The sequence below is a fragment of the Psychrobacillus sp. BL-248-WT-3 genome (genome assembly GCF_012843435.1).
GTDB lineage: Bacteria > Bacillota > Bacilli > Bacillales_A > Planococcaceae > Psychrobacillus.
Genome location: NZ_JABAFC010000006.1, coordinates 1 through 115,343 on the forward strand (window position 1 = coordinate 1; position 115,343 = coordinate 115,343).

Consider the following 115,343-nt stretch of genomic DNA (forward strand, 5'->3'; position numbering starts at 1 on the left):
AGGCAAATGGGAAAAAGCGAGGAGGCAGCTCCTCAGCCACCGGAGCTTTTATCCATTTGACGCCGAGGGGCAAGGCGATGGAGCTAGACATCAAGAAAAGCGCAAGCGCCTATGTCTGCCCCGACAGGCAAATGGGAAAAAGCGAGGAGGCAGCTCCTCAGCCACCGGAGCTTTTATCCATTTGACGCCGAGGGGCAAGGCGGTGGAGCTAGACATCAATTTTTCCACAGGTTCAGAACTTTATAATTTCTTAACAATAAAAAAATCGTGATATCGACTACTATCACGATGAGGTCTACTAATAGCCACGGCTAAAAGAAACTAGAAAATGGTTCCTTACTTATGTTTTGACGGAATAGAGTTCCGTCTGGGGATTGCTATGTATTTGTGCTTGGGTGGTCGCGTTTTCTTTAAAATCATCCACTGTAACGTTAGTTGAATTTTTTGTTTTACATGGGTAATACGCATAGAATGTAACCTTTTGTCTGAATTCTTCATTGTTACATGTTGATCGTTTAACCCCAATAAGATCGCTCCTTTACGATTGAATGTCTCTACATTCATCTTATAAAGATATTATGAAAATAATATAGGCGTTATGTTTAGAGTTTGTAAATGTTTTCTTTAGCCAATTTTATTGTAAAAGCAATGTGCGAATTAAAACGCATCAAGATAGTTCAAAATGCACTAAAAAAATGAGCTGAGATATTTTCTCCAAGCTCATTTTAATATGATTTCCTTTTTACTAAATTAACCTCCATTAGTTGAAAAAGGATATATATTTTTTAAGATTTTTTGGTTAAAAGTGCGAATTCTTTATATAATAGTTCTTTAGTATCCTCATCTTTATAGATGGTCAGCAATTGTTGTATTCTTTCTAATTCACATTCATAGGGGCGCTCCAAATAAAAAAGACAAATTGCTTTTCTTTCAAAAAGGAGTGCGGATGTTTTCGGACGCATTTTATGTAAGAAGTTAATTTCGGTTTCTTCAAGTAAAATCAAACACTCTTCAAACATACGCATTTCAATATAATGCAATGAAAGGTCAATGCGAAAATAAACATATAAATATGATACATCGTAAGGAAAATTATTATATTTTTCGAGCCTTCGTTCCGCAGTTTTTGTTATCTCTATTGCAATTTCGAACGGAAAAAGAAATAGAATGGCATTTAATAATTCAAAATCGTTAATATACCAATCATCTAAAATTTGCAACTGTTCCCATATAGGTGATACCATTTGGCGGGCTTTTGCTAAATCATTTTCTTGTTGTAATACAATAAATGTTTCATAGATAATTTGTAAATAGTAAATATATTGATCCTCAGGATATTTTGTTAAGTAACCTTTTACTTCACTTAGCATTTGTTCTAAGTTTGGAGTATTAGCTATTTCTAAGGAAGTAAAAGCTTGAATAAGTGTTTCTCTATCGGTTAATTGATAGTTATTTAGGATATATGAAAACTCTTGTAAACTAATATTCACTTTTGAGATCAATGGGATAAATTGATTGAAATTTATGGTTAGTTGCGACTTCTCAATTTTACTGTACGCACTTTGAGTCATAATACCTTTTACAATATTTGCTTGTGTAAGCTGGCGGCTTTTCCTAATTTTCTGAAGTGTACGACCAATATCCAATTATCCACCTCCAATATTCTATATGGAATAAATTGCTTTAAGTCTATTGAACAACCTTATACTAAAAATGTAAAGAGAATTCAATAGAAACAAGGTGAGCAAATGAGAAAGTACATTTTATTGTTAGGGAGCGTTTTATTATTAGCGGGATGTTCAGAATTTAATCAACCTATTTCAAGTGAGCATGGAGGTATTTGGAATCAATATATAGTGTGGCCGATTGTAAGTGTAATTCAAATTGTAGCAGAGTTTACAGGCAGTTATGCGGGGGGCATAATACTCGTTACAGTGCTAGTGAGAATTTGTATATTACCGTTATCATTAAAACAAATGAAAAGTTCGCGAGCTATGCAGGCATTGCAACCTCAATTAAGGGAACTTCAAAAGACCTATTCACCCAAGAATGAAGAGACGCAGCGACAATACCAACAGGAAATGATGAAGTTAATGCAAAGTACAGGTGCTAATCCAATAGCTGGGTGTTTGCCAGTACTTATTCAAATGCCGGTATTACTTGGTCTTTATCATGCAATTAGTCGAATGAACGTCACACCTATGTATGAGTTAGGTTCTATTTTTAATGTTCCTTTAGCAACCTCAAGCATCATTTTTGCGATTTTAGCAGGAGTTATGCAATATATAGTAGTGAAAACGGGACCAACATTAAAGGCAAATTCTCAAATGTCTTTTATGCAATATCTACTACCAATCATGATTATGATATTTGGTTTTATAGCTCCAGTAGCAATCACATTATATTGGATTATAAGTAGTTTCATTTCAGTCTTACAGAATCTTTATCTATACAAAATTCTTTATCGTGAAAACAAAGATGTATCTTTAATAAGTGAAACTAAATAGCATAATAAGTATGAAAAATAGTCGTTTTAGAAAGTTTTCAAAGACTATTTTTCTTTATTAGAGATTCTATAATTTGTGGAATTTTTTCAAACCCTCGTGTGGTAATATGTCATTACTTACTGTTGTTAATCTAACGTTAGTCCTTGTTGCACTAACTGCGTAATTTAGTTCAAGTGAACATTCATAAACAATACAACCTCGCGAAATATCCATCCTAGTTCTCTAACATATCCATAAAAAAAAGATTGTAGACATCTCGAATTTCTCCAGAGCTGTCTACAATCTAAATATTTTCCCACCTTTAAATCTGGTGGCTTTAAGACTATTATCTCCTACCTCATTAAAACTAACAAAATACAAAATATATCTAGTTTTCTTCTGACTCCACCACGTCATTCCTTCTATAAAACAACGTATTAGCTACTGTTTGGAAGCCTTGTTTTTCGTAAATAGAGAAGGCAATATCATTGTCCGTTTCTACGTCCAAATAGACTTGTGTCTTCCCAAGTTTATAAGCTTCATGCTTACACCAGCTCAATAGTGCTTTGGCTACTCCTTTGCCCTGCGCCTCTTTATGCACACCTAAGCCAGTTATCCAAAGCTGATCTTCATTTTCTACAATAGTAGTTGTGCCTAAAACCTTTCCTTCTTGTTTAGCAAGCATTAGCTTACGGTTCGGTGTTTGCAGGTTAAATGCAATCATTTCCTTTGCCTCTTCAGCTGTATCCCCGAAAGCATTTTCTAGAACTTCTATTAGCTCTTCACCTTCATTTTGAAAAGGCGTCACTTCAAATGGACTATCCACTTGTATTGAATCTGCATTAGCAACCATCGTAATTTCGGAAAGCTCGTATGAATAACCCCGAGTTGTCAGCATATATTGTCCCGTCTTTGCAACGCTTGCAACTAACGCTATATCTCTAGAGGCGCCTCTTAGCTCTAAATTTCTTTGTAGTTCTTGCAGCAGTTTTTCTCCAATGCCTAATTTGCGGGCACTTGGAAGAACGACAGCGCTCCATTCGTAATCTAAAGTAGCTAATCTATCAACAGCAGTTAATACTCCAACCAATTGATCCGATTCGTCGCTATATGCTAAAATACAAAATCCCTTTAAGAAATAATCTGTTAGCTCTGACGTATTTAATAAATGATTGTAATCAATTAAATCGATATGAGCAGCTTCCTCTATTAAGTTTTCCATCTCTTCCCGTGTTTCCATATCAATTGGAATCGACACAGTCATGACTGATATGTCCAAGTCCATACTTCCCTTCTAAATCTTTGAATTCATAAGCATACTATAAAAACGACCTTGCGCATTTATAAGATCCTCTTGTGAACCTGATTCTATCAGCTTTCCATTTTCCATGACAAATATTAAGTCTGCTTTTCTTACCGTATTTAATCGGTGTGCAATCACAAAGCTTGTTCTGCCTTCCATTAATCTCTCAAGAGCCTCTTGTATTTTCAATTCTGTAACTGTATCAATACTTGAGGTTGCCTCATCCAACAGCAAAATTGCTGGATCTGCGACTAATGCTCGTGCAATAGAAAGTAGCTGTTTTTGACCTTGACTGATTTCTCCACCGTCTGCCGAAAGAATTGTATCATATCCATTTGGAAGCTTGGCAATAAACTCATGAGCATTTGCTTCTTTAGCAGCCTGGATAATTTCTTCATCTGTAGCATTAAGTTTTCCATAACGAATATTTTCTTTTACACTCATTTCAAAAAGGAAAGGGTCCTGCAATACAAAAGCCGTTTGGCTACGTAACGTATAGCGAGGCATTTGGTCGATTGCGATACCATCAATTATAATTTTCCCTTCATTTGTCTCGTAGAAGCGGGCTAACAGCTGCATAATAGTTGTTTTCCCTGCTCCGGTGGCTCCAACTAGCGCCGCTGTCTTTCCTGCCTCTACATGAAAGGAAACTTTTTCAATCGTAGGCTTTTCATCTTTTGTATTGTATTTAAAAGTTACATTCTCAAAAGTTACATTACCCTTCAATTTCAAGTCTTTATTTTCCATTACTGTATCCTGCTCTTCTGGCTCATCAATAATAGCAAAAACACGCTCCGCACCAGCAATTGCAGAAAGTACAGTGTTGAATTGATTGGCTAAATCGTTTAGAGGTCTTGTAAATTGGCGGGCATACTCTGTAAAAATAACTATCTCCCCGATTGAAACATATCCGTGGTATGCAAGGACACCCCCAGCAGCGGCAACTAATGTAAAACTTGTATTGTTCAGCAGGTTCATTACTTTAGGTATGAATCCTGAGTATGTAAGCGCCCAAAACCCTGTTCTTTTCAAGCGTTCACTTTTTAAAGCAAAATCCTCTAGCATCCGCTGCTCCTGTGAAAAGGCTTTGACGATTCGCTGGCCAGAGATTGTTTCTTCAATCATCCCATTCAATTCTCCAACCGCCTGCTGCTGCTCCTTAAATAATTTGGATGTTCGTTTAGTAATCCATTTCATTGCAAAGAACATCACTGGAACAATAATTAGCGTAACCAAGGTTAGTAATGGACTCAACATGAGCATCACCACAGTTGTTCCTACTAATGTTAGTAAACTAGAAAATACTTGGATAAAGGAAGAGTTTAAGGTTTGGCTGACATTTTCAATATCATTTGTCATTCGACTCATCAGCTCTCCGTGCTGACGCTTATCAAAAAAAGAAACAGGTAGCTTCTGAAGCTTATTGAATAGTATAGTTCGTAGACGATAAATAGTTTGCTGCGCTACACCAATCATCCAATAACTTTGTAAGTACATAGAAATAGATAAGAATATATAAACAACAATTAGAATGCCTATTAAGCGTGCTAAGCCTTCAAATACACTTACTGTAATATATTCATCAATAATTCTCCCTACTAAATAAGGGCCTAACAAGGATAATGCAGAACTTACTACTACTAATAGCAAGACAACGATTAGTAAAAATCGTTGTTCATCTACTAGCTTCCATAACCTGCTAAGTACCCCTTTCCAATCAGATACCTTTTCTACTTTCTTTTTGTTATTTTTCTTCAAATCTTCCTTTGTAATAACCGGTTCATAGCCAAAAGGTTTACGAATGAAGCTCATCTTGTTCGTCCACCTCCTGTTGCGATTCTGCAATCTCTCTGTACAGCGAAGATTTTTTCATAAGCTCCTCATGCGTACCATATGCCGATACCTCTCCATTCTCTAAAAGAAGAATTTGATCTGCTCCTTTAGCAGTTCTAATTTTTTGAGTAATTACGAGCATAGTGGCATTTTCTCCTTCTAATGCTTCCCACAATGCATTTTCTGTAGCAATATCCAATGCACTAGTACTATCATCTAATAGTAAAATTTCTGGTTTACGTACTAAGGCCCGCGCAATAGAAAGTCTTTGCTTTTGCCCTCCAGACAGATTAACGCCTTTTTGACCAACTCTAGTGTTGTATTGCTCTGGGAAGCGTTCAATCGAATTGTGTATCTGTGCTTGCTTTGCAGCTTCCCTCAATAGATCCTCCGTAGCAGTGGAGTCTCCCCATCCAAGATTTTCCTCTATACTACCGGTAAAGAGAATAGATTGCTGAGGAACTAACCCAATCACCTGTCTAAGTTCTTTTAATGGCCATTCCTGTACTTCTTTTTCATTGATAAGAATTCGGCCTTCTGTTGCATCAAAGAAGCGAGGAATTAGATTTAGCAGGGTCGTTTTTCCCGAGCCAGTGGCTCCCATAATGGCAAGTTTAGATCCTGGTTCAACAGTAAAGGAAACGTTTTTAAGTACTGGTGCGTTCGTTCCTGGGTATGTAAAGGAAACGTTTTGAAATTCTAGCTTACCAATAGTAGAAAGATGCTCAGTCATTCCACCTTCAAAATTTTCTATCCCTTCATTCACCAGCAGTACCTCCTCCATCCGTTCTGAAGAAGCTTTTGCTCGGGAAAAGAATATAATGATGAAAGAAAACATAGAGAATGCACCTGTCATTCGCATAGCGTAATTGACGATCGCTACTAACTCTCCAATTTGTGCTCCACCCGTTTGGATTTCCTTAGCGCCAAACCAGAGAACTGCCATTAAGCTTATATTCATAACAAATAGCAGGACTGGGAGGATCAATTCCATAATTCTAAAGGCCTTCACATTATCCACCTTTAAAATGTTAGCTACCTTTCCAAAACGACTAGCTTCAAAATCTCCTCTTAAATAAGCTTTAATCAATCTTACTGCTTGTAAGTTTTCTTGAATCTTACGAGTTACATTATCTACACTTTTTTGTACCTTAGAGAACAAGGTCAGTCCTTTTCTGCTCATAAAATAAAGAAAAATTAATAGAAAAGGAGCACCAATTACTAGATATAGGGCAAGCTTTGGATGAACAATGAACGACATGATAATACTTCCTATTACTAACAACGGTGCTCTAAGCATGATCCGAAGACCCATAAAGATAAGATTCTGAGTAATAGTAACATCACTTGTTAATCTAGTAATTAAACTAGAAGTCGGAAACTTTAAGAATGTAGTCATTGTAAAAGATTGAACTTTTCTAAACAAAGCCTGTCGAATATCAAAGCCATAGCTCTGTACAGCATGCGAAGCTATAAAAGTATTAATGATACCAGCTAAAAAGGCAACGAAAGAAAGCCCTAGCATGATACTTCCCCAGAAAATAATAGATGATTGATCTCTTCCAACAATTCCTTCATCTATAATAACTGCAATTAACAGTGGCTGAATGAGCTCTACGGACAACTCAATCAACATAAAAAGTAAAGCTGTTACTACAAGCCATTTATAAGGCTTTAAATAAGAAAATATGGTCTTCACATAAAACACTCCTAAATTCTTCGTCACTCGAACTAATTACTGTAAAACCTATTATGCCACATCCCTACTATAATAAATAGAAAAAAATTAATAATCTGTTTATTTTAAAGATAGGGTACTGTAATACCCTAATGTTAGATTTATTTCTTCTTTTTAAAACGATCCCACTTAAGATCACCTGCTACTGAGAGCCAAGTCACAAATAATAGCATGACTAATACCCCAGTATACTGCCAGCCTCCTAATATTTGCCCAAACCAAAATACCGAGATAATCATTGCTGTCAAAGGCTCTATGCTGGATAAAATACTCGTTTCTACCGCTGTTATGTATCTCATACTTGATAGGAACATAACAAAAGCAATCGTTCCCATTAAAACTATAAGTACTACAAATATGATAATAGGATAACTCACCAATTCGCTCCATTCATTACTATTCCAACCTTGAGAGAGTAATGCTAAAACAATACCTCCAATAAGCATTCCCCAGCCTACTACAACTAGTACCCCCCACTCCTTCATAAGTCTTGCTGGATATACCGTGTATATAGAAAAGGTAACCCCCAGCAGCAGTCCCCAAAACAATGCTTCATTACTTATTAACAGCTGGTTTATGTTCGCATTGGTCAGCAATAAAAATAAGCCTAGCAATGTTCCTATTATTCCAACCACCTGGTATTTCGGAGGAAAAGTCTTACCCTTCCAGGAAACATATATGATGATGTAAATAGGTCCAAGAAATTGAAGCAGGGTTGCTATAGATGCATTACTGGCTTCAATCGCAGCTATAAAAGTATATTGCACTCCGAGCATCCCCAGTAAAGCGAAGATAAACAATTGCTTCAACCAGACGGGTTCTTTCCATATAATAAATACCTTTTTCTTTTGAAATTTTAAAAATACTAAAATACTAGTCCCTGCAACAATTAACCTTACAGTTAAGAAAAAAGACACACTTAATTCGCTATTATGTAGGACCCATTCCATCATGGGACCTGTTGCGCCCCAAAGAATAGACCCAATAATAATTAAAATTATTCCCTTTGACCTTTTCATATTGATTTCCTCCTTTATAACTCAAATATTTAGTAGGTATTTTAGTCTATATTTAATTATTTTGTGAATATATTGTTCTATGCTAATGACTATATTATCTATATTCTGTATAATTACTATTAGATAATTTTTATGGGGGACTGACGATGTATCTGCAGGAAAAACAACTGGATTTAAGTGAAGCTGTGTTAAATCATATACCATACCCAACCTTTCTAACAGATGAGGATGGTCATATCGTTTGGTGGAGCCAAGAAGCAGAAAAGCACTTTGGATATACTTCTGAAGAAGTAAAGGGTTCAAATTTACCGTTTTTTAATGATTATACTCATGGTCACCTTATTGCCAAATGGGACAAAATTATCGCGAAAGAAGAACCAATTCGCATTAATTCAGTAACATTGTATAAAAAAGATAAACAATTATTAAAAACATCGCTTATACTAAAATCCCTAACTATTCATGATATAACGTACGTCTTATTTCAATTTGATACCGATCAAATAAAAAGTTCAGATCAAACAGCATCATTTGAACTTGAAATCTTGAAGAAAGCTTTATCCCATAGCTTTATGGTTCTCTACCTTGATAAGGAAGGATTGATCATGCACGCAAACGATCTTTTTCTTAAAAAGAGTAATTGGACCCCTAAAAGAATCGTGGGTAAATCCTTTTGGCAGCTCTTTCCTAACACGTCTGAGCATATTGCCGTAGCAGATGAAATAATGAACTCGATTCAAAAAGGCAGTACTTATCAAGGTACAGTAGAAAAAATGACTAAAGACGGGCTCAGCTATTGGGTCGACCTTATAGCCATTCCAATTACGGATATTGAAAATAATACGCTTTACTATATTCTTTTGGAAGAAGAAGTTACAGAAAAAAAATTACTACAAACCCGCCTAGAAGAAATTGCTTATGTAGATGCAGAAACAGGTCTGATGAGTAGACATCGTTTAGAACAAGTTGTTAACGAGCATATCGAGGAACAAAAGAACTTTTCATTTGTTTTTATAAGCATCAATCAATTTTATACGTTAAAAGAAATACTAGATGTTGAAACAGAATCCTTCCTAATGATAGAGCTAACAAAAAGATTAAAAATCTACTTTGAAGATTCTATTATAGCTCGAGCGGGCAGAGATGACTTTGCCGTAATCACTCCACTAAGCGATTGGTATATTGAAGGGTTCATACATTTCTTAAAACAAAACCCAATTTATGTGGAGAACAAGGTTATTCCAATAACCGTAAGTGGAGCAATCACTAGATTCCCTGAAGACCAACAGACCTATTTACATCTTTTAAAAGCAACAAATACAACGCTTCAAAAAGTAAAATTAGAGGGCGGGGGAATCATTTCATCCCTTTCTCAATCGGATCATCATAAGCTTACCAGATCCCTACAAATTGAAAAAAGATTAATAGAAGCACTCAACCATAATGACTTTCATGTTATGTATTTACCTCAACGTGAAGTGACTTCTGGGAAAGTTACTTCCGTAGAAGCTTTAGTTCGTTGGGAAGATGAAGTTCTTGGAGTTATTAACCCAGACGAGTTGATCCCAATAGCAGAGGAAACCGGACTTATAAATGAAATAGGTATGTTTATGCTAGAAAAATCCTGCGAACAAGCTGCAATCTGGCAAGAAAAAGGCTTATCCGTTAAGGTAAGCTATAACTCTTCCATAAGAGAATTTAGAGATAAAAATATGGTCAAAGCGATACGTGCTGCGTTAAAAAAATATAATTGTTCCCCAGAATTATTACAATTAGAGTTTACAGAGAAGTTTGCCTTGGAAGCTGAGGCAGAAAAAAATATTGTGAAGCAAATGCAGACGCTCCATCAAGAAGGAATAACTTTTGCATTAGACGATTTTGGTACGGGCTATGCTTCCTTAAGATATTTACAGTTGCTACCAATAGGCAAACTGAAAATAGATAAATCTTTTGTAAATTCCATCATGCAACAAGAAAAACTTCAGCAACTGATCCAAGGTTTAATCCATTTTGGACAGTCTCTTGGCGTGAAGGTTGTTGCAGAAGGCGTAGAATCTAAGGAACAATATAATGCACTAAAGGATATGGGTTGTGATGCAGTTCAGGGCTACTATATTAGCGAACCAATTACTGCAGATCAAGTTGAAAAGTTAATTAGATCTACAGAAAATGTATAATAGTAAATATAAAGAAGAGGTCTTGAATTGCTCAGGACCTCTTCTTCTATAGTATAGCAACATAGATAATTACACCTTAACCTTATTATATGGATCGTCATACGCTCCCCTACTTACAGCTCTATAAGCATTCCAGAGGTAGCTAGATCAATATTTTCATTTCCTTCATTTCTAGCACTTTTCAGTAGGTTTTCTAAATCTCCGTAGTGTGGAAGATGTGTTAAGATCACTTTTTTTGCTTTAGATTGACTAGCTAGAAGCCCTGCCTCCTTTGAATTCATATGTCCAGATGAACTTCCATCCATATCCTCATATAAACTACTTTCTACAATTAGTAAATCAGCTTCCTCAGCAAAATCAATTAGCTCCTTCATATAACTTGTATCTGATGTATACACTATTTTTGTATTTTCACTTTCAATTTTGATGCTATATGTTTCGACCGGATGGATATTTCTCAAAAAGGTGAAAATAAAAGGTCCAATCTGTAGCTTACTTCTTTCATCAAATGAGGAGAATTTCGAGTATTCTACCTCCTCTACTCTTCTTTTCATCTCCTCATCATAAGGTCCATAAATTTGCAAATGCTCATTTGCTCTACCAATCTTCGTGTTAACTAATCTTGAAAACAAATACGCACCAAGATCACTATAATGATCATAATGATAATGAGACAAAACGACATGATTTATATCATTGAGGTTTATATATTTCTGAACTTCCATTAATACTCCACTTCCACAGTCTACTAGCACAGAAAAATCGTCTTGTTCAATCAGATAGCCTGAGCAAGGTCCATTTTCTTTTGGAAACCCTCCCCACATTCCAATTATTCTACATCTCATATGAAGCTCCCCCGTTTCTTTTTCGTCCTATACTTTTTCGTCACTTCTCCTCACACTTCCTCTTTTATAAAAAAAAGCAGCTCCCAAATATATAATCTCGGGAGCTGCTTTGAGTAATCTTCTTATCCACGCCCTTACAAACTGGATGGATTATTGGTTCAGCTAGGGTTTACTTTCTTCTTCCTCAAAGTCTGTAGCCATATTTGCGTTATGATTTCAGCGAACACAAGCCCCATTGCAACCGCTCCGGAAATCATTAAGGCAAGCGCAGCATATTCAACAGCTGTTCCGTAATCTTCCTCGACTACATTTCTCATTGCGTTATAAGCAGAACCACCTGGAACAAGCGGTATAATACCCGCAACACTAAATATAATCATTGGCATTTTAAATTTTTTCGCCATTATATGCGCAACAAATGCAATAGAGAATGCACCTGCAAAGGTAGAAACAATGGGATCATCGTTGTAATATCTCATAGTCGAGAATACAAGCCAACCTACCATACCAACTAATCCACAGTAGATGAGGGATTTTCTCGGCGCATTAAAAATCACCCCAAATGCAGCAGCTGCTATAAAACTTATGATACCTTGTAGAACAAAAGTCATCTCGATCCCTCCTTATAAAGATAATATAAACGCCACTCCTGCTCCAATAGCGAAAGCAGTTAAAAAAGCCTCTGCTCCCTTGGATAGTCCCGACATAAAATGTCCTGCCATTAAGTCTCTGACTGCGTTTGTTATAAGTAAACCTGGAACAAGAGGCATTACCGAGCCAATAATAATCTTGTCGATTTCAACGCCATATCCATACCGAACGGAAAGTGTGGCAATCGTACTAATAATGAGTGCAGCAAAAAATTCGGCAAAGAATTTGACTCGCGTTTTTCTCTCCAATAAATCAGCAACGGCAAAACCTATTCCTCCAGCAACCATCGCATGAGGCACATCTATTAAAGACGCCCCAAATAACCATAGGAACGCTCCTGATGCAACGGCCGATGCTGCAATTCGAATCCAAAAAGCAATCATTTTATGATCTTCATCTATCCTTTTTAATTCTTTATATGCTTCTTCCAAGCTTATTTCTGCCGTGGCCAATTTACGAGAAACGGCATTTACAAGAGCAATCTTTTCCAAATCTGTTGTTCTATTATTCACTCTAACTAATCGTGTTGGAAGATTGTCTTTTCCACTAAAGAGGATTCCAGTTGGGGTAACGAAACTTTGGGATTGGGTTAAATCCTGAGACAAGGCCATTCTGTCCATTGTATCCTCTGCTCGGTATGTCTCTGCCCCACTTTCCATCATCAATTTACCAGCAAGTAAACAGCATTCTACCGCTAGCTCATAATCCGTTTTCATTGCCGTTCACCTTCCTTTGTCTTCAAACCTTTTTTTGTTATTTATTTCCCTTATAAGAAATGTTTAATCTAATATAACATTTACCTTAGTTAATTTCATAAATAGCCTACTAATTCTTTCAACTTGGAGGGCATTACTTCATAAAAAAATGAAGTAGGCCAAAGAAAAAAGTGTTAAATTGACTAATGTCGACTTAACACTTTTTTCTATTTTACCACCACTATGCACCACATTAGAGCCACAATTTGTGAAGGTATTACACCATTTATTAAATTTAATAAGAAAGAACACCCGTTTCTTTGAATGTATCCAATTGATAGCTTTTCATTTCCTTCATTCCAATTGTAAAGATGGAGTTATTCGAGTAAATCAGTCTGTGGATCATCGTTCCCCATTCCTCATATTGCTGTGCTTGGTTATCCTTGTTAAGTAAACTTGCCTTTAGAACAATTCCTTTTTCGGGCGTTATTTCATAGATGAATGCCCCATCCTGTTTATAGCTACTATATTCCTGACCTTCTTCTTTTTCATAAATAGTCACTGGGAAACCATAAAGATTCTTTTCATTATGTTGGAACAAGGCATGGTGATCATATTGAATAGGAGAATAAGTTCCTTGTCCTCCAATCACCTCTGTATCTACTTCCTTAGGGCTGTCAAAATCACTAACATCAAATAAAGAGATTTTCATACCTTCCGTTTGTATAATAGGCTCCTTACTACCAACAGGTACTATAGATGAAGTTTCGTAACCAAAGCCGATTAAATGCTTTTCCCCTAGAGGGTGTAAATAATTACTAAATCCAGGAATCTTTAATTCACCTAGCACTTTTGGGTTAGTAGGATTGGCAACATCAATCACAAACAATGGGTCCGTTTCTCTAAATGTCACCATGTATGCTTTGTCCCCCATAAACCTTGCCGAATAAATTCTTTCTTCCTTTGCTAACCCTGTAATAGACCCTACCATGTTCATTGTTTCATCTAAAATGAATATATTATTCTCGGAGGGATTATTTTGATCCCAAAGGTTTCCTGTCGTGGTAACTGTTCTAAAGTAACCGTTATGCTCATCCATCGAAAATTGGTTAAGAATTGTTCCGGTTAACGTAGCAGATCCTACAAAATCAACTATCGTATCTTTAATCGAAAATTTATATACCATTGTATCCAGTTGCCCTGGTCCCCATAACCTTTTACTCATAGTAGTGGCCTCGTCATTCTTATAAATGGCAGAAGTTAGAAACAGGCTTTCCGTGGACATATATAATTCCTGGCTACCTCCAAGAAAGCTCCTTGTTTTAACCTCGTTCACCAATGGTTCCGAAATGTTTAGAGCTGTAATAACGGTGTAGTTACCATCCAATGAATCAGGTAATATCGATATTTGCTCATAATCCAACGGTTGAGCTTCTTTGTCAGTCTTTGAATCATACGTAAATGGTCTTAACTCCATATCATCATTTTCTTCCATCGCCCAATATCTAGGCATAATAGTAGAAACGATATAAAGCATATTTCCCTTTAAACGAACCCCATTCGTATATCCCTCAGAGGCTAGCTCCCTGATTAGCTTAGGAGCTTTAGGATTAGAAATATCATAAAGAAAAACCCCTGTCATACTTTCCCAATCAGGCTCTATTCGTGGTGCCGAATCTGTAGCTTCCAATGTATGGTACATGTTCTTTTGTCCAATCACTAATAACAGTTCTTCTTTTAATAATAGCTGACTTGGATAAAAGGATTCTGTAAATTGGATTTTACTTTCTTGCTTCATATTAGAAGGATTTTCAATATTATTAATAACAACTTTGTTTTCACTAATTACAAACACATGAGAACCGTTTGTCTGAACAATATCCGCCTCTTCCACTCCTTTTACCTGGTTATTAGTAGTGGAGTAGTCTGCAGTTCCACTAGATTTGTCTTCTGCTGCTGACATTTCCATGGTTTCTTCCGTGACTACATTTTCTCTTGTACTCATAACTAGCTTAAAATAATCCTCAAGCTCTCCTCGCGAATGTACCACTGGGAGGCTTTCTTGCACCTCAAATGTGTATTTGCTTTTTCCTAGACTAAACTTTTCATCGACATGGAGTGTATACTTTCCGTTTGATAGTCCGGATATTTCAAGGGACTTCCCATTGTTTTTTAGCTGAAAGTCTGCCTCTATCCTAGCATTCTTATCATCGGTTACATACACCTCTCCTTTTTCCAATACATCTTTACTTACACCCTTTGAAAATTCTGCTCTAAAAACCTGATTGGATAACACAAAGCTTTGTGCCAATACTTTTTGATTGGAAAAATAAACCCAAGCCGAACCCGCTGTTAGACAAAGGGCAATAGCTATAAATGTCACGATCCACCTTCTCATTTTCAACTTCCTTTCTTTTACATTAATTAATATATTAGACCGTTTTTCTGGTTATTAGTTACAGGTCATGTTTTAGTATTTTTTGTCGAAAAATGTTAATTAAAATATAGAGAATTTTCTCTCTTTCCTATAACATAGATTAATAGGGGATGTAAAAAAACAAAGGGGGAAATAAATTGAAAGCGTTAACAAGATTTTCAAACACTTTAATGGTCAGATTCTTACCTGATCCATACATATTTGTTGCAATACTTACTCTACTTGTATTTTTACTAGGGGTGTTCTTAACTGATTCCACACCATTAGAAATGGCAACCTACTGGGGAGATGGTTTTTGGGGTTTACTATCGTTCACTATGCAAATGGTTGTTGTTCTCTTGGCAGGTCATGTATTAGCAAGCAGCCCGTTTTTTAAAAAAGTATTAAGTTCCTTAGCAGGAATAGCTAAGACACCTGGTTCAGCCATTCTATTAGTTTCTGTTGTTTCTTTAATCGGATGCTGGATTAACTGGGGGTTTGGTTTAGTAATTGGTGCTCTTTTCGCAAAGGAAATTGCCAAGCAGGTTAAAAATGTGGATTACCGCCTATTAATTGCTAGTGCTTATTCAGGCTTTATCATATGGCATGGTGGCCTCGCAGGTTCAATACCACTTTCTATTGCAACCGAGGGACATCCATTTGCTGATATCATGGGAGTCGTTCCAACTTCTGAAACATTATTTACACCGTACAATTTAATTATTGTTATTGCACTATTTATCTCCGTACCTCTTTTAAACAGATGGATGATGCCAAGTAAGGAGGATACTTTCTCGATAGACCCAGCTTTGTTAGAAGAGGAAAAGGTTGAGGAAAAATCAATAGAAAAGCCCACTCCTACGCAAAGACTGGAAGGAAGCTATATATTGACCGGTTTAATCGGACTACTTGGTTTAGTTTATTTAGTTAACCACTTTGTCACTAAAGGTTTTGACTTAAACTTAAATATCGTTAATTTGATCTTCGTGACACTTGGAATTATCTGTCACGGCACACCAAAAAACTTTTTATTAGCCGTTAAAAATGCTGCTAGCACAGTTGGGGACATTGTTATCCAATTTCCCTTTTATGCAGGAATCATGGGCATGATGGTTGCTTCTGGTTTAGCTGGAGTTGTTTCTGAGGCATTTATTAGTATATCGAATGAGCACACGTTTTACTTGTTCACGTTTTATGCGGCTGGAATTGTTAACTTCTTTGTTCCTTCTGGAGGAGGACAATGGACAGTACAGGCACCAATCATGATAGAGGCTGCATCTGCGCTTAACCTTAGCTATGCAAAAACTGCCATGGCTATTGCATGGGGAGATGCTTGGACGAATATGATTCAACCTTTCTGGGCATTGCCAGCACTTGCTATCGCAGGTCTAAAGGCGAAGGACATTATGGGTTACTGTGTGTTCGTCCTGTTATTAAGTGGTGTCATTATTAGTATCGGCTTGTTCTTTTTCTAAATAAATTTTATTATACATTCCCTGAAATATGAAAGAGAACCCTTCTCATAAAGGGGGTCTCCTTCTTTAGAAAAACGCAATAATATAGACGCAAATGATGCTGGGACATAACTAGAGAATAATTAGAAAACGTGAAATCGACAAATTGATTTCATGTTTTTTTATTTTCACGAAAAATATTCTGTATAAAATAATTATTCTATTAATGGAATGATTTACATGAGATTTCTGAAATGATAAACTTTAGGAACCATTTAATATCGGATTGCAAAGTTTGATGCATCCTTTACTTTGGATTAAATGTAACGGGAGTAGCTGCCAATAATATATACCTATTTTAAAATTTGTGTCTGTCTATAAAATGACGTACAAAATTATGATAGGAGTGTAATAATGATTGAATTAGACACAGAAAGATTAAGATTAATTCCACTAAGTGCAGAAAATCTAAGATTACTAATTGATAATCCACAGAAAATGGAACTAAGGTTATCTTTAAACGATTCAGACAGATTTCTTAGTCCAGAACTTAAACAAGCTATGGAAATAAGACTTTCAAAGTTGTTAGGTGATGAGGAAAATTATGTATGGTATACCAATTGGTTAATCGTGTCGAAAGACAAAAACTGTAGTGTTGGAGGAATAATGATAAAAGGTCTTCCTAATGAAAATGGTGAAGTAGTAATAGGTTACTATACTCTCCCTGAATTTCAAGGTAACGGCTATATGACGGAAACCATTAATAATTTGAAAAACTGGTTGTTAAATCAGCCCGATGTTATGTTTGTTATTGCTGATACAGATAAAGATAATATTCCATCACACAGGGTTTTAGAAAAATCAGGGGCGAAAATGTATAAAGAAACAGATGAATTATACTTTTGGAGATTTGTCTGAGATTAATCTCTGAATAAAAGTCATCATTTTATTATGGTGTCTTGTTTTTCTGTATAGGTACAATGTTACCCAGAGAGTGCAAATCCTTCTTCAACTGACTGGTACTTTAATGAAAGATTGTTGAGCTGCTTAGGTAGCTTTTTTTCTTATCGAACTAATCTATTTGTTGTTTGAAGTGGAAGCGGCGACTCCTGGGGGAACAAGCGAGCGCAAAAGCCCCGCAGGAGCAAAGCGACGAGGAAATTGAAGCCTCCCCCGGAAAGCGTCCGCTGGAACGGAAAACAACTTCAGGAATTTAAATAGAAGCCTCAAAAACTTTACCAGATTGTAAAATTTTCAAGGTTTATTATTTGGAGGAGATTTTTGTCCCAAAATATTCTTAATATCCGCCCCAAAAACTATACTCATATTTATCAAAATCCATCCTATGCTTCAAAAATGATTGGAAGAAATTTATTTGATTTTTATTTACAATAAAAGAGCCAATCACTGGATGTTCTTGGGTCAAATCGAAAATCCTCTGATACTCATTTAGTGGAACATTTTTAAGTTCCTCTTCACCGACAATTATTTTCGTTTCATCCCCAATCTCACTCCATTGAATTTGCCTTGTAGTCTCTTCTTCAGAGAAATAATATGGTGACGCACATTGTTCAACAAACAATCCATTGTTAGAGGCAAACTCGATAGCGGAAAGACAATTTACTTTGGACCCAATATACATATAGTAATCCCAACCAAAATGTACAAAGAAATTGTTCTTACTATATAATTGACACCATATAAAATTTCTCAAAATCATTTTGCAAATTAAGCGTATATCGTTTTTGTTTACCAGTGCATCTTCTTTAAGAACCAGTGTTTCAAATTCTTTTTCGTATAAAGAAGAAGTCTTGTCTTCTTCTGAAATAGTGCATTCTAACTGTAAGGTTCGCAATGAATCAATGCTGGTTTCCTCTATAAATTTGATTACCGAATTAATATAAGCAGCCTCAACTTGGAGATATTCATTCAAAGTGAATTCATTTCCGTTAATGATCTTTCCGATTTCAGAAGGACAAGTCCATTCCTCCCTTAACGTATAGTAACCATTTTCATCCCTAAATTCAGGGTTGTACTTTGTGACTCGCCACTGAAAATCTATGTAAATACTCAACCAATCTACCCCTTCATCTAGCTTATGTATATGATTTTCTTACTTGTATCTTAACGCTAATTTTCATTCATTATTAAAAGGATTTCAACATAAAACTTATATACAACAAAAAGACAGACCAGTAAATAGCTAATTGGTCTGCCTTAATAGTGTATTTTTGAGGATAACCTAATCCTCTTTTTGGTTATTCTTCAAAAGGCCAGTTTGGAAGCATTTTGTTCAATTTTTTATCTTCTCGATATCCGAGGACATATTCCGCTTGCATAACGGTATGGATTTCTCTCGTTCCTTCATAAATGACCGGAGCCTTTGAATTCCTTAAATAACGTGCTACCGGGTATTCATCTGAATAACCATACGCACCGTGGATTTGAACCGCATCATCTGCAGCTTTATTCGCAAAATCACAAGCTTGCCATTTTGCTAAGGATGTCTCTCGTGTATTCCGGACTCCTTTGTTCTTTAGCTCACCAACACGATAAACTAGCAAACGACTCATTTGAAGTCCCGCTTCCATCTTTGCAATCATTTGCTGTACAAGCTGGTGACGTCCTATTTCTTTACCAAAGGTTTCACGTTCCTTGGCATACTTTACACTCGCTTCAAGACAAGCAAGTGAAAGACCTGCTGCTCCAGCAGCCACAGTGAATCTACCATTATCTAAAGCAGACATGGCAATTTTAAACCCTTCTCCTTCTTCTCCTAGAAGGTTTTCCTTTGGAACCTTCATGTTTTCAAAGAAAATTTCTCCGGTATTCCCGGATTTTATACCATATTTGCCTTTAATCGCTTTAGAAGAAAAGCCTGGCATGGAACGCTCCACGATAAATGCGCTTATTCCATGGTGCTTTTTAGCCTTGTCCGTATAAGCAAATACAATAAAATGATCAGCAGCATCACATAAAGAAATCCATGTTTTTTGTCCATTTAACATATAATGATCTCCATCTGCAACGGCAACTGTCGACATCGCTGCTACATCTGAACCTGCTCCAGGCTCAGTTAGACCGAACGCACCAATTTTTTCTCCCTTTGCTTGAGGCTCCAGGTATTTTTTCTTTTGCTCCTCAGTACCCCATTGTAGTATGGTCATGGAGTTTAAGCCTGTATGAACGGAGACAGCCGTTCGAAAAGCGGTGTCTCCTCTTTCTAGCTCTTCACAAACAATAGCAAGAGAATTATAGTCCATACCGCTACCGCCATACTTCTCCGGTATACATACTCCCATTAATCCTAAGCTAGCAAGTCTCTCCCAAATGATAGGGTCAAATGCCCCTTTTGCCTCCCACTCTGCAATGTGAGGAATAATCTCGTTATCAACAAATTGTCTTACTGTTTTTCGTAGAAGCACCTGCTCCTCAGAGAATTCAAAATTCAAACTGTTTCACCTCTTGTTACATATTCTTTTATCTCAACGCCTCTAGCAGACATTTCCTTAATATATAATTCACCTGGCACAATTAGCTCCGGTGTAGAAACGCCTGGTTTTGTAATTACACCATTGCCAATCATTTGTGCAACAACTGAAATGGTATTTGCAGTGGCACGAGCCATAGCAGTTTCACCAGATAAAGGATCCTTTTGAGTTGCCATTTCATACGTGTAAATTGTTTCGTTTCCATCCTTTTCACCTTTAACGATAACTCTTAGTAGCACTGCGTCCTCTTTGTCGCCTAGGAGAAGGGACGGTGTCAGCACTTCTTTCAGGACCTCTCGAACGTTTACAATATTTCCTCCAGCGTTGACTGTTTTATTTTTATCCGTAAGACCTAAATCTACCAGTAGCTTAAATTTCTCTGCATGGCCTTTATAGCGAATCGTCTTATATTCTAATGTTTGAACATTTGGAAATGATTTAGTTAGAGTGGACGTCCCCCCTGCTGTATGGAACGCCTCTAATTCCTCATATCCGTCAAACTCGATTGGCTCAACCTCTGTTAACGAATCTATCTCCTCTAATTGACCATCTCTTATTACATGAGAAGGATCAGTATAGTGATCAAATACTCCTTCTAATGAAAACACGATATTATACTTGAATATCCCTTCTGGTTCTACAGGTATTCCCCCAACATATAGGTGAATATCTGTAACTTCATCTAATTTACTAGCACCATAGCCTGCAAGAATATTGATCATCCCAGGAGCGACTCCTAGGTCCGGAATAATCGTTACCCCTTTCGCTTGTGCCTTTTCATCCAACGAAAGCACAGCATCTGTAGCACCTCCAATATGACCACCAAGATCAATGGAATGGACTCCAACATCTACCGCAGTTCTAGCCACTTTCTCATTGAATGAGTAAAACAGCGCATTGATCACGACATCTGCCTTTTTCATAACTTCTATTAAATTGGCATCATCATTTGCATCTAATCTTAAAACCTCAATTTTAGAGTTCTGCATTTTTTCCTTAAACATATTGGCTTGCCCAACGTCCAGGTCACATAAATATACTTTCTCCACATTTGGACTCAAGATTAAATCTCTTGCCGCTTCCTTCCCCATTAAACCTGCACCTAATACAGCTACCTTCATATCGACTTCCCCCTTATTCTGTGTCTATTTGAGCTCTTTGTAACTTCCCGCTGTAATCTATATAAATACTCTTCCACTCTGTATAAACGTCTAGAGCCGCAACTCCAGAATCTCTGTGGCCATTCCCTGTACCCTTTGTTCCTCCAAACGGAAGATGTATTTCAGCACCGGTCGTTCCAGCATTAACATAGACAATCCCCGTATCTAAATCTCGTTGCGCTCTAAATATTTTATTGATATCTCTAGAGAAAATAGAACTGGATAACCCGAATTTCACTCCATTGTTCACTTCAATTGCTTCTTCTAATGATTCCACTTCAATTAATGAAACAACCGGACCAAATATCTCTTCTTGAGCAATTCTCATATTCGGTTTTACATCTGTAAAAAGAGTGGGAGCATAGTAATTTCCTTTAGCTAAATCACCATCCTGAAGGATCGTACCACCTACAACAAGGTTAGCCCCCTCCTCTTTTCCAATTTGAATGTAGGAGTGGATTTTCTCTAATGCTGCCTTATTGATAACTGGACCAACCTTGACAGTCTCATCCATCCCATCACCAATTGTCAGCTTCTCCATACGTTCTAGAAGCATTTTCTCCAGTTCCTTCTTCACATCTTTATGCACAATCACTCGACTACATGCTGTGCAGCGCTGTCCAGCTGTACCAAAGGCACTCCAAAGAATTCCGTCTACTGCAAGATTTAAATCTGCATCCTCCATAACGATGACGGCATTTTTTCCGCCCATTTCTAAGGAGACCTTCTTTAAATGTCTACCGCCAAGCTCAGCAACCTTACTTCCCGTATCTGTTGAGCCAGTAAACGAAATAACTTTTACGTCCTTATGCTCAATCATCGCTGTTCCCACCTCTGATCCGGAACCAAATACGACGTTTGCAACACCACTTGGCAGACCAACCTCTTCAAATATTTTAGCCATCTCAAACGCCATCATTGGTGTCTCTGTAGCAGGCTTCCAGATAAATGCATTGCCCGCCACTAAAGCAGGAAATGACTTCCAAGTAGCAATGGCCACAGGGAAATTCCAAGGTGTAATCAGTCCGACTACTCCTATTGGTGCTCGAACACTCATGGCAAACTTGTCTGCTAGCTCAGAAGGGGTCGTTTCTCCGAAAAGTCTTCTTCCTTCACCTGCCATGTAAAAGGCCATATCTATGCCTTCCTGAACCTCTCCACGTCCCTCTTCTATTACCTTCCCCATCTCTTTTGTCAGTACTTGAGCTAAATGCTCCTTTCTTTCTTTCATCAGTCTGCCAATTTCATATAAATAGTCCGCTCGTTTCGGAGCCGGAACTAATGCCCATTTCTTTTGTGCCTTCACTGCAGCCTCTACTGCAACGTCTACATCCTCTTTTGTAGACATTCTTACTTCTGCTAGCTGCTCACCGTTTGCTGGATTCAAAACAGCAGTATACGAAGCCTCTCCCTCTTGCCACTTTCCATTAATAAAATTTGTTAGTTTCATATCCTTACCTCTCTCTCTTAAAATTGAAAACGTTTACATATATAATAAATTCTATAATTACTAATAAAACCCTTTAAAAATTTTAAAATTAAGAAAAATTTAATAAAATTCTTTTATAAAAGGCCATGTTAAAGGGTAGGGTTGATTTATGATGCAAAGAAAACTTAGATCAGAGAGTAAAATTGATTTCCGCACCAGCCGGTCGCTTTCCTCGGGGTGAGCGATAAGCCATCACCCATCGCTTACGCGCGTGGTTGTGATGTCTTATCTGTCTCACTCATCCCGTAGGAGTCGCCGTCTGGTGCTTCAATCAATAAATGGAACAGCTTTTGCATCGATAAAGCATAAAAAAAATTTACTCGCATTAACAAAGCTAAAAACTGTCACCAAACCCAATTTCATCATCTATTTATGTTCTTAATAGCCATTTGAATGTTCCTTTGTTTATGTTTACAGTCACTTTAAAAAAGAATGGTTAGTCAAAATCAACCAATAACCTTAACAAAGCTTTATAAAACTAGAACCACTATGCAGGAAATCATGAAACTACGAATACAAAAGCCTAATAAGTGGCTTCCACACGTCGTAGTAATGAAGGTGTTGCTCTATAAAAAAACAGGAACCTTTTATTTTATCATTCGTATAGTTATTTAATTACACCGAGGAGGAAAAAAGAATGAATAATCATGAAATAGATTACAAGTTGTATGGGGACGATATGCAGTTTGTTGAAATTGAACTGGATCCACAGGAAACGGTTGTAGCTGAGGCTGGCAGCTTAATGATGATGGAGGATGGCATTTCTATGGAAACTATCTTTGGAGATGGCTCCGGGGGTAGTGGCGGTGGGATTATGGGTAAATTAATGGGCGCAGGAAAACGGTTAATCACAGGTGAGAGCCTGTTTATGACTACTTTTACGAACGTAGGTAGTGGTAAAAAACACGTTTCCTTCGCTTCCCCTTATCCAGGAAAAATAATCCCAATGGATTTAAGCGAGTATAGAGGAAAAATTATTTGCCAAAAGGATGCATTTTTGGCCGCGGCTAAAGGAGTTTCCGTGGGAGTTGAATTCCAACGTAAGTTAGGTACTGGATTCTTTGGCGGTGAAGGATTCATCATGCAAAAGCTTGAAGGAGATGGTCTTGCATTTGTGCATGCCGGAGGAACGATTCACCAAAAGGTTTTACGACCTGGAGAAGTATTACGAGTGGACACGGGTTGTCTAGTAGCTATGACTTCAGATGTTGACTATAACATTGAAATGGTTAAAGGAGTTAAAACAGCTCTATTTGGTGGTGAAGGATTATTCTTCGCTACTCTTCGTGGCCCTGGAACAGTGTGGATTCAATCCCTTCCATTTAGCCGTTTAGCGAGTCGAGTGTTTGCTGCTGCTCCCCAAACTCCAGGTGGAGGATCTAAAGGTGAAGGAAGCATAACTGGTGGGCTTTTTGATCTTTTAGGCGGGAAATAATATAAGTCTATCTCTTATGGACTGAAGACAAATTAAAAGAAATTTGTCTTCAGTTCTTTTTTATATCGAAAAAAAACTAGAAAACTCATCGATTTAATATTACACGTGCTATACCCTTTACGGGCATGGCTCTATCGCTATACCTATTTAATGGTCTTACTAGAAAGACCCCTAGCATATTGCTCAACAGTCTTAGTATCCCCCTTCATATACTAGTTTATAAGAACAGCTGTGTAGTTCGTTCTCATAACACGACATGATAAGGAGGGTATAAAATGGTTAATAACGCAGGATTATGGATAGGGCTTCTTGGTATCGTGCTAGCAATCGTAGGCTTTTTCTTCTACCCAATTTGGCTAGGCTTAGCTGCAATTGTTTTAGGATTCGTAGCATTGTATCACTACAAGCAGCTTATTGTAGGATGGCTTTCCATTATTTTAGGTGTAATTGTGCTCATACTTTATTTTTTCTTCTAAGCTATTGTTGATAATTATTGAAAAAGGCAACTGGATCGTAGAAACCAGGTGCCTTTTTTATATGCAGAAATAATAATTGGATACTTACATACGTTACCAGTAAAAGAGATAGTGTAAAAATTAATCTGGATATTGTTCCATCGCTTCAAGAAAATTTGGAATTTCATAGAGGCTAGGATCAGCATTCGATAGATAGAGATGTAGCTCCTGGTTAGGAGTTTGTGTTGTTGCTTTTATTATGTTATTCGTCTTTTTCGAGTAGATAAAACAATCCTTATCGTCTTCACTAGAAGCAGAAACAAATTTAAATCCTTCATAGCCATTAAATAATTGATCAAAGTAGTCTTTATCAACTTTTGTTAGTGCTACTGATATTAGTTTATCTTCGTAAAAAGAGAAGCTCGCTTGCTTACCATAATCTAAAACGAAGTCGGAGCCACCTCCATCCACTCGACCGATTAGATAATTATTACCAAAGCGTTCAATTACTTCTGATGATGAGTCACCCAATGTTACTCCATTAAGGTGAAGGTGACCTTGCTCCTCGAAGATTGTTGGATTAACTAAATCTATTTTAATGCTTGATGGAGAATGGCGTTGATTATTAAGTTTCTTTTCTATCCTATATAGATATTCAGCATTTAGGTAATTCGGATCGTTATAGGACAAGGATAATTGAAATTTCCCTTCAGAAGTCCCCGTTATGGCTTCTATTATTTGTTTTGTCTCATTCGAGTAGAAATAATGACCATCATAGTCTGTATAAATAGAAGTGAAGAACTTAAATCCATCGTAATCTTTAAATACTTGGTTGAAATATTTTTTATCTACATTCATGAAAACTGCTGAATTCAATTTATCATCATCGAAGTAGAATCTGGACTGACCGCCATAGTCCATGATGAGGTCTGCTTCGCTATCATCCTCTTGTACAATTGTATAATTTTCGCCTAAGACCCCTTTAACCTTTTTATGCGAGTCACCTAACGTTATACCCTGAAGAAAAATGGTTCCTTGTTCATCTGTAAATATAGGCTTTGCTAAATCTAAATGGTGCTCTATTGGAGCCTGTAGTTTGTTTGATGGTAGTTCATTTTCAATGTTAAAGAAAAAAAGCGGTGTACTCACTAGTAAAACAAAAGAAACCGCAACAAATCGCCATTGATGTTTTGGTCGTTTGGAGTTGTTTTCAATATCATTTACTACGTTTTGCATCACCTGTTGTTTACTTTTGGTTAAATCTCGCATTTTAGTTGGGATAAATTTCTTCATTTAATAGCGCCTCCCATTCTATTCCTTTCAGTTGATTTCTTAATAGATCTCTTCCACGACTTAACCGAGTTTTTACTGTACTTTCAGGAATGGATAATAAATGTGCTACTTCCGAAATTGTCATTTCATTAAAATAAAAGTGTATGAGAACTTCCCTATGTTTGAAGGGCAGTTCAAGAATTGCATCTCCAATAATGGCTTCTTCATCTTTTTTCACGAATTCGTCCACATATTGTTTGCCTGCTGTTGAGAAGATTTTGCTCTGTATGCGAACTTTCCGATAGGTCCAACTTTTTAAATAGTCTTTGCTTTTATTAACAGTCATCTTCATTAAATAAGCTTTTAGCTCCCCACGTTCTTCATAATAATTCTGATGATAAAATTTGATGAAAACTTCTTGTACAATATCTTCTGCCGCTTGAAGATCCTTTACATAACCATAAGCTAAACGTATTAAAGACTCTGTATATTGAAACATTAATTCTCTTAATTCATAAACAGTTAACAAAATCGCAAGCTCCTCTCTCTATATAGTAAACGATTCCCAAACACTCAAAGTTTGAATTTCCCTAAAAATGTTTTAAATAGTCGAAGAGGACACGTGGGTCTTTGTAAGCTTATATATTTGAAGGAGGATAATAGCTTGATCGAAAAAGATTTGTAAATTTTTAGTCTCCGTAATACAGTTGTATCTTTTAGGACAAAATATAGCTTATCCTATGTGAAAAAAAATAGGATTTAATCGGTGGATATTAGTAGAAAAATAATCAGCAACAAATTGGGATGTGAAGCTACTGAGATACAATCTTGTACATAATATTCAGAAATATGTTGACATTCAGAAATAAACAATGATATCCTCAAGTAGTTAGATATTTAAATTAGAAATGGAGGTACGGAAAATGACTACATTTAAAACTTCAAAAAATAATCGTATATTGATTTCGTGCCCAACCGCTAATTATTATTTTTGTAAATAATTAATACTGACGGCATGTTATGCCGTTTTTTTCTATGAGCCCACGCTTATGTAAAGAAGCGTGGGCTCTTTTTTGTGCATTTTTAATTACTTTGGTGTTTTCACGCATTGCGTGTTGCATATATAAACAAAATAATAAGAAAAGGAGTGCTGGTGATGATGATCATGGAACAGCGAAGAAAGTTATTAAAAAAGGATTCTCTCGAAAGTGGATAGCAATGGTTGGGGAGAGAAAACCCCAGTCGACTAAAATGATGCTATTGGTTTAATCGGAAAAATAATAAATGAAGGAGGAAAAGAAATGATGATACCAAAAAAGATTGGTAAGCAGGTTAATAAATTTGTAGGTAAAAATAAATTGGAGTTGCCAACACACTATTTAAGTAAAAGTGGCTAACCGGAATGGTGCTAGCCACACCTTAACAATATAATTGGACTTCTCCTTAAGGAGAAAAATAATGATTACGATTAATGATATAGAATATGCAAAGCAACGGATGGCTGACTTGGAAAAGGAAGTAAGACAATCTAAACTAGGACATAACTACCTATCTAGAAAAAAGAAAGTCCAAAAACCTTTTTTGAAAAGAGTCTTGAGTTCTTTTACACGCGTAAATTTAAAAGGCTCTGTTAAAAGCTAAAGTTGATTTTTTATGAGATTAGTTTTTGTTTTTGAAATGTTACACCTAAACTAACTGTTGTGTTAGTTAAAAACAATGTCAAAGGAACATGAGTCAGGAGAAAATATCCTAGCTCAATTTTAAAAATAAAGTTAACAAAAAAGGCATACCCGCTTACACGAGTATGCCTTTTATATTATTTTATTTACCAGCTTTAAAAGCCTCTAAGTACTCATCTACCTTGGCAGCATCTGCCTTAAGCTCGTTACCCGTTTCTACAAGAGGACTTACAGTTGATACTGCTTTTTTCTTGTTTCCTTGGTAATAGTTAATGATTTCATCCTGGTTGATCGAGTACAGAATCGCTTTACGTAAAGATTCGCTTTCTGATACATCACGATCTTTTGTATTAAATAGCAGATAACTTACAGCATTGCTATCGTTTTTCTGAAGAGTTAGCTTGCTATCATCTTCTACTAATTTGTACTTTGTTTCAGGAACTCCATTAAATATATGAATCTCTCCGTTGCGAAGAGCCGATAGCGCGCTATCTGCATCTGCAATGAAACGAACAGTTACGTTTGCGATCTTCGGCTCGTTTTCAGTTCCTGGCATATAAGCTGGGTTTTTTACGAATACTGCCTCATAATCATTTTTGTGGGATAAGATGTAAGGCCCACTAGCATATAACGTATTATTGTAAGAAGCACCTTCCGTTACCGTATTTTGATCCCCGTAAGGAATATCTTTGTTTACATCGAAGGTAGCAACATCATAAGTGTTGATGCTCTCCACTTGTTTTTTAGACACAATCCCTGCAGATTGATGAGCCAAATAATTTAAAACTTGTGGGAATGGATTAGTTGTTGTAATTTTAACTACTTGATATTTCCCTTTCGCTGCATCTGCTTGTGTTTTATCTGTCACTAGCTCTGAAATTGCTGTATCAACATTATTTTCTAGAGCTTCCTTCACAGTAGCATCACTACCCGATTGCTTCACGTCAAGCTCTGAAAGATCTGAAACGATTTCAATGTTTTCCATGCTTTCGTGTAAGCTATATGTGCGATGATCTGGAACTGATTTACTGTCTTTTGCACGGTTCATCGAGAATACAACATCCTCTGCCCCTACGCGTTCTCCCGTATCAACTGCTTTTTTATCTGTTACGGCTGCAAAGTTAATATCATCTCTTAGTAAGAAGTAATAATCTTTATTGCCATCTGCGATTGCATGGTTCAGTGAAAGAGAACCATCGGAAACAACTTTATCATCGTCTGTTAAGTTAACTAAACGAACATACATATTTGTATTTAGTGTATTAATAGAACCATCATTTCCTTTAATAGGATCTAATGAAGTTAAGGATGCAATCCCTTGTTGCATGATCAGTGGTGCAGAATCTCTTTTAGAAGCATCTACAAAGTCAATTGTTTCCCAAGCGATTGCACGAGATTTAGCCAATCTCACAGTATCCGCATTCAATACTTCTTTATTTACTCCTTGCGCTTTAAAAGAATTATATAACGGTGCAATATATGCTTTTTCTAGGACTAAAAGATCCTCGAACTCTTTATATGTTTTTGTGTACTCTTCCGGTGTTTCTGTGCTAGCCTCTTCGATTAGCTCATCGATTTTCTTGTCAGACATAATGCTGTTATCACCGTCTGTTTTGAAAAGCGCACGTACTGCATAGTCGGGGTTACCCGTTACAGTCGTCCAGCTAGATAAAGCTAAATCATAGTTTCCTGCATCTTTTTGCGCAGTGAAGCTACCGTAGTCTGGTTGAATATTTAATTTCACATCAAAGCCATTTTTGATTAACTGGTCACGTACAATATTCATGTCCGCTTCCCCAGTGCTCATCCCTAACAGCTCAATTTCTACCTTACCCTGCTCTGTTTTAGAATCAGATTTGTCTGTTGCTTTATCCACGTCTGATTTTGTGTTTACACAACCTGCCAAGATTAAAACTAGCGTTAACAATAAAGCTAATAATCCTTTTGTATTCTTCATTACTTCTTCCTCCTTGTTGAGCTTGCTTTAATCCATTCTCGGATCAAATGCATCTCTAAGTCCATCGCCTAAAAAGTTAAAAGATAATACGAGACCTATAATTGCAAGGCCAGGTATAATCGCCAAATAGGAATTAGACTCTAAATAAGTACTACCTATTTTTAAAATATTGCCCCATTCAGGTATATGTGGCTCTACTCCAAGACCTAAGAAGCTCAAGCTACTCGTTGCAATTACTGCCGTACCTATTGTAAGTGTAGCTTTGACAATCATAGGTGCAAGGGAATTTGGAACAATTTGCTTAAAGATGATCGATAGATTGGAAGCCCCTAAAGCCCGGGCAGAATCTACATATTCGTAATTCGAGACCATCATCACATTCGCTCGCATTGTTCGAGCATATGTCGGAATAGAACCAACACTCAAAGCTAGTATAAGATTCGTAGTATTTGCTCCGAATGCTGCAATAATAGCAATGGCAAGTAATATTCCTGGAATTGCGTACAAGATATCAAGCAAACGCATAATGATGTTATCTGTACGTTTGCTGTAATATCCAGCCAACGCTCCTAATGCCCCTCCCACTATGAATGGTATTAACGTAGAAGCAAAGCCTACAATTAGAGAAATTCTCGCCCCGAAGATAATTCGAGAAAATACATCTCTGCCATAATTATCTGTACCGAACGGATATTCCAAGCTTGGCGACTGAAGCAGTGCCTCATAGTTATTCTCTACAGCCATATCATAGTCAAAAGTAAAACGGCTAGACACAGATAACGCGAACATAAGAACGATAAAGAACATTCCTAGTATAGCTGTAGAATTACGAGTGATTTTATCCCACATTGTGTTCCACTTCACTATTCGTGACAGACTGTTACTACGCGTTTTAATGATTAAGCTAACGCCAAGCAGTAAGTTGAAAATATTACCTGTCAACGAAGTGATAATTAATACAATCGCTATGCCCTGCATCCACCCAGGCGCGCCTTCATCACTGACGTACCTAGCTACAGCCACCAAAGTAAACACTTGGATAATTAAAATGACGAGTAGAGCGCCCATTGCGGGTAAAAAAGTGTCCGACACATACGGTTTAAAGAGATTTAATGCAGAAATAACTAGAATAAAAAGCTGGGTGAAAATCATCCAAATGCTGAAAGTGTATTCTGGTGTTTTCTTCTCCTTGATCAAATTAAAACCGAATGATGCTACGAAAATATTACCAATTAATAGAGCGGTTACTTGGATATAGCCAAGCCTTCTAGTAGCATTTTTTAAATGCCCTAAACTCAAAAGCTCTCGTTTCATTTTCCAGATTATAAAATACTGAAACGCTGTAAAAAATGCATATATAGCTGAAATACTACCAGCAATTGGCTTTAACGTACCCATATCAAAATTAAAGCTATTAAACAATAAAACTATTGTCAGTAGAATAGATAATACTCCAGCAAAGTTAGCCTGAGTATATTCTCGTGACAGCTTTAGTGCATGTTGTTTTTTAGATACCACTTTTACACCTACTTCTTACAGTTGCTTCATCTTAGATTTTATACGCGGATCAAAAAATGCATATAAAATGTCGATGAGCACGTTCACTAAGGAAATGGTTATTGCAATATAAATAACTCCACCCATAATGGCTGGGATATCGGGTATAAACTGTTTGTCGACAATATAACTCCCAATACCACTAATATTGAATACTTTCTCTGTAACAGCTGCTCCACCTAGCATCCCACCAAACAGTAGACCGATAACCGTAATGATTGGAATCATTGCATTTCCTATTGCATGCTTCCACAGCACTTGGCGTTGGTTTAAGCCTTTTGCTTTTGCAGTAATTATATAATCCTCATTTATAATTTCTAATACGGATGAACGTGTCATTCTCGCTACCGAAGCAGTAAGACCTGTTCCGAGCACAACTACAGGCATTATAATCGACAAATAGTTTTGAGGACTATAGGTTGCTGGAAGCCATTGTAGCTTAATAGAAAAGTTCAAGATAAAGATAAGCCCCTGCCAGAAGTTAGGAATGGACAAGCCGATTAAAGCAATGAACATAAATGAATAATCTAAGAACGAGTTTTGTCTTGTTGCAGATATAATCCCTACTGGTATCGCGATTACTACAGCCATCACTAAAGAAAAGATAGCAATCATTAGCGTAACTGGAAACTTGTTCGCAATACTTGTTGCGACATCTTCATTTCCCGTAAAGGATGCTCCTAAATCAAATGTTACGATGCCTTTTACCGAGTTCCATAACTGATGTAAATAAGGTAAGTCTAACCCGTGCATTTGGTTGAATGCAGCAATCTGATCCTTCGTTGCACTTTCCCCTAAAAGATTGGCAGCTGGATCAAATGGTGACAGGTATAAAATAGTAAATACTAGAATGGAAACACCCGTTATCACAAAGACACTCATAATAAGTCTCTCAAAAATAAATTTACTGAACGCATTACTATATATACCTAACAAAAGGTACATCAGTAAGCCTGGTATAAATGAAATAATGAGAAATGTTGTATTTTCTAACAGACTTTGAAAATAGGATGTATAAGTAAGAGGCTTCGTGCCTTTTAACTGATGTATTTCTTCCATTTCAGTAGATACAAGCTTTTCTATTCGATCTTCTACTAGTTTATTTACTTCCGCCGTCATTTTTTCTTTATTAATTTTTTCATTAAAAAAGGTATGCTTTCGTTCATATTGTTCCTTATACTCTTCGTACAGTTCCTCTCGCACTCCCCTTGCCTCTAGTGCAGACTTTAAATCGCTTTTTAAGGAAGAATGAGGATCCTTCTGTTTTTTTAAATAAAAGAGTATAAAAGTAATTATATGAACCGGCAAACCAAGTAAAAATAACAAAATACTATAGAAGGAATGATGTTGTAGTCTTCCGTAGGTAAAACTAAATGCGTTGGAAGAAAGTTTTCTTCCCATACTAAATCCCCCCTCTCCATATTGTATAAATCCGAGTGGTATAGTATAGTATAGATTCGAACTACCATTAAGTCAACGCAAATTATTTAGTCTATTTAGAGTAGGGTTAAATGCGCCACTAATGTGCGTGTTTAGTCTTCTTTTTTGTAGAAACCGCTCATATTACTTTAAATATACGCTCTCTAACAACAGAGCATGAATCATAAACAATACGAAGATTTCATTCAGATAGGTGGTTTTCATGGAAACTATTTTAAAAGTAGAGGATTTACAGATTTCATTTTTAACAAATGATAATGAATTTGAGGCTGTTCGAGGTGTTAGCTTTGAGGTTAAAAAAGGAGAAACATTGGGCATAGTCGGAGAATCTGGAAGTGGAAAAAGCGTCACGGCCCGTTCCATTATGCGCCTTTTACCTTCTCCTCCTTCCTTCATGAAAAATGGTTCCATTGAGTTTTTAGGGGAACAACTCCACACAAAAACAGAGAAGGAAATGGAAGCTATTAGAGGAAGAGATATCAGTATGATTTTCCAGGATCCGATGACCTCTTTAAATCCAACCATTCGTATCGGCATTCAAATAGCAGAAAGCCTTATTAAGCACCAAAAGCTCTCGAAAAAAGAGGGAAAGGCACAAGCCATTGAGATACTCAAGCTTGTAGGAATTAAAAATAGTGAAGAACGTTATAACCAATATCCGCATGAGTTTTCTGGTGGTATGCGTCAAAGAGTTATGATTGCCATTGCTTTAGCATGTAAGCCTACTCTACTTATTGCAGATGAGCCAACTACTGCGTTAGACGTGACCATTCAAGCTCAAATACTAAATCTAATGAAGGATATGCAGAAGCGCTTTGGGACCTCAATTATTTTAATTACTCATGACCTTGGAGTTGTCGCTGGAATGTGTGACCGTGTAGCTGTGATGAAAAATGGAGAAATCGTTGAAACAGGAACTACCGAAGAAATTTTTGCTAACCCAAAGCATGACTATACGAAAAAACTATTAAATGCCTTACCTCGTTTAGACGAGAAGAAAAGGCCGAAGAAACCTCCTCTTCGTTCTATTGGATTAGAAAATGGAAAGCCACTGCTGGAAGTTAAATCTTTAAAACAGCATTTTCAAGTAAGTCGCGGGAATGTCTTAAAAGCGGTTGACGATATTAGCTTCTTTATAAAGCCCGGGGAAACTCTTGGTCTTGTAGGAGAATCAGGCTCAGGTAAATCTACTACCGGTCGGGCGATTCTTCGATTGCATGAACCTACAGATGGAGATGTGCTATATCAAGGAATGGCCATTAATCGTTTAAGTAAAAATGAGCTTAAAACGATGCGTCGGCATATGCAAATCATCTTCCAAGACCCCTACTCTTCCTTAAATCCTCGTTTAAAGGTGCTAGACATTATTGGGCAGGCGTTAGATATTCATCGTCTGAGCAAAAATGCAGAGGAGAGAAAGAATCGGGTAGAGGAATTACTAGAATTGGTAGGCTTAGAGCCCTCGCATGCATTACGTTATCCACATGAGTTCTCTGGTGGACAGCGACAACGTATAGGTATCGCTCGTGCACTTGCGGTTGAGCCTGATTTTATCGTCTGTGACGAACCTCTATCGGCTTTAGATGTTTCTATACAAGCACAGATTGTAGAGCTCCTGGAGGATTTACAGCACAGACTTGGCTTAACATACTTATTTATCGCACATGATCTGTCCATGGTAAAACATATAAGTGATCGCGTTGCTGTCATGTATTCTGGAAAAATTGTAGAGCTAGCAGAAAGTGAAGAGCTTTATACGAATCCACAGCATCCGTACACTAAGTCTCTCTTAGCAGCCATTCCAATCCCTGACCCAAAAGTAGAGGCCAAGAAAAAGCGTGTGCTCATGGAAGAGTCTAATGTTACTGACAAGTATCAATTAAAGAATTCCGAGCTTGTTGAGGTATCCAACGGTCACTGGGTAGCTATCCCTAAGTAAGGTAGCCCTTGAAATTGTTTAAAGCCCATGTTAAACTTATTTTTATTATATTTAGATAATTTAATATTTTATTTCTTATCAAGAGAGACGGAGGGATTGGCCCTATGATGTCTCAGCAACCAGCCTTTAAGGTGTGGTGCTAAATCCAATAGACATTAAGTCTTGAAGATAAGAAGAATGACTTCAATATATATTGAGGGTTCTCTTCTTATGAAGCGAGCCCTCTTTTTATTTGATTTTATAGACAGTAGTAATCGCAATATAATATAAATAGAAGGTAGGAATTTAATATGACAAATCAATTACTTGTAAAAACACCTTTCAAAGCAGATCACGTTGGAAGCTTCCTGAGACCGGAACGTTTAAAGCAAGCAAGGGCTCAATTTGAACAAAAAGAAATTTCCCAAGAGCAGCTAACTCAAGTGGAAAATGAAGAGATTATTAAACTCATAGAAAAACAGAAGGAAGCTGGATTACTTTCTATTACAGATGGAGAATTTCGTCGAAAATGGTGGCATTTCGATTTTTTAAGCGGACTAGATGGCGTTGAATTTTATGAAACCGATCAAGGACTCTCCTTTAAAGGGGTGCAAACAAAAGCTCATGGTATTAAGGTGACAGGAAAGATTGGCTATAGTACCCATTACATGATTGAGCATTTCAAGTTTTTAAAAGAAGCAGCTGGGGATGCTGTTGTAAAATTTACTATTCCTAGTCCGAACATGCTTTATTATCGAGCTGCAATTGAGGAAGGTGTGTATAACAATGATGAGGAATTATTTTCTGACTTAATCACAGCTTATCAAGGGTTTATCCAAGCAATTTATGATGAAGGCTGTCGTTATCTTCAAATTGACGATACTTCATGGGCTACCTCCTTTTCCGAGGAAGGCCTCGCTTCCTTAAAGGACAGGGGGTTATCGCTAGAGCAAGCCTTATCCCTTTCTGCAAGGGCTATTAATGAGTCTATCTCTAAAAGACCAGCCGATATGCTAGTGACCATGCATATTTGTCGGGGAAATTTCCGATCCACTTATATTACAAGCGGAAGCTATGAGTTAGTATCAGAAACTATATTCGGTGGATTACATGTGGATGGTTTATTTTTAGAATTTGACGATGAGCGCTCTGGTGGTTTCGAGCCGTTACGACATGTTAATCGAAAGGATTTAAATATTGTCCTAGGGCTGATTACGTCTAAGCATGGAGACCTAGAGGAAGAAGAATTAGTTAAAGCTCGCATCGAAGAAGCTACTAAATATGTACCAAAAGAACAGCTTTGCTTAAGTCCTCAATGTGGATTTTCTTCTACTGAGGAAGGAAACATATTAACTGAAGAGGAACAATGGGCAAAAATTCGCCATGTAGTCCAAATAGCAAAGGATGTCTGGAACTGACTTACCAACATGTGAATAACGTTAGTAGAAATGTTTTTACATTTGCCTGTTAGGGTATCTATTTAAATAAGATATCAGTTCTATATGGGAGGAATGTATGATGAGTAAAGTTTATGAATATACAACAGATGATGTCGTAGAAGAAACCGGTAATTATACGTGTGAGTCTGGGACAACTAGAACTTTAGAAAAGGGTTCAAAATTCCCTTCTTGCCCCGACACGGAAGTAGTTACGTATTGGAAACGCTCTGAAAGTCTTACCCACAGCTCAGGGCAGGAAGTATTAACATCTGGTCGTTATGTGGATGAAGATGGAGATGAAGCTTTTCTAGAGGCTGGCTCTAATTTTCCAAACTGCCCAAAAGCAGGAACCCCTACTATATGGTCCCATGCAGGATAACTAAGTTGCTGATACTTGTCTTATTTTATAGACAGGTATCAGTTTTTATTTTAACAAACAAACAGCGAGCAAGTATAAAAAGATAAGCCATCATGGCTGCTTGGATTTCTGTGGTGGTGGCTTACCGAAATAAGAAATCTTAGATCTTTAAATCGTCTATGGACCTTTGCACCTTGTCTTCTTGTTCTTGTCGATATTTCCCTCTAGCTTCCTCTGAGACTAACATAGATTCATTAATACCATTTTTTACTCCCCACTTGATAATAAAATATAAAAGTATAGATAAACCTATTATCCATAAAAGCAATTGTCCCGTTGTCATTTTTAAAATCCTCCTTATTTATTGCGTACAACTACTAAATAGCTTGTGTTCACTACCAGCAAGACTAAGCACATTACTGCTATAGAAAAAATTTGCGATTGCTCGCTAAAGTAAGAAAATGCAACAGCTAAACTAATACCAGTGAGCATAAACAGGTTAAATAATCGGTAAGATTTATAAAGTCCTTGTAAAGTCACGTACTTCTCCCCATCATCCATAGAGTCCATAAGCCGTTGCTCATAGTCCTTTGATTGGATGCGCGGAAGATTTCTTTCTGGATAACTTGTCTTTATAAAATTTGCACTAAACATCGGAATGGTCCAGCTAGCTATGAACAAAAGTATAAAACCAATTTGTAAAATTGTATTGTTTGTCATTAGAATAGAAACTGCAACCGCTAATATAGATAAGACCTGTGAAATATTAGCAGCTATACCCAAATCAGCGACCTTTTTGTATTTGTACTCTTCCATTAAATCCTCTTGTTCCCCATCAAATGTTTGGGAATTAACTATTTTTATATTCTTTATAAACACAAGAACGATTACTAAAAGAGTTAGAATCGTAGCCAAAACAATATATAAAATCAGATTTACAGGATGGTCCCATGCCTCGCGACCCTGATCTTTGCCCATCATGATAGCATAAGTGATCGTAAAACCAGCTACCCCTCCGAACAGTAAACTAACAATTGTTGTGAACATCTTTTTCATTATTCTTCCTCCCCTATTAAAAAGACATTTTCTACAGGCTCATTAAAAATTCTAGCTATACGCACAGCTATTAATAAAGAAGGCATATATTCTTCTCGCTCTATTAAGCTAATAGTTTGCCTAGAAATTTTAGCTAACTTGGCAAGTTCAGTCTGATTGAGTCCATCTCTTGCTCTTAACTCCTTTAAACGGCTTTTCACCATTCCCCGCCTCCTCTTTTCCAATATATACAATTATAGTCATTTTGACAACTATAATTGTCAAAATGACTATAAAAAATGTCAATTGATTCAAATGTGTTTTTGTCTACAATTCTTTTGCAATTTCTTTTAGTTTATTCAAAACAAGCGCTTCCTCATTTGCCACCTGTGCTGTAGCAATCTTAATTAGCTCTTCATAATTTCCAATGCAAACAGAGCTTTGTGCCTGGAGAAACATAGGAATATCATTTGCATCATTTCCGAATGCTATAAATTGCTTACTTAGGACTCCAAGCTTTTGGAGTCCATTCCATTTATCAACACCCAATGGACTTATATCTAAAATTCCTTCCCGGCCATGGTTACAAATTTCTACTGGGAGCTGTTTAAGTTCATGTAATAGGTTTTCTTGATTGTTGCTATGTAAAATGACTACTTTTACTACTTTATTCAACTTATGTAATTCCACTTTTTCAGCTTGTTGTAATGTATCTAAATTCATCCTAATTGGATGGTTTTCGTCTCCTGTATAGGCGTAGTCCCACTCGCTGTCCACTAGGTACTGAGCTTTATATTTTTCTATGAGCTGAATAATTTTTTCCGATGTTTGCTTATCAAAATGAGTACTTGAAATGATTTGTCCCTCCTTGGCTACAAAAGCTCCATTTCCTCCTACCATAGGCAACTGATAGAAATGCCTAGGAAGTATCGGCAGTAAATCTCGGATCGGTCTTGCTGAGGCTAGAATTACCTCATGCCCCTTTTCCAATAATTCTTCCAATGCCTGTACCATCGCATTAGATAAAGGCTTCCCTTGAAAGCATATCGTTCCATCTAAATCAAAAATAAACTTCATTTCATTAACCCCCTCTATAAAATAATCATATCGCTTTGCTATATAATTAAAAAAGGACATATGTCCAAAAAGGAGGAAAAGATGAAAATTATCAAGACCTTAGAAATCATTGATCAGTATTTATCCCAATTTAATATGCAGGAGAAAGTTACGTCTCTCCAAAATCTGTCCTTTCACCTTCGTTCCTATAGTCCCAGTGAAGTTATTCTTAAAGAAGAAGATGAATTGGATGGAATTTATTTTCAAGTAAGTGGTAAGACAAAGGTCACCACTAGCTTAGAAAATGGAAAATCATTATTATTACGCTTTTGTCATCCTCAAGCAATTTTTGGAGATATAGAACTCTTTCAAAAGGTAGAAATACAATCACAGGTGGAAGCAGTAGAAGAAACCTCTTTATTATTTTTAGACAAGCAAACGATAGAATTATATTTAATGGAGGATCCTTTATTTTTAAGGGAATTATCGAAGCATTTAGCCTATAAACTACAAACGTGTACAACAGCTTCTAGAGTAAACTTGTTAGCTACAGTAGAAGCTCGGTTTGCAAGCTACTTATTAACTACTAGAGATAACCATAATCATTTTGGTAGAGAGATAACGACCAACCAAACAGAGGAAATTGCCTCCCTTATTGGAACAACTCAACGGCATTTAAATCGTATAATCCATTCATTCATAAAGAAAAAAATAATTGTAAAAGAAAACAAAACTTTTATAGTATTAGATTGGGGTATATTAGCAGTTCTTTCTAATGGTGTTCGATATGAATGAGGGGCTGGTTTAACACCAGCCTCTCATTAGACGATGTGCTTAATGTAAGTAACCACGGTTTCTTGTATGTATAAGAAGAACAGCCACCCAGCAATCCCTAGCAAAATGGAAACAAAAAGATGCAACGAATTTTGTAATGCCAGATATACAATCAGTAGCATTACAGCGGTGGCTGGGAATCCCCAAAGCACTCCTAAAGCGAACTTGCTCAGCGTAGAGGATTGCTCTCCTTGAACATACAACCAAACAATACTAAGTAAGCTCACTAAAGGCAATGCTGCAATAATACCTCCATAGGTGGGGAATCTCCTCGAAATCTCCGTTACCATAGCTATGATAATAGCGGATATAATAACCTTCATTAAAATGTACATTTTTTTGCTACCTCACTTAAGGTTTGAAATGCTTTTTCAATTATTATTTTTTCTTCCTGCGATAGTTGATCTAAGACTTTCGATAATTTTTGATCATCCAGACTTGTGTTTCGATATAAAACATCGGATCCTAATCCGGTCAATCGAAGAATAACTCTTCTCTGGTCCTCTCCACTTCTCTCTTTAACTATGTAATTTTTCTCAATTAGCCTTTTGACATGCTCGGAGGCCGTGTTATGTGAAATCTTTAAAAGCTTTGCTACCTCATTAATTCCAGCGTCCGAATGTTTATCCAGAAGTTGAAGTATTCGTACTGCTTGATGAGTTATTTTATCCACATGTGGATAATGTAAATAAAAATAAATGTCAGTCCAATATTCATTTAGCTGATTTGATTGTATACTCATTTTTTATCCCCCGTTTTTATATCGTATAATACGATATAATTTTATCATAACCATAAAACTATTTCAGAAAAAAGATTCCACAAATGATATAGTTATATATATTACGGATACCGGACTAGTTTTTTTATTTTTTGTCTTTGTTTTGTTTTTGCTTTGTCTTGTTTTTTTTGTTTTTGTTTGTTTATGTTACAAGTGCCTGGCACCTGTAATATTTGAGAAATGGTTAAGGGGTGGGTTTGGATGGATTTATTGCTGATTATTTTGCCGGTTTTTATTATCTTTTTTATTGGTTTTATAGGACAGAGGTTGATAGGGTTTGATATTAAATCTATTTCTTCTGCTGCGCTTTATCTTATGTCTCCTTTCTTAGCATTTCGTACGTTTTATACGCATGAGTTGTCGATTGATTATGTATATATTCTAGGAGCATGTCTCCTTTTAACCTTTTGCTTATTGGGAGTCGTGTGGCTTTCTTCGCTTTTTATGCAGACTACTCGTCCTCAGTTAGCAGCATTAATTTTAGGGAGTGTTTTTCCTAATAGCGGGAACTACGGAGCACCAGTTGTTCTCTTTGCTTTAGGGGCTGTTGGATTTGATTATGCTGTTGTGATAATGGTTTTCCACGGTTTGATCATGAACACCATTGGAATCTTTTTTGCCTCTTTAGGTGGAGAGGAGAAAGCTACCTGGCAGCAGGCTGTACATAAGGTTTTAAGAATGCCATTAGTTTATGCATCCTTACTGGGAGTTCTCCTTCAAGTGCTACATGTGACTGTGCCTCAGTCCGTAATGGAAGGTGTGGGACTAGCTGCAGATGCTTCTATTCCGACCGTCATGCTTGTGCTCGGTATGCAATTGGCAGTAATCTCAAGAAAAAAAGTTGCATATCGATTTGTTACGACAGCAACGGTTGTTCGAATGTTTGTTTCACCTTTACTGGCAGCAGCCATTATGTTTTTTCTACCGGTAAATGACTTACTTAAAACGGTTTTTATCATTCAAGCTGCCATGCCAACAGCTGCAAACACCACGATGCTTTCTTTACAATTTGGAACTGAACCAGATTTAGTATCCTTTACAACCTTTATAACTACTATTCTCAGTATCCTTACCATTCCATTCGTTTTGTTTTTTCTCGGAATTTAAATTCTAAAGCTTTTCTAAAGCCCGTTTACCGACTACCTTTCTTAGGTGGTCTTTTTTGTAAAAGTATCTAAAGAATCGAGAATGTTACAGGTGCCAGGCACCTGTAACATTTTTTATATCCCTTGCCTCACCGAGACCTGCAGTGGTTATTAAAAATTGTTTTTTGGGTTGTCCCTCTAGTCTTATTTCATTTTTTTTTACATAGGTTGGTTTGAAGGAGTGATTAAAGATGGAAAATTGGCAGTTTCGGGGTAGTTATAAGCCATACGTTTCTCCACGGGATCCTTGCCCCCCTATTTTAGTTAGAAAGTTTGTGCTTCCTCCACAGCTATTCACTAATTTTCAACAACCAGGATTACCGCAAAATACACCAGCAGATGCATTAATGCAAGGCTCTTTATGGCCACAGTTTGTCGACGGATTTTATAGGGAGGAGGGAATATCATGACATCCAGCGATCACCAGTGGAATCTATTAAAACAAGTACAGCAAATGGATTTTGTTGTCGTAGAGCTGACTCTCTACACCGATACACATCCAGATGATTTAGATGCTTTGGAGCAATGGCGTATGGCTATAAAAAATGCAGCTGCAGTAAGGAAGAAATATGAAGCTCAGTATGGTCCGCTTTCATTAATGACTACTCCCTCCAAGCAAGCATTAGATGTTGGCTGGCGCTGGAACTCTACTCCATGGCCATGGCAAATTTGAAAGGAGAAAACTAATGTGGGTTTATGAGAAAAAACTGCTTTATCCTGTAGAAGTTACGACATGCAACCCAATGCTTGCTAGATATCTTATGGAACAGTACGGTGGAGCCGATGGAGAGCTCGCCGCTGCTTTGCGCTATATGAACCAGCGATACACGGTTCCTGATAAAGTAATTGGAATTCTTACCGACATTTCAACAGAAGAGTTTTCTCACCTAGAAATGCTTGCTACCATGATTTATAAATTAACTAAGGATGCAACTCCTGAGCAATTAGAAAAAGCTGGCCTTGGACCTCATTTTGTTAATCATGGACACTCTTTATTCTATGAAAATGCTGGTAACGTTCCTTTTACCGCTGCATACATTCAATCTAAGGGTGACCCAATTGCAGACTTATATGAGGATATTGCCGCAGAAGAAAAAGCTCGTGCCACCTATCAATGGTTAATCGACATTTGTGATGATCCAGGTGTAAGTGATGCTCTTCGTTTCCTTAGAGAAAGGGAAAATATTCACTCCTTAAGATTTAGAGAATCGGTAGAGCTACTTATAGAGGAAAGAGACCAGAAAAAAATATTCTAAATAGAAATGCTTGGTGACTAGTCAAATCTAGTTCCCAAGCTTTTTCTATTTAGGTTACATAATGATTACAGGTGCCTGGCACCTGTAATCATTATGTAACGCTCGAACTTGTAAGCATTATAAAATCATCGTACCTGTAGTCATCTTGCATTTAATGGGAGTGTTTGGTCTGGTATATTCTTATTTGCTAGGGCAACAATAACTTAAATAATACTTCCGCCAAATATGCTACAAGGAGGAATATAAATGAAGTCACTTGTCATTAAAATTGGAGTAATATTCCTTGTGCTTTTTGGCATTGGTTATACTACCTCCGCCATGGATAAGGGTCGACCTTATTACGAAGAGAAGGGCTATGTTATGTGGGAGATAAAAACAGATGAGAAGGTGATCGCCCTTACCTTTGATGATGGTCCCCATCCTACATATACACCGCAGGTTTTAGATTTATTAAAAAAATATGATGCAAAAGCAACTTTTTTTGTTATCGGTGAAAGAGTTGAGAAGTATCCAGAGGTTGTTTCTAGAATGGGGACAGATGAACATGAGATTGCCAACCATACGTATACACATCCACTAACTATTTCCCCAGCTAAGCTAAAGGAAGAATTAGAAAAGACAAATGATATCATTCATAAAATAACAGGAACCTATCCCATTTTTTATCGGCCAGTAGGTGGCCAGTATAATGACAAAATTATTAACACTGCGATTGATGAAGGTTATAAAGTAATTATGTGGTCTTGGCATCAGGATACAGAGGATTGGAAAAGACCAGGTACAAAGAAAATTGTTAAAAAGGTATTATCAGGTGTTAAGCCAGGCAACATTGTTTTATTCCACGATTCTGGAGGGGACCGTTCTCAAACTATTAAAGCACTGGAAGAAATACTTCCTGAGCTTCAGCGTCAGGGATATCGGTTTGTAACTGTCTCAGAGCTTATTGAAATACACTCAATGTCTTTGCATCCATAAGTGTCTATAGTATGGGTAAGGATGATTTTTTTACTCCTCCATCCATGTAAAAAGCTTGAACCATTAGAATCCCTAACGGTTCAAGCTTTCATTATTTCTACTTATTCTTTTTTATCCTTTTCAAACAAGACAATTAAAGCCGGTAATAAAATACCTCGAATTAAGAAGGTATCGAGAATAATACCTACCGCAACAATGAAGCCGAATACGAACAATAATTGAATTGGCTGAGTCATTAAGACAGCAAATGTAGCTGCCAATAAAATCCCGGCAGAGGAAATTACTCCTCCTGTATGAGAAACTGCAATTTGAACAGCATCCTTTACTGAATGCTTTTGACGTTCCTCCATAAAACGAGATATTAAAATGATATTGTAATCTATACCAAGCGCAACTAGGAACACAAAGGAATACAATGGAACTCGATTACTGATAGTATCAATATCAAAGAATAAGTTAGATAAGAACATTCCTAAGCCCAATGCAGCTAAGAATGATAAAAGAATGGTTCCCATCATGTAAATAGGCATTTTAATAGACTTTGTCAACACGATTAATAGAATGAAGATCAAGATCGTTTCTAATACAACGATAATGATTAAATCACGATCATTAACTGCTCGATCATCCACTTGAGCAGCTGTCTCACCTGCAAAATAAAGATCACCACTAGCATCCGATGCAGAAATGATATCCTCTTTCTCTTCTATCATTTTCTCGAGAGCATCCATTGATTCAGTAGAATATGGACTGTCCTTAAAGGTTAATTGGTATTGCACTGCTAACCCATCCTCTGATACACCAGTAGGACGTACTGAGTTTACAAGTTCTTGATTTTGAAGCTGCTCCAAAATACTTGCTTGAACTTCCTCCGTTACTTCTTCCTCTGATTCAAAAAGAACAGTTGTTGGTGCTAAATCACCTTTCGCAAACTCTTCCTCTATAATCTCATAGCCCATACGTGATGGCATATCCTCTGGGAAGGACTTCATCGTATCGAACTCATACTTAAGGTTAAACATATTTAAAGCAGATCCCACTAAAATAACAAGTATGATTAGAGCCGCTACAATTGGTTTCCCTACAACGAATGAACCAATTTTGCTCCATAGTTTACTGACCTTCTCTTCCCCTTCACCGTACTTAGGAATGCGTGGCCAGAACGACTTGCGACCAAATAATGTGAACAATGCAGGTATTAATGTTACAGAAGCAAACATAATAACAAACATCGTAGTACCAAAGATAGGAGCGAAGTTTCTATAATCTCCGAAGCTCGCAAAGAACAATACTAGCATTGCTGCAAGAACAGTACCACCTGCAAAGAATACAGGTATTCCTGTTTCTCTCATTGCCCACTTCATCGAATCGAACTTACTCTCATAATTCTTCAGTTCCTCACGATAACGAGAGAAAACAAATAAAGAATAATCAATGGTAGCTGCAAACAATAGAATAGACATAATAGACAATGACTGAGCTGCTAAATCTAGACCTCCTGCTCCGAGAATACCTAACAATTGATTAACTACCTGATATACAATCCCTGCAGCCAATAATGGAATAATTGCTAATAAAGGAGATCGATAAATGACGATTAATAGAATTAAAATGATACCAACAGTAGCTAAAATCAATACTAAATCTGCTCTTTCAAACAAATTAGTCGTGTCTACCGCAATACCAGCTGGGCCAGTAATATAAACATCTGCTCCCGTATCTTCCAAAACTATATCTCTTATTTCTTCTAGTGATTTTTCTAATTCAGCAGTTTCTAAAGAGGTTATAAAATTTAACGGAACAACGGCTGTCTTTTGGTCTTCTGAGAAGAAACCAGCTAGAGCTTGAGGTGGCAGGCTGCTAAAAGGAACAACTTCCTTTACACCTTTAATATTTGCTGCACTTACTTTATCTAATGCTTCTCCAAGGGCTTTTACATCAATTTCTGTATCCTTGGATTGTAGTACTAAAATAGCTGGAAGACTTTCTGCATCCTTAAAGTGCTCGTCAATATGCTTTTGAGCCACTACGGATTGAACATCCTCAGGAAGAGACGTGACGCTTGATACTTTATGGTCTCCCGCTCCAGGTGCAAATATTGTTAGTAAGACCGTAATCGCTATCCATGCACCGATTGTAATCCACATACCCTTTTTAGTGGCTACAAAATCAGTGACACTTCCTAATAACTTTTTCAACAATTCCACTCCCTACTCGGTTTATTAAGTGACACTAGTGTCACTTTGGATAAAAAAACATTTTACTTTTTCATTATCCTTTTCTATCATTTTCCTGTCAATGAATCGACCTTGAACATTCCACTGCTCAAGATTTCCTTAATAGAAGCCACCCACTCGCCTTCAGGAATATTAAAATGGTTGGGGATTGCGATAATTTGAAAGATCATCCCAAGTAAAACTGCTGTAGGCAAATGCTCCTTAATAAGACCTTCTTTTCTCCCTAGTTCAATAAACCCTTCAAATTGCTGGTACATACTAATATAGTATTCGCTTATTCTAGATTTATTATTCAATGCCCGTTTTGTCGTCGGTGCAGGAATTTGACCAATGATATCCAGTATCTCGTAAATATTATTATGCGCAAAAATAAAATCAATCAGCTCATTAAACTGAGTTTGGAAATCAGCACTTTTATTCAACTTATCAAAATCCGATAAAAACCTAGCCATCTCATACATCAGAAACTCAGAAATTAACTCATCCTTATTATCATAATATTTATAGAGACTTCCTCTTGAAACACCCAGACGTGAAGCCAGCTTACTAAACGTAAAAGCCTCATAGCCATCATGAATAATTAATTCCTTTGTTTCCTTAAACAAATGCTCATCAGTAAATTTTCTTTCACGAGCCATATCCAACACCTCACTATCCCACTCATTATATTACAAAAACCAACCTACACAAAATGACAGCAATGTTACAGGTGCCTGGCACCCGTAACATTACTGTCATTGTTTTATTTGTGGTTTGTTATGGCAGTTGCTATTTGGTCAATAGAAGGTACGGTGCTCGCTTTATTGTCTTCTGTAAGGACTGTGAATATGAGTAGCTCTCCGTCCTTTGTTTTCGCATAGCCTGCAAGTGCTTTAATGTTTTTAAGGCTCCCGGTTTTCGCCATTACGTTTCCAGCAGCTGGTGCTGTTCCTAGTCTGTGGCGCAGTGTACCACCAACGTAGCGATCTTTAGATCCAGCGATAGGCAGACTCTTATAATAAGTGTTGTACCAAGGCTCTTTTCTGATTACATACAATAATTGTGAAAGCTCTCTTGACGTAATTTTGTTGGAGTAGGATAGCCCAGAAGCATCCTCGAACTTCCATTGGGACGTGTCTATGCCAACAGAGAAAGCATAATCTCGCATGACTTGAAGTCCTGCATCCCAGCTTCCTTCACCATAAACCTTTTTTCCCATTTCCTTCGCTAAAATCTCAGCGTGTACATTGTTGCTCAGCTTCATGAATGGAATGATTAAATCCTTTAAAGGTTGTGACTTTCTTGAAAGGAGGGTCTTAGCAGTAGCTGGTGTTTTTCCTTTAACTAATTTACTAGATTTCCCAACGGTAATCCCCTTCTCTGCTAAGGATCGCTTGAAAATGTCCAGTGCATACATCGTTGGATCTGTGACGGCAATCCATTCCTTGGATCCAGAAGTCCCTATAGGAGAGTTTCCAGTAATAATGACTTTGTTTGTTCCAACCTCACGAGTGATTTTCAACGTGTTTTTACTTCCTTTTGGAACTGTCTTAGATTTATTGACTACCTTTAGTACATTTGTATTCGGAGATAGCGTTACTCTGGCTGCTTTTCCATTGCTTGTCGGTTTAGCTTCCACAATGACAGACCCTGCATCAAAATCTCCATTTGGAGATAAGGTCAATGCCGAAATAGGGGCTGCATAATAATAAGGAACGTCCTCCGCCATAATCCCCGAGGACAACCCAACGCTGTCATACCATGTATCATCTCCAATTAGGTTACCTGATATATGCTTAATACCTTGTTTGGATAGTCCTGTGGCAAAATTGTCAAAATGGCTTTTTAATAAAGTCGGATCCCCTTGCCCTTTAAGATAGAGATTACCATTCAAGGTACCCTTACTTACCTTTCCATTCGTTAATACAGCAGTAGAAAACCGGAAATCCTCTCCCAAAGTTTCTAACGCTGTAGCTCCGGTCAATAGCTTTAAGGACGATGCAGGAGTAATTCCTTTATTTCCATTGCGTTCATAGATGATTTCTCCTGTAGAAGCCTTGCGAACTGTAATACTGGAAGTTGCATTTTTCATTCGATTGTCTGCCATTATTGTATTTAATTTATTCGTTAAACTAGTATAGGTTGAAGCAGCCTCAACCGATGAAATGGACGGATTAGGTACAAATATAGCGCTTCCTGTTAAGATGATAGCTACTAATGTAATAAGTACTTTTCTGCAAGCCTTCAATTCTCTACCTCCAAATTATCTATTTTTTGTTAGTTTAACATGAAATAGTAAAATAATAAGTTCAAAATGTATATCTTTCTAAAAACCTGTCTTTTTTCCTACTACAAAATAAAACGAGGTGTAAAGTCACTGACCTTATCACCTCTTCTAACTTTCTACTTTAAAGGTTTCAAAGCATTTGTTTGCTCTAAGTAAATAAACGCATCATATCTTTCACTTATTTTAGAAGGAACATAATTACCATAGGCCTCAAAAGAGGGATTATAAACGACTCCTATGGCTCGATGACCTATCCACTCATTGAACAGAGCACGATTATCTTTATTAAAGAGTAATAGCTTGTCTCCACCTCCAGCATCGTGGAGCACATCCTCCCAGGAATCCTTCCTCGCTGGAGGAACTTTTTCTTTTTTGTAGGGGGTGTCCCATTCATCTGCAGCTATTACTGTTCCTGAATGAGTACCAAAGCCTAACGCAAATACATTGTCTCTTCTATTTTGAAGACGAAGGATTTGTCCAACATTCAACATACCTGCATCCTTCATATCTGTAGCTGACGCATCACCAATATGCGTATTATGCTCCCAAATAATGATTTTTGCATCTTTTCCATGGTAATCCATTATTTCATTAATGGCCTCTACCATATGCTCATCTCGGACATTCCATGACAAATCATCACTTCGAACCATTGCTCGGTAATATTCCTCTGCATTTTGGGCCACTAAAGCGTTTATCTTCAAATTTAAGTCATTTTCTCCTTCGTCTTTAAAGTTATCCTCGTGTTCTCTGATGGACTTGATAAGCTTTGATACCTCTTCTATACAAGCCTCTGAAATGTCTAACGTGGAAAGTGCGTATGTTTCCGGATGTCGATTAAATGGTTCAAAGCAAGAAATAGCTCTTTGTGCAAATTGTAATTCCGTTCCGTTTGGATCGGTTTCCTTTAAATATCGAATGACCTCATCCAAAGATTCCCATAGGCTATATACATCGATTCCATAAAAGCCAATTTTATCTTCCTTATGGCCATTATAGTCCTTTAACCATGTAGAAAATTCAGCAATTTCTTCGTTGGCCCACATCCAGGTTGGCCAACGCTCAAATGCAGCCTTAAGCATTTCTTTAGCATCCGAGTACTTACTATAACCCTTTATGAATCGATTAATGTGCTGTGTGGATGGCCAATCTCCCTCAACCGCTATTAAAGTAAAACCCTTTTCCTTTATTAATCTTTTCGAAATTTCAGCTCTTACCTTATAAAACTCCGAGGTACCATGACTCGCCTCGCCAAGTAAAACAATGTTAGCTCCCCCAATTGCTTCTAATAAAGGATTTAAATCTTCATCCGTGGACATCGGCAACGCAAATTGCTGAATAGACTCCTTTAATTTCTTCAATAATTGCACTCCTCTCATATAAAGTTTGAGTAATCTAAATTATTTTTATTCTATTTTATATGCCGAGCTAGAAATTAACCAAATATATGGTATGATATTGTAAATTAAATGCGATGAAGAGAAGAGTAAGTAATTTAAAGTCTTCCAAAAGAGAGTCCTGGTAGCTGAAAAGGGATGAAGAAGGAATTACTGAAACAAGCCTCTGAGCTTCACATAGGACTCGTATAAAACGGGGTATGATGTGACGGGTGCTCCTGTTATAGAGCTAAAGTATAAGCATTTTCTATGCCGTACTTGAAAAGGCTCTTTTGGTGACAATGGGGCAAACTGGGGTGGCACCACGACATGTTAATCTCGTCCCCAAGACAATCGTCTTGGGGGTGGGATTTTTTTATTTGTAGTAATAAACATGTCGGGAGGAATATAAATGAATAAGCGGAAAGTTAGAGCTCTTTATTTAGGTGTAGTCGGACTAGCTAACATTGGAGGGTGGATTTATTTACTTGCCCTTAATCTAATTATTTTGGACAAAACAGGGTCTGTATTAGCTGTAACTGGATTATATATAATTAAACCCTTCGCTAGTATGTTAATTGGACCTTGGGCTGGAAGTATGATTGACCGTGTTTCTACTAAGCATTTGATGATATTTTTAGATATTATCCGGGCTATTCTCGTAGCCTCTCTGCTTTTTGTAGATTCCTTATGGGTTATCTATTTGCTGGTGTTATTTATACAAATGGCAGGTGCCATATTTGAAACAAGCTCATTTACTTATATGACTTTATTGTTACCAGAAGAGGATCGAAACAAGTTTAATGCTGTGTTAACCTTTGTTCATTCGGGAGCCTTTGTGACAGGACCTTTTCTGGCAGGTATATTATTTATGCTTGCACCACTTGAATTTTCATTAGTAATAAATGTATTAATCTTTATTTGCTGCGGTATATGGACTATATTCCTGCCTAATATACTTAATACGATCCCTGAGGTGAAAAAACACCTCCACGTAAAGGAGGTGCGAGAAGATTGGTATGCTGTTTGGAACTTCAGTAAAAAATACTTATCCTTTTTCTTCATTTATATGACCTTCCAAGGGACGATGCTAGTAACTGCAGCATTAGATTCCACAGAAGTTGCTTTTGCAAAGGAGGTGCTCTTATTGACGGATGCTGCCTATGGATCCCTTGTTAGTATAGCTGGACTGGGATTTTTATTAGGCGCAATATGTACAAATTTGTTGGTAAGGTTTCTATCAGCTAAAGCAATGATGGGTGTAGGGACATTTTTTGTAGCAAGTGGATATTTTATTTATAGTCTCTCAACTTCCTATTTTGCAGCAAGTATTGGGTTTTTCGCATTATCATTCAGTCTTTCCATAGCCAATACTGGTTTTATGACATATATCCAATCACGAATTCATTCTAATATGATGGGACGCATCACTAGTTTATATGAGATGATTTCTAGTTTTGTTCAAATAGTAACAGTCCTTCTATTCGGACTAGTTGCTAGCTTGGTATCCGTCAAAGTAGTGGTCATAGGCGGCTCCATTCTCATGCTACTTGGTTCATGTTATTTAATCCTTATTACATGGAGAATATCTAAAACAAGAGGTTTTGAAGCCCTTTAACTATTTACTTTTCTCACAGGCAAACGCTAAGACAACAGGAATCCTTTGTCTTCGTTTAAATTCTTCTTCACTAGAAAAGTGTTGTCGTTTAGGATTACCTTCACGCAATTCTAAAATAGTAAAGCCATTGTCTCGTAATGCTGTAAAGTATTGCTCAATTGTACGGTGAAATTTTACAACTATGTGATCGATCCAAGGTTCTTCTCTTTCTCCATCTAGAAAATAATTGTCCACTATCCAATTCTCACGTTTCTCTCCAGATTGCTTGCTTAAAAAGGAAGAAGTCGTGAGAGGATGCTGGACACTAAATATGAATTTACCATTATCCTTTAAACTATTATGTATAGAGTCGAATAGCTGATTTATATCAGACACATAATGTATAGCAAACCTAGAAGTCACTATGTCATACGCTTTGTCTGGGTAAGGATATGACTCCATTGTATCCATAATCACCTTGCCATTTAACGTCTTTAAATTCGCTTTGGCTGCTTCCACCATTTTTTCGGAGCCTTCCACACCTATATATTCAGTAGCTCCATTCTGTATCAAATCCTTACCAAATGAGCCATCACCACAACCTAAATCTAGTATGGAATTACCAGTAATATCTCCTAGCATTTCAAAAATCATAGGTCCTTCAATCGCATTATTCGGGCTGTCCGAACGTTCTCTCCTCTTAAAGTAATTCGTGAAAAATTGTTCTTGGTTGTAGGCGTTAAATCCTTTATGTGACATTAAATAACCTCCATTTAGTTATAGTTATAGTAATATAGCGATGCATCAAAGTGTTGAGAATAGGCAAAGAATGATACCATAAAAGAATAAAATATCAGCACTTCGAGTTAGAAAGAACAGGTGAGTTATGAAAAAAAAGAAAACTACTCTCTCCAAAAAACAATGGATCTTAATCGGTGGATTTCTGTTCCTTATATTCTTTTTCTTAATAAACCAAGACCTAATTAGTATCCTTTTAGATGGAGATGTAGATAAAGCCAAAACATTTCTAGATAAAAATATTGCTTATGCATTGTTTTTTATGGCATTGGTCATGGTGATACAAAACTCTTTTACTGTTTTTCCGCTAATATTAGTAATTACTATAAATATTGCATTGTTTGGTTTTGTAAATGGCTTTTTATGGAGCTGGTTTACTAGTGTTCTCGCTTCTATTATCGTTTTTTATGGCGTTCGCTACATATTCCAAAGCATGATTATTCATAAGTTTGATGCGAAAATAATCGAAAAAGTAGATGCAAATGGCTTTGCTTACGTATTCCAAGCAAGACTCTTTCCTTTTGTCCCAACTAGCCTCGTAAATATTTTAGCTGGACTTAGTACGATCCGAATTTTGCCTTTTACAGTTGCTACTACTATGGGCAACTTCATATACTTCTTTATCCTTGCATTAATCCCTGCTGGTATCTTATCCTCTGATTTAGATGAATATTTGATTTTAAGCATTATTTTTGTGACTATTGCTCTTTATTACGTTATAAAACTCATTAAACATAAACGTAAGCCTGTTTCGGATTCTGAAAATGTAAAATAACTTAGCCACCAATATATATGCATCACTTGAGGATGGTCCCTCCTATTTCCTGAGACCATCCTCTTATTTAATTTCCTTGTGCTGCAATAGAAACTGCCTTATTACAAAGCCGAGGCAAAAATGGCTCTTCCGTGAGATAGGATCACCACACAATGTATCCAAGGCTATCACGACCTAGCTTCTTTTCCAGGATCCTTCTTCAGCAGTTAATAAGAGAGGCTCCTTCTGGAATTTGCTTAATTGTTCAAAAGATAAGTAATCTATACTTACATATTCTTCAATCTTTAGAAAGCACAATATTAATTGGTTGCAAACTTTCTTTGAATTCCTCTTTTTGCTGAGTTGAGTTAAACATGAACATTAGAATGTCCTCCATTTTATAACCTTTAAACCGTGGAAATATACATATTCCAATAAGCTTCAAGCTGCTTTTCCTGGAAGATGGTTAAGCTACTCATACTAAGTATCTCTTCTTTTAAGACCTGAACCTTGTCTTGCTGCTTTATGTTATAAAAACTCTTACCAAGTTCAACTCGTAATCTATTTTTTACCGATAAATTGCCAAAAGGATCGAAATAAGAGTCAATTCTAGATTTATCTTTTACACCTGTGTAGGTAAATCGTTGGTAGTAATTTAACCCCTTCTCTAGCTCAATATATCTTTTAATAGCTTCGGTATCCGTGATTGTTTCCTTTAAAAGCTCTAGCTTAACTTCTAACAGCTTTACTTCACTTGTATAATCATGTTCTCTTAACGTATCTAGATTTTCTTCTACCCATTTCATATCTATTTCATGATTAGCCTGCAAACCTAGTATATTAAAGGAACATACGGCGTAAGCGTCATTAACTTCTTTGTGCTGACTAATTTCCTCATTAGTTGGATAACCAAATTTAGATGGCTGTATAATTTCCATGGAAGCGTTATTGGATAATATACTTTCAATATCTACCTTGTGCTTATGCTCAACTATGATTAATATAGTTTTTCCTGGATGACTCTCAGCAATTGACTTAATACTCATCGCTTGCATATAGGTTCTATATTGAAATAATCGTCTCGCAAAATCCTTTTCCCCTGATGATTTCGTTTGTATCCATTCATTATTTTGTTTTATAACTTCTTTGCGTTCTGAGTAAAAGAAATCTTCCTGTAAATTAGAGAAAAAAGTGAATTTCTTGAGGGAGTTTTCTCCTCTAAAAAAGGCTGGCTGATCACTATCATTTATACCGTATGCTAATAGTTGATCATTCGAAGATGCATTCCAATCAAACGGAAAAATAGGTACGCCTTTTTGAAGTGCATAGGGTAATATTATTTCTTTTTGCTCGTAAGCATATTCCTGTAAATCCATACGCGCATATTTTTCAGGGGTTCTTTGAATCCCTATTAAATCTGGATTTACTCTATCAAAAAATGCTCGATAAACGGCAGGTTGACAATCTCTAGAAACGAGCTGATAAGCATGATTTACCCCTAGTATGATTAAATTAGATTTCAATGAGCCCTACCTCCTTCACAATTACATTACTTAAATATTCAGTAAATTTTTGGAATATACTTATTTTAACATGTTTTTGTTAACTATTTAGATTCAATTTATTTTATTTTTTATAAGTGTAGATTTTCCTTTTCCAACCATTTACTATAATAAAAAAGAAGGAAAAATCCAATCGAATATAGGAGATTATAGCTATGAAACTTGCCATAATTACAGATATCCATGGAAATGAACTTGCCTTAAAGGCAGTTTTAGAGGAAATTGATAGACAACACGATATCGATGAGATTTGGTGCCTTGGTGATATGATTGCCATGGGTCCTGATACGAACGAAGTATTAAATTTATTATTTTCTCGACCAGATATCCAAATGATTACAGGCAACCATGATGAAGCCATACTTTCGCTCAAAAAAGGGGAGGGTCATCCGGAAAGCTATAGCCATACGTTCGAACATCATTCATGGATTGCTAATCAGTTAAGCCAAAAAAATGTTGAAAGACTTACAAGCCTCCCACGTGTACTGGAAAAAAATTTAAATGGTATTCGTATACTCGGCATCCATTATCATATCGAAGAAGAAAAAAGATGTGCTCATATTAAGGACGAACCTTTTCATAGTATCTTAGAAGGCACTTTAGAAAATATGGAGAAAATGTATTCTACCTATCCCGCAGATATTATCTGCTTTGGTCACCATCATCCACAGCATCTTTTTTCAAATGAAAAACAAATCTACTTAAACCCTGGTGCTTTGGGGGTGTCAAAAGATACTACAGCTCCTTTTGCAATTTTAGATGCTTCCTCTAAAGAACCATCTATATTAATCCGTCATGTAAAATATGATAAAAAAGCCTTTCTGAAAAAGTTTGAGGAATTAGAGGTTCCTCAAAGAGAAATTCTATTTAAGTTGTTTTATGTGAATCAATAAATATTAACTATACTGAAAGGCCTTAATCTCCTGAACTACTGTTTAGGGGATTTTTATATATCATTTTATTATTAAAAAATAATAATAAAATGATTAACTTTTGTTATATATCACTTTAAAGTAATAAAGTGTATTGACCCTATTCTGAATAGTTTTTATAATTAACACCAATCTGTAAGGATGGAGGAAAGAGAAATGAAAGAATTTATGAGTAAACTACTTACTGGGATGAGCATTGGAATTGTTGTAGCTCTTATACCAAATGCTTTACTTGGAGAGATATTAAAACTATTAATACCACATTTTCCGTTTTTACAGCCATTATTTGATATAACCGTTTACTTAATGAGTATGCTTTCTATTTTAATCGGGATTATGGTAGGTATTACTTTTAAACTAACCCCTATTCAGACAGCTAGCGTTGGGTTAGCAGCAATGGTCGGTAGTGGGGCAGTCATGAAAACTGCTGACGGTCTTTTTGCATTGAATGGGATCGGGGTTGTTCTTAATACAGGAATTACGGCAGCTTTAGCAGTATTATTTGTGACAATGATTGGAGATAAACTAAAAGCCTATGCAATTCTTCTCATACCAACCCTTACTATTATGATTCCAGGAATGGTCGGTTATCTTATATTGCCATTCATGAAGAAGTCTACTGGTTTATTAGGCGAAGGAATTGCTTATTTGACTACCTTACAGCCGGTAGTGATGGGCGCAGTAATTGCTGTGGCATTCTGTCTAATTATTTTATCGCCTATTTCGACGGTCGGTGTTGCGACTGTTATCATGCTCTCTGGAGTCGGTTCAGGTGCAGCCAACTTAGGGATAGTGGCAACCGGGGTCGGATTGGCAATTGCAAGCTACAAAGCAAATAATTTAGGGACTGCATTAGCACATGTACTCGGTTCCCCTAAAATCCAAATGCGTAACTTTTTTATGAAGCCAAAAATTGTTTTTCCGATGGTTATTAGTGCCGCCATATTGGGAGGATTAGCAGGTGTCTTAAATATACAGGGTACTCCCATGAGTGCAGGCTTTGGCCTATCTGGTCTCGTAGGTCCACTAAATTATATTAATCTAGCCGAAGGAGGTTGGAACCTTAAGAATATCACTATTATGCTTAGTACCTTTCTTATTCTTCCGATTGCATTAAATGTAGGATTGATATACTTATTCTCACGTAAACTTAAAATGATTAAAGCCCAGGATTACAAGCTGGATTTCGAATAAGTGAGTTTGCGATGAATAAGACGCTGGTAAATAACTAGTCAGTAATTTAAAAGACGTGAAATCAATATAAGATTTCACGTCATTTAAAATAGAAGTAACGCGAGGAAGAGTTGATTTCCGCTACGAACGGACGCTTTCCGCGGGCACGGCTTCAGCCGCTTCCCTCGCTGCGCTCAGTCCAGGGTCTTCAGCTCGCGCTGTTCCCGCTGGAGTCGCCGTTCTTCGCTTCAATCAACGGAGCCTCCTGTAAAATGAATGAGGTAGGGATATGATGACGAAAAATCAAACCAATGAACTCGAACAATTAGAAATCTTGACTATTAAACAGTTGGTACCACAAGACCATCTTGTTCGTAAGTTAGATGCGGCAATTAATTTTTTCTTTATCTACCCACTGGTTGAAAACCTTTATTCGACAATAGGGAGACCTAGTATCGACACAGGTAGGACGCCCAGTCGTTGTTGCCGCTGATGAGCCTACAAGACACCAGCTATTGCGAATTTCCTTTTAGAGAATCATATCTTTCCTGCACTTCCGTACAAACGACCAATGACAAAAGAAGACTTCTTTCTTTTGCTGCCTTAAATCTTAAGAAGTTGGCCAGCTGGACCTGGAAAACGCCAAAAATGGCGTAAAACAAACAAAATCGAGAGCTGAGTTAGCTCTTTTTCCAGAATGTAAACTGTGATAATAGCAAAAGGGTTGGAAATCGTTTTTCCAACCCTTTTGTCTACACTCTGAGACGTGAAATCAATAAGGTTTCACGTCTTTACTAAATTATTTATATCGACCAAATAGATCTTGTACGATGGTATAAGACTCTTTTAAGCGCTCTTCGTATTCAGGTAAATCCCACTTATCCCAAGTATAGCTACTTAGCTTTGGTAAAACACTTGCTTCCATGGAGGGAAACGTATCCTGAAGAATGTCTTGCTCATTCAGTAACAAGGCACCTACAAATATTTCATCCACAAACTTGCTGGCCTCTATTCCGTCCTTGTATAAATCCCCCATGAACTCTTTTTGACTAGGGTCTTTGGCACGTAGTAATAGCCAAGGAATTCTAAGCTCGATTTTACCATCGGCTATGTAATAATCCGCTAGTGAATTATAATCACTAGCTTCTGGATTTCCATTTCCCCGTTTTAGCTTTCCTGCTTCATAGGATTCAAAGGGAAGCGTTGTTTTTTGTTGTGGCAAGTATAGTTCCTTATTTAAGGCATATTGCTCTTTTACAAATTTCCCGCTATCCAAAGAAGGAGTTGCTGGCTTTGGCTTTAGTAAGTTTAATACATGACCATATTGATAGGAGAAAAAGTCGTAATATTGATCGACGAGTAAACGAGATTCACTTTCCTTTAAATTTACTATAAAGTCTATCCCGTTTGTAAAAGATATATTAGGCAAGCCTTCAAACTTAGTATTTCCTTGATCCGGAACGACATCTAGAAGAATCATAGGGTATCCAGTAAATGACGTATCATAATCTAATCTTATATATAAATATCTTTCATCATGGTCTACATATAAAGATTGTATACTTCCGTCTTTCTTTTCATAGATCGGCTTCCCCTTCCATTCCTCTGTTTTTCCATCGACTCTAATCTTATGGCGATCAAAGCTCAAAAGACCAAACTGTTGCTCATTAGTTTGCGCATTGGACCAGTAAGGGCGTCTATCTGGATTATCATAGTCCACGGTATTCCACGTACGCTTAAACCATTCATCTTGCCAGGTGAAAACTAAGCCTCCTAAGAGCTTTTCTGCCATAATATCTTCAAATAGACGGCTAATTATTTTACCCTGCTCCTCTTCGGAATGAAAACCTTGATTCCAACCAAATGGATTTTTATGCGTTAGCCCCCTAGAGCCTGGCACTCCAAATTCCGCAATTAGTATTGGCATACGATGCACCTCGTGTAGCTCTTTTAAGTAAGCAGCATAGCTATTAAATTCACCACGGTGATCTACAAATTTTTGATAGGACTCCTCATAATTAAAGAAGTCAGGATAATAGGGGTAGACATGGTAGGAAGCGAATTGCTCAGTTAGCTTCATTTCATTTTTTGTGTAGATGACGTTAGGATCTACACCTACCAGATCCTCCTGTTCAGCTGGCTCTGCGGGATGCTCTAAAATATCCGTTGTCACCCAGTTGGTAAAGCTCATTGGTCTTACCCAGTTATAGCTCGCTTTTTCATACTTAACGATAGTATCCATTTGCTCTGCCAACCAATATTCAAACGGCCTTGCTCCCTTCGTCTCAAAATATGTACCGTCATACTCTCCTATGGAGCTGTGCTTTTCATTTGTATTTAGTACCATGTAAGGGTACCATTCGATGCCTAGAACCCATCCTGCGATATACTCAGACACATCAGCGTTGTAAACACCCGAAGCATGCCCTGGCCTTTCTTTGACTATTTTGTTTCCATGGATAACATCGACAATTGTCTTCATTTCCGTTTGAAAATCTTTCAAATTTTCTTCCTCAAAAGCGTCTAATGATTCCTCCAGCTTTTCTTCATTGATCCAAACGCCATGAAGAACATAAATTTTATTTTCATGTTCCTCGTTATAGCGTTTCAAGGCATTATAAAAGCCGGGAGGATGTAATGTATAAACGCGCACCATGTTAGCGCGCATCTCCCCTATTTGTTTGAACCAGCGATAATATTCTTCCTCGGTAATAGCTGCTTCACCGGGAAAATAGCCTGGTTTTCCCATACCGATGTTTACCCCTTTAATGGTTAAGGGCTTCCACTGGTCATTCTCATACACTTCAAATGTTTCGCCTTTTACTCTAGCGTTATAGCCCAAGCCATCTTCCATGTTGGTCCCCTCACTTGTATGGAAATCTTCCAATATTACCTCCATCATAGGAGCATACGTAGACCAGTAAAAAGCATTATCAGCAAATCTCTCAGCAAATTTATAGATGTTTGCTAGCCCCTTTAGCTGATAAAAAGCAGGAACCTTTGCTACATCATTGAAGTCACCTGCAAAATAATAACTAGATGAATTTGACTGTTCTCTTGCCAAAACTGCAGCAAATTCTGTTGGGATTGAATACTCCTCAAGTAAACTCTTACCCGCCTCTGTTAAATCCCATTGATAATTAGCTAAAACCTTTGTTCCCTCTTGCGGCACTACTATGTCAAACCAATATTTGTAATCCGCACTTTTCTCGAGATCAAATTTGGCTTTTCCATCCTTCGTAAAGGATACTTGAATTCCTTTTTCGCCAAAATGCTGATCACTTTCTAAAACAATGACATCATTTTTGTCGTTTACTAACACAAATCCTTCTCCGGTGTAGCTCCAATCTTCTACAGAGTCATACACCCAATTTGGAATCTCTTCATTGCTAGTTGGATCCAAATCTTCAAAATATCTTCCTGTCCAGCCAGTCCACTGGAGTCCTAAATAATTTTCCACACTCTCTCTAACTGGAGGTTCAGTAGGATAGGCAAAAGTATTAAATTCCGCGATTAACATGCTTTTGTCTCGATCATTTAATCTCTTTAGAATATTGTTCCACTCTTCTTGCTCCAGTCCGCCATAAGCTTCGCTACTACCCTCATGAACACCGTAAGTATCAGCCAAGTAAATGACATCATAATTCGAATAGTCATCAGGCAATGCCCGTATTTTTTCCTTATTATTTGGCGTAAACCCAAAGTAATCGGATGATGCATCATATGCTTCATCACCATTCGAATATTTTAGATGATTGAGTAGCCAAGTTAGTCCTAAATGCTCTCGGTAAGAATCATCTGATACTGTCTTATCAATAATGGCGATACTCACCTTTTCATTTGGTTCTAAAAACCACAGCATAATTGGTAGAAGTAAAATACAGAGGATAGCAATACAAACTAAATAAAATCGTTTCATCTCCACTATCCTTTCTGCGATAAGCCTTTACGCTGCATAGTTCCCCATACGTTTTTACCTAGTATAAAATGGAGCAGCCCTTCACATCTCCAAAATAACGTTAACGGCTTGTACCAAAAGATTTCCGAAAGGGATACAACGATTAACCTAAATACATCTCTAACTTTCGGGAATGCATTTGTACTCCATGCTTCTAATAATATGGATAACGCTGAAAAAATGGCTCCATAAACAACAAATAACAGCGCAAGAAGTATAGCAATCTCGTAATAGATATCTCCTAAAAAGAAGGCAATAACAATATAAATATATCCTCCCAATTCAATAACAGGTCCCAAGCATTCGACAATCCAGAAGTAAGGAAAAGAAATCATACCGATTCCTCCGTACTTTGGATTAAAGGTCATTTTTCTATGCTTCCATAAGCTTGTTATTAACCCCTGGTGCCATCTTCTTCTTTGCTTCCTTAACGTTGATAGGTCTTGAGGAGCCTCCGTCCAGCAAACCGGATCAGGCACAAATTCAATGCGTTTCTTTGATTTTTTTTCTTTAAGTAGGCGGTGAATTTTAACGACCAGCTCCATATCTTCTCCAATATTATGCTTGGAATATCCACCCGCCTCTATGACCCATTGCTTGGAGAAAACGCTAAAGGCTCCAGATATAATCAGTACTAAATTAAATTTACTAAGTGCAATTCTTCCCATAAGAAAAGCTCTTAAATATTCTACAACCTGCATCACAACTAAGAAGTTATTCGATAGACCAGTTTTAAATATAGATCCTAATTGAATATCTGATCCATTTGCTATTCGAATATTACCTCCCGTTGCGATAACTTCACCGTTAGATAAAATAATAGGTTTCATCACCCGAAGCAAAGAAGTCTCTTCTAGGATAGAATCTCCATCAATAGAGCAAAAGTAAGGGTATCTCGAGACATTAATGCCTGCATTCAAAGCGTCAGCCTTTCCTCCATTTTTTTTATTTACCAACAGTAAGTTGGGGTGTATAACTGATTGATAAATATCGATTATAGGCTCTGTAGACAGCTGATCTCGTATAATTTTTGTTATCTTTTTCATTTTAAATTGTTCAATTACCTTCTGCTGAGTGGCATCGGTAGACCCATCATTTACTACAATTAATTCTGTTTGTGGATATCGCAGACTTAAAAGAGAATGGATGCTATCAATCACACCTGCTTCTTCGTTGTAAGCTGGGACAATAATCGAGACGGGCTTGGAATAAATCACATCTATATAATCATCGTCTAATTCATCCTTATCGAGTTTGGATTGCTTTTTTAGCTGATGGAAAGCCATGAAAAGCATAATACTATACGTTAAAATAACGATGACCATATAAAACAATATGATTCCGGCAAAAAACAAAAGTATATAATCTAAAATATTGGCTAAGCCCATTATGGTTTAAGTCCTTTCCCTAGTGCCTCATTGGCCATATCAATTGCATACCGATCACTTGAATGCTCTATATACTCTTCTAGGCTAGTCCTGCCGCTTTTATCCCTCATCATTGTTTTGGCAGCCTGAGAGCGGACCCACCACGATTCATCCTCTAAAAGTATTTCTAAATGAGGGAGCGTATAAGAAAGTGGTAAAAGCTGAAACAATTTAGCTACCATTAGCCTTTCCTCCCAAACTGGAGATTTCACAAAAGCTAAATAATTTTCTGGATTATTAATAAATCCAATCTCATAGATCGCCCTAAGGGATTTTATTCGAATCTCAATATCCTCTTGCTGTAGTTGTACTTCTAGATGAGGCAAATACTCTATATCTCTTTTAAGCCCCAAGGTATCAATTAGGGCATAGCGGCATGTTTTAGGTAAATCTGTAATTTTATCGGTTAAGGTATCCAAAAGCTCTGCCGGAAGATTTAAAAGTAGTTTTTTATACTCATATTCTGACAGTTGAACATTACCAATCAGGATATGCTGTAAAAATAAATTCTTATTAAATAGCGAATAGATTCTCAAAAGCTGAAAGTATTCTTCTCTTGAAATCCTCTTTTTCCCGAGCTTTTCGCAATCTTTTTCAAGAGAATCAATCTTGAAATCTTCTATATGAAACATAGCATTCATTCGTTTACTCCAGCTTTTACTTTGCAGAAGATTCAAATAGAAGTCCTTTAAGTATTCATTAGAAAATTGACTAATTTTCTCTTGAATGGATTCGTTAGAGAGATTCTTTAAGTAGGTCGAAAATATTACTTCTATGCCTATTATCTCTTCTCTACTTTTAGGAATGACCTCCGGATTAAAGGGTACCCCTTCTATTAAGTAGCGACGCCAATTCTCTTCATGCTTGCTGACATAAGATGCTATTTTCGCTTTTATCTTTACTTCTTTGACTCTCTTTATAATTAAGTAAAGACCGATAGAAACGAGTAACAATGTTAATAGACAGATCAGTAGGAGGACAAATTTAATGGAAATTTGAATCATAGCCATAACCTTTCGAAAGTCCTTCTTATCTGTGCCTCAAAAAGTCTAATATTAAATGGTTTTATCAAATACTCATCTACTCCTATTTCGTAGGCATAGAGCATGTCCTCCTCCGATTTCTTCTTGGTCATCATGTACGTTATAAAGCGTTGTTCATTAGGGAGCTGTTTAACCATATGCAAAACTTCGAGTCCATTTTTTCTAGGTAAAATATCGTTCATAATGATGATATGTGTATGGCTAGAACGATACCAATTAGATTCTAAAAAATCATACCCATTAGAGAAAGCTTTTATCTCTAATTCGAACATATCAACATTCATATTTTCCATGGAAGAGCTTAGGACATTCCGAAATATTTCATTTTCCTCTAGAATACTAACCTTAATTTTTTCTATGTCTTTTTCTTTAAATTGTGATATGTATGTTACTTCAAAGGGACTTCCAGTACTAATGACCTCATCTAAAGCTCTGTTTCCAACCTCTAATAATTCCTCAAACTCTACGCGATTGTTCCCTATCTCTATAATAGTTGCCGATAGAGTCAGAGAAGAGACAATGTTAGTGTCTGCAAACAACCTATTAAGAAAGGCTTGCGCTTCCTCCTCGCCACTTTGGGATAGTATGATACACCATTTATGAGGCTCCTTAAGCTCAAAAAGAAAATCAGTTTTTCTAATTTTGCTTCCAAGATAGGATGTTAAATCCTCTTGCTGAAATCCTAACCTTTTAAAAGAAGCCGATAAAAAAACAGCAGTAATTGTCGTACGAGAGCGAACAACATTTGCTTTTAAAACGTTAAAAAAATCTTTTATTTGATTAAAGGCTTGTTTAGAGTCATACTCGCCGTTATGTATAGTTAAGCTCATTTTAATCCCCCTAACTTTTTCCATTATTTTATTTTTGTTTACAAATAATATAATTTTACCATTTATATACCCAATTTATAGAAGATTAGACAATTTAAAATTTTCAATTGAGTAATTTCTCACAAATGTTATTTAATGATTATATTTAGTAGTCCAAAAGACCTCACGAACTATACCTTTGGTACAGTTTGTGAGGTCTTTTCTATAGGCTATGTAAGAAACTAATTGAACTGTAAATTATTAGGTTGAAGAAGAAAGTATATCTTGCCTCCATTCAAAAATCCCACTAGTCGTTTTGGCGTCGACGAATGGGACCTCTATTTCAAATTATTTTAATGGAATCCAAATTTCTGAATAGCAATCTGGACTGAATGGATCATCCTCTGTATACCTTTCGAACTCTGGAGTTCCTGCATGTTGATATCCGTTAGCAGGGAACCATTCAGAGAAAATTTGTTTCCAAACTTTTGTCATTGCATCAGGCATTGGACCATGTACTTCAAAAACACCCCATTTAGAAGCTGGAAGTTCGATTACTTCAAATCCTTCTTTAACGTCACCTGCATATTCTGTAGCAATCCAATAGTCAATTTTCTCATGAGGTTTTTCTATACAAATACCGAGCATTCCTTTAATTTGTCCATTATTAATTTGTACTAGCTTGTCAGTAGTGCCATCCCCATTTAATTCATCCCACATTTTAGGAATTCCGATTAAATTTCCCTCATTCTCAAGTAAAAATTCTTTTTTTATACCTATTGCTTGAAAGCCTTCACGTTCTACGATTTGATATTTCATTGGTTCTGCCCCTTTCAATCTCACCTCTATCACGAGGCGGTTATATGATTTGATCTTGCCAATATTTTTTCTAGCGTCACTTGGTGAAACCCCATGCTGACGCCTAAAGGCTTTTGAAAAAGCCTCAGGAGTATCATAGCCGTACTTAAATGCAAGGTCGATAATCTTACTGTCTGTTCTTTTTAACTCATCTGCTGCCAAAGTCAATCTTCTCCGTCGAATATATTCACCTACTGAGGTTTCTGTTAATAATCCAAATGCTCGTTGAAAATTGTATGCTGAAGAGCTTGCTTCCTTTGCAATGTCCTCTATCGAAATTTCTTCTAATAAGTTTTCTTCGATATAGTTAATTGCTTTTTGTAATGATTCTAACCAAGTTGACATGCTATTTCCTCCTTAAGTAAATAGTAAATTTATTTCAGTTTAAATACCTGTCTTTAAATGCTAGGTTCTGTCAGAATTTATTTCTATAAATAATTTTATCTTTTAATTCACCAAAATAAAGGGGCATCCTAAAAGTTACAGGGAAGTAAAACTCTTAAGTAAGGTGAAATAAAGAATCTACTAGCTTTTCACTGGGAGGCAACGTGTGCTGTTTTAGCAGGAATCCCACAAAGATTGCAAAATGCAGCGTTCGAAATCCTTCAATCATTCGCTGGTGAGAATTCGATGGGGCGTTTAATGAGTGGAATAAAAGAATTGATAAAAAAAGATGCACTTAAAGTAAGGGGGGCTTTAGTAAAAAACAATAATAAAAGGCTATGTTAAAGGTTATGGTTGATTTAGGATGCAAAGAAATATTAAATCAGAGAGTAGAATTGATTTCCGCCCCAGCCGGACGCTTTCCGTGGGGTGAGCGATAAGCCATCACCCGTCGCTAACGCGCGCGGTTGTGATGTCTTATCTGTCTCACTCATCCCACTGGAGTCGCCGTCTGGCGCTCCAATCAATAAATGGGAACAGCTTTAGGATCGAAAAAGCGATAATCAATTTACTCGCATAAACAAAGCTGAAAAACTGTCACCAACCCACATTTACATCATCTATTTATGTTTTTAGCCATTTGAAAGTTCCTTTTTTAATTTTTACAGTAACTATAAAAAAGAATGGTTAGTCAAAATCAACCAATAACTTTAACAAAGCTTAATAAAAAAATGAGTCAGGAAAAAAATATCCTAACTCATTTTTATGTGTATTATAAAACCAACTTACCTTTAACATATCGTATTTATTTCTTCCCTAGCCATCGAATACTTATTTATAAAATTCTTTAGGAATAGCCCCGACAAAGCGACGGTGGTATAGTAAAGGATTTTTTTCCTCATTCTTTATATCCTTAACTTCTCCTATTAATATAGTATGGTCTCCAGCGTCTACTTGTTTAAATAATGTACATTCTAAAACAGAAAGACTATTTGCTAATATCGGCTGATTTAATTCGGATGCTCGCCATTCACAGCCAGAAAAACGATCTTCCACTCGGCTGGCGAACAAATTACAAAGGTCACTTTGATCCTCTGCTAATATGTTCACCACAAACTTGTCCGCTTTTAAAAATTCTTCATATAAGAACGCTTTTTTATCAATAGACCAAAGAACAAGTAATGGATCCAAAGAGACAGAGGCAAAGGAGTTAACAGTCATTCCCATCGGCTTACCTTGTTGATCTAAAGCAGTTACCACGGTTACTCCTGTCGGGTAATTTCCCATTGCAGTCTTAAAACTTTCTATTCGTTTAGATTGGTTTTCCATCCGGCAACTTCCATTCTATTTTTCTTTCATCATAACAAATACCATTTATTGTTTCACATAATACGTTTTGTATTTAGTTTAAATTTATTTAGGACGGGTAAAGTATGAAGGAGAACAAATACTGGAGGGATTTTATATGACAGTCAAATTAACTGTAGAAAATGCCGTACAGGCTAAGCAAGAAATCGAACGATTAGAAACTCAAGGGTACCATAAAGACCATATTCATATTTTTGCACATTCAAAAGATCGTGCAGACGACGTAAATGACGCATTAGATACTTCTGATGTTGGAGTGAAGGAGATGGGATTCCTTCAATCAATGAAGAATATGTTCTCTTCACGTGGAGATGAACTACGAGCTAAAATGAGCGGTGCAGGATTAACCACTCAAGAAGCAGAAGCTGCAGAAAAAGAATTAGATCAAGGTAAATTAGTAATTATTGCTCATGATCCTAAATAAGAAGTAGAAACAGCCTCTTGTTAGACAAGGGGCTGTTTTTTAGTGTTCCAATATTGTATGAGCATTACAAAAACTACATAAATCACGGGAACTACGGCTGTAAATGTAACAAGTCCACTCCATCCAAGTCGCTCCCATAGCGGTCCTAATAAGGTACTTCCCACCCCTACCCCTATATAGTAGGAAACGAGATATAGACTGGAGGCACTTCCTTTATGATGACTCGCATCTCTACTAACGGAGGACGCTGCCAAGGAATGGGCTGTAAAAAATCCTAAGCACACTACACATAAGCCAACTACAATCATCCAAACTGAACTACTGTTTGTAAGTAAAATACCCAAACTCAGCATAAAAACTCCAGATATGAGGACCTTTCTTTGTCCTATTTTTCCTGCCATCCAGCTAGCTAACGGGGAGCCAATTACCCCAAGCCCATATGCGAAAAATATATTTGAAACAGCATCAATTGAAAGTGAAAAAGGTGAATCAGTCAGATGGAATGGTATATATGTCCAAATTCCAGTAAAAGAAAGCTGAAGCACGATTCCCAATCCGAACATTAACATCAGGGAAGGATTTTTAAAATGATAAGCAAATCCATCTAGATCATCTCTAAAGCTCGCTTCCTGAGGCTGGAAATTTCTTGAGTTAGGTAAAGTAACCAATACTAATATAAAAACAAATATGCCACTAACCGCTAAAATATAAAAAGCTATCTCCCAAGAGAAATGCTCTGTTGCATAACCTGTCACGACGCGCCCTATCATTCCTCCTAAAGCATTACAGGATATATATAGGGCGGTTGCTACACTCAAAAATTTCCTATCTATTTCCTCACTTATATAGGCTAACGCTGCAGCTGGCACTCCAGCAAGTAGGAAGCCCTGGATAAATCGTAAAATAATAATCCACACAAAATTATCCGAAAGAGTCATAAGAAAAAAAGGTATCACCGAGCCAATTATAGAAAATCTAACGAAATTAGTTCTGCCAATCCGATCAGAGAAAAAACCTAAAACGATTAAACCAATTATAAGACCAACTGTTGTTAAGGACATCATCATACTAGAGTAAGAAACCTTAACGTCAAACTCCTTCGTAAACATCGGAAGTATTGGTTGAACTGAATACATAGAACCGAATATAAACATGGACGCTAAGCCCAGGCTCCCTACTATTCTCCAAAATTGAAAATCTCTAATAGAATATCCTTTAAAATTACTTGAATCACTCAATATTATCCCATTCTTTCAGGAAGCTTCAAAAATAGCTGAAGCAACAAGAACCCCAACTTTTTCTTAATCAAAACCCCTCACTACAATTCCCTCAAGTGAGCGGTCAATACTAGCTTCATATTAATTGTCATAATTATAGCAAAATTCATTAGGTTAATGTTAAAGAATATCAACAACGTCAATTAAACTTTCTCCCAACTGAAAATTTAAGATACGTTAGCCCTTTGTATTTTACTCCAATTTAATGCACAATAAATATATGAATCTTGAAGAGGTGAAAATGTGAAACCAGTCATACTCGCTGAGAAGCCAAGTCAAGCGAAGGCATATGCAGACGCTTTTTCAGTAAAACGCCATGAAGGCTATATTGAAATTCTCCCCTCACCTATCTTTCCCGAAGGAGCTTTTATTACTTGGGGAATTGGGCATCTAGTAGAATTGAAGGAACCTAAAGCATACGATCCTAAGTGGAATAGATGGTCACTCGCTAGCCTTCCGATATTACCTGAACGCTATGAATTTCAAGTAGCTAAAGGAAAAGCAAAGCAATTTACGATAGTGAAAAAACTCATCAAATCTACCGATACAGTCATTAATGCATGCGATGTTGACCGCGAAGGCTCTAATATCTTTTATAGTATTTATAACCAAACAGGCGCTAGAGGGAAAACGATTAAACGTTTATGGATTAACTCACTAGAAGTAGATGAAGTTCGTAAAGGCTTTACTAACCTGCAGAACAATCAAAAGGACTTACTCATGTATGAAGAGGCAAAAGCTAGACAAATCAGTGATTGGCTTGTTGGTATGAATGCTTCTCGCCTATACTCCCTTTTATTAAAGGAACAAGGCATACAAGACGTATTTCCCATAGGACGCGTTCAATCCCCTACACTATATTTGATTTATCAGCGTCATATGGAAATCGAGAACTTTGTTTCAGAGCCCTTTTATGAAATAGAAGCATTATTTACTGCAGAGCATGGAAGCTATAAGGGAAAAGCAAAAGCAAAAGAGCCTAAAAGGGAAATTATTCGAGCGCTTTTAGCTAAGCATGATATTCAGCCTAATTCGCCAGGTGTGATTACCTCTGTAGTAAAACAGGACAAGAGAATTCCACCGCCACAGCTACATTCATTATCGACATTACAGGCTACAGCTAATAGATTGTGGAAAATCAGTCCAGCAGATGTGTTAAAAACGATGCAGGGACTATATGAAAAAAAGTTAGTCACTTATCCTCGGACTTTATCTAAAAAATATTACATGGACATAACTGAATGCTATACGAAGGTAACGAACTAAGGTATAAAAAAGGATGGGCATTATTCTCTGCTGGGCATAATGGAATAATATACAAATTCTGTTATGAAGGTAAGCAAGTTAGAAATCCTTGAATATAAAGGATTTTACAGTACGAGATTTTACCAACAAAAGCAAAAAACATACGCTAAGCAAATTTCGACATAAAGAAAGCCGAGTTTTCCTACGCTAAGGATGTCAATTTAGGAGTTATTTTGCATCTGTTTTAAGTACTATTTTGCACTATAAGTAAATATAAAAACCCCAATTTCTCAACATTAAATTGAAAAAAGGGGATTTTAGTTATCCTAAAAAGCACGAGGTACTTTAAGTACAATCCTTCACAATATCTTTTTACTACTTATGCATAAAAACCGATTTTATACTTTTGAGAAAACAGAGGTATGAGGGAACATATCAACGAAGGCATCACACCACTTACGAACTTATCACTCCCAACGCTTCCTTTGCCATCTGTTCATATTCCTCGATGCCAGACACTAATGCAAACTCAGCGATTGAAACTGGATATGCTGCGTCAAGTTCGATAATATGCTCTTTCATCTTAGGCCAGTAATATCCACCAGCTTCTTTATAAGCAAAAATTAGGGCTTCTAACCCTTCTTCTCCAAAAGCTTTATAGTTGAAAACAAAGTCATTCGAAATATCTGTAACCTTAGCTTCAGTCCAGTCAATTAAACCAGTCACATTAGCATCTTCATCAATCATAGTATGTCCGGCATGTACATCTCCATGAATCAGTCCAGTTTTCTTAGGCCACATATCATCATCATTCATCCATGCTTGCCATCTTTTCCATAGACTCTCACCCACACCAAACTTTGCTCTTACCGCCTCCATACGCTGCTTCATTGACATTCTTGCTTCTTCTGGTGTGTGCACTACTAGGTCAAGCTTCGCGGCTTTATCACTAGGTATGCTATGAAGTCCTGCTAACACTCTACCAAGAGACTTGTGAAACGATTCTGGAATATTGTTAATATCGATTTCCCAAACATAGTTGCCTATATTATGATCTATAGTTCCTGCTGGCACACCATCTAACTTCCTGTAAGCGATTAGCTCATCTGTGTAAATAATCCAGTTTGGTGATTGAAAATATTTGGGGTACTGATTCACCAAATCTAATGCTTGTTTTTCTACCTTTGTTCTAGGCATCACATCTTCCCGCCTAGGCAATCTTAGAACCCACTCAGTTCCACTCTCATCTAGTGCAAAAACAACTTGAAAATCCATCCCGGATTCATTAAACTGCATTGTTTCTTCCTTAAGAATAAGATTATGTTTTTTAGTTATTTCAATAACGTGTTTAGTATTTTTAGTCATTAAAATCACTCCTGTCTCAATTTTTATCTATCAATTAGGAACTTACTGCATGCTTAGATATAGCATTAATAATTTCTTCCCAATCATTATAGTGTAGCTCATGCCCAGCACCATCTAGGGTAACTAATACAGCATTTGGTATAATTTTAGAAAGATAAGCTCCATGCTCATACGGTACAACAGGATCCTTTGTCCCGTGAATAACTTGAGTAGGAACATTAATTTCATGGGTTCTGGATAAATATGACCCCCAGCCTTTTACGTATTGATGGTTTTCCATACTCTGCAATTTAGTAGTTCTTTTAAAATCCTCCCCAGCTAATTTCCTTATTTTCTCTTCATTAAATGGATGCTTAGGTCCAGCAAGAACTTTACTCCTATCGATAACATACTCGATCACTTTCTCTTTATCTTGCCAGTTGTCGATGCTAATCTTCTCAAAAGCTTCTGTTACTTTTCTATTCTTCTTAGGAAGACTAGTATCATAATTCGATGTCATAACTAGTGAAATAGTAAGTACACTACTAGGGTGTTTAAGAGCCACTATCTGCGTAATAATTCCTCCCATAGACATACCAACTATGTGAGCCTTATCAACCTTATAGGCATCTAGTACCTGAATTGCATCATCAGCCAAATCCTCAAAGGTATATTGTGGATGACCATATTCGTAAGTAATTGATTTACCTACATCTCTATTGTCATAGCGTATAACATGAAATCCTTGATTGCTTAGTCTATTACAAAACTCTTCCTCCCACCAGATCATTGATGCAGTAGCCCCCATAATTAACAAGATAGTTGGATTTCTAATATCTCCAAAACTCTCAGTACAGATATGAACATTATTAAAACGAATTATTTTTTCTGTCATGAATTATCACCTCTTTACTACTTTCATCTGATATTACATTACCTAGACCAAATTAAGGCCGAGTAATTCGATTAGCAATAGCTTCGAATAATAACTCTCTAATCCTTTCATAATTGTATTGCTGTAACTCTTCCTTTTGAGAACCTATTAACCAAGCTGATCTTAAAACGCCAGCTATAACGCCTGGGTCTTCATCGATAATCTCCTTAGAGTCTTGGCGTGCCCTGATAAAGTCCGTAAGGGGGACGATGCTTCTAAGATTCTCTGAGCCAACATACTCAGGATTTAGCTTTCTAGATACGAGCTTGTACTCCTCAAGGTCGTAAACTAACCTTTGAGTTAAAATCTTATCTTCTAGTTCCAAAGACATCTCATTTAAGTATATCTTTATTGCTAATCGTATATCCTCAGCAGCTATAACCTTTGGCCATACCTGCTTTTCAATTTGCTCTCCCTCATGTGCTAACAATTCCATATATAGCATTTCTTTTGATTCGAAAAATGCATAAAAAGTACTCTTTGCAATGCCAACGGATGAAGTTATATCCTCAAGAGAAGTACTCTTTAAACCCTTTTCAATGAAAAAACGATATGCTACTTCAAGTAATTTCTTTTTAATCCTTTCTTTTTCTAGTTGAGTGAATTTAGCCATCGCCCTGAATCTCCTTTTGTAAAAACATAAAAACAAATATTTCATTTGTTTTTATGTTAGCATGTTGTGCTTTGTAAATCAAGTCCACTTAGTTTAGTATCTGTACGCAGATTGTGCAGGAATCAACGCCTTATGATTGTTATCCATATTGTTTACTCAACCACGTATCCACTTATAATCATTCAAAATCCTAATTATATTTTTACAAAGCAGTATATCCATTCTAATCATTATAAAATTTTTTAACGTTATTATAACTGTAACCGTTGCTAAACCATCGCCTGTTTCCTCTCATTTTGATAAAAAACTGGTTTGTTCACAAATAACAGCTCTCTTGCCCGATTCTGGGATAACATGATAAACATTATTAAAATATACTTACTTAGGGTATATGTCTACCATATGTGTTCCAAAACCCGTCCTTTTCTGAACACGCTTCTTTTTAATTCATAAGGGGCGTTTTTCACCGTTTAGAATGTAACAAAACTCCGTTCATTAATCTATGTTCATTAACCATGTATTTAATACCTTATGTTACAATGAAACAGAGGAAAAATGAGGAAAGAGTGATTTTGGTGTTAATTGGATATGCACGTGTGTCAACAGGGTTACAAAATTTGGATTTACAAACAGATGCGTTAACGCAACATGGATGTATGAAAACTTTTCACGATAAAATGAGTGGGGCAAAAAAACAACGTCCCGGTTTAGAGGAAGCACTTCAGTATGCACGTGAGGGAGATACAATTGTCGTTTGGCGATTAGATCGCCTTGGGCGCAACATGCAGGACTTAATACAAATTGTAAATACTTTGAACGAACGGGGCGTGGGATTTCACAGTTTACAAGAAAACCTGACCATGGACAAAAGCAATGCAACGGGGCAATTAATGTTTCACCTGTTCGCAGCATTTGCGGAATTTGAACGTAATTTGATTGAGGAGCGCTCGGCTGCGGGACGAGCAGCTGCAAGAGCGTGTGGTCGTCTTGGTGGTCGACCCGAGAAGTTTGGAAAGAAAGATATTGAAATGATGAAAGCACTGATTGAGAGCGGTACACCGATTAAGGATGTTGCAGAAAAGTGGGGCGTGTCTCGAACGACAATATATCGTTATTTAGAAAAATAGTAAATCGGAATTTTGATTTTCAAGGGTGGTTTATTGATGGAACAAAATAAAAATGTTCTATATGTAAAGAACTTTAAAAAGAAATATAAGTTTGTAGTACGCTCCATATGGGGGCAATACGCAGCTAATTCAGATGGATCACCAATTTCTAAACAATATGTGGTTCTTAAGATTCAAGATATTGAAACAAAATCCGAAGTAATTCATCCAATTACAGACTTTATCCTATCAAATTGGAAACACCTTTCCTTTAATACGATGAAAGCATCAGCTTTTACAGTGGCCATGTTTTTAAATTTCCTTATAGAAAATAAACAGTATTATGATTTGAAAAAATTAAGTCAGTTGGAACTTTTTCATGGGACTGCATTTTTAAATGAACTGACGTATAACAAAACGCCCAAGAAAACAGTAAAAAAACACGAAAGAATACTAATAAGACTTTTTAAATTTTTATCTGAAAAGGAAATAATAGATAAAAATAAATGTGAATTTAGAGAAAAGGTTGTAGCCAACCATTCAAATGCAGAAGTAGTAATGAAATCTCCATTTAAAGACGTTGAATACTACAACAATAGTTTAAGTTACTCAATCCATCAGTTACCCGATGAATATATTTTAAAGTTTTTGGAAGTAGCTTATCAATTAAACAGTTGCATAGCTTTAGGAATTTACATGCAATTCTTTGGGGGTTTAAGAACGGGGGAAGTTTGCAATTTGAGGATAAAAGATGTCCAATTGCTTGGTTCATATGGGGAGGATGGTTTTATTTTAAATTTAAGTGAGGATCGACATCTAAGGGATGACCTTAATAATACAGCAGGATCTGATTATATAAAAAGTAAGAGATGGCAAATTGTTTTTGGTTTTAAAAACTGGTCAAGACTATTTTTTGAAAAGCATATGACAAGCCACCCTACAAAGCATGTTTCCGGTGATTCCCCCTTGTTTATTAATAGGGATGGATTAGGATTAACCGGTTCGAGTTATTATTACCATTTCAATAGAATAAGAGCAGCGTTTTTGAAAACATTGAGAGAGTCAACTAATACAAAAGATAGATTAAATGCTATTACGCTGGAAGGTAGCAAATGGTCCTCACATCTCGGCCGAGGGATTTTTTCTAATTTATTGGCAGAGGAAGCCGATAATTTATATGACGTTAGTTTTCCAAGGGGCGATAAAAGTTTTAGTTCAGTCAAGCCATATTTAGCAAACACAAGCCGAATAAAAAAGAAAATCGAAAATAAATTGTCTGAAATTTATGAAAGTAACCAACCCTTTTTGGATTAGGTAACTTAATAAAATGAGGTGAACAAATTTGGAAAAAGAGAAGCAGAATGACGAACATTTAAATGTTCGTCAGACAGCAGAGCGTTTAGGAGTCAGTGCCAGTACTGTAATAAAATTGATAAGAAACGGAAGAATACCGAATGCATTTATTTTTTCAAGACGTTCAGGATATAGTATACCTTTATCAGATATTGTACTAATAGAACAGCAAATTAAAAAGGATGAAAAACAAAATGAAGACTATCTCTCTGTGTCGGAGATGGCCCTCATGCTTAATTGTAGTGATTCAAATATAAGATATGCAATTAGAAATGGAAAGATAAAAAAATATAGACTTCATAATAAAATGTATTTGGTGCATATAAGTGACTTTGATGAGTACATTCATGAATACCTGAAAAAGAACCCGGATTGTTTAAATTTACAAGAAACCGCAAATCGCTTGAATGTTTCTAAGGCTACTATAGGAAATTATGTAAAGGATAATGTATTTCCAAATGTTTTCATAAGAAACCAAACTGAAGGGTTCTTAATACCTTTATCAGACATAGAAAGCTTCGAGTATACGATTAAAATTCCTGATGGCTTTATAGCAGTTAAAGAAATCGCAAAAATTTTAGATTGCCACCCGGAATCAGTTCGGGAACTAATAAGAAACGGCAAATTTAAAAATGTAAAGAGCCATTTGGGGAAAAGTTATATTGTATCGACCGATGAGGTTGAAAAATATTATGAATATAAAATAGATCAGATAAAGGATTATCTAAACATTACTAATGCGGCAGAATTTCTGTCGTGTGATAAAGATACAATCCGAAGTTATTTAAAAAAGGGAGTCCTTAAAAATTACCTATATCGAGAAAAAAGAGAGGGTTATTTAATACACAAGGATGATTTATTAAGATTAAAAGAAACGTTAATCATGCCAAACGGTTTTATGAAACCTGAAGAGGCTGCAAAAAAGTTAGGCATTGGTGTAGGACAGGTATTGAATTTAGCCCGAAATAAATTTGTGAACTCTTATAAAATCAAAAAAAATAACGGAGCGGAAACTTGGATTGTGTCTGAAGAAGATGTCTTCATGTATAAAAAAGTGAAGGAGCAAAGATTCACTCCTGAAAATCCCGGTGAATATACCACTTTGGACGCAGTAAATAAATTTAAATTTGAAACGAAAGATCTTATTGTTCAAGTACCGGAATCAATGGGTAAAACATATGAGTTGTTTTCAAGCTACGCTAAAAGTAAATTATCAAATAGTAATGCCAGAGCAGAGACTTTAAAGAAAAAAGTTGCCTACTATATTAAAACCCTAGAAATAATACTACAAATACTCGATAAAAACATATATGATTTAACGGATGATGAAGTCGAGGATATTTTAAATGATCCTAACATTGTAGAGTATGTAAAACAGTATTTTATTGGCTTTACGCAATTTTGCTCAGAAAATGTGGAGGGTTGCAAATTTAAAAATGACTATAAAACTAGCAGAGAAAATACCACTGAAACTGAAATTTATTCTTTACATACTTTTAAAGACTATTTTGAGCATGTTAAAGACATTGACTCCCATCTTGTCCATGCGATCAAGCTTAAGACATATGCACAAACCTGGTTGTACTTAATTATGCACTTAATGAACGCTTGGAGAAGTGGAGATATCATCTATGGCCTTCCAAAAATTGATTTTGATGAATTGGATATAAAAGATTTTACATATTTCACGAATCATAAACTAACCAGAGAGCAATCCCAACTTATTATAAATCAGGTTCATATAAAAGTAGGAAAAATAAAATTTTCTAAAACCGGAGCACTTGGACAATTTTTATGTATTGATAGTTTGGCAATCCCTTTTGCGACTGCTATCTCGATAGTGGAACTCCATCGAAGAAAAAGAGATGACCGATTATTGTTATCATCCATCAATTCAAATGGTGTTAACAAAAAGTTCTTCCAAAAAAATCGCTCTTTGGAGAACTTTGATAGTTTAAAAATGAACCGAACGCTTATAACCTATTTTTTTCATTATGTCTCCAAATCTGAAGGGGATGCCCATTTGTCTTATGAGGCCTCTCAAATATTACGAAGTCATATAAACGAAGACACAACTATGGTATATATTAAATTCTCAAATTCTGAGGGTTCACTAGATGAAATATCGTTTAATATATGTGAACGTGGTCATTTCGGATGGGTCTTTAATTGTATGATTAATCTATTTTTTGATCAAGAACACCAAACAATCCAAGAAAGAACTAAAATGATCCAAGCTTTTCAAGAAAATTACACTGTTCCAGCAATAGAGACCTATGCATCTTTTCTATTAGCTGAACGAAATCAAAAAGAGTCTTTAGCGTTAAGGATAGCGAAAATGTCAAAAGAAGAGTTGAAAGACGTGATCACTATGATTTTTCGCGGAGAAATGCCTGCTAAAACGGAATTGGCACAATGTCTTTCGCATCCTAATTGTCCATACCCTACAAGAAAAACTTGTATAGGTTGCGAGTACCTTGTACCCACCGAATATTTGCTTATATCAGCCACTGAACAAATTAAAACGACTATGTTAAATCTATACAACTCCAAAACGGCAAGGATAAGAGAAAGGGAATTGCATTTCTTAAAAAATCTATTTCTTTTGATTAACCAGGCAATTGTTGAAAAAGGGAATGAGTATGTGGATACGTTTATTGATCGTAAGCAACTAAAAGAGCTATTTTTAGCATTAACTGAATATAAGGGGAGGGAAATAGTTATTGATACTCCAAAAAAAAATTAGTGGTATTGGAAGTTCATTAAACGTTAGTATTACAGAGGCACATTCATTTGATAAGAACGATTTATCCAAATACAAGAAAATATTTAACGAGTACAAATTAAAGAAAGTAATTGAAGCAAGTTCATTTGAAGATATGGATTGGGCCATAGTTGACTCTATTGGAAATAAACGGAATCTATATTTTGATTTGGATATGTACCCAGATTTAAATAGCGCTTTGAAATGTTTTATTATAATCCAAATTTCCTCTAACTTTACAATTCAGCATATAGCGTTCGTTCAATCAATCGCACGGAAGGCGATTATTTTAACCGAAGGATTTAAAGAGGACAAAGTAGATGAACTGGAGGAATATGCACAAAAGTTAGGATATTCCACTCGGTTTAGAATGATTATCTACACCAATAAATTTCTTCAATTTATAGAACACCGATACAAAAGTAAATATGATGTAAAGATATCTTCTTTACAAGAAATGTATAACAAGAATCGGGACTTACCTAATTATGAAGCAATCGTAGATTTTCATTATTTTATGGAAGAATTCGAAAGAAACAGTACATCTTTTGAAAAGGAAAAATTCTTTCCCATTATTTTATGGTGGAAAATTACGGGATTGATTCCTATGAGACCAAAAGAATTTTGTTTTTTGGATTACGATTGTACACTTAAAAGAGACAGTAAATATTTCTTAAAAATTCCCAGATCAAAAAAGAAGGCACAGTCCTATAGCGAGTTGAATGTTGAAAATACGATTAGGATAAATAAGGAGATTTATGAAAGTATAGAGGAATATAAGGATACTATTCCAGTAAACCTGAAAGGAAAATTTTTATTTTCTTACGAAATTCAATCAAGGTTTTTAACCTCCAAAAGATCCTACAAACGAAGGAAGGATGTTTTCCCTCCAGATATACTTCGTTCTCTGTTATCGTCTTTTTACAAGGAAATTGCGGGCTGGAAAACAAAGGACTTCATCAAAATTATAGACAATAACAAAGAAGTTAGAAACTACATAACCCCCGGGGATACAAGACACTTTTCTATGTGCAATTTAATGCTTCAGGGAATTAATCCCCTATCAATTGCAAAAATGGCCGGACATGTTCGATTAGGAACACAAAGGAACTATTGGGGGCATATAGAATATTTTGTTGAATCCTTTGTTTATATTCTAACATCCAAGTACAGGGTGAATCGTTTGGAAAAAGAACTAAGCGAGGGTATTTTTGGTGTAATGGATAAAGTAGATGAATCAAAAATCTTTTCCCCTCAGGATTTCGAGTTTGTTCAAGAGGTTGAACATGGCTTTTGTAGAAATGCTATCTTTCCGGAAAATTGTCCTGGAGAATGCAGATATTGTGAACATTATTTTTTTCACCCTCAGGATTTCGAGGAAGGGATTAAATGGTTGCAAGACGGGTCTGATTTGTTAGAACAGCAGCTAACCGTTGAATTGCGCAGCTTATTAGACCTTTATAAAAACATGAAATTTAATTTAAATACAGAAAGCTATTCTATTATCGATCAGGAAAGTGCCCTGAGTAAAGCCAACTTATTGAACCGTTTGATAAAACAAAAAGCAATGTTAGATTCTCTTATACCTGAAACAAAAGGGGTGAAATTGTAAATTATGAGCCAAAGAAAACCTGGTAAACCAGAGGATTACAGTGAAAAACAACTAAAAGAACTTTTATCCGTATATAGGAAAAAACATCAAGGGGTAATATCATTTTCTGGATTAGAAAAAGCAACTGGTATTAGCCGTAAAACATGGAAAAGACGGATGGGAGAAGTTATTGAAGAGCTGAATCAAATAGTTACCCTACAGAACGCTAGGATTGGTGATGACGAGTTACCATTACCAAATATAGATTTAATTTTTGATAAGTTTTCCAGTAACCCAAAAGGATTACGAGATGCTCTCTTTCATTTGAACGAAGTTATATTGAAAACTTATGAAGAAAATATTAAATTGCAAGAAACTGTTGACGAAAAGAATAAGGTGGAAAAAGAGCTAAACATCAAAGTTAAAAAACTAGAAAAAGAAAAAAGTAAACTTTCAAATGAGGTTGCTTATTATGAAAAAGTGATGATAGAAAGCATGAATCCTAGTATGCGAAAAAGGATTGGGATAAAAAGTAATTTGATAGAAATTAATAAACATAATCAAGAATCGGCAGCATCTTTAGAAATAGAAGAGGAATTCCCAGAACTATTTGGTGACTTGGATAAAGAGTAACTTCTGTGTGGCGGTTGATCTTAATACCTGCCACACAGAAATTTTTACCTGTTAAATTTAAATTCTATTTTGTTCTCCTTTTCATTCCAGAGAAGGACCGCATCAAAACCTTTTTCACCTTTTTTAAAACCTTTAATTAAATTAGATTCTCCAGCTTTTAAAAGCTTTTTCATGTTTGCCTGTGAAATGGTTTTACCGAGTATTTTTTTTGAAATAGAAAACTTACAGTTAGAAACTTTATAGTTTGTACATCCATAGAACTTTCCAAAGTCCAGTATATTACCACTACACATTCTACATTTTCCAAGTACTGTTTTCTCGTTCTTGTTATACCTTTTATTTTGGGGATTAGAACCAATCTTCTCAATTTGGATATTCTCGAAAGACCAATGAACTTTTTGCTCTTTGGCATCTACCATTAACTTTTGCGATAATTTTTTTACCTGTTCTAGAAAGTTTATTGGTGAAGCTTTCCCTTCACCAATTTCCGATAGTCTTTGTTCCCATTTACCTGTCATACCTGGAGAGGCTAGAATACTTTCACCTAACGCTTCTATCAGTAGTAATCCTTTAGGGTTTGCAAATACTTGGTTTTTACTGACTTCAATATAATTTCGGTCCTTTAAAAGGTTAATAATACCGGCCCTGGTTGCCTCTGTTCCTAGTCCTTCAGTTTTAGCTAAAACTTTTTCTAACTCTGTATCATCCAAATGCTTTCCAGCTGTTTTCATTAAGGTAATTAAATTTCCTTCTGTGTATCTTTTAGGTGGCTGAGTTTCACCTTTTTTAAGATCGACCTTAGTTACCTGCCCCAATTCCCCCTCCTGTAAGCTAGGAAGGTTTTGCCCTTCGTCTGAATCTGAATTTTCCTTGGAATAATAAATGACTTTCCTCCAGCCTTCCTCAATTTGTTCTTTCCCTTTCGTAATGAACTCTGCCCGGTTGTCAACCAAGGAATGTATCGTTGTGTAATTAAAGATCGCATTGTTATAATGGGCAGCAATTACTTGCCGTACAATAAGATCATATATCTTTCCCTCGTCCGAGGTTAATTTTGAAACATCAGGTATTTGTTCAGTTGGAATGATGGCATGGTGATCCGTTACTTTTTTTTCATTTACATACCTTTTGTTATGAATAATTGAATCACAAGGAGGGGGCAAAAGATCCTCATATTGCTTAATTCTACTTAAATGATTTAAAATACTGGGAAGTCCTTTAGCTTCCTCGTTCGTTAAAAATTGCGAATCTGAACGTGGGTAAGAAACCACCCCTTTCAGATAAAGTTTTTGCAATACGTCTAGTGTTTTCTGTGGCGAGAACTTCAACGTTTTATTTGCGGTTGCTTGAAGAGCTGAAAGGTTAAACAGTAATGGTGGCTGATACTCTTTTCTTTCTTTTTTTATGTTCGTAATTCTTACATCTTTATTTTTACAAAAATGAGCAATGGCTATTCCCTGCTTCTCCTCTAAAACTCTTGTCACATTGTTCTTGTGCCATTTACCTGTTATTGTTTTACCGTTGAAGTTAAAATTTGCTTCCACTTCCCAAAAGGGTTCTGATTTAAAATTTGCAATTTCATGCTCTCTTTTGACAATTAATGCAAGAGTCGGGGTCTGAACCCGTCCAACAGAAAAGACATCTTTTAACCCTTTTTCTTTTAGTAGAATGGTATATATTCTCGATGAATTAATTCCTATTAACCAATCTGCACAAGACCGGCTTAATGCTTCATAATAGATGCTACGTGTTTCTTCTTCTGTAAGTAAATTAGAAAATCCTTTCTTTACCGCACCTTCCGTTAAGGAAGATATCCAAAGACGTTTCATAGGTTTATTTACACCACAAACCTTTATTATGTTACGAATGATTAACTCACCTTCTCGCCCTGCATCTCCACCAATGATAATTTCCTTAATATCTGTTCGCTTCAATAGATTCTTAATGATATTAAACTGTTTAATCTTTGTTTTTGTTACCTTATATTCAAATCTATCCGGAATGATTGGTAATGTATCTAAAGACCATTTTTTCCAAGTTGGGTTATATTCTTCCGGAGGTTTTAATTCACAAAGGTGCCCTATCGCCCAAGTGATTAACGCCCCATTTGGAAAATGAGAATTAGGTTTGACTTCAAAATAACCTGTCTTTTTTATAAAGGAAAAGGGAGCTGCCAACTTAGCTGCCTGATCTGGTTTTTCTGCAATTACTATTTTCATTATTTGTTCCCCTCTATTAATACTAATATACTGGCACAATAAGTTATAGTTTGTGGTATCAATAATAGATTAAACTAAAAGCCAACCTCTAGCATGTACAATAAATATGTCCACCTATCTTTATAGCATACTTTGCTGTTTACTTGTAGGTTAAGCGTTTCCAAACTTTGTTTATGTCCAATTTAGTTATGTCCATTCTTTTTTAGATAAAGAACTGATTCTCGTCACATTACTCCAAATGAGTTTGCCTATATCGTCGGACAAGTGGATGAGTACCAAAAACTAATCAATAAACCGTTCCCAATAGCCTCTCGCTCTCCAAAAAAACGTTATGTGGATAGCTCAAAGGTACAGGAGCATTATGCTATTATCCCAACTAAAAAGATTCCATCTCAATCTGTACTTGCCAGACTGTCACCGATAGAGAGAAATCTTTACGAGGAAATTATTCGTACGACGCTCGGGATGTTTCATACGGACTATCTTTATACAGAAACAAAGGTTACCACTGAGGTAAACGGATTGCTATTCTTTACAACCGGCAAAACAGAGGTCGACAAAGGCTGGAAGGCTCTTTTTATTCAGTCATCTAATGAAAAGGAAAAAGAAGAACCAACGCTTCCTCCTTTAACCGAGCAGGAATCAGTAGCAAGTAAGATTGAAATTAAAGAAGGCAAGACAACTCCTCCAAAACCATATACAGAGGGTCAATTAATCGCAATGATGAAAACCTGCGGTAAGCTAATAGAAGATAAAGATGAAACGGAGATTTTAAAGGAAGTAGAAGGTCTAGGAACCGAGGCCACGAGAAGTGGGATTATTGAAACCTTAAAAAGACATAACTATATAAAGGTAACCAAAAATATTGTTTCTATTACTGATAAAGGGCGTGTTCTTTGTCAGGCTATTGAAGGAAACCTTCTCTCCAGCCCTTCTATGACTGCTAAATGGGAAAACTATCTACGGAAAATAGGAAATGGTGAAGGCTCTCAAGATCGTTTTCTTGGTAGCATAGCTAAGTTTATCTATAGCCTGATTAATGAAACACCTACCCAACTTAAAACCAAAAACATTACGATCAAGCTTCCTCCAAGAGAACCAAGTTCGAAATATGCAAAGTTTAAGCAGGAACCGATTGCTCCATGCCCTAAATGTGGACAAGGATCCATTGTAGCACGTAAAAATTTTTACGGCTGTACCAATTATAAAAATGGGTGTACTCAAACATTTAATGGATTTTTCTTAAAGAAAAAAATTACTCCCAGTCAAATCAAGCTGCTTTGTACAAAAGGAATAACAAACACTATCAAGGGGTTTGAAGCTGAAAATGGTCAAAAGTTTGATGCAAAGCTTGCTCTAGAAGAAGGCAAAGTAAAACTAGAGTTTAAATAACCCAGACTGTTTATATGTTAAAGAGTGAAAGGAACCGAGCCATTTACCTCGATTCCTTTCGCTTTTTCTTTTATTCAAATGGATAGGCGTACGCTGTCTCACCAAGACGTCCTTTTGTAGTAACGGCTTGAGATAAGGAGTTTACAATCGCCTCCTCTGTCACTTCTGCTGCAGCTTGGAATAGATCATTCATGACAGCATGATCATCCCTTAGGACACTCCTTGGTTCCACGCTGTTTTCGGAGACATGTGGTATTTTATGAGCAGTTGAAAATGCAATAACAATATCGCCACTTCCATTGCTAAAGTGACTCCCTGTCCTCCCTAATCCAATACCACAACGCTTGGCCACTCGCTTAAGCTGGCTATTTCCGAGAGGTACATCCGTTGCCAAAACTATTATGATGGAACCATCTGCTGGTATAGGATATGACGGTACGGAACTATCACCCTTTGCTTTATATCGTTCAGCCTGGAATTCTTCTTTCTTTCCAAAGTTACTTAGCACCATGCACCCGATAGTATAGGCTGTATCGCTGGAGGTATCATACACTATTCTGGAGGATGATCCTATCCCTCCTTTATGACCGAAACAAATCATTCCTTTCCCTGCACCAACCGCTCCTTCTAAAGATGCCTCTGAAGTTGCATTTTGAATTGCCTCTACTGCATGCTTAGGTTCCACTGGAAGCTCACGTATAGAATTTAGTCTCCCATCGTTACATTCTCCAACCACAATATTGATCGTACCTGTAGACACCCCAATATCAGGATTTTCTTTTAGCATATACGTCAAGGTACCTTGCGTAACCGCTGGGACGCCAAATGTATTGGTTAGCATAATAGGAGCCTCAATAACCCCTAACTCATCTACCTGTACGAGACCAGTTGTTTTGCCAAAGCCATTTAATATATAGCTAGCTCCGACCACTTTTTGATGAAATAGGTTATCGCCATGTGGAAGTATGGCAGTGACTCCTGTACAAGCATGCTCACCCTCACTAAGTTGGTGATCTAGTGTTACATGGCCAACTTGGACTCCTGCTACATCAGTAATGCAATTTTTTTCGCCCACTGGTAGTTTTCCGATTGTAACGCCACGTTGTCGTATTTTCATTGGTTTCATATGCTATCCCCTTATTTTAGCTACTTGCTTCCATCTATTTTGATAAGCAGACTCTACAAACTCAGGTTTCTCTCCATATATTCGAATGATATCCTTAATTTCTTCTGCCCAATAGGTTTCATTGCGATTAATGGCTAAACTAGGATAACCAGATCCCCTATGCAAATAGTCAGAGCTTGCAACTAAATACCATTTCTCTTCTTCCATTGGAAACTCATTTAAATAGATACTTTTAATATGTTTTCCATCGTGCTCAACTTCTAGTCCAGACACGTGTAATCTTCCCACAAATCTCCCCCTAAAACCTGGACCTCTACCCTCGGCCAAGCAAACCTGGGCATCTAAGGATGATTGCAGTGCTTCCTGAATATGTTTTCCTTGAATCTCAAAAAGAGTAGGATTCAAGGGAGAAGGACAAATTTCTATTAGTTTTTTTCTAGACATCTCATGGAAGATACCTGCATTACAAATACCACTGTTAATAAGTCCAATGTCTGCCTTTAGCATATCCTTCAATCCATCAGCAATCAGATTACTAATAGGATTCTCCTCCACTACATCGTGCCAAAGAGGATTCCCTAAGGTATATAGCGGTTGACTTAATACGTTAACTGCCTTTGTTTTATTCACTTTTAAAACTGAAATAACCTGAGGGTCCTCTTGTATTTCTTTAGTTGATATAGTCTGTGAGTGGATTAGGTCGACCTTTCCTCTTGTCACTTCTATTTCAACTATTCCTAGGTACTCCCCATAGTTACCAGCACTATTCATAATCGTATTATTAATTAATTTCGCTTCTGTGAATAGTTTATGGTCATGAGCTGATATGATAATATCAATTTCCTCTATTTCATTGGCTAACGGTTCATCTGCAAATGTGCCCACGTGGCTTAACAGAATACATACGTCATATTTCCCTTTGTTTCTTTGAATCTCTTCCTTGATAGCAACCGTATAATCACTCATGTAGAGGCCAAGACCCTCGTTAAACACTCCCATATCAGGGGAAGAGCCTGTAATGAGGAGACGCAAACCGTTCTTTTCTAGAATCGTACTCTTACATACTCCCTTTATAGCTGTTAAATCTTTTTTCACTAAATTGTTACTTATAAAAGGAATTGAGCTATTACTAGCCATATGTTCTAGCGTATCGACTCCGTTGAACATTTCGTTGTTACCGATTGTAATTGCATCATAACCACCAGCCTCTAGTAGCTCGAGGGCCGCTATCCCCCTAGTCCCCTGTAGCTCGATGCTTTTAAAATCTGCAAAATCTCCTCCATCTAATACAATCGTATTTTCATCTCGATGCTTTCGAATTAAAGAAACGATCTTTTTATAATTATCAAATTGACTATGTATATCATTCGTATGTAAGATTTTTAATCTTGTCATGAGCTATGTCTCCCCCTAATTATTCTCCTATCATATCATATTCTAATAATTCCATTAACTCTAATATTTTCAAAATTTAAGCGTATTCCAATGTAATTAGGGAATAATTTTTACATAAGACTATTTAGGAGGTAATCAAATGGAAGTATTAAAAGTAAACGGTGAGTTAGATAAAAAAAAAACTAGCTATTAGCATTCTAGTACCTGTTATAGGAGGTTCTATTACAGGCTGGTTAGCCAATCGTAATGCACAAAAAAAATACAAAAAGCTTAAACAGCCTTCCTTCGCTCCCCCTGCTCCTGTCTTCCCTATAGTATGGACGTCCTTATACGCAATGATGGGACTAGCCAAATATCGAGCTGATCAAAAAGTTCAACAAGGGGATAAGGAATCACCTGCAATTCCTCTCTATGACTTACAGCTAGGTTTAAATTTCTTATGGTCTTTCTTGTTTTTCCGTTGGGGTCTTAGAGGAACAGCACTTATTGAAATGACCATTTTATTAGGTGCCATAGCCATGACAGCATATGAATTCCAAAAGAAAGATACTACTGCCGGCGCATTAATGGTACCGTACATCGGATGGGTAACCTTTGCCTTAGGATTAAACTTTGCAGTATGGAAGTTAAATAAATAAATTGAGAACACCAGATTTTGTAATCTGGTGTTTTTTAACCTATTGTTTTGATACAATTAATGTAAATTAATAAAATATATAGGTTTATATAAGTCTTAAAAATTATGATGACGTTGCGAAATATCATATTAAAACAGTTTAATTAGGATAAAAATTAAAGGCTAATTTTCAACTTACCGAATATATTTTTAATAGTACAAAATGTATAGTGGGGGGATAAATGGTGTTACATAACCAGAACGAGAGATTTTCAAAGATTGACACAGAACGTTTAAATATTGTTGATAAGTCTGGAAAAGTAAGACTTTCCTTGTTTAATGATGATAATATTCCACCGGCTATAATGGATGGGGTAGATATTCTTCCAGGTCACAGGAAAAATGATCCTATTTCAGGCTTAATGTTTTATAATGCAGAGGGTGATGAATGCGGCGGCTTAATTTATGGGAATGAAGTTAAGGAAAATGGAGATTACAGTGCCTTTGCTTCACTTACCTTTGACCAATATAAACAGGACCAAGTTGTACAAATGAGGTATGTAGGCGAAAACGGGAATCATAATTATGGGTTTGCCATTTTTGATAGACCAAATAAAAATCTTGGAGAAATGATAAAGAGAACTAATCAAATTGAGAAATCGGATCTTACAACTATAGAAAAAGAAGAAGCAATAGAGAAAGAGTATGCGGGGAGTGTTCAACGAGCATATATGGGTAAAGCCGAAAATGGAGATATTTCGGTACAACTAATGGATAGCAAAGGGAATTCACGCATAAGAATGGTTGTTGACGAAAACGATATACCTAAATTAGAGTTCCTTGATGAAAAAGGGAAAGTTACATATAAACTCCCACCTGATTAAGTGGGATGCACTTCCAGTAACCTTTGCCTTAGGATTAAACTTTGCAGTATGGAAATTAAATAAATAAATTGAGAACCCCAAATTGTATAAACAAATCTGGGGTTGTTTGTTCATTTGTTTTGATATACTTAATGGAATAGATAAACACATTAGGGAGTGACAATATGAAAAATATAAAACTAACAATGATGGAAGCAGTTTTACTAGAATCCTTACGAAGTAATGGCGTATCCAACCAGGAATTACTAGATTGTTTAGATGGTCGTTCCTGGGAGGAGACTTTTTCTACCGAATATGAAACATTACTTAATATTTACAACCAAGATAAACAACAATTTATTGAGCTCTTGGAAAATGGTTACTCCGTCAAATTTATTACTTTTAATGGTTTAAGGAACTTACTTAAAATGAAATTCAACAAACTAGAGGAACAGGACTATAAAATTGTCGATAATACGTTTGAATTATTAGAGCTTAACCCCCAACAATTAAGTACTCTAAGACAGCTTCTTTCTATTAACTGGGTAGTAGAAGAGCATGAGCGAGAAGGATTAGATACTGACTCGATTCTAGTTAAATTAAAGCCTGTTGTGGTGCCTGAATAATCCATCGTTTAGCTAAAGTAGCAGGATCCTTTTCAGGTCCTGCTAAATTGGCTAACTCTTCTTAGGAGGTGAGCAATAAGCAACCAACGGTCCATACTAGAGCAGTTAATGTTGTTTACCTGCCTCACCTTTCTCCCTGGATTCTCCTCCTGTCTCTCCAAAAGAAGTTGTTAAGCTGATATCGATTCTACTATATTATTAAAAAGCTTATATTCCTAATACTTATTATTCAGCATCCTTTCTACCTCTCCGATATTTACTACTACATTTAAGTAAATCAATTATCCTAGTTTTCTCCTCACTTCCCCCTACCTCTATCCTGTTTTTAATAAAAAAACTAAAAATTTATGGAAATTAAATAATTTTGCAATAATCCTCTGCTATACTCCTTTTGAACTTAAAATATTTTCCTAGGAGTGAATGTATGATAAAAAGAGTGAGCGATAAAAGTGCAGTTAGCAAGATATTCCTTTCGCTACTGTTAATTGTTTCCATGGTTATTCCTTTTCTATCTGTATCCAAAGTCGAAGCAGCTGAACCTATTTCAGTGGCAGACGCAATTAGCAACAATACCGGAACAGCAACCATACAAGGATATATAGTAGGTACCGCATCGTCTGGCACATCTTACGACCAAGATGCGCCCTTTACTGTAGCAACCAATATTGGCTTAGCTGATTCTCCGGAAGAGACTGATCCAGCTAATATTCTCCCAGTACAGCTTCCGACCGGTACTGTACGTTCTGGACTAAATTTAGTAGACAATCCAAGCTTGTTCCAAAGTGAGGTTACGGTAACAGGAACTTTGGCTGCCTATTTCTCAGTTCCTGGCATGAGAAGCGCAAGTGCCTATACTATAATTTCTGAAGGAGAGACCCCGCCGACTGACGTTGAAATAGTGGACAATATTGCAGAAGCGCGAGCTATTACAGACCAAAATAAAGTGATACGTGTGACTGGAACCGTGACAACTGGTCTTGGCTATTGGGGAGGTAAAGCTTTCTATATTCAAGATGAAACTGGTGGTCTCTATGCATATACTAGCTCTGCTGATTTAGAACCAGGGGATATCGTTGAATTAGAAGGAAAGGTTAGCCCATATAGTGGAGAGCTGCAAATTCAGCCTACTACTATAAAAAAGCTCTCTTCTGGTAACCCTTTACCGTCTGTTCAAGAAATAACACCTGCGGGAGTCAATGAACAGACACAAGGAGAAAGAATACTATTAAATAATGTAACGATTTCTAATTTAACAGCGGTTAATGATTTCGGAACTTTTGAATTCACTGCCACACACGAAAACGGTGAATCGATCATTATTCGCAATGATAATCGCAACGGTCTTGATTATGAAACCTTTACTAAGCAATATAAAAATGGTGATCTAATTAATGTATCAGGTATTGGATCCATTTTTAACACTACTTACCAAGTTAAAACACTTGGTTTAGAAAGCTTTGAGCAAGTAAACAAGCCTGCCGTGTATCCAAATATTTACCCCGGAACTGTCTCTGAAGGAACAGAAATTACATTAACAACTCCTTGGGATAATGCAAGTATTTATTACACACTAGATGGCTCTGCCCCAACGGTATTAAGTACAAAATATACCGAACCAATTACATTAACAAAAGATACAACGATTAAAGCAATCGCAATTGGAGACACTACCTCTGAAATTTTTACATTTACGTATAACGTTTTAAAAACACAGAACCTTTCTATTCGTGATATCCAAGGACAAGGTCACTTTTCTGATTATGAAGGTGCGACTGTACAAAATGTTACTGGTGTAGTAACACACTTGTATAATTCAGCTAATTTTGTTATTCAGGATATCAACCCAGATGATAACCACCATACATCTGAAGCAATTATTGTTAATAAAAGCTCTAATGGTTTAAAGGTTGGCGACTTAGTGACAGTTGCCGGGACAGTAGAGGAATGGTATTACGATGGCTATTCTGACATGAAAGCAAATGACCTACCAATCACTAGAATCAGAGCTACTGAAACACTTAAAACAGGAACTGCAGAGCTACCAGAACCATTAGTAATCGGAGAGGATATTCATCCTCCGACAGAGCTTATTGATAACGATGGTCTGACTTCCTTCGATCCTTTTGAGGATGGAATAGACTTTTGGGAATCCGTGGAGTTAATGCGCCTAGCTGTGCCAAATGCAAAAGTCGTTGGACCTCAGGATTATGGTGAAATTGTGGTCGTGGCTGGCAACTCGGTTAATACTACATTTAATGCTCTAGGTGGTATTAATATTTCTGCTGATGACTATAACCCTGAAAGAATTACAGTATTAATCGATAATGAGAACTATGATGCAAAATCTGGTGATTATTTTACAGAGGAGATTGTCGGAGTCATGGGCTTTGGTTTTGGAAACTTTAAGCTATGGACTGATGAGGAATCGCTCCCTCCTATCACTCGTGTTGAAAAACCTATTACGATAACAGAAATCGTTCCAAGCGAAGAGAAGCTGACGGTCGCTGCTTATAATATAGAGAACTTCTCCGCTAACATCGAAAGCACACCAAACGAGAAGGTTGTAAAAATTGCACGATCATTTGTTGAAAATATGAAATCCCCAGATATTATTACATTAGTAGAAGTTCAAGATAACGACGGTCCTACTGACTCTGGAAATTCCGATGCTTCTGCGAGCTATGAGCGGTTAATTGCTGCCATTGTGGAGGAAGGCGGACCTGCGTATGCATGGACGGATATTGCACCTGAATATAATCGTGATGGTGGACAACCTGGGGGAAATATTCGAGTTGGCTACCTATACAACCCGGAAAGGGTAACACTTTCTGAGGGTACGAAAGGAAGTTCAACTGATTCGGTTGCTTGGGATGAGGGAGGAAATCTCACTTTAAATCCTGGACGTATTTTAGACTTACCTTTGGAAAATACCCGTAAGCCCCTTGCTGCACAATTTGAGTTCCAAGGTGAAAAAGTAGTTGTAATCGGTGCTCACTTAAATTCTAAGGGTGGAGATCAACCTTTATTCGGGAAAAACCAGCCACCTTTGTTAGGTTCAGAGGCTGAGCGAATCGAGATTGCGACTATGATTAACAATTTCGTAAAAGCAGGACAAGCAAAAGACCCTAACTTGAAGGTGATAGTGGCCGGAGATATGAATGACTTTGAATTTACTCCTGCATTAGCAGCTTTAAAGGGTGGAATATTAACTAATATGGTAGAGAAGGTTCCTGCAGGTGAACGATTCTCCTATTACTATCAAGGGAACAACCAAGTCTTAGACCATATTTTAATAACAAATAATTTAGTAGAAAAAACAGCAGTGGATATGATTCATATCAACGCTAACTATATGGATATTCATGGACGTGCTTCTGACCATGACCCAATTATTATTCAAGTTGACTTGAAGGAACAAGAGTCACCACCATCTCTGCCTAAAATCCTTAATCTAAAAGTGGATAAAAAGCATATTAAAATAGATGTTAATAAATCATCAACATTTAAGCTTACCGCTATGTTAAAGAACAAAGGAAAGAAAAATTCTACTATTGATGTAACTGCAGATGCAGAATATAGTGGCTATGATACAAATATCATTTCTGTTAATGAGGGAGTAATTACGGCTAAATCTGCTGGAAGTACTACCATTAAAGCTACTTATAGTAACAAATCCGTTACTATTAAAGTAACTGTACAAGCAGCAAAAAAGTGATACCCATTCACAAAAGAATCCTATCCCTTTTCAAAGGTGATAGGATTCTTTTATGTTTATTCATGGTCTAAAAATTTCCCGTGGCTTGGTTTGGCAATTCGTTTAAATTCACTAACTAATAAATGAAGATTGCTTTTAAGTATTTCACCGCGCATTGGAAGTCCGTGACCAGTTACCGCTATATCAGGCTTCAAGGAATCTAGAAGTTTTACGGAGTATTCTGCATCCTCCCAATTTGTTGTCAAATAACGAGGGGGTCCACTTATTTCTTGTTCTTGTGTAAACACCTTGTATAAATACTCTTGTTTGACCGTAACAAATGCATCACCGGCGATCAATAGTCCATCTTCTTTTCTAAATAGCGAAACATGCCCTGGGGAATGACCTGGAGTATGAAACCACTTAAAACCTGGCATAAAAGGAACAGAGCCATCCTCTGGTAAGATGTGTACATGATCTCCCAGGTCTATTGCTTTAACAGGAAACATCCCAGACATTTTGGAAACCATTCCTCCTTCTACGGAAGTATCCGGATCTGGGTAATCCTGCGCTCCCGTTAAAAAAGGAAGTTCCAGTGGATGAGCATATACAGGGACATTCCACTTTTCAACTAGCTCTTTAATAGCTCCTACATGATCAAAATGTCCATGTGTTAAGATGATCGCCCTTGGTTTTTTATTCTCACCAAAACGTTCCTCCACTATCTCTATAATCTTATCAGCAGACTTAGGCATTCCAGCGTCTACTAAAACGAAATCATCTGTACCTGGCTTCCCTACTAAACAAACGTTTACAATTTGAATGGTGTAACAAAAGACATCTGGTAGAATCTCTAAACCTACACCACTACCAACAGATGTCGTCGGTATATACTTATAATCGTCTCCGTAAGATATCGAATTGTCCATAATATTTAATCCCCTTCCATTATTATCTTAGTTTCTCTTCCCTCCTCAAATTTATACTTTATTATCGTTTACACTTTTACCGACCATTTTAAACCTTCTATCTCTTTATTTTGTATAAATACCATAAAGTCTCTGCAATAGTCTCGATATATAGCTTCTCTTCTTACATTAATATTTTCCTATGGGGAAACAATAATCCAACCTCTCTCCCAATGATTAAAGAATAATTTAGTGTACGTATAAAAAAACAAAGGATGGCTTTTATAATCATCCTTTGTTTTCATCATAATATTTAATGTTTAACTAACCTTAAAAAATCCTGCTCTCCAACTATTTCTAAAGGAATCCCCTTTTGGATTAAGTCCTCAGCTTTTTGCATTTTGGAGCTTTTTACACCCTCTACATACTTCATAAGCGCTTGATCTCCAACTACTAAAAAGTTTGTATCTATGTCTACGGCCCCTTTACAGGTAGCTCCACGGTCAGCTGCATATTTAGCTGCATTCGATCTTGTCATAGAATCCATTTTCCCTGTAAAAACAATATTTGCACCATAAAATGGATGACGAGTATTTTTCTCAATATTGTCTGGAACTATAAAAGGAAGGGCCATGTCTTCCTTGCTCTTTTTTACTCTGGAAGGGGCTTTCTTAGTATCAAGGGAACTATTAACTTTGATCTTGTGTAAAAGAGACATTTCTTTTAATGAGCTCGTTCTTGTTTTTTTCATTGCTTCGATTGTAATTAATGCTGCAGCTCTTGCATCCTCCAATGCATCATGATGTTTGAATTGGATACTTAAATAGTTGGCTACTGTGGATAGTTTATGGTTGTACAAATCCGGCCATATTTTTTTAGCAATTCTATAAGAACAAGCATATTGGAATTGAGGTTGTTCTTCGTAGCATCTATTAACCGATTCTTTTAGTACGCCAATATCGAAACTTGCATTATGGGCTATAATCGTTTGTTGATCTATATAAGGTTTTAGCTGCGGCCAAAACTCTTGAAATGTCGGTGCATCCTGAACCATGTAATCTGTAATTCCATGAATTTTTGTATTGTAATAATTAAACTCACTAAGTGGATTAATAAGCGTTTGAACTTCTTCTATTATTTCACCATTTCTTACTACTACAATTCCAACTGAACAAGCACTAGTTCGTAAACTATTGGCAGTTTCAAAATCTATTGCAACAAAATCCATGTTTACCACCTCTAATTTTTCGTATGCTACCATTATCTCATACTAGTAGCTTCAGACATAGAAAAACCCTCTAAATAGAGGGGATTTCAATGTTTAATATAATCTATTGACTGGTGAATGTTCATCTAGTTTTTTTTGACGTTCTAGTTTTTCTTCCTGCTGCTGTTGATTAACTCTTCGTTCTTCCTCATTCAGTTCCGCCTGATCGTCTCCAAAAGCTGCTGGACCTAAATTTGGATCTGAACCTGGAGACTGCGACCCATAAGATTTTTCTTCTACAGTTATACTCTCCTCAATGGTAGGACGCTTGTTCTGTACTAACTTGTCCTCTTGCATGGTATGTCCTACATGATTCTCATCTCTTACAAGCAATGGGTCTGTAGCAAAGGTTTCTCCTCTAACAAATTTATCCTGTGGCTCATCTAAACGGCCATCCGTTTCGTTCACCATATTATTTGTAGAGGGAGTAAAGCCACTTTCCTTAGCATAATCTGAGATTGGTGCTTCTCCTTCTGTAAATCGATTTTGCACTACATCTGTTCCTACTGTATCTGTATAATCAGTGGTTGCAGCTGCCTCATCATTCGCGCTAGCTCCTAGGGAATCCCCTTCAGGCACAGCGTCTGTATATAATACAATACTTCCTGAAGCTACCTCTTTTGCATATTGTTCTGCTTCCTCTTCAGTTAAGTCTAGCTTTTTTAGTCCCTCTACAATTGCAGATTCTCCTGTAAACCACGATTTAAATTTGTCTATGAATGTGCCAGCTTCGTGCGTGGTTACATCCGAATAGCGATTTAACGCATTCAAGTGAGTACTCTCTGATGAAATTACATGAATATCACTCTCTTCATATCCCTGTTTTTGCAGATGTTCTAATTTTTCGTACATATCTTCCTCAGTCCGAGCAATTTCAATCTTTCTGTTTGAATTTAAGTTCATGTGTATTCCTCCTGTTTTTTTAGTTTTTATTTAATGTGTTATTGCTTGAATACCCACGTTACAAACTTTCTAACCTCCCCCTCTATTTTTTAACATTAATTTAATATTTTACATATTATATTAATCACGTTATTTCTAATTCTCTACACACGTTCAATCAAGAAAGAACAAGATAATATTGATTTCCGCTTTTACAAATACCTTCTGAAGAGTAGCCTCATTCCACTGGTAAAATTAATTAATTGTTTTAAAATAAAAAAGCTTTGTTAAAGTTATTGGTTGATTTTGACTAACAATTCTTTTTTATAGTGACTGTAAACATTAAAAAAGGAACTTTCAAATGACTATTAAGAACATAAACTAGATTATGAAACTGGGTTGGTGACAGTTTTTAGCTTTGTTTATGCGAGTAAATTTTTTTTATGCTTTGTCGATGCTAAAGCTGTTCCATTTATTGATTGGAGCACCAGACGGCGACTCCTACGGGATAAGTGAGACAGATAGACATCACAACCACGCGCGTAAGCGACGGGTGATGGCTTATCGCTCACCCCGAGGAAAGCGTCCGGCTGGTGCGAACAATCAATTCTACTCTCTGATCTAAGATTTCTTTGCATTATAAATCAACCCTACCTTTAAAATAGCCAATAAAAAAAGGTATCGGAGTTAATCTCCCGATACCTTTTCTCACATTCATAAATAAAATTTATTTATTATCTTTATACTCAATTTCTTGACCATCCTCGTAAAGAATCTCTAGGTCAAATTCAGTATAGTCACTGATTCCAAATGCTGTATTAACCTTTTCTATTACTTCTTCCTTAGTCATATCTTTTGTTAAAGCTAAGTCAGTAAAAATTGGCTTTAAGAATTCGTAAGCTTCATCACCGTGAAGTTTTTGAGAATCTAATGAATTTACATACTCTGCTTCCACTCCGTTGGTTTCCACTTCAAAGGAAGCTTCTACTGCATCTCGCTGTTCAGCAGTATCAATATCTAAATCAAAAGAAGTAAAACCAAACTCGCTTTCTGCTGCTTCAGTGGTAGGCGGATCGCTTACCTCCTCCTTGTCTCCACATGCCCCTAAAAGAAGAGCCGATGATAAAAAAATGCTACTTAATACTTTACCTTTAGTACTAATCATAATAAGTCACTCCTTACTAATTTATTGCTATTACTATTACTAGCATTGTCTAGAAAATGTTTTCTTAAACATTAGTAAGAATTACCCTGGATATCGTTTATCTGTTGCGGAAGTATTTTTAGTCTTACTATGGTTACTTTCATCTTTTACTTTTTGATTTAATTCCTCCATAGGAATGGGATCTACATTTTTCATCGCTTCATCTCTATCAAAGATACTTTCCTTTTCAGTGTCTAGAAGATCAGGATTGTCTAATATACGTCCAGGAATATCTTGTTTTTCTGAATCCTTATGGTTTACGTTATGGTCATTTACATTCTTTTTGTCCATTTTTATCCACTCCTTCTTCGTTTATTTATGTATATCCTTTTTGACAATCACTAAACATTTTCGACATGTTTCGCCAGGATAACTGAACTAAAAGACCTAATAGTATATATTTAGCACTATTTTTACAAAATAGGGGTTTTTTTTATTTTTTTCATCAAAGCATGAAATAAACTCGTAAGAATCATACTCCTTTAGATTTATCACGATTTTCTTTACAAAAACAATCATAAATACCTAACCCTTTATCAATCAAATCCAAGACTATGAAATTACTAAAAAAACAAAATAGTGCGACATATCGATTATTTTCCTTCCATATCTTCTATTTACACGTCTCACCTATACTCTCTCACTCTATTTTAAATGTTCTGAATATATGGTAAGTTCTAGTAGATATATTAAACATATTTAAGAGGAGGAAAAGGGATTGGGAATTAAGAAAAAAACTACTATTCTAGCTGTGGTAACATCGCTAATGTTTAGCTCTGCATCATTAGGATTAGCAAGTCCTGTAGCTGCAAAACAGATAGAAAAATCTATCACCAATACTCAAGTGCAGAAAACACCAAGAGTACCGGAGAGGCTACGAGTTCCAGAGAATCCTAGCGAAAAGGTGCGAATCATTGTGGAACTGGAAAAGGCTCCAGCCATTGAGACAGCAACCAAAAAAGGGGTTTTATACAAGAACCTATCGAAATCTGAAAGAAAATCAGTTGAATCTGCTATTGAAACCGATCAACGTAATGTAAAAGACAAAGTTAAAAGAGTTTCAAAAAACATACAATATAAAGAAGAGTTTACTGCAATATTTAATGGATTCTCTGCTGAAGTAGATGCTAGAGACGTTGCAGGGATTGGCCTAATTGATGGTGTCAAAAGAGTCTATGAATCTACAGAATATGACCGCCCCAAAATAACACCTCAAATGGTGCATTCTAAGGAACTTGTACAAGCCCAATTGGCTTGGGAGAAATATTCCTTTAAAGGGGAAGGTATGGTTGTTGGTGTCATCGATACAGGAATAGATCCTAACCACCGTGATATGGTCCTATCGGATGAAAATACGGGAGAGATTACTTCTGCAGAAGTAAATGCGTTATTAAATGAGGGATCTATTGAACCTGGTTTATTTTTCACTCCAAAGGTTCCATTCGGTTATAACTATATGGATGAAAATACAGAGATTCGAGACATTGGTCCTGATGCTTCCATGCACGGAATGCACGTATCCGGTACAGTAGGTGCTAACGGAGATGAAGAAAATGGCGGCATTAAGGGGGTTGCCCCAGAAGTGCAGCTTCTTGCACTGAAGGTATTTGGTAACGACCCATTATTCCCTTCTACTTATGGAGACGTTTATGTAAAGGCAATGGATGATGCTATTAAACTTGGCGCGGACGCGTTAAACATGTCCCTTGGTTCAACTGCAGGATTTGTAAATAGTGAAAGTCCTGAACAGCAAGCAGTAACTCGCGCGCAAAATAATGGATTACTTGTAGCTATCTCTGCCGGTAATTCTGACATGTTTGGCTCAGGCACTTGGTATCCATATGCTTCTAACCAAGATTATGGTTTAACAGGTTCCCCTTCTGTTTCAGAAGATTCATTTGGAGTAGCTTCCTATGAGAATGATTCCATAACTGCTTCTAGCTTCCAATATGCTTTTGATGGAACTGATGCTGGACGAGCAATGTTCTTACTGGCAAATGATAAGGAGCCTGCTGATTTACCTGGCGATTCCTATGAGGTAGTTGAAGCTGGTTTTGGTACACCAGAGGATTTTGCTAGTAAAGATGTAGCTGGCAAATTTGCTTTAGTTTCTCGTGGTAGTATTTCATTTGTCGAAAAGGGCTTAAATGCTCAAGAAGCAGGCGCAGTTGGAGTTATTGTATATAACAATGCTGCAGGAACTATTAATATGGCTTCTGACCCTGCGATTCGTATTCCGTTTATGTCTGCACTACAAGCTGACGGACTAGCTATCAAAGCTGGAATTGATGCTGGCCAAACAGTAACTGTTTCATTTGATGGTAAATATATTGATACACCAAACCCTACTAAAGGTAAGATGAGTTCATTTACTTCTTGGGGTCCAACACCTAACTTAGATTTTAAACCAGAGATTACTGCTCCAGGTGGCAATATTTTCTCTACATTAAACGATGATAATTACGGATTAATGAGTGGTACATCCATGGCAGCTCCACACGTTGCAGGTGGTACCGCATTAGTGTTAGAGCGTGTAAATGAAGAATTTGGACTAACTGGCGCAGAACGTGTTCAATTCGCTAAAAATCTAATGATGAATACAGCTAAGCCAATTGAGTTAAAAGCTGGTGAATACGTATCTCCTCGTCGTCAAGGTGCTGGAATTATGCAACTTGCTAATGCTTTAGAAACGGATGTCTTAGTTACTAATAGTGCAACTGGCGAAGCTAAAGTAGCATTAAAAGAAATCAGTGGAAATCAATTTAACTTCTCTTTAAAAGCTAAGAACTATAGCAATGAAGCAAAAACTTATAATGTGGATGTACAATTACAAGTAGACCGTCCAGTTAACGCTGGAGCTAACTACGTAACTATTCCAAATGATTCAACTTATGGCTCTTATGTTTTAGAAGAATCAGATGCTGACGTGTCCGCACCTACGACTGTCACAGTTCCTGCAAATGGTGAAACGACTATTCAGGTATCCGTAGACGCTTCTAACTCTGAGTGGTTAAAGCAATACTTCTCTAATGGTTACTTCATCGATGGATTCGTGCGTTTAGTTGATCCTTCTGAAGAAACTTCTGGAAATGTGCCATTAACTGTTCCATTCTTTGGTTTTAATGGATCTTGGGATGATGCTTCAATTTTTGATGAATTCCTATGGGAAGATTTAACGTATTGGGGATTCCAAGGTTTAGCTGACGATAAAGGGAACTTTATCAATGGGTCTACTTTAAATGAAGAGTTTGATCCTACTAAATTTGCTTTCTCCCCTAACGGAGATGGAACTTTAGACAAAGTAATTCCTGTGTACTCATTAATGCGTAACGTTAAAGATCTTCAAATTAATGTGTTAGATGCAAATGGGAAAAAACTACGTACCATTCGAACAGAAAAGTATTTAAGAAAACATTATATTGCTTCCAACGCATATACATTCTCAAATGCAAATGCATGGGACGGCATGATTAACGGTAAACCTGCTGCTGATGGTCAATATAAAATTCAGCTAAGAGGTGTCATCGATTATGCAGGTGCTGAGTGGCAAACTATTGAGTACCCTATTATCTTAGATACAAAAGCTCCTACAGCTGAAATTGCATTTGACTTGGAAACAAAAACACTTACTGTAGCTAATGCAAGCGATCAAGGTGTTGGAATTGATCGTATTGAAGTGTACTTGAATGATGAAGAAATTACGGAAGCTGCAACATTAGAAAGCTATGTAGTAGAACAAGCTAAAGTTGGAGATAAAATTACAGTAAAAGTATGGGATATCGCTGGTAACTCAACCGTAGAAGAAATTACTGTTGAAGAAGCACCTGAAACGGAACCAGCTCCAGAAAAAGAAACAAAAGAACCTGTCATCTACATCCAATCACCTGAGTTTTTCGGTTACTATAAAACAGGTGAAGTTTTAGTACAAGGTACAGTTGAAGATGATTCTAAGATTAAATCATTAAAAATTAATGGAGTACCAGCTAGCTCATTTGACGGCAAAGCATTCTCTCATACGTTATCGCTTAAAGACGGGGTACAAAGTGTGAATGTAGAAGCTATAGACGAATTTGATAATAAAATGGCTATTACTCGCAAAATTATTGTAGATAGTCAAAAACCGACTGTAGAAGCTGTTAAAAAGTCTCTTCCAAAAGGTAAACTAGAGGCAGATGCAGAAAATCCTGTCATCCAAGTAAAGGTTGGAGACAACTTTGATGAAGTTCGCCTTTATTTAAACGATAGCGAAGTCTTCTATCGACCTGTTTCATCTCCGTACGCAATGAATGGCTATAGCGAAACAGTTGATGTAGAGCTACCTTTAGAGCCAGGAAAAAATGAATTTGTTTTAAAAGTTGTAGATTTAGTAGGCCATGAAACTACTCAGACCATTACAGTGGAGAAGAAAGAAAACGGTAAGGGTAATGGCAATGGGAAAGGAAATGGAAAGAAGTAATTCTTCCTAGTCCTTAAGGGTTTCACAAACCTTCCCACATAAAAGAAAGCTCCGAAAATTTACAGTTCGTAAATTTTCGGAGCTTTATTGTTTTTACCTTTACTTTTTTACTGTTTTTCTTCGTAATACGCTAGCAGATCATTATAGTATTTGTTTAAAGAAGATGTTGAAACTTCAAATGTCTCGGCAATTTCTTTAACCGTTAAGTCTAATGGCTCAAAGAAACCTTTATCTTGTCCAAATCTTATGGCACCTGCAGCTATTGCTACTTCTTTTCTAGCATTAGGCTGTTGCTCAAATAAATAATCTTCTACAGCTTCTATCAATTTAGTATAGTCACGTTGATTTTTTTCTAGAAAATCCATCGCTTGCTGAAGTACCCCTGCTTCAAAGAAGGTATACTCTCCACCCTGATAGCCATTTTTACCAAGGGCAACCCAAAGTTTCAAGCCATTTTCTTTAAGGAATTCTTTGTCTGTTGTATCCTTGCCTGATTTAAATTCTTTCGTAAACTCCTCAAATACTACCTTATGATCCGTAGGGAAAAACACAAGACTTGAAACAGCCAAGTAATGGTTGTCTCCTTGGCCATCCGGCAATATAAAGCAATATATATGCATGCCAGTCGGAACCGGCTTATCATTTTCTCTTCTGAGTAAGATTACTTCATTGGTCAATATATGCTTGACAGTTAAATACTCCGCCTCCACAACCGTTACCTCTCCAACAAAAGCACTTGGCTCATTCCAGCTATCTAACACCTTCAACGTCGAAGGGCGAGCTATTTTCTTACGTTGCTTTTCTAAATAACCTGTCCAAATATCTAAACGTTGGTGAAAGAAGAATTCATCCATTGCTATTGCTTCTATCATTTCCTGCTCCATAAAGCCTTTTAAGGATTTAATCCACGTTGCAGCATAATCTCCAAAAGCTGTATAATCTTTTCTTTCTGGATATTCATCATAAAACGTCTGTAACACTCGTTCTAATTCTTCCGTTTTAACTTCCTCTATAGAAATAGTCTGTTTAGACTCACAGCATTTTTTATATTTTTTCCCACTACCACATGGACAAGGATCATTTCGTCCTATCATTTAAAACACTTCCTTCTTATATGCTAAGTGCTTATTTTAACACGAATTTCATCCTAAATTAAGTTCTCCCCACAATAAGCAATGAAATAGTTAAATGGAACGTTTAAACTCGGTTTAAAAAGCTATTTGTTTAGGTAACAAAATAACAAATAAGGTCCCCTCGTTTATATTGCTTGTCACTTCTATTTTGCCTTTATGCAATTCAACAATTTCTTTTACAATCGCGAGACCTAGACCGGAGCCTTCCTTTGTTCTAGATGAATCTATACGGTAGAATCTCTCAAAGATTTGATCTATCTCTTCTTCCTTCATACCAATTCCGCTGTCTTGGAAGGAAATTCTTACATAGTCACTACCGTCTATCACTTTAATAGAAATTTCACCTTCTGCTACATTATATTTAATAGCATTCGTTAGCACGTTATCCCATACGTTTTCCAACAAATCTATATCTCCATAATACATAACAGGTTCCATCTCATAAGAAAGATCCATATTCTGCTCTTCTATTCTCCATCTATACTTGTAAATGACCTTCTTAAGCTGTTCGTCTAATCTAAAATCAGATTTCCTTACTGGTCTTGCAGATTGATCCAGAGAGGTTAACAACAAAAGTTGCTTGGTCAGATTGGATAATCTTTTCGCCTCCTGATCAATCACCTGAATATAATTTTCTCTTTCTTCCTTACTAAGGTCGGTTGATTTTAAAAGGTCGGCGTACCCTTGTATATTCAAAAGAGGCGATTGGAAGTCATGGGACACATTACTTATAAATGCCTTTCTTGCCTCATCGTTAAGCTCAAGCTGTTTAACCATGTTAGAGAAATTTCTAGCTAGCTGCCCAAGCTCATCGTTACGGGTAATATCTAATTCCACTCGATAATTCTCCACCATTACATGTTTGGTTGCGTCATTCAATTGTTTAATTGGTTTAACTAGTTGCTTAGCCAGTAATAGCATAGAAGTAAGAATTATTACTGCCAGTGCGAGTAGGAAGCCTAACAGCAATAAATGCATATCAGAGAACAGTAGCTGGTTATTTGGACGAATAAATAAACCGTAAACTATTCCTTCATGCTCGAAGGGAATACCAACAGTATTTCTAACACTATTTGCATAATGATTAAAGATAAAAAACTTACCTTGATAATCACGCATCCCATGATAAATATTTCCATTTAAGACTTCCAAACGAATTTCTTCTGGTAGCTCAGTATCTTGGAATGGTTCACCATAAGAATATTCTTCTTCATTTTCATTAATGACATATGCCTGATACCCCAGCTTAGTTATGGATTCTAGATAGTTATTGAAGCCCCCTCCATGCATTTTTTCTAAGACGGAAGTAATTTCTATAGCCACTCCAACGTTTTTCTCATCATTCTTTTCTTTAATTTGTAAATTATAAACGATACTTACAATTAGAAAACCAGCAAGAATACTAATCCCAATAATAAACAAAGTGGCTAAAGTATATTGTCTATACAAGGATCTCATGGTTCTATCACATCCAGCTTATAACCAAGACCTCGCACTGTCTGAATCTCTATCTGAGCCTTTGCTTTCTCTAATCGTTGTCTTAAACGCTTAATATGTGTATTTAATGTTTGGTCGTCTCCCTCATAATCGTAGCCCCATACTTTTTCCATTAAACTAGTTCTTGTGAAAACTTGTTCTGGCTTAGAGGACAATACACTTAAAAGCTCGAACTCCTTTAAAGGCAGTAGAAGGGTTTGTTTACCTACGGTGACCTCATGGGTAGAGCGATTAATGGTTACGTTACCAATTACCATAATTGGCTTAAAAGTCTTGTCCAGTCTACGTAAGATAACTGCAATTCTATAAAGTAATTCCTTTGGCTCAAAAGGTTTTACTAAATAGTCATCTGATCCTGCTAAAAAGCCTTGCTCCTTATCTTCTAATGCTCCTTTAGCAGTCAATAAAATTACCGGAATATCATATTCTTCACTTAAAATTCTCGTCAAAGCAAAGCCATCCATTCCCGGCATCATTACATCTACTATAGCTAAATCTGCCCAATCTTTCTTTAATAAAGTGAGGGCCTCTTCTCCATTTTTAGCTGTCATTACTTCATAACCTGCCCTCTTTAAATGAATCATAACTAATGTCTGTATATTTACATCATCATCTACTACCAGGATATTCATGGATCTACGCCACCTTCTTTAATGCCTGTTTTAAAAGAGGGTGTTTTGTAAGTAACCTTACGAAACACCCTCTAATTGTTTTAAGTTATTATAACAGCTTACAACCTGCCTGTCGGGGCAGAGATAGGCGCTTGCGCTTTTCTTTGTGTCTAGCGCAAGCAGCCTTGCCCCTCGGGGTCAAATGGCTAAAAGCTCCGGTGGCTTTGGACTGCCTCCTCGCTTTTTTCCATTTGCCTGTCGGGGCAGACATAGGCGCTTGCGCTTTTCTTTGTGTCTACCTCCAGCGCCTTGCCCCTCGGGGTCAAATGGATAAAAGCTCCGGTGGCTGTGGAACTGCCTCCTCGCTTTTCTCCATTTGCCTGTCGGGGCAGAGATAGGTGCCTTCGCTTTTCTTGGTGTCTAGCTCCATCGCCTTGCCCCTCGGGGTCAAATGGATAAAAGCTGTGGTGGCTGTGGAACTGCCTCCTCGCTTTTCTCCATTTGCCTGTCGGGGCAGACATAGGCGCTTGCGCTTTTCTTGGTGTCTAGCTCCGGCGCCTTGCCCCTCGGGGTCAAATGGTGAAAAGCTCCGGTGGCTGAAGAGCTGCCTCCTCGCTTTTTCCCATTTGCCTGTCGGGGCAAAGACAGGCGCCTCCGCTTTTCTATATTACTTCTTATCGTTTTCGAATAGGAGTATTAGAGCTGGGAGAAGCATTCCGCGAACTAGGAATGTGTCTATAATGATCCCTATTGATACGATGAAGCCAAAGACGAATAGATCTGCTATTGGCATTGTTGTTAGTGCTGCAAATGTTGCCGCAAGAATGATACCAGCTGAAGAAATTACTCCACCTGTATTACGGATCGCTATTTCCAGAGCGTCTTTTACCTTGTAGTTTTTACGTTCTTCTATGAACCTGGAGACTAAAATTATATTGTAGTCGATCCCAAGTGCAACTAAGAAGATGAAGGAATAAACTGGAACTCGTGTGCTTATTGCCTCGTAACCAAATAACACATCTACAAGGAAAATCCCTAATCCTAATGCTGATAAATAGGAAAGAAGAATAGTTGCCATCATGTATAGAGGCATTTTCCATGATCGAGTCAAAACAAATAATAGAACTACTATTAATAATGTTTCCAATAACACTATCTTATAGATATCACTGCTGTTAGTTTCCCGCTCGTCTACAAGCTTAGCTGTAGTGCCAGCAAAATGAATATCTCCATCAATTTGTGCAGCCTTGAGTATATCCTTACTACTTGTGCGCATATCATCCATATGATCAATTGCTTCAGTAGAATAAGGATTGATATCAAATGCTAGACTATATTTTACTAAGGATTGTTCTTCATTAGCGTTAGTTAACCTCACAGAAGCTACATTCTCTTGCTCCTCAAGTAAGACTCTTAAGTCTTCTACTTGATCATCTGAAAGGTTTGAATTACTTTCTACTAAAATAGACGTAGGAGCAAGCTCACCTTTGTCAAAGTTAGATTCAACTATTTCATAACCCTCACGAGAAGGTAGGTCTTCTGGGAATGACTTAACGGTATCGAATTCAAATTTTAGATTAAACATATTTAAAGCAGTGATAACCATCAATACAAAGACAAGACCACCTGTCAAAAATGGTTTGTTAACAACAAATTTAGCAACTGGCCCCCATATGCCATGTTTTACTTCTTTTTGCTCTCCATACTTTGGTACTTTTGGCCAAAATGCTTTGCGACCAAACAAAGTAAATAAGGCAGGCACTAATGTAATGGAAGCAATCATAATAATAAATACAGCTGTCCCAAAAATTGGTGCAAAGTTTTGATAATCACGGAAATCAGCAAAGAATAGAACAAGCATAGCAGCTAGGACTGTTCCTCCAGCGAAGAATACTGGCTCACCAGTAGCACGCATCGCATATTTCATTGCCTCATATTTACTTTCATAATGATTCAACTCTTCACGATAACGTGAGAATACGAATAACGAATAATCAATTACAGCTGCAAACAATAAAATACTCATAATCGAAGTAGTAGAGTTATTAATTTCTAACCCACCTGCTCCCAAAAGAGCAATCGTTTGGTTTGCTACCTGATAAACGATAACAGTTGCTAACAATGGGATAAATGCCAGCAATGGTGATCTATAAATAACTATTAATAATATTAAAATAATAACTATAGTAGCAAGTAACAATTGGATATCTGCCTGTTCAAATAGCTTTACAGTATCTCCTGCAATACCCGCAGGACCAGTAATATAGAATTGTGTATCCCCAGTGCTTTTAGCTATGTCGTTCCCAATCTTGGAAGCTTCATCATTAATCTCAGCATATTGATCATTTCCTAATCCAGCCTCGAGATTCATAGGTACAATCATAGTTGTACCGTTCTCAGAGATAAAAGATGCTAGTGCTTGTTCTGGTAATGAAGCAATATCAACGATGGTGTCAATCCCATCAATATTTGCTTGTTGAATACCTTCAAGAATATTTTTTACACTTTCAACATTTACTTCTCCATCCTCGTTATGAAAAACTAGGATTCCAGGGGTCCCTTGATCATTAGGGAAGTATTCATCTAATTTTTCACTGGCAATTATAGAAGCTGCATCGTCAGGTAAAGATTGAAAATTAGTTACCTTATACTCTCCAAGTTGTGGCCCAGCACTTAGTCCAATCATGAGGACTAACCAAGCAATAATGGTAATCCACATGCCTCGTTTAGTTGAGACCCAGTCAGTAATTGGGTGTAATAGTTTTTTCATATGAGCGTTTTTCCTCCTTCAAAATTTCTATCAAATAGTTAGTTTACAGAAGGTATATGAACTCTCTATGAACTTTCCTTTTACTTTTATATTCTTTCTAATCAAATTTGAAATATTCAAGTCAAAGTAAATTTACCACTTGTGGAAAAGATATTTAATCATTAAACTGAGGTTTTGAGAGGAGAGATAATAATGGAAAAAACTTGGAGTATACGATTAATTCGTTTTGCAGCATTATTTGGACTGATTGGAACTTATATTGGTTCGCATATGGCGGGCCAGATGGACTACTCACTAAGACCAATCCACGCTCACATACTTTTAGTAGGATGGTTATCTGTCTTTGCATGGGGGATTTTTTATCAAGTATTTACAGTCAAACATAAATGGATGGTAACTGTACAAAGTATTAGTGCCATGATAGGCGCATTAGGATTAACATTGGGCATGTGGATGTATAATCTAAATCCCTTTGACTTAAATGAAACATTGGTTATGGTCTTCTTTATCGTAGGTGGAACTGTTTTACTTTTTGCATTCTTTATGTTCTTAGTTATCACCTTCTTTACCGAAAAATCAAGTAAAGCATAATTTAGATTATTATATAGAAAAGGCCCTTACAAAATAAGGGCCTTTTATTATTGGGCTGTATAACCACCATCTAAAACGATTGCCTGGCCTGTCATTCCTTTGGCAGATTCACTTGCCACGTACAAAGCTAAGTCTGTGATTTCTTGAACGTCTAATAATCTTCTTTGGGGAACTAGGGGATACAATACTTCTTCCAGTACCTGTTCCACCTTGATATTTCTCGTTCTAGCTAAATCTTCAAATTGGTTGCGTACAAGCAATGTATCCACATAGCCTGGACATATTGCATTCACTGTAATTCCATCAGCTGCAGCCTCTAATGCGGCAACCTTTGTTAACCCAATCACCCCATGCTTAGCCGAATTATAGGCGGCTTTTCCTGCAAATCCTATCAAGCCGTTTATAGAAGCCATATTAATAATCCGGCCAAATTGTTGCTTTTTCATGTGTGGTAATGCATATTTCATAGCTACAAAAGGAGCTGTTAGCATTATTTTTATTAATAGCTCGAACTTTTCTGTCGGGAAATCTTCTATTAATGAAACATGCTGCATGCCTGCATTATTTATCAATATATCTATTCTTCCAAAGGAATCTACTGTAGATTCAATGGCGTTCTTTATGTCCTCTTCTTTCGTTACATCACAGACAATACCCTTTACTTGCCCATTTAGAGTGGAGACAGCCTCGTCTAATGCCACTTTATTCAAATCTGAAATAACTACGCTTGCTCCTACCTCTAAAAATGCCTTAGCGACATCATAGCCAATTCCTCTGGCAGCCCCAGTTATAAATACTACTTTACCCTTCAATTGAATTCCTCCAATCTTAAATTGCAGTCCATCCACCATCAACCTTTAAAGTTTCGCCAGTCACGAAATTCGCCAAATCAGAGGCTAAATACAACACTGCTCCAGAAATATCCTTTGGCTGCGAAAGTCCCTTTAAGAGAATTCTATTTTCGACATCCCTTTTAAAATCTTCATCTTCAAACATTTTGGCAGTTAACTCTGTTTCTATAAAGGTAGGTGCCACCGCGTTAACGTTAATACCAAGCTTAGCCCATTCAACTGCCAAAGCCTTTGTTAGTTGAACTAGACCTCCCTTACTAGAACAATATGCCGCTCTATTGTAATAGCCTACAAAGGCCATTTGAGAGGCTATATTAATAATTTTACCATTTTTTTGTTTACTCATAAATTTAGCCGCTGCCTGGCTTGTAAAGAATGCAGACTTTAAATTCAAATCTAAGACAGTATCCCAGTCATTCTCCGTTACTTCTAATGCAGGCTTTGCAATATTAACTCCTGCATTGTTGATAAGTACATCAATTGTTCCAAACTCTTTTACTGTCGTCTCTATTAAATTATTAATGTTCTCCATTTTACTTAAATCGCCTTGAACAGAGATGCATCGATCGTTATAGCCTTGTAGTTCTTTCAGCGTTTCCTCTAATGCTATACCTTCTCGTCCGGAAATCACCACATTAGCTTTTAGCTTAGCAAATGTATGGGCTATATCTTTCCCTATTCCTTTGCTACCCCCTGTTACAATTACAGTTTTATGCTCTAACTCAGAAAAGAAATTATTCATCGCTACCTCCTAAATTCATGTCTCCCTTAAGAAAATGAATTAACATCTGTTCACGTTCTACATTTTTAAGCTGAGAAAATTGCTCGTCCCATGTATAGAAGCCTTCTCCACTTTTGTCTCCAAGCTTATTCTCTTCCACTAACTGTGTAAGCACTCTACCGGATTTTTGATCGGTGCTCAAGTCCTCAAAAAGATAATTTGAAATAGCAGAAAAAACATCAAGACCTCCCATATCCGCAGTCATTAAAGGACCTGTTACCGGAAGACGACGCCCAATACTATATGTTACTGCTGCATCGATGTCCTCTTTAGTTGCTACCCCTGCATCAAGTAGGGATTGTGCTTCCCGAAATAACGCGTACTGTAAGCGATTCCCTATAAATCCTGGAATCTCTCTGTTTAATAAAACCGGTTTCTTCTTCATATGCTGAAGTACTTGCATAGCTCGCTGAACCGTACCGTTATCTGTCTTTTCACCCTTTACTACTTCAACTAAAGGAATTAGATGACCGGGATTCCAAAAGTGTGTAACAACAAAACGATTAGGGTGATCCATTCCCTCTGCCAATAAACTTGGCATAAAGCCAGACGTATTGCTTGCTATAATAACATCCTTATCCACTAGAGCCTCTAATTTTTTATACATATTTTTTTTAAGATCTAGTACTTCAGGTATTACTTCAATAATAAAGGTTGTCTCTTTTACAACCTCTTCTAGAGATATAGATAACTTAATGAGATCCATAATGCGTGCTGCTTCCTTTTCATTAAATAATCCATTATCCTTCATTACTTTTATTTTATTTTGAAGGCCTTTTTTAGCAATCTCCAGATCCTGCTCACTAACTCCATATACTTTTACATGTAACCCTGCCCACGCTGCGGATAAAGCAATGGAGTGTCCCATTGTCCCACAACCTAAAATTGATACATTTTCCATTTGTTCACACCCCTAATATGTATTTTAATAACCAATACCCAACAAGCAAATGCACCACTGCTTGTTGGGTATTGTGATTATATCCCTATGCCAAAAGAGAAAAGAATAACTGCTAATATTACACCGAGTATCGGCACAACAACGGTTAAAGCCCCAAAGGCCGGATAAGCATCCTTATGTGTTTCTCCACAGATTGAACGAATAGTCGTAACTACATAGCCACCTTGTGGCAATGAATCTAGAGACCCAGAAGAAATGGCAACGGATCTGTGAAGCGCTTCTGCATTTACACCTAAATCTAAATAATGTGGTGCTAAAAGCGGTAAGGCAATTGCCTGTCCACCTGAAGATGAACCGGTTAAACCCGCGATAACAGCTACGGCTAACGCGCCACCAATTAGTGGACTACCTGGTATACCAGTCATTACATCAACTGCTGATTCAAATGCGGGAGTAACCTTTACTACACCACCAAAGCCCACAACAGCCGCGGTATTGGCAATGGCGATAACAGCACCCATTGCTCCTTCAGCAACAGCACCACTGAAATTTTGAAAATACTTTTTGTTTATTAGATAGGTAGCAATAATACCACCGGTCAATGCAAGGATTAATGCCGAAGTTTCCAATTCCTTATGTAAGACAAATGAAATAATTAATACTACACCTAAAGGGATCATACTTAGTAATGGATTGGGCAATTCTTTACGAGCAGCCGTGGTTACATCAGATTCCCTACTCACAAATGACTCGCCATTATCCATTGCTTTCTTAATCATCTTTTTCAGCCACCAATAACCAAATGCCATCATGAAAACAGCTACAATAATGCTTACTTCCCAACCTGCATAAGGAGATGTTTTTAAGAATGGGATAGGAATCCAGTTTTGAATTTCTGGTGAGCCCGCTGACGTCATTGTAAAGGTTGTAGAACCAAAGCCAAGAGCAGCTGGTATAAAGCGTCTTGGCAAATCTGCTTGCTTAAATAAACTCAAAGCCATTGGATATACCGAGAAGGCTACTACAAATAAACTTACTCCCCCATAAGTTAAAACAGCACAGGCAATTACAACAGCTAGCGCTGCACGCTTAATACCAATTTTACTAACAATCCATTGGGACACGCTATCTGCTGCCCCACTATCCTCCATGACTTTACCAAAAATGGCACCCGCTAAGAACATTAACCACCAAGAAGCTATGAAGCTAGTAAAGCCTCCCATATAATTAGTTAAGAAATTATCAGCACCCTTCTCTACAAGCTGTGGAAACAATGGAAGTCCATTAAATACCCCAACGAACAGAGCTGTGAGTGGTGCGGCAATGAGAAGGTTCATCCCCTTCATAGTTAAATAAATCAATAACGCGAGACCACCAAATAATCCTATGAAACCTAACATCCTTTTTCCCCCTTCACCCCTACGAACTATTTATTTCCGTAACGTCTTACTCTTAATAGTGCCTGCTCGGCGTGTCCAGCAAAGTTCTCTAACTGACATAAACGTGCTGCATATTCCCCAATATAAGCACTTGCCTCCGGTGTTACCTTTTGATAAGTTACTGTTTTAATAAATTTACCTACCCATAAGCCGCCCGTATACCTTGCCGCACCCTTAGTTGGAAGTGTATGATTTGTACCAATAACTTTATCTCCATAGGCAACATTCGTTTCTGGCCCTAAGAAAAGGCAGCCATAGTTCGTCATATTTTCTAAGAAGTAATTAGGATCTTCTGTCAAAATTTCCACATGCTCAAATGCTAAACGATCAGCCTCTACTCTAGCTTCTTCAATAGAATCTACTAAAAGAATTTGACCATAATCTTCCCATGAGACTCTCGCTACATCGGCCGTAGGTAAAGTTTGTAACTGACGCTCAATCTCTATTAACGTTTCCTCTGCCAATTTTTCTGAAGTAGTTATTAAAGCTCCTGGAGAAGTTGGACCATGTTCTCCTTGCCCTAGAATATCTGTAGCAACCATTTCTGCATCTGCTGTATGGTCCGCTACAACTAAGGTTTCAGTCGGACCAGCAAACAAGTCAATACCAACGCGGCCATAGAGCTGACGCTTTGCCTCTGCTACAAATGCATTACCAGGGCCAACAATCATATCTACCGGTTGAATAGTCTCAGTCCCAATTGCCATTGCAGCCATTGCCTGAATACCACCTAGCAAATAGATTTCATCTGCCCCTGCCAACGACATAGCAGCAATAGTAGCATAAGGGATTTCTCCATTAATCGGAGGGGTGCATGCAATTACTCTTTTTACTCCAGCGACTTTTGCAGTTAATACGCTCATATGAGCTGAGGCAACCATTGGGTACCGCCCACCAGGTATATAACAGCCTACGCTATTTACTGGGATATTTTTATGTCCTAAAATTACTCCTGGAATATTTTCTACTTCTACATCCTGAAGGGATGCAAGCTGTGCTTCTGCAAATTCTCGAATATTTTTTTGAGCAAATTTTATATCCTCAATTACCTCTGACGGTACTTGAGCTACCATTTCTTCAATTTGCTTGCTTGATAAACGGAATGAATCAGGTGACCACTTATCGAATCTTTCTGATAATTCACGGACTGCTTGATCTCCTCTTGTTTCTACATCCTTCAAGGCCTCTGACACTATTTGAGATACCTTTAAATCATTAGCACTTACTTCTTCTTGTGACTTTCCAGACTTAATTACTTTTACCATTTGTAATTCCTCCCCTTTGTTTGAAAACGCATTCATAAAAATACAATCCTTCTTTGCATACGTATGCAAAAATATATACAAGTAAGATTATTCTAAAAACATTAATTAGTCAACTATTTATATGTTGAATTACGAACAATTAGTTTTCCCTCAATCTCTATATTTTGGGCCTGACCAGAGTATTCGCTGATTTCCGTGGTTAAATAGTCCACTGTTACGTTTACCATTTCATTTATTGGCTGCTCCCAAGTAGTTAAACTATAAGAAGGCCAAGCGGACATCTCAATATTGTCGAATCCCACCACCTTCACTTCATCCGGAACAGCTATATGATGTTTTTTTAAGGAATCAATCACTCCTAGAGCCATAATATCATTCGCCACGAATATCGCTTCGGGTACTTTTCCCTGAGACACTACTTTCTCGATTGTTTTATACCCACCCTCGTAAGTAAAATCAGAAATATATTTTTTATATTCTACTTTATTTTCCTTTAATACTGTTACAAAGCCTTTTTCTCTCTCTATACTAGTTGATGTGTTTTCATTGCCAGAAATATAAATCATATTAGAGCAACCTGCCTCCAATAGGTACTGTGCAATTTGTTTACTCGCCTCTAAATTGTTACAGCATACCGAATAAAACTTATTACCATCAATCTTTCTATTAAACAAAGCTAAAGGAATTCTGTTATTAAATAGATCCTCGTTTGCCTTCAAAGACAACGTGGCATCCGTAATAATGACACCCGCAACATTATAGTTAAGTAATGTATCAATATCCTCCTGTTGAATCTCATCGTTATTTGTATACACAAATAAAATGCTGTAGCCCAACTTTTTAAATGCAGTTGTAAATTGCTTTAATACCTGTGGATAAAAAGGGTTCTGGACCCCCTTCATAACTAAACCAATTATTTTCGTTCTATTTGTAATTAAACTACGGGCAAATTCATTCGGTCTATAACCTAATTCCTTAGCGGCAGTTAATACCTTCTCACGAGTTTTTTGAGACACAGTCGCCCCTTTAAAATAAACACGTGAGACAGAAGATTGAGAAACGCCGGCAAGCTTCGCAACGTCCTTAGCAGTAACTCCTTGATTCATCTTACTCACTACCTTCATAAAAGTTTAATTATTTCAAACTATACAATAATATTGTTTTTTTGGAAATAATAAACACTAACCTCTATTAAAAGATTAGCGTTTATCAACAGCTTTAATCTTCTTCACCTTTCTTCCCCTTAAACAACCACGATCCTCCAACTAGAAAAACACCACTAAAAAGAAATACGCCTGCCACTCCAACAGAGCCTCCAATTACCCCAAAAAAAGCTGGTGCTATGAGCTGAAATAAGCGATTTATAGTTATTCGTAGTCCTAAAACTTCCCCTGTCCGTTCTGGTGGAGATGCATTATAAGTCGTTGTCATGGAGATTGGCTGTCCGCACCCTAAACCTAATCCCATCATAATAGCAAGAAATGCAATTACAATAACGGAGCTTGTCAAAGGCAACAATAAAAAGGCAATCCCTGCGACAAATATGGATACGAATAGGATAAATTCTCTCTTATATGTTTCTAAAAGCTTTGGTAATACAAAACGGACAAACATGGTTGCTAATCCCTGGAGCGCTATGATCCAACCAATTGTAGACGTAGACAAGTCCATTTGTTTTCCTAATAACGGAAAATAGGCAACAAAGATGTCTTTTGAATAAAGAACTAAGGCACTGGAGAACAAGGCCCTTCTTATTAACGGGCTTTCTAATAGCTTGATAGAGTCAATCATTTTAGTTGGCTTTCTATGTATTTGTTGCTCTGCCTTAGGGATTTTTAAAGAGAAGATAATGCCAGCTAATCCTATCCCCACGCATACTATATAAACAATTTGAAAGGATATATGTTCAGATAAGTATCCACCCATGAGAGGACCTATTACAGCTCCAAAAGCAACACACAAACTAAACATACTGAAATAATAATCTCTATTTTTCTTAGTCGTTTGGTGACCTAACTGATTTTGTAACGCAATAGGTATACTTATATTCCCTATCCCTAACAGTAACTGACTTGCAAACAATGACCATATAGTAGAAAAAACAGCTGGTACAATCATTCCGGCTATAAGGCTAACAAACCCAATAACAATAGGGAGCCTATCTCCTCTTTTATCTATTATTTTGCCTGCATGAATCGAAAATATTAATGGTAAAAAGGCAAACGTAGAGGTTAAAATACCAATAATCCAAATAGAAGCCCCATATTCATCCGCTGAAAGTGTAATGACAGGTCTAGTTGCGTTTACAACAGTATGAAATAAGAATATTAATAGTAAGACTCCTTTTAGATTCATATATCTCCCTCCATCCCATTATGTATAGTTCAATATTATATCAATACATAAGCCACTATGTTTAAAAGAATATAGACCATTTGTTCATAAGCTTGGCTATAATAATGGTAGTCATACAATACATAAACCATTTTATGGTTACAAAAGGGGCAGAAGAATATGAAGGAATTAACAGAGGAAATTTTAGAGTTCAACAAAAAAAGAGGTTGGGTTCGCAATACCGATGCTCGTAGTCTCGCGATCTCTATATCTTTAGAAGCTAGTGAACTATTAGAGCATTTTCAATGGCGTACCCCAGAAGAAGCTATAGCAAATGATAAACAAGGCATTGAAGAAGAAGCGGCAGACGTTTTAATCTACCTCCTTCAACTGGCAAACCTATTAGACATAGACTTAAAAGAAGCGGCAAAAAAGAAAATAAAAAAGAATGCTATAAAATATCCTTTACCTAACTAAGACGATTTCAGCTGTCGATCACTCAAGGCTTTTTTAAAAGCTATGTTAAAGAGTAGGGTTGATTTATGATATAAAGAAATCTTAAATCAGAGAGTAGAATTGATTTCCGCGCCAGCCGGACGCTTTCCTCGGGGTGAGCGATAAGCCATCACCCATCGCTAACGCGCGTGGTTGTGATGTCTTATCTGTCTCACTCATCCCGTAGGAGTCGCCGTCTGGCGCTCCAATCAATAAATTGGAACAGCTTTAGCATCGATAAAGCGCTAATAAATTCCCTCGCATAAACAAAGCTAAAAGTTCACCAACCTAAATTTCATACTCTAGTTCATGTTCTTAGCAGCCATTTGAAAGTACCTTTGTTTATATTTACAGTCACTAAAAAAAATTGTTAGTCAAAATCAACCAATAACTTTAACAAAGCTTTTTAAGGTTACAAATTAAGAATGTTGATATATATATAGTTAAATTTAATGGGGCACCGAGTAGTCAAAAATATGACTACTGGTTTGCCCCTCTTTCAATACAATCGACTATGTACAAAGTTACATAAACTTCTTTTAACTCTTCAGACATAATCTTTGCTCCCTCAACATAATATTTTATTAGCTATCTATTCTCCAAATTCACTAAAATACCTTTTCTAATATTTTTGCTTTATTAAACAAACACAAATTGGAGGAATTTAAATGAAAACTACAAAAGTATTATTAGCATTAGCCACGATTACTCTATTACACACCTCATTTATTCCGATAACAGAGGCAGCCACAACAGGGAATATAAAGAGTAACCAAACCGTTATTCAAAAAGATCAGCTAACTGACAAACTAGCTGTGGACCTAGCTGCTAAATATCAGGAGGCCTATCTGT

At 36.8% G+C, this 115,343-nt stretch carries 97 protein-coding genes, 2 pseudogenes, 1 riboswitch and 1 other annotated feature (1 of these 101 running past the window's edge); of the genes and pseudogenes, 39 read left to right on the forward strand and 60 right to left on the reverse strand.

Annotated features, from left to right (window positions below; genetic code table 11):
* On the forward strand, positions 1–185 hold a 185-nt coding region (locus HF876_RS18750), incomplete at its 5' end, for a hypothetical protein (protein ID WP_205964015.1).
* 600 nt (positions 186–785) lie between these two features.
* Here the strand turns inward: HF876_RS18750 and HF876_RS05175 are convergent.
* Positions 786–1,646 carry a hypothetical protein gene (locus HF876_RS05175; protein WP_169359005.1) on the reverse strand — a complete coding sequence of 287 codons (861 nt, stop codon included), beginning with the start codon at positions 1,644–1,646 and terminating at the stop codon, positions 786–788.
* A 102-nt stretch (positions 1,647–1,748) separates the two neighbouring features.
* On the opposite strand from HF876_RS05175, the gene yidC reads away from it, so the two are divergent.
* Entirely contained in the window at positions 1,749–2,507 is a 759-nt protein-coding gene (gene yidC / locus HF876_RS05180) for a membrane protein insertase YidC (RefSeq protein WP_169359006.1), read from the forward strand.
* Positions 2,508–2,874: 367 nt separating this feature from the next.
* Here the strand turns inward: yidC and HF876_RS05185 are convergent, their stop codons facing one another.
* From HF876_RS05185 to HF876_RS05200, 4 genes are all read right to left on the reverse strand, one after another.
* A complete protein-coding gene (locus HF876_RS05185) occupies positions 2,875–3,771 on the reverse strand; it encodes a GNAT family N-acetyltransferase (protein ID WP_169359007.1) in 897 nt (298 codons plus the stop codon).
* Positions 3,772–3,780: 9 nt separating this feature from the next.
* Positions 3,781–5,601 (reverse strand): ABC transporter ATP-binding protein, encoded by a 1,821-nt coding sequence (locus HF876_RS05190; RefSeq protein WP_169359008.1) that lies wholly within the window; start codon positions 5,599–5,601, stop codon positions 3,781–3,783.
* Positions 5,585–7,321 carry an ABC transporter transmembrane domain-containing protein gene (locus tag HF876_RS05195; protein ID WP_169359009.1) on the reverse strand — a complete coding sequence of 579 codons (1,737 nt, stop codon included), beginning with the start codon at positions 7,319–7,321 and terminating at the stop codon, positions 5,585–5,587. Before HF876_RS05195 ends, HF876_RS05190 begins: the two co-directional genes overlap by 17 nt.
* Before the next feature lie 140 nt (positions 7,322–7,461).
* On the reverse strand, positions 7,462–8,379 hold the full coding sequence (locus tag HF876_RS05200) for a DMT family transporter (RefSeq protein WP_169359010.1): 918 nt from the start codon (positions 8,377–8,379) through the stop codon (positions 7,462–7,464).
* A gap of 146 nt (positions 8,380–8,525) precedes the next feature.
* On the opposite strand from HF876_RS05200, the gene HF876_RS05205 reads away from it, so the two are divergent.
* A complete protein-coding gene (locus HF876_RS05205) occupies positions 8,526–10,556 on the forward strand; it encodes a sensor domain-containing protein (protein ID WP_169359011.1) in 2,031 nt (676 codons plus the stop codon).
* A gap of 113 nt (positions 10,557–10,669) precedes the next feature.
* Here HF876_RS05205 and HF876_RS05210 read toward each other — a convergent pair whose 3' ends face one another.
* The 4 genes from HF876_RS05210 to HF876_RS05225 form a co-directional block, all read right to left on the reverse strand.
* The gene (locus tag HF876_RS05210; RefSeq protein ID WP_169359012.1) at positions 10,670–11,401 is read right to left on the reverse strand and encodes an MBL fold metallo-hydrolase; all 732 of its coding nucleotides are present in this window, start codon (positions 11,399–11,401) and stop codon (positions 10,670–10,672) included.
* A 158-nt stretch (positions 11,402–11,559) separates the two neighbouring features.
* Positions 11,560–12,012 (reverse strand): threonine/serine exporter family protein, encoded by a 453-nt coding sequence (locus HF876_RS05215; protein WP_169359013.1) that lies wholly within the window; start codon positions 12,010–12,012, stop codon positions 11,560–11,562.
* A 12-nt stretch (positions 12,013–12,024) separates the two neighbouring features.
* Positions 12,025–12,768 (reverse strand): threonine/serine exporter family protein, encoded by a 744-nt coding sequence (locus HF876_RS05220; RefSeq protein WP_169359014.1) that lies wholly within the window; start codon positions 12,766–12,768, stop codon positions 12,025–12,027.
* A gap of 274 nt (positions 12,769–13,042) precedes the next feature.
* The gene (locus tag HF876_RS05225; protein ID WP_169359015.1) at positions 13,043–15,145 is read right to left on the reverse strand and encodes a beta-propeller domain-containing protein; all 2,103 of its coding nucleotides are present in this window, start codon (positions 15,143–15,145) and stop codon (positions 13,043–13,045) included.
* A gap of 176 nt (positions 15,146–15,321) precedes the next feature.
* On the opposite strand from HF876_RS05225, the gene HF876_RS05230 reads away from it, so the two are divergent.
* Complete coding sequence (locus HF876_RS05230) at positions 15,322–16,638, forward strand: short-chain fatty acid transporter (protein ID WP_169359016.1); 1,317 nt, start codon at positions 15,322–15,324, stop codon at positions 16,636–16,638.
* 393 nt (positions 16,639–17,031) lie between these two features.
* Entirely contained in the window at positions 17,032–17,535 is a 504-nt protein-coding gene (locus HF876_RS05235; protein ID WP_169359017.1) for a GNAT family N-acetyltransferase, read from the forward strand.
* A 379-nt stretch (positions 17,536–17,914) separates the two neighbouring features.
* Here HF876_RS05235 and HF876_RS05240 read toward each other — a convergent pair whose 3' ends face one another.
* From HF876_RS05240 to HF876_RS05255, 4 genes are all read right to left on the reverse strand, one after another.
* Positions 17,915–18,691, reverse strand: a complete 777-nt coding sequence (locus tag HF876_RS05240) for a DUF7683 domain-containing protein (protein ID WP_169359018.1) — start codon at positions 18,689–18,691, stop codon at positions 17,915–17,917.
* A gap of 184 nt (positions 18,692–18,875) precedes the next feature.
* Positions 18,876–20,069, reverse strand: coding sequence for an acyl-CoA dehydrogenase family protein (locus HF876_RS05245; RefSeq protein ID WP_169359019.1), 1,194 nt, complete (start codon positions 20,067–20,069; stop codon positions 18,876–18,878).
* Positions 20,066–21,229, reverse strand: coding sequence for a saccharopine dehydrogenase family protein (locus tag HF876_RS05250; protein ID WP_169359020.1), 1,164 nt, complete (start codon positions 21,227–21,229; stop codon positions 20,066–20,068). Before HF876_RS05250 ends, HF876_RS05245 begins: the two co-directional genes overlap by 4 nt.
* A gap of 13 nt (positions 21,230–21,242) precedes the next feature.
* Positions 21,243–22,718: an aldehyde dehydrogenase family protein gene (locus tag HF876_RS05255; protein WP_169359021.1), complete on the reverse strand. Its 1,476-nt coding sequence runs from the start codon at positions 22,716–22,718 to the stop codon at positions 21,243–21,245.
* 676 nt (positions 22,719–23,394) lie between these two features.
* On the opposite strand from HF876_RS05255, the gene HF876_RS05260 reads away from it, so the two are divergent.
* Positions 23,395–24,192, forward strand: a complete 798-nt coding sequence (locus HF876_RS05260; protein WP_169359022.1) for a TIGR00266 family protein — start codon at positions 23,395–23,397, stop codon at positions 24,190–24,192.
* A 275-nt stretch (positions 24,193–24,467) separates the two neighbouring features.
* A complete protein-coding gene (locus HF876_RS05265) occupies positions 24,468–24,668 on the forward strand; it encodes a C4-dicarboxylate ABC transporter (RefSeq protein WP_169359023.1) in 201 nt (66 codons plus the stop codon).
* Positions 24,669–24,788: 120 nt separating this feature from the next.
* On the opposite strand, the gene HF876_RS05270 is transcribed toward HF876_RS05265, so the two are convergent.
* Positions 24,789–25,940 carry a hypothetical protein gene (locus HF876_RS05270; RefSeq protein WP_169359024.1) on the reverse strand — a complete coding sequence of 384 codons (1,152 nt, stop codon included), beginning with the start codon at positions 25,938–25,940 and terminating at the stop codon, positions 24,789–24,791.
* Positions 25,918–26,448 (reverse strand): sigma-70 family RNA polymerase sigma factor, encoded by a 531-nt coding sequence (locus HF876_RS05275; protein ID WP_240949648.1) that lies wholly within the window; start codon positions 26,446–26,448, stop codon positions 25,918–25,920. The genes HF876_RS05270 and HF876_RS05275 overlap by 23 nt, the downstream gene beginning before the upstream one ends.
* Positions 26,449–27,377: 929 nt before the next feature.
* Between HF876_RS05275 and HF876_RS05280 the strand changes: the two genes are divergently transcribed.
* On the forward strand, positions 27,378–27,560 hold the full coding sequence (locus HF876_RS05280) for a hypothetical protein (protein WP_169359025.1): 183 nt from the start codon (positions 27,378–27,380) through the stop codon (positions 27,558–27,560).
* Between the two features lie 180 nt (positions 27,561–27,740).
* Here the strand turns inward: HF876_RS05280 and HF876_RS05285 are convergent, their stop codons facing one another.
* From HF876_RS05285 to HF876_RS05295, 3 genes are read right to left on the reverse strand one after another with little or no spacing between them, the layout of a single operon-like run.
* Positions 27,741–29,555, reverse strand: coding sequence for an ABC transporter substrate-binding protein (locus HF876_RS05285; RefSeq protein ID WP_169359026.1), 1,815 nt, complete (start codon positions 29,553–29,555; stop codon positions 27,741–27,743).
* A 27-nt stretch (positions 29,556–29,582) separates the two neighbouring features.
* Positions 29,583–31,073: an ABC transporter permease gene (locus HF876_RS05290; protein ID WP_346764034.1), complete on the reverse strand. Its 1,491-nt coding sequence runs from the start codon at positions 31,071–31,073 to the stop codon at positions 29,583–29,585.
* Positions 31,074–31,088: 15 nt separating this feature from the next.
* A complete protein-coding gene (locus HF876_RS05295; protein WP_169359027.1) occupies positions 31,089–32,513 on the reverse strand; it encodes an ABC transporter permease subunit in 1,425 nt (474 codons plus the stop codon).
* 241 nt (positions 32,514–32,754) lie between these two features.
* Between HF876_RS05295 and HF876_RS19110 the strand changes: the two genes are divergently transcribed.
* From HF876_RS19110 to HF876_RS05310, 3 genes are all read left to right on the forward strand, one after another.
* Positions 32,755–34,491 carry an ABC transporter ATP-binding protein gene (locus HF876_RS19110; RefSeq protein ID WP_169359028.1) on the forward strand — a complete coding sequence of 579 codons (1,737 nt, stop codon included), beginning with the start codon at positions 32,755–32,757 and terminating at the stop codon, positions 34,489–34,491.
* A gap of 72 nt (positions 34,492–34,563) precedes the next feature.
* A riboswitch (SAM riboswitch) is annotated at positions 34,564–34,666 on the forward strand.
* 115 nt (positions 34,667–34,781) lie between these two features.
* Positions 34,782–35,888 carry a 5-methyltetrahydropteroyltriglutamate--homocysteine S-methyltransferase gene (locus tag HF876_RS05305; RefSeq protein ID WP_169359029.1) on the forward strand — a complete coding sequence of 369 codons (1,107 nt, stop codon included), beginning with the start codon at positions 34,782–34,784 and terminating at the stop codon, positions 35,886–35,888.
* A gap of 100 nt (positions 35,889–35,988) precedes the next feature.
* On the forward strand, positions 35,989–36,288 hold the full coding sequence (locus HF876_RS05310) for a hypothetical protein (RefSeq protein ID WP_205964016.1): 300 nt from the start codon (positions 35,989–35,991) through the stop codon (positions 36,286–36,288).
* 139 nt (positions 36,289–36,427) lie between these two features.
* Here the strand turns inward: HF876_RS05310 and HF876_RS05315 are convergent, their stop codons facing one another.
* From HF876_RS05315 to HF876_RS05330, 4 genes are all read right to left on the reverse strand, one after another.
* The gene (locus tag HF876_RS05315; RefSeq protein ID WP_169359031.1) at positions 36,428–36,610 is read right to left on the reverse strand and encodes a DUF6019 family protein; all 183 of its coding nucleotides are present in this window, start codon (positions 36,608–36,610) and stop codon (positions 36,428–36,430) included.
* A gap of 14 nt (positions 36,611–36,624) precedes the next feature.
* Positions 36,625–37,323 carry a DUF3169 family protein gene (locus HF876_RS05320; protein WP_169359032.1) on the reverse strand — a complete coding sequence of 233 codons (699 nt, stop codon included), beginning with the start codon at positions 37,321–37,323 and terminating at the stop codon, positions 36,625–36,627.
* Positions 37,323–37,523 (reverse strand): helix-turn-helix transcriptional regulator, encoded by a 201-nt coding sequence (locus tag HF876_RS05325; RefSeq protein ID WP_346764036.1) that lies wholly within the window; start codon positions 37,521–37,523, stop codon positions 37,323–37,325. The genes HF876_RS05320 and HF876_RS05325 overlap by 1 nt, the downstream gene beginning before the upstream one ends.
* A gap of 106 nt (positions 37,524–37,629) precedes the next feature.
* A complete protein-coding gene (locus tag HF876_RS05330) occupies positions 37,630–38,379 on the reverse strand; it encodes an HAD-IIB family hydrolase (RefSeq protein ID WP_169359034.1) in 750 nt (249 codons plus the stop codon).
* 81 nt (positions 38,380–38,460) lie between these two features.
* Between HF876_RS05330 and HF876_RS05335 the strand changes: the two genes are divergently transcribed.
* A complete protein-coding gene (locus tag HF876_RS05335) occupies positions 38,461–39,153 on the forward strand; it encodes a Crp/Fnr family transcriptional regulator (RefSeq protein WP_169359035.1) in 693 nt (230 codons plus the stop codon).
* 26 nt (positions 39,154–39,179) lie between these two features.
* Here the strand turns inward: HF876_RS05335 and HF876_RS05340 are convergent, their stop codons facing one another.
* Together HF876_RS05340 and HF876_RS05345 are read right to left on the reverse strand one after the other, a co-directional pair.
* Positions 39,180–39,527, reverse strand: coding sequence for a DUF3147 family protein (locus HF876_RS05340; protein WP_169359036.1), 348 nt, complete (start codon positions 39,525–39,527; stop codon positions 39,180–39,182).
* Positions 39,515–39,934 carry a MarR family winged helix-turn-helix transcriptional regulator gene (locus HF876_RS05345; protein WP_205964017.1) on the reverse strand — a complete coding sequence of 140 codons (420 nt, stop codon included), beginning with the start codon at positions 39,932–39,934 and terminating at the stop codon, positions 39,515–39,517. The genes HF876_RS05340 and HF876_RS05345 overlap by 13 nt, the downstream gene beginning before the upstream one ends.
* A 240-nt stretch (positions 39,935–40,174) precedes the next feature.
* Here HF876_RS05345 and HF876_RS05350 point away from each other — a divergent pair, with 240 nt between their 5' ends.
* The 5 genes from HF876_RS05350 (at position 40,175) to HF876_RS05370 (ending at position 43,349) form a co-directional block, all read left to right on the forward strand.
* Positions 40,175–41,080 carry an AEC family transporter gene (locus HF876_RS05350; protein ID WP_169359037.1) on the forward strand — a complete coding sequence of 302 codons (906 nt, stop codon included), beginning with the start codon at positions 40,175–40,177 and terminating at the stop codon, positions 41,078–41,080.
* A 229-nt stretch (positions 41,081–41,309) separates the two neighbouring features.
* The gene (locus tag HF876_RS05355) at positions 41,310–41,528 is read left to right on the forward strand and encodes a hypothetical protein (protein ID WP_169359038.1); all 219 of its coding nucleotides are present in this window, start codon (positions 41,310–41,312) and stop codon (positions 41,526–41,528) included.
* A complete protein-coding gene (locus HF876_RS05360; protein ID WP_169359039.1) occupies positions 41,525–41,791 on the forward strand; it encodes a spore coat protein CotJB in 267 nt (88 codons plus the stop codon). The genes HF876_RS05355 and HF876_RS05360 overlap by 4 nt, the downstream gene beginning before the upstream one ends.
* Before the next feature lie 13 nt (positions 41,792–41,804).
* Positions 41,805–42,374, forward strand: a complete 570-nt coding sequence (locus HF876_RS05365) for a manganese catalase family protein (RefSeq protein ID WP_169359040.1) — start codon at positions 41,805–41,807, stop codon at positions 42,372–42,374.
* A 246-nt stretch (positions 42,375–42,620) separates the two neighbouring features.
* Positions 42,621–43,349: a polysaccharide deacetylase family protein gene (locus HF876_RS05370; protein ID WP_169359041.1), complete on the forward strand. Its 729-nt coding sequence runs from the start codon at positions 42,621–42,623 to the stop codon at positions 43,347–43,349.
* Between the two features lie 101 nt (positions 43,350–43,450).
* Here the strand turns inward: HF876_RS05370 and HF876_RS05375 are convergent, their stop codons facing one another.
* The 4 genes from HF876_RS05375 to HF876_RS05390 all read right to left on the reverse strand — a co-directional run bounded on the left by HF876_RS05375 (position 43,451) and on the right by HF876_RS05390 (position 49,213).
* Positions 43,451–45,547 carry an MMPL family transporter gene (locus tag HF876_RS05375; protein WP_169359042.1) on the reverse strand — a complete coding sequence of 699 codons (2,097 nt, stop codon included), beginning with the start codon at positions 45,545–45,547 and terminating at the stop codon, positions 43,451–43,453.
* Positions 45,548–45,633: 86 nt separating this feature from the next.
* The gene (locus tag HF876_RS05380; RefSeq protein ID WP_169359043.1) at positions 45,634–46,224 is read right to left on the reverse strand and encodes a TetR/AcrR family transcriptional regulator; all 591 of its coding nucleotides are present in this window, start codon (positions 46,222–46,224) and stop codon (positions 45,634–45,636) included.
* A gap of 104 nt (positions 46,225–46,328) precedes the next feature.
* Entirely contained in the window at positions 46,329–47,813 is a 1,485-nt protein-coding gene (dacB, locus tag HF876_RS05385) for a D-alanyl-D-alanine carboxypeptidase/D-alanyl-D-alanine endopeptidase (protein WP_169359044.1), read from the reverse strand.
* A gap of 155 nt (positions 47,814–47,968) precedes the next feature.
* Complete coding sequence (locus tag HF876_RS05390) at positions 47,969–49,213, reverse strand: erythromycin esterase family protein (RefSeq protein WP_240949650.1); 1,245 nt, start codon at positions 49,211–49,213, stop codon at positions 47,969–47,971.
* Between the two features lie 104 nt (positions 49,214–49,317).
* Positions 49,318–49,578 (forward strand) — a binding site (T-box leader).
* 62 nt (positions 49,579–49,640) lie between these two features.
* Here HF876_RS05390 and HF876_RS05395 point away from each other — a divergent pair.
* Entirely contained in the window at positions 49,641–50,846 is a 1,206-nt protein-coding gene (locus HF876_RS05395; protein ID WP_169359046.1) for an MFS transporter, read from the forward strand.
* On the opposite strand, the gene HF876_RS05400 is transcribed toward HF876_RS05395, so the two are convergent.
* Entirely contained in the window at positions 50,847–51,584 is a 738-nt protein-coding gene (locus HF876_RS05400; RefSeq protein ID WP_169359047.1) for a class I SAM-dependent methyltransferase, read from the reverse strand.
* 127 nt (positions 51,585–51,711) lie between these two features.
* Here HF876_RS05400 and HF876_RS05405 point away from each other — a divergent pair, with 127 nt between their 5' ends.
* On the forward strand, positions 51,712–52,398 hold the full coding sequence (locus HF876_RS05405) for a TVP38/TMEM64 family protein (RefSeq protein ID WP_169359048.1): 687 nt from the start codon (positions 51,712–51,714) through the stop codon (positions 52,396–52,398).
* A 386-nt stretch (positions 52,399–52,784) separates the two neighbouring features.
* Here HF876_RS05405 and HF876_RS05410 read toward each other — a convergent pair whose 3' ends face one another.
* The gene (locus tag HF876_RS05410; RefSeq protein WP_169359049.1) at positions 52,785–53,900 is read right to left on the reverse strand and encodes a hypothetical protein; all 1,116 of its coding nucleotides are present in this window, start codon (positions 53,898–53,900) and stop codon (positions 52,785–52,787) included.
* A gap of 194 nt (positions 53,901–54,094) precedes the next feature.
* On the opposite strand from HF876_RS05410, the gene HF876_RS05415 reads away from it, so the two are divergent.
* From HF876_RS05415 to HF876_RS05425, 3 genes and pseudogenes are all read left to right on the forward strand, one after another.
* On the forward strand, positions 54,095–54,832 hold the full coding sequence (locus HF876_RS05415) for a metallophosphoesterase family protein (protein WP_169359050.1): 738 nt from the start codon (positions 54,095–54,097) through the stop codon (positions 54,830–54,832).
* 195 nt (positions 54,833–55,027) lie between these two features.
* Entirely contained in the window at positions 55,028–56,065 is a 1,038-nt protein-coding gene (locus tag HF876_RS05420) for a PTS sugar transporter subunit IIC (protein ID WP_169359051.1), read from the forward strand.
* A gap of 268 nt (positions 56,066–56,333) precedes the next feature.
* A pseudogene (locus tag HF876_RS05425) lies at positions 56,334–56,504 on the forward strand (transposase); the annotation flags it as partial.
* 339 nt (positions 56,505–56,843) lie between these two features.
* On the opposite strand, the gene HF876_RS05430 reads toward HF876_RS05425, so the two are convergent.
* From HF876_RS05430 to HF876_RS05455, 6 genes are all read right to left on the reverse strand, one after another.
* Complete coding sequence (locus HF876_RS05430; protein WP_169359052.1) at positions 56,844–59,963, reverse strand: hypothetical protein; 3,120 nt, start codon at positions 59,961–59,963, stop codon at positions 56,844–56,846.
* A gap of 5 nt (positions 59,964–59,968) precedes the next feature.
* Positions 59,969–61,390 (reverse strand): glycosyltransferase family 2 protein, encoded by a 1,422-nt coding sequence (locus HF876_RS05435; RefSeq protein ID WP_169359053.1) that lies wholly within the window; start codon positions 61,388–61,390, stop codon positions 59,969–59,971.
* Positions 61,390–62,439: a HEAT repeat domain-containing protein gene (locus tag HF876_RS05440; protein ID WP_169359054.1), complete on the reverse strand. Its 1,050-nt coding sequence runs from the start codon at positions 62,437–62,439 to the stop codon at positions 61,390–61,392. Before HF876_RS05440 ends, HF876_RS05435 begins: the two co-directional genes overlap by 1 nt.
* Entirely contained in the window at positions 62,430–63,302 is an 873-nt protein-coding gene (locus HF876_RS05445; protein ID WP_169359055.1) for a response regulator, read from the reverse strand. Before HF876_RS05445 ends, HF876_RS05440 begins: the two co-directional genes overlap by 10 nt.
* A 327-nt stretch (positions 63,303–63,629) precedes the next feature.
* Positions 63,630–64,484 (reverse strand): AraC family transcriptional regulator, encoded by an 855-nt coding sequence (locus HF876_RS05450; RefSeq protein ID WP_169359056.1) that lies wholly within the window; start codon positions 64,482–64,484, stop codon positions 63,630–63,632.
* 870 nt (positions 64,485–65,354) lie between these two features.
* Positions 65,355–65,852, reverse strand: coding sequence for a flavin reductase family protein (locus HF876_RS05455; protein WP_169359057.1), 498 nt, complete (start codon positions 65,850–65,852; stop codon positions 65,355–65,357).
* Positions 65,853–65,988: 136 nt separating this feature from the next.
* Between HF876_RS05455 and HF876_RS05460 the strand changes: the two genes are divergently transcribed.
* On the forward strand, positions 65,989–66,315 hold the full coding sequence (locus HF876_RS05460; RefSeq protein WP_169359058.1) for a YflT domain-containing protein: 327 nt from the start codon (positions 65,989–65,991) through the stop codon (positions 66,313–66,315).
* A gap of 20 nt (positions 66,316–66,335) precedes the next feature.
* On the opposite strand, the gene HF876_RS05465 is transcribed toward HF876_RS05460, so the two are convergent.
* Positions 66,336–67,553: an MFS transporter gene (locus tag HF876_RS05465; RefSeq protein WP_240949652.1), complete on the reverse strand. Its 1,218-nt coding sequence runs from the start codon at positions 67,551–67,553 to the stop codon at positions 66,336–66,338.
* Between the two features lie 282 nt (positions 67,554–67,835).
* Here HF876_RS05465 and HF876_RS05470 point away from each other — a divergent pair, with 282 nt between their 5' ends.
* Positions 67,836–68,858 carry a DNA topoisomerase gene (locus HF876_RS05470; protein WP_169359059.1) on the forward strand — a complete coding sequence of 341 codons (1,023 nt, stop codon included), beginning with the start codon at positions 67,836–67,838 and terminating at the stop codon, positions 68,856–68,858.
* Between the two features lie 435 nt (positions 68,859–69,293).
* Here the strand turns inward: HF876_RS05470 and HF876_RS05475 are convergent, their stop codons facing one another.
* The 3 genes from HF876_RS05475 to HF876_RS05485 are packed head-to-tail and all read right to left on the reverse strand — an operon-like array spanning position 69,294 to position 71,728.
* Positions 69,294–70,202 (reverse strand): Mph(B) family macrolide 2'-phosphotransferase, encoded by a 909-nt coding sequence (locus tag HF876_RS05475; RefSeq protein WP_169359060.1) that lies wholly within the window; start codon positions 70,200–70,202, stop codon positions 69,294–69,296.
* Positions 70,203–70,236: 34 nt separating this feature from the next.
* Positions 70,237–71,076 carry an alpha/beta fold macrolide esterase gene (mle, locus tag HF876_RS05480; RefSeq protein ID WP_169359061.1) on the reverse strand — a complete coding sequence of 280 codons (840 nt, stop codon included), beginning with the start codon at positions 71,074–71,076 and terminating at the stop codon, positions 70,237–70,239.
* Between the two features lie 52 nt (positions 71,077–71,128).
* A complete protein-coding gene (locus tag HF876_RS05485; RefSeq protein WP_169359062.1) occupies positions 71,129–71,728 on the reverse strand; it encodes a TetR/AcrR family transcriptional regulator in 600 nt (199 codons plus the stop codon).
* Between the two features lie 575 nt (positions 71,729–72,303).
* Between HF876_RS05485 and HF876_RS05490 the strand changes: the two genes are divergently transcribed.
* Genes HF876_RS05490 through HF876_RS05510 form a run of 5 tightly spaced genes read left to right on the forward strand, consistent with a single transcriptional unit; the run spans position 72,304 to position 79,175 of the window.
* Positions 72,304–72,855, forward strand: a complete 552-nt coding sequence (locus HF876_RS05490) for a recombinase family protein (protein ID WP_169359110.1) — start codon at positions 72,304–72,306, stop codon at positions 72,853–72,855.
* Between the two features lie 36 nt (positions 72,856–72,891).
* On the forward strand, positions 72,892–74,148 hold the full coding sequence (locus HF876_RS05495; protein ID WP_169359063.1) for a site-specific integrase: 1,257 nt from the start codon (positions 72,892–72,894) through the stop codon (positions 74,146–74,148).
* Between the two features lie 28 nt (positions 74,149–74,176).
* Complete coding sequence (locus tag HF876_RS05500) at positions 74,177–76,933, forward strand: helix-turn-helix domain-containing protein (RefSeq protein ID WP_169359064.1); 2,757 nt, start codon at positions 74,177–74,179, stop codon at positions 76,931–76,933.
* Positions 76,911–78,563: a site-specific integrase gene (locus tag HF876_RS05505; RefSeq protein ID WP_169359065.1), complete on the forward strand. Its 1,653-nt coding sequence runs from the start codon at positions 76,911–76,913 to the stop codon at positions 78,561–78,563. Before HF876_RS05500 ends, HF876_RS05505 begins: the two co-directional genes overlap by 23 nt.
* Before the next feature lie 3 nt (positions 78,564–78,566).
* Positions 78,567–79,175, forward strand: coding sequence for a hypothetical protein (locus HF876_RS05510; protein ID WP_169359066.1), 609 nt, complete (start codon positions 78,567–78,569; stop codon positions 79,173–79,175).
* Between the two features lie 44 nt (positions 79,176–79,219).
* On the opposite strand, the gene HF876_RS05515 is transcribed toward HF876_RS05510, so the two are convergent.
* Positions 79,220–81,394, reverse strand: a complete 2,175-nt coding sequence (locus HF876_RS05515) for a DNA topoisomerase III (RefSeq protein WP_169359067.1) — start codon at positions 81,392–81,394, stop codon at positions 79,220–79,222.
* Between the two features lie 222 nt (positions 81,395–81,616).
* On the opposite strand from HF876_RS05515, the pseudogene HF876_RS18855 reads away from it, so the two are divergent.
* Positions 81,617–82,387: pseudogene (locus HF876_RS18855) on the forward strand (DNA topoisomerase); the annotation flags it as partial.
* A gap of 174 nt (positions 82,388–82,561) precedes the next feature.
* The gene (locus tag HF876_RS19245) at positions 82,562–82,786 is read left to right on the forward strand and encodes a topoisomerase C-terminal repeat-containing protein (protein ID WP_346764037.1); all 225 of its coding nucleotides are present in this window, start codon (positions 82,562–82,564) and stop codon (positions 82,784–82,786) included.
* Between the two features lie 70 nt (positions 82,787–82,856).
* Here HF876_RS19245 and HF876_RS05525 read toward each other — a convergent pair whose 3' ends face one another.
* The gene (locus HF876_RS05525; protein ID WP_169359112.1) at positions 82,857–83,903 is read right to left on the reverse strand and encodes a DmpA family aminopeptidase; all 1,047 of its coding nucleotides are present in this window, start codon (positions 83,901–83,903) and stop codon (positions 82,857–82,859) included.
* A 12-nt stretch (positions 83,904–83,915) separates the two neighbouring features.
* Positions 83,916–85,307: a bifunctional metallophosphatase/5'-nucleotidase gene (locus HF876_RS05530; protein WP_169359068.1), complete on the reverse strand. Its 1,392-nt coding sequence runs from the start codon at positions 85,305–85,307 to the stop codon at positions 83,916–83,918.
* A gap of 221 nt (positions 85,308–85,528) precedes the next feature.
* Between HF876_RS05530 and HF876_RS05535 the strand changes: the two genes are divergently transcribed.
* The 4 genes from HF876_RS05535 (at position 85,529) to HF876_RS05550 (ending at position 91,127) form a co-directional block, all read left to right on the forward strand.
* Positions 85,529–85,945 (forward strand): TspO/MBR family protein, encoded by a 417-nt coding sequence (locus tag HF876_RS05535; RefSeq protein WP_346764038.1) that lies wholly within the window; start codon positions 85,529–85,531, stop codon positions 85,943–85,945.
* A gap of 220 nt (positions 85,946–86,165) precedes the next feature.
* Positions 86,166–86,807 (forward strand): hypothetical protein, encoded by a 642-nt coding sequence (locus HF876_RS05540; RefSeq protein WP_169359069.1) that lies wholly within the window; start codon positions 86,166–86,168, stop codon positions 86,805–86,807.
* Positions 86,808–86,971: 164 nt separating this feature from the next.
* Positions 86,972–87,412, forward strand: a complete 441-nt coding sequence (locus HF876_RS05545; protein WP_169359070.1) for a hypothetical protein — start codon at positions 86,972–86,974, stop codon at positions 87,410–87,412.
* Positions 87,413–87,836: 424 nt separating this feature from the next.
* A complete protein-coding gene (locus HF876_RS05550) occupies positions 87,837–91,127 on the forward strand; it encodes a DUF6359 domain-containing protein (RefSeq protein ID WP_240949654.1) in 3,291 nt (1,096 codons plus the stop codon).
* 56 nt (positions 91,128–91,183) lie between these two features.
* Here HF876_RS05550 and HF876_RS05555 read toward each other — a convergent pair whose 3' ends face one another.
* From HF876_RS05555 to HF876_RS05575, 5 genes are all read right to left on the reverse strand, one after another.
* A complete protein-coding gene (locus HF876_RS05555) occupies positions 91,184–92,035 on the reverse strand; it encodes an MBL fold metallo-hydrolase (protein WP_169359071.1) in 852 nt (283 codons plus the stop codon).
* A 292-nt stretch (positions 92,036–92,327) separates the two neighbouring features.
* Positions 92,328–93,242 (reverse strand): exonuclease domain-containing protein, encoded by a 915-nt coding sequence (locus HF876_RS05560; RefSeq protein ID WP_169359072.1) that lies wholly within the window; start codon positions 93,240–93,242, stop codon positions 92,328–92,330.
* Between the two features lie 93 nt (positions 93,243–93,335).
* Positions 93,336–94,184, reverse strand: a complete 849-nt coding sequence (locus HF876_RS05565) for a YflT domain-containing protein (RefSeq protein ID WP_169359073.1) — start codon at positions 94,182–94,184, stop codon at positions 93,336–93,338.
* Between the two features lie 706 nt (positions 94,185–94,890).
* Complete coding sequence (locus HF876_RS05570; protein ID WP_169359074.1) at positions 94,891–95,328, reverse strand: YusW family protein; 438 nt, start codon at positions 95,326–95,328, stop codon at positions 94,891–94,893.
* A gap of 81 nt (positions 95,329–95,409) precedes the next feature.
* Entirely contained in the window at positions 95,410–95,658 is a 249-nt protein-coding gene (locus tag HF876_RS05575; protein ID WP_205964018.1) for a hypothetical protein, read from the reverse strand.
* A gap of 427 nt (positions 95,659–96,085) precedes the next feature.
* Between HF876_RS05575 and HF876_RS05580 the strand changes: the two genes are divergently transcribed.
* Positions 96,086–99,823, forward strand: a complete 3,738-nt coding sequence (locus tag HF876_RS05580; protein ID WP_169359075.1) for a S8 family serine peptidase — start codon at positions 96,086–96,088, stop codon at positions 99,821–99,823.
* A 107-nt stretch (positions 99,824–99,930) separates the two neighbouring features.
* Here the strand turns inward: HF876_RS05580 and HF876_RS05585 are convergent, their stop codons facing one another.
* From HF876_RS05585 to HF876_RS05605, 5 genes are all read right to left on the reverse strand, one after another.
* Positions 99,931–100,917, reverse strand: a complete 987-nt coding sequence (locus HF876_RS05585; RefSeq protein ID WP_169359076.1) for a YecA family protein — start codon at positions 100,915–100,917, stop codon at positions 99,931–99,933.
* Between the two features lie 114 nt (positions 100,918–101,031).
* Positions 101,032–102,414, reverse strand: coding sequence for a sensor histidine kinase (locus HF876_RS05590; RefSeq protein WP_169359077.1), 1,383 nt, complete (start codon positions 102,412–102,414; stop codon positions 101,032–101,034).
* Positions 102,411–103,085 (reverse strand): response regulator transcription factor, encoded by a 675-nt coding sequence (locus HF876_RS05595; RefSeq protein ID WP_169359078.1) that lies wholly within the window; start codon positions 103,083–103,085, stop codon positions 102,411–102,413. The genes HF876_RS05590 and HF876_RS05595 overlap by 4 nt, the downstream gene beginning before the upstream one ends.
* 426 nt (positions 103,086–103,511) lie before the next feature.
* A complete protein-coding gene (locus HF876_RS05600; protein ID WP_169359079.1) occupies positions 103,512–103,706 on the reverse strand; it encodes a hypothetical protein in 195 nt (64 codons plus the stop codon).
* A 25-nt stretch (positions 103,707–103,731) separates the two neighbouring features.
* Positions 103,732–105,834 (reverse strand): MMPL family transporter, encoded by a 2,103-nt coding sequence (locus HF876_RS05605; protein ID WP_169359080.1) that lies wholly within the window; start codon positions 105,832–105,834, stop codon positions 103,732–103,734.
* Between the two features lie 192 nt (positions 105,835–106,026).
* Here HF876_RS05605 and HF876_RS05610 point away from each other — a divergent pair, with 192 nt between their 5' ends.
* Positions 106,027–106,425, forward strand: coding sequence for a hypothetical protein (locus HF876_RS05610; RefSeq protein ID WP_169359081.1), 399 nt, complete (start codon positions 106,027–106,029; stop codon positions 106,423–106,425).
* A gap of 47 nt (positions 106,426–106,472) precedes the next feature.
* Here HF876_RS05610 and HF876_RS05615 read toward each other — a convergent pair whose 3' ends face one another.
* From HF876_RS05615 to HF876_RS05645, 7 genes are all read right to left on the reverse strand, one after another.
* A complete protein-coding gene (locus tag HF876_RS05615) occupies positions 106,473–107,237 on the reverse strand; it encodes a 3-hydroxybutyrate dehydrogenase (RefSeq protein ID WP_240949656.1) in 765 nt (254 codons plus the stop codon).
* A 16-nt stretch (positions 107,238–107,253) separates the two neighbouring features.
* Entirely contained in the window at positions 107,254–108,018 is a 765-nt protein-coding gene (locus HF876_RS05620; RefSeq protein ID WP_169359083.1) for an SDR family NAD(P)-dependent oxidoreductase, read from the reverse strand.
* Entirely contained in the window at positions 108,011–108,958 is a 948-nt protein-coding gene (locus HF876_RS05625) for a 3-hydroxyacyl-CoA dehydrogenase family protein (protein WP_169359084.1), read from the reverse strand. The genes HF876_RS05620 and HF876_RS05625 overlap by 8 nt, the downstream gene beginning before the upstream one ends.
* Before the next feature lie 77 nt (positions 108,959–109,035).
* Complete coding sequence (locus HF876_RS05630; RefSeq protein WP_169359085.1) at positions 109,036–110,358, reverse strand: GntP family permease; 1,323 nt, start codon at positions 110,356–110,358, stop codon at positions 109,036–109,038.
* A 26-nt stretch (positions 110,359–110,384) separates the two neighbouring features.
* Positions 110,385–111,662: a histidinol dehydrogenase gene (hisD, locus tag HF876_RS05635; protein ID WP_169359086.1), complete on the reverse strand. Its 1,278-nt coding sequence runs from the start codon at positions 111,660–111,662 to the stop codon at positions 110,385–110,387.
* Between the two features lie 113 nt (positions 111,663–111,775).
* On the reverse strand, positions 111,776–112,768 hold the full coding sequence (locus HF876_RS05640; RefSeq protein ID WP_169359087.1) for a LacI family DNA-binding transcriptional regulator: 993 nt from the start codon (positions 112,766–112,768) through the stop codon (positions 111,776–111,778).
* A gap of 112 nt (positions 112,769–112,880) precedes the next feature.
* The gene (locus HF876_RS05645; protein WP_169359088.1) at positions 112,881–114,017 is read right to left on the reverse strand and encodes an MFS transporter; all 1,137 of its coding nucleotides are present in this window, start codon (positions 114,015–114,017) and stop codon (positions 112,881–112,883) included.
* A gap of 129 nt (positions 114,018–114,146) precedes the next feature.
* Between HF876_RS05645 and HF876_RS05650 the strand changes: the two genes are divergently transcribed.
* Positions 114,147–114,473, forward strand: a complete 327-nt coding sequence (locus HF876_RS05650; RefSeq protein ID WP_346764039.1) for a MazG-like family protein — start codon at positions 114,147–114,149, stop codon at positions 114,471–114,473.
* Positions 114,474–115,159: 686 nt separating this feature from the next.
* On the forward strand, positions 115,160–115,343 hold the start of the coding sequence (locus HF876_RS05655) for a DL-endopeptidase inhibitor IseA family protein (RefSeq protein ID WP_169359090.1). Its footprint extends 722 nt past the window's final position; the window shows 184 of its 906 coding nt (coding positions 1–184); its start codon is at positions 115,160–115,162; its stop codon lies beyond the right edge, outside the window.

What these genes read in the sequence shown, in the direction of transcription:
- yidC (WP_169359006.1), top strand. Translation starts at nt 1,749, where the DNA reads ATGAGAAAGTACATTTTATTGTTAGGGAGCGTTTTATTATTAGCGGGA.
- HF876_RS05185 (WP_169359007.1), bottom strand. Translation starts at nt 3,771, where the DNA reads ATGGACTTGGACATATCAGTCATGACTGTGTCGATTCCAATTGATATG.
- HF876_RS05190 (WP_169359008.1), bottom strand. Translation starts at nt 5,601, where the DNA reads ATGAGCTTCATTCGTAAACCTTTTGGCTATGAACCGGTTATTACAAAG.
- HF876_RS05200 (WP_169359010.1), bottom strand. Translation starts at nt 8,379, where the DNA reads ATGAAAAGGTCAAAGGGAATAATTTTAATTATTATTGGGTCTATTCTT.
- HF876_RS05205 (WP_169359011.1), top strand. Translation starts at nt 8,526, where the DNA reads ATGTATCTGCAGGAAAAACAACTGGATTTAAGTGAAGCTGTGTTAAAT.
- HF876_RS05210 (WP_169359012.1), bottom strand. Translation starts at nt 11,401, where the DNA reads ATGAGATGTAGAATAATTGGAATGTGGGGAGGGTTTCCAAAAGAAAAT.
- HF876_RS05215 (WP_169359013.1), bottom strand. Translation starts at nt 12,012, where the DNA reads ATGACTTTTGTTCTACAAGGTATCATAAGTTTTATAGCAGCTGCTGCA.
- HF876_RS05220 (WP_169359014.1), bottom strand. Translation starts at nt 12,768, where the DNA reads ATGAAAACGGATTATGAGCTAGCGGTAGAATGCTGTTTACTTGCTGGT.
- HF876_RS05225 (WP_169359015.1), bottom strand. Translation starts at nt 15,145, where the DNA reads ATGAGAAGGTGGATCGTGACATTTATAGCTATTGCCCTTTGTCTAACA.
- HF876_RS05235 (WP_169359017.1), top strand. Translation starts at nt 17,032, where the DNA reads ATGATTGAATTAGACACAGAAAGATTAAGATTAATTCCACTAAGTGCA.
- HF876_RS05250 (WP_169359020.1), bottom strand. Translation starts at nt 21,229, where the DNA reads ATGAAGGTAGCTGTATTAGGTGCAGGTTTAATGGGGAAGGAAGCGGCA.
- HF876_RS05255 (WP_169359021.1), bottom strand. Translation starts at nt 22,718, where the DNA reads ATGAAACTAACAAATTTTATTAATGGAAAGTGGCAAGAGGGAGAGGCT.
- HF876_RS05260 (WP_169359022.1), top strand. Translation starts at nt 23,395, where the DNA reads ATGAATAATCATGAAATAGATTACAAGTTGTATGGGGACGATATGCAG.
- HF876_RS05265 (WP_169359023.1), top strand. Translation starts at nt 24,468, where the DNA reads ATGGTTAATAACGCAGGATTATGGATAGGGCTTCTTGGTATCGTGCTA.
- HF876_RS05270 (WP_169359024.1), bottom strand. Translation starts at nt 25,940, where the DNA reads ATGAAGAAATTTATCCCAACTAAAATGCGAGATTTAACCAAAAGTAAA.
- HF876_RS05280 (WP_169359025.1), top strand. Translation starts at nt 27,378, where the DNA reads ATGATTACGATTAATGATATAGAATATGCAAAGCAACGGATGGCTGAC.
- HF876_RS05285 (WP_169359026.1), bottom strand. Translation starts at nt 29,555, where the DNA reads ATGAAGAATACAAAAGGATTATTAGCTTTATTGTTAACGCTAGTTTTA.
- HF876_RS05295 (WP_169359027.1), bottom strand. Translation starts at nt 32,513, where the DNA reads ATGGGAAGAAAACTTTCTTCCAACGCATTTAGTTTTACCTACGGAAGA.
- HF876_RS19110 (WP_169359028.1), top strand. Translation starts at nt 32,755, where the DNA reads ATGGAAACTATTTTAAAAGTAGAGGATTTACAGATTTCATTTTTAACA.
- HF876_RS05305 (WP_169359029.1), top strand. Translation starts at nt 34,782, where the DNA reads ATGACAAATCAATTACTTGTAAAAACACCTTTCAAAGCAGATCACGTT.
- HF876_RS05310 (WP_205964016.1), top strand. Translation starts at nt 35,989, where the DNA reads ATGAGTAAAGTTTATGAATATACAACAGATGATGTCGTAGAAGAAACC.
- HF876_RS05315 (WP_169359031.1), bottom strand. Translation starts at nt 36,610, where the DNA reads ATGACAACGGGACAATTGCTTTTATGGATAATAGGTTTATCTATACTT.
- HF876_RS05320 (WP_169359032.1), bottom strand. Translation starts at nt 37,323, where the DNA reads ATGAAAAAGATGTTCACAACAATTGTTAGTTTACTGTTCGGAGGGGTA.
- HF876_RS05330 (WP_169359034.1), bottom strand. Translation starts at nt 38,379, where the DNA reads ATGAAGTTTATTTTTGATTTAGATGGAACGATATGCTTTCAAGGGAAG.
- HF876_RS05335 (WP_169359035.1), top strand. Translation starts at nt 38,461, where the DNA reads ATGAAAATTATCAAGACCTTAGAAATCATTGATCAGTATTTATCCCAA.
- HF876_RS05340 (WP_169359036.1), bottom strand. Translation starts at nt 39,527, where the DNA reads ATGTACATTTTAATGAAGGTTATTATATCCGCTATTATCATAGCTATG.
- HF876_RS05345 (WP_205964017.1), bottom strand. Translation starts at nt 39,934, where the DNA reads ATGAGTATACAATCAAATCAGCTAAATGAATATTGGACTGACATTTAT.
- HF876_RS05350 (WP_169359037.1), top strand. Translation starts at nt 40,175, where the DNA reads ATGGATTTATTGCTGATTATTTTGCCGGTTTTTATTATCTTTTTTATT.
- HF876_RS05355 (WP_169359038.1), top strand. Translation starts at nt 41,310, where the DNA reads ATGGAAAATTGGCAGTTTCGGGGTAGTTATAAGCCATACGTTTCTCCA.
- HF876_RS05360 (WP_169359039.1), top strand. Translation starts at nt 41,525, where the DNA reads ATGACATCCAGCGATCACCAGTGGAATCTATTAAAACAAGTACAGCAA.
- HF876_RS05365 (WP_169359040.1), top strand. Translation starts at nt 41,805, where the DNA reads ATGTGGGTTTATGAGAAAAAACTGCTTTATCCTGTAGAAGTTACGACA.
- HF876_RS05370 (WP_169359041.1), top strand. Translation starts at nt 42,621, where the DNA reads ATGAAGTCACTTGTCATTAAAATTGGAGTAATATTCCTTGTGCTTTTT.
- HF876_RS05380 (WP_169359043.1), bottom strand. Translation starts at nt 46,224, where the DNA reads ATGGCTCGTGAAAGAAAATTTACTGATGAGCATTTGTTTAAGGAAACA.
- HF876_RS05395 (WP_169359046.1), top strand. Translation starts at nt 49,641, where the DNA reads ATGAATAAGCGGAAAGTTAGAGCTCTTTATTTAGGTGTAGTCGGACTA.
- HF876_RS05400 (WP_169359047.1), bottom strand. Translation starts at nt 51,584, where the DNA reads ATGTCACATAAAGGATTTAACGCCTACAACCAAGAACAATTTTTCACG.
- HF876_RS05405 (WP_169359048.1), top strand. Translation starts at nt 51,712, where the DNA reads ATGAAAAAAAAGAAAACTACTCTCTCCAAAAAACAATGGATCTTAATC.
- HF876_RS05415 (WP_169359050.1), top strand. Translation starts at nt 54,095, where the DNA reads ATGAAACTTGCCATAATTACAGATATCCATGGAAATGAACTTGCCTTA.
- HF876_RS05420 (WP_169359051.1), top strand. Translation starts at nt 55,028, where the DNA reads ATGAAAGAATTTATGAGTAAACTACTTACTGGGATGAGCATTGGAATT.
- HF876_RS05430 (WP_169359052.1), bottom strand. Translation starts at nt 59,963, where the DNA reads ATGAAACGATTTTATTTAGTTTGTATTGCTATCCTCTGTATTTTACTT.
- HF876_RS05435 (WP_169359053.1), bottom strand. Translation starts at nt 61,390, where the DNA reads ATGGGCTTAGCCAATATTTTAGATTATATACTTTTGTTTTTTGCCGGA.
- HF876_RS05440 (WP_169359054.1), bottom strand. Translation starts at nt 62,439, where the DNA reads ATGGCTATGATTCAAATTTCCATTAAATTTGTCCTCCTACTGATCTGT.
- HF876_RS05445 (WP_169359055.1), bottom strand. Translation starts at nt 63,302, where the DNA reads ATGAGCTTAACTATACATAACGGCGAGTATGACTCTAAACAAGCCTTT.
- HF876_RS05450 (WP_169359056.1), bottom strand. Translation starts at nt 64,484, where the DNA reads ATGTCAACTTGGTTAGAATCATTACAAAAAGCAATTAACTATATCGAA.
- HF876_RS05455 (WP_169359057.1), bottom strand. Translation starts at nt 65,852, where the DNA reads ATGGAAAACCAATCTAAACGAATAGAAAGTTTTAAGACTGCAATGGGA.
- HF876_RS05460 (WP_169359058.1), top strand. Translation starts at nt 65,989, where the DNA reads ATGACAGTCAAATTAACTGTAGAAAATGCCGTACAGGCTAAGCAAGAA.
- HF876_RS05475 (WP_169359060.1), bottom strand. Translation starts at nt 70,202, where the DNA reads ATGACTAAAAATACTAAACACGTTATTGAAATAACTAAAAAACATAAT.
- mle (WP_169359061.1), bottom strand. Translation starts at nt 71,076, where the DNA reads ATGACAGAAAAAATAATTCGTTTTAATAATGTTCATATCTGTACTGAG.
- HF876_RS05485 (WP_169359062.1), bottom strand. Translation starts at nt 71,728, where the DNA reads ATGGCTAAATTCACTCAACTAGAAAAAGAAAGGATTAAAAAGAAATTA.
- HF876_RS05495 (WP_169359063.1), top strand. Translation starts at nt 72,892, where the DNA reads ATGGAACAAAATAAAAATGTTCTATATGTAAAGAACTTTAAAAAGAAA.
- HF876_RS05510 (WP_169359066.1), top strand. Translation starts at nt 78,567, where the DNA reads ATGAGCCAAAGAAAACCTGGTAAACCAGAGGATTACAGTGAAAAACAA.
- HF876_RS05515 (WP_169359067.1), bottom strand. Translation starts at nt 81,394, where the DNA reads ATGAAAATAGTAATTGCAGAAAAACCAGATCAGGCAGCTAAGTTGGCA.
- HF876_RS05525 (WP_169359112.1), bottom strand. Translation starts at nt 83,903, where the DNA reads ATGAAAATACGACAACGTGGCGTTACAATCGGAAAACTACCAGTGGGC.
- HF876_RS05530 (WP_169359068.1), bottom strand. Translation starts at nt 85,307, where the DNA reads ATGACAAGATTAAAAATCTTACATACGAATGATATACATAGTCAATTT.
- HF876_RS05540 (WP_169359069.1), top strand. Translation starts at nt 86,166, where the DNA reads ATGGTGTTACATAACCAGAACGAGAGATTTTCAAAGATTGACACAGAA.
- HF876_RS05545 (WP_169359070.1), top strand. Translation starts at nt 86,972, where the DNA reads ATGAAAAATATAAAACTAACAATGATGGAAGCAGTTTTACTAGAATCC.
- HF876_RS05550 (WP_240949654.1), top strand. Translation starts at nt 87,837, where the DNA reads ATGATAAAAAGAGTGAGCGATAAAAGTGCAGTTAGCAAGATATTCCTT.
- HF876_RS05555 (WP_169359071.1), bottom strand. Translation starts at nt 92,035, where the DNA reads ATGGACAATTCGATATCTTACGGAGACGATTATAAGTATATACCGACG.
- HF876_RS05560 (WP_169359072.1), bottom strand. Translation starts at nt 93,242, where the DNA reads ATGGATTTTGTTGCAATAGATTTTGAAACTGCCAATAGTTTACGAACT.
- HF876_RS05565 (WP_169359073.1), bottom strand. Translation starts at nt 94,184, where the DNA reads ATGAACTTAAATTCAAACAGAAAGATTGAAATTGCTCGGACTGAGGAA.
- HF876_RS05570 (WP_169359074.1), bottom strand. Translation starts at nt 95,328, where the DNA reads ATGATTAGTACTAAAGGTAAAGTATTAAGTAGCATTTTTTTATCATCG.
- HF876_RS05575 (WP_205964018.1), bottom strand. Translation starts at nt 95,658, where the DNA reads ATGGACAAAAAGAATGTAAATGACCATAACGTAAACCATAAGGATTCA.
- HF876_RS05585 (WP_169359076.1), bottom strand. Translation starts at nt 100,917, where the DNA reads ATGATAGGACGAAATGATCCTTGTCCATGTGGTAGTGGGAAAAAATAT.
- HF876_RS05590 (WP_169359077.1), bottom strand. Translation starts at nt 102,414, where the DNA reads ATGAGATCCTTGTATAGACAATATACTTTAGCCACTTTGTTTATTATT.
- HF876_RS05595 (WP_169359078.1), bottom strand. Translation starts at nt 103,085, where the DNA reads ATGAATATCCTGGTAGTAGATGATGATGTAAATATACAGACATTAGTT.
- HF876_RS05605 (WP_169359080.1), bottom strand. Translation starts at nt 105,834, where the DNA reads ATGAAAAAACTATTACACCCAATTACTGACTGGGTCTCAACTAAACGA.
- HF876_RS05610 (WP_169359081.1), top strand. Translation starts at nt 106,027, where the DNA reads ATGGAAAAAACTTGGAGTATACGATTAATTCGTTTTGCAGCATTATTT.
- HF876_RS05620 (WP_169359083.1), bottom strand. Translation starts at nt 108,018, where the DNA reads ATGAATAATTTCTTTTCTGAGTTAGAGCATAAAACTGTAATTGTAACA.
- HF876_RS05625 (WP_169359084.1), bottom strand. Translation starts at nt 108,958, where the DNA reads ATGGAAAATGTATCAATTTTAGGTTGTGGGACAATGGGACACTCCATT.
- HF876_RS05630 (WP_169359085.1), bottom strand. Translation starts at nt 110,358, where the DNA reads ATGTTAGGTTTCATAGGATTATTTGGTGGTCTCGCGTTATTGATTTAT.
- hisD (WP_169359086.1), bottom strand. Translation starts at nt 111,662, where the DNA reads ATGGTAAAAGTAATTAAGTCTGGAAAGTCACAAGAAGAAGTAAGTGCT.
- HF876_RS05640 (WP_169359087.1), bottom strand. Translation starts at nt 112,768, where the DNA reads ATGAATCAAGGAGTTACTGCTAAGGACGTTGCGAAGCTTGCCGGCGTT.
- HF876_RS05645 (WP_169359088.1), bottom strand. Translation starts at nt 114,017, where the DNA reads ATGAATCTAAAAGGAGTCTTACTATTAATATTCTTATTTCATACTGTT.